The following is a 115,343-nucleotide window of genomic DNA, read 5'->3' on the forward strand; positions in this document are numbered from 1 at the left end:
ACCCGGGGCAGATCCGCCGGCACCTCGCGCCCATCCTGGTTCACATCGTCCGGTTTACTGGGGACATCGGGGTCGTGGCAAATAACCACAAAGGATTGGGTCTGCTCGGGAACATCGGACCATTCCAGATGCGGATTGGCATTACCAGCCAATGCAACTCTCGACTGTGCGTCGTATCGGCAAAAAGCCAGACGCTCGGGAATGATGCCCTGATCTTGAAAAGAATCACTACGCAGTTTCATTGCAGACCTCCACAATCAATCAGCCGGTCAAGGTGACCCGCGCAAACTTGCGCTTGCCTACTTGCAGCACATAGCTGCCCGGCTCCAGTTGCAAACCCTTATCGTCCACACGCTCACCATTGATGCGTACGCCGCCCTGCTCCACATTGCGCTGGGCCTCGCTGCTGGAGGCGACCAGACCTGCTTCACGCAACACGCGCAACAAGGCCAGCTCACCGGCCACCGTAACCTCGGGCATGTCCTCGGGCATTTCGCCCCGACGGAAACGGGCATCAAATGTTTCCAGTGCCTGGGCCGCAGCCTGGGCGCTGTGGAAACGCGTGACGATCTCCTGTGCCAGCTCCACTTTGACCTCGCGCGGGTTCCGGCCCTGGTCGATCTGCTTTTGCAGGCCGGCAATGTCTTCCAGACTACGGAACGACAAGAGCTCGAAATAACGCCACATCAAGGTATCGGAGATGGACATCAATTTGCCGAACATCGAGTCCGGCGTTTCACTAATACCAATGTAATTGCCTTTGGATTTGGACATTTTTTCCACGCCGTCCAAACCCACCAGCAAAGGCATGGTCAGAATGCATTGCTGCTCCTGCCCATATTCTTTTTGCAATTCACGTCCCACCAACAAATTGAACTTCTGGTCGGTACCGCCTAATTCCACATCGGCTTTCAATTGAACCGAATCGTAGCCTTGCAACAAGGGATACAAAAACTCGTGTACCGAAATAGGCTGATTGGCCTTAAAGCGTTTGGTGAAGTCGTCCCGCTCCATCATGCGTGCCACGGTATAACGGGAAGCCAATTGAATCATGCCACGTGAGCCGAGCTTGTCGCACCATTCCGAGTTATAGCGAACTTCGGTGCGGGCAGGGTCCAGAACCAGCGCGGCCTGATCGTAATAAGTCTTGGCGTTGGCAATGACCTGCTCGGGCGTCAAAGGCGGGCGGGTGGTGTTGCGCCCACTGGGATCGCCAATGGTGGAGGTAAAATCGCCAATCAGGAAAATAACGGTATGCCCCAGATCCTGCAACTGGCGCATCTTGTTCAGCACCACGGTGTGCCCCAGGTGAATGTCAGGAGCCGTGGGGTCCAGACCCAGCTTGATCCGCAGCGGCTGCCCTGTTGCATGGCTGCGCGCCAGTTTGCGGGCAAACTCGGATTCGACGAGCAATTCGTCGCAGCCGCGTTTGACGATGGCTAAATCAGCCAGGACTTCTGGAGAAAGGGGCTCTGAGGGGGATGACATAACAAATCTGGTGACAAACTAATGAGTAAAAATGCTCGAAAAATTAAGCCTAATGCGCTAGGATAGCCTGCTATTGCGAGACGTGCTTAATTAATGAGCAAGGTTTCGTAAACCACCCTATTTTATCATTCCCGCGCAGGTCAGATCGCCAGGGCTGGAATGTTCTGTCCGCCCAGTACAACTGACCTCCGCCTGCAAACCGGGTGGACGGTAAACCGTACGTCCAACAAGGTTCTGGTTTTATGTTCAGCAAAGGGAAACGCTCCTCCTCCCACCTTAACATCCACCAGCCTCGGTTCGCCCGAGCCCTCATTATCCGCACTGGTTTGGTCACGCTGGCCCTGGGTTCCTTTGTCGCCGCCGGCGCCCTGGCCGTGGTGATGCCCAGCAGCCCCGAGCCCCAGATTTACCAAGCCCGCACTGCCTTGACCCTGCCGTCGGATCTGACGGTATTGCAAGCCCAGGATCAACAAGCCTACGTCACGGAAACCCGCATTCGCCGTGGCGATACCCTGTCCGCCCTGCTGCAGCGCATGCAGGTGAGCGAAGAGGGTTTACTGCAGTTTCTGACTCACGACAAGCAGGCGCGCTCAATCTACAAGCTCTATCCGGGTCGTACCGTGCAGGCAGCGCTGGATGCCAATGGCAATTTGCAATGGCTGCGCTACCGCCACACCCCGTATTCCGAGCAATCCGGTCAGGGCCAGGCCCGCTGGCTGGAAGTTCGGCCCAACGGGCAAGGCGGTTTTGTCGCTGAGGAGCAAAGCGACCAGACCCAGACCCGGGTACGTGTCGCCCAGGCCACCATCAACAGCTCGCTGTTTGGCGCCAGCGACCAAGCCGGCATCCCCGACAACATCACGCTGCAAATGGCCGATGTCATGGGCAGCAAGATTGACTTTCTGAAAGACCTGCGCAAAGGCGACAGCTTCCGCGTGGTCTACGAATCCTACGGCCATGAAGGGCAGGACGTAGGTTCGGGTCGCCTGCTGGCAGTGGAGTTCATCAATCAGGGCAAAGTTCATGAAGCGGCCTGGTTCCAGCCCGAAAACGGCAGCGGCGGCTACTACGATTTCAGCGGCCAAAGCCTTAAAGGCGCTTTCCTGCGCACCGCCCTGAAATTCACCCGCATCAGCTCCACATTTGGCGGTCGTCGCCATCCCGTACATGGTGGCTGGCGTGACCACAACGGTGTGGACTACGCGGCCCCATCGGGTACGCCCATTCATGCCACAGCCGATGGCACCGTTGAGTTCATTGGCCGTCAAAATGGCTATGGCAACACCATCATTCTCAAGCACCACGGCCAGTTCACCACGCTGTACGCCCATCAAAGCCGCTTTGCGGCCGGGCTGCGCAAAGGCGATCGTGTCGAACAGGGTCAACTGATCGGCTATGTGGGGTCGACGGGCTGGGCAACGGGCCCGCACCTGCACTACGAATTCCGTATTGCGCAAAAAGCCGTTGATCCTTTGTCGGTAGATCTGCCTGTCGCGCGTGTTCTGGATGCCCCCCAACGCAAGCAGTTCCAGCAAACCCTGGCCTCCTATCAGGACAGCTTCGCTTTGCTGCATACGGACGCTGAGCCCGTCCAATTGGCCAGCCGTTAAGCGCCATGTCAGCCCCCCTGTATATCGGACTCATGTCCGGGACCAGCATGGACGGTGTGGATGCCGTGCTGGCTTCCTTCGGCACACAGGGGGCACAGATACACCAAACCCGCAGCCTGCCCATGCCGGCCGCTTTGCGAGCCGAGCTGCTGGCTTTGCAACACCCGGGACACAATGAGCTAGCGCGTGCCAGCATTGCCGCTGTGCAACTGACCGAACTCTACGCCCAGGCGTGCCTGCCCTGGACCCAAGGCGCAGAAAAAAAACTGATCCGCGCGATTGGCGTACACGGCCAAACCATCCGCCATGCAGCTGACCAGGGCTACACCCTGCAACTGAACGCCCCTGCCCTGCTTGCCGAGCGCTGCGGCATAGATGTGATTGCAGACTTTCGCAGCCGGGATATTGCCGCGGGCGGCCAAGGGGCACCCTTGGTGCCTATCGTCCATGAGGCGCTTTTCCGTCACGAGCACGGCCGCGTCATTCTGAATCTGGGCGGGATTGCCAATATCTCCCTGCTACTGCCCGGGCGTGAGGTGTTTGGCTTTGATACCGGCCCGGCGAACATGCTCCTGGATGCCTGGGTGAACAAACATCAAGGCCAGCCTTATGACAAGGACGGTCAATGGGCCAATAGCGCGACGTCTGATCCTGCCCTGCTTGCCAGCCTGTTAAGCGAACCCTGGCTTGCGCTGCCCGCCCCTAAATCCACGGGCCGTGATCTGTTCAATTTGGTTTGGCTGCAAAAGCATCTGGATCTGGTTGATCCCAATAGTGGGCTTTCAGCGGCCATCGTGCAATCCACCCTGATGGATCTGACGGTGCATACCATTGCGCAAGCTATCCAGCCTTACGCCGCTCAGGTGCAGGAATTGATTGTATGTGGCGGCGGCGCGGCCAATCCGGTCTTGCTGAAACGCCTGGGCGATCAACTCATCATGCCCATCCGCTCAAGCGCCGAACTGGGCATGGACCCGCAGTCCATTGAAGCCCTGGCCTTTGCCTGGCTGGCTTATGCACATGTTGAACGTATTCCTGCGGGGCTGCCTGCCGTAACCGGAGCACGTCGCGCAACCGTACTCGGCGCTTGCTATCCGGCCTGACAAACGCTGGCACCCCGCCCCTGACACAAGAGGCAATCCGATAACGCTAGTGCCCTGAAGCATCTGATCAGGCACAGCCCCGCAAGATGAAACCCTGACAAACAAATGACAGGCACTCATCCATCCCAACTTCAAGCATCCCAAGCCTCAAGCACGTTCTCCCGCCCGCGCTCCCCTCATTCACGGAACTATCCACCTCGCCTGCTCCTGCTACAGAGCCCGGAAATGCGCAGATTCATCAAACACGATATGCTCACGCGCACAACTAAAACACCCCAGACCCTGCATTCAGAGTCTGGGGTGTTTGTGTACAAATCCTGCTAAAGCCGATCAGCGCTGAACGACCAGCGCTGACGCCACCTTCTTACATCGTGAAGGAAGAGCCGCAGCCGCAGGTCGTTGTCGCATTAGGATTACGGATAACGAACTGAGCACCGTCCAGATCGTCTTTGTAATCAATCTCTGCGCCCACCAGGTACTGGAAGCTCATGGCGTCAACCAGCAGTTGTACGCCGTCTTTATCAATAATGGTGTCGTCGTCGTTAACCAGTTCGTCAAAAGTGAAGCCGTACTGGAAGCCGGAACAGCCACCACCTTGCACGAAGACGCGCAGCTTCAGTTCGGGGCTGCCTTCTTCAATCAGGAGCTCACGGACCTTCTCAACCGCTGAATCGGTAAAGATCAGAGGGGAAGGAGGGGCTTGCAGATCAACGGATTCGGTAAGAGTGCTCATGTGGTTCTCCTGCCGGCCCCCGCCGGCATGAATAATTATCATGTGATCGCCTTGCACATGACCACCCGCGGGTAAGGTGATTAGTCTGGCTGGGCGATTTTTTCCTGGCGAGAAGCGCGGATAACGCTTCCTTCCAGAACATTCAGCGTCAAGGCGGTGGGCTCAAAGCCTGGCGGCAACGCCAGCCAACCCATAGCGCGCTGAAACTGGTTAAAGTTTAAGATCAAAGGATCAGTCTGTTCTACAGACGACTCTGCCAGCCCCGAATCTGGCCCGGAACTGGGTGTTAAATCGATTTTAACGTTTTTTCCGTCTTGCCGCCCGGTCAGCTGAAACTGCAGGCGACCAGAAAATGGCTTTCCTTCCGGGGCGTTACGTTGCAGCAGGACTTTATACTCCAGCAGATCTCCCCTCTTACTGACCTCCAGGGCACGAACCGTAATGGAACCACTGGGGCCAGGGGGCAGCAACTGTTCGTAAAAAGCCAGCTGTTCGCGTGTTTGCGCCAGTTCGGTCTGAGTGGACAGCAAGGATTTTTCCAGCCCCTTGCGTGTGCTCTCCTCCAACACCAACTGCCCGCGCAGCACCTCAAATTCGCTTTGAATCTGCTGCAGGGATTGCTGACTACGTGCCAGATTCTGCATCGCCAACTGAATTTGTTCAGACTGGTCTGCAGGCTGGGTCAGGCTGCGGTATAGCCATAGGCCACCGCCACCCAATAACATACCCGCCAATACCGCCAGTGCAATGACAGACGCTCCGCCCCGCGCACGGGAAGGAGCGGCAGTCTGAGTCGTGGTTTGTGGTGATTCAGTCATGGATATTTGACCTGTTCACCAAGACCAAGTTCCCCTTAAGGCAGAATGGCAACGTGATTCAGGCCAGTTTGTTCTGGCAGGCCGAACAGGATATTCATATTCTGCACGGCTTGACCAGAAGCACCCTTCACCAGATTATCCTGCACCACCAGAATAATCAGCTGATCGCCGTTACCGGGCCGCTGCACGGAAATACGCAGCTGGTTGGAAGCGCGCACCGAACGGGTTTCAGGCAGGGTACCAGCCGGCAACACATCCACAAACGCTTCCTGCGCGTAGCGCTGCTCATACAGGGCCTGGAAGTCCGTGTCCATCGCCTCAGGCTTGATGTGGGCATAGATCGTGGAAAACATGCCGCGAATCATGGGCACCAGGTGGGGCACGAAGGTCAGACCAACCGGGCCGCCGGCCAAACGCTGCAACTGCTCCACAATCTCCGGATGGTGACGGTGACCCGACACGCCATAGGCCTTGAAGTTGTCGCTGGCTTCCGCAAACAGATTGGGAACCGAAGCCCCTTTGCCAGCACCGGACACACCGGATTTGCAATCGGCAATCAGGTGCTGAGTATCAACCAGCGCCTTGCCACCTTCCAGCAAGGGAGCCAAGCCCAGCAGAACCGTAGTGGGATAGCAGCCGGGGTTACCGATCACCTTGGCGTGAGAGATCTTGTCGCGCAGCAGCTCGGGCAAACCATACACCGATTGGCTCAAAATATCGGGGCAGCTGTGTTCCATCTTGTACCACTTCTGGAACACGTCCGTATCTTGCAGACGAAAGTCCGCTGCCAGGTCGATCACACGCACGCCTGCAGCCAGCAAACGCTCGACCTGGCTCATGGCAACACCGTGGGGAGTGGCAAAGAACACCACGTCGCACTGTTCCAGATTGGCATTTTCAGGAGTAGAGAATTTCAGATCCACATGGCCACGCAAGTTCGGATACATATCCGAAACCGGCACGCCATCCTCTTTGCGCGAGGTGATGGCGACCAGTTCCACCTGAGGGTGCTGACTTAACAGACGCAGCAACTCGACCCCGGTGTAACCTGTACCGCCGACAATCCCTACCTTGATCCGGGTATCGCTATGTGTAGCCATGAACTTTCCTGAAAGAGAGACAAGCAAAAATTCTATCTTAACGTAGTCCTGCCTGTTCTCAAGCAGCAGACCCGGTAAAGCAGGACAAATGTAGCCAGCAAACAAAAACCCCGGACAGGTCCGGGGTTTTTGAGCACCATAAACAGGTCGCGAGGCGAATTAACGCTTGCTGAACTGTTTGCGGCGACGTGCTTTGTGCAGACCGACTTTCTTACGCTCAACTTCACGAGCATCACGAGTCACCAGGCCAGCTTGTTTCAGAGCCGTCTTCAGTGTTTCGTCGTAGTCGATCAGAGCGCGGGTGATGCCGTGACGGGCAGCACCGGCCTGGCCGCTTTCGCCGCCGCCATGCACGTTGATCTTGATGTCGAAGGATTCAACATGGTTGGTCAGCACCAGAGGCTGACGCACAATCATGCGACCCGTTTCGCGAGCAAAGTATTCGTCAACAGGCTTGCCGTTGACCACGATTTGGCCCGAACCTTTCTTGATGAAGACACGAGCGACGGAGGTCTTGCGACGGCCCGTACCGTAATTCCAGTTACCGATCATGACCTATCCTTAGATGTCCAGAGTTTTAGGCTGTTGAGCACTATGAGGATGCTCGGCACCAGCGTAAACCTTCAGTTTCTTGGCCATGGCGTAGCCCAGAGGGCCCTTTGGCAACATACCCTTGACGGCCTTTTCGATGGCACGGCCTGGGAAGCGCTCTTGCATGGTTTGGAAGTTGGTTTCGTAAATACCGCCTGGGTAGTTCGAGTGACGATAGTACTTCTTATCCTGTGCCTTGTTACCGGTTACGGCAATGTCAGCAGCGTTGATGATAATGATGTAATCGCCGGTATCAACGTGAGGGGTATATTCGGGTTTGTGCTTACCACGCAAGCGGCGTGCGACTTCGCTGGCCACACGACCAAGGACTTTGCCTTTAGCGTCAATCACAAACCAGTCACGTTTGACTTCAAGCGGCTTGGCCACGAAGGTCTTCATGATGGTTCCTAAATATTAAAATTTCGGGTCAAGGCAACATGCCTAACCCCTACAGTCCACCCGCTTTTTCAAGCAAGGCAGCTCTATTTGACCCTGCCAAGACGTTATATTCCGCCCGTGCATTTCTGCCAAATAGCTCGCCATAATAACATAAATAGTGGAAAACACGAGGGTTTTGTACGAAAGCACCGATTTTTTGCCACACCCAGGCCGCGCTTCATAAAAAGAAAGCACGGGTTTCATCTCTGCGCACGCTCCAGCAAGGCTGCGAGTATTTTTCCACCTCAACGCAACACTCTCTTGCGGCGCCTTCCAAAAAGCCTCCCTACCTTTAGATCCACTGATCAGACCCACCCCGTGCCCCAGAGCACCAGCCAATAAAAAAACCCCTGCTTCCAACCGGGAAACAGGGGTGAACAAGCTGGACCTGCCAAGCCCGAACAGAGTGCTCTGCCCGGACTCCGATACTGGGATCAGCCTTTTTTCTGGTTTGCCAGAGCAATGCCCAGGTAGTTGTCGTAGGAGCCTTCGGCCACGCGGAACCAAGGCACAAGCGCATCGCGGAAACCCATGTAATCGTCGTGAATCTTCTTGAACATGGGGTCCTTGTCGCAGAATTCCTTGTACACGATATTGGCTGTTTTGAAGGACTCATCCATCACATCACGCGGGAAGGCTTTCAAAATGGCGCCGCTGGCGATCAGACGACGCAAGGCGCCTGGGCTTTGCGCGTCGTACTGGCACAGCATGCGCTCGCCGGCAGCACGCGACGCAATTTCAATCAGCGACTGGTATTGCTTGGGCAGTGCCTGGAAAGCGGCGTCGTTAACGTACAGCGACACTTGCGCCGAACCTTCCCACCAACCGGGGTAGTAGTAGTATTTGGCCACTTTCTGAAAGCCCAGCTTTTCGTCATCCACGGGACCGACGAATTCCACGGCATCCAGCGTGCCTTTTTCCAGCGATGGGTAGATATCGCCCGGCGGCACTTGCTGAGGCACCACACCCATACGGGCCAGCACTTCACCGGCAAAACCGGCCGTACGCATCTTCAGACCTTTCAGGTCTTCCAGGGAATTGATTTCCTTACGGTACCAGCCGCCCATCTGGGTGCCGGTATTCCCGAAGGAAAAGTTGATGATGTTACGGGTCGCGAATAACTCACGCAGCAGTTTCGTCCCGTTGCCTTCCTGCATCCAGGCATTCATCTGACGCGCGTTCAGCCCAAATGGCACTGCCGTATCAAAGCTGAACGATGGATCTTTGCCGTAGTAGTAATACGAAGCTGTCTGACCACACTCAACGGTGCCGTTGCTGACCGCATCCATCACACCAAAACCGGGAACGATTTCACCGGCCGGGTACAAACGGATATTGAAGTTGCCATCCGAGGCCTCTTCCACCATCTTGCAAAACGCCTGAGCGGTCGAAAACAGCGCCGGGGTGGCGGGGCCGTATGTCGATGTCAGCTTCCAATTAACCTTGGGATTGCTCTGGGCAATAGCAGGGGCAGCAATAGCGGCAGTACTGGCGACCGCACCAAGACCTGCCTTTTTCAGAAACGAGCGACGCTGCATGAATAAGCTCCTTGTGGGGATTCAATAACCGGGAAATATTTTTATGCTAGGGATAGTACACTGGCGCGACCCGAATGGGGGGCTGCGAAAGCCCGGATTATCCCGCAAATCGGGGCTTTGATCGTCGGCTCCTTGATCTGGCACATTGGGCAGGCACTTTCATCAAAAACGCCCCCCCAACCCTCATAGGGAAACCGCGTCCTCGCCGGTCTGGCGGCTTGCGGCACCGTTAAGGACAGACCAGGCACTGGCACGGCAAACAGATCAGGCGCCGGCTACCGACATCTGTTCGATCAAAATCGAGCCCGTGCGCTTGGAGCCGGCGGCAAAGGTGTCCGCCCCCACAGCCACGATCTGGGCAAACATCTCAGCCAGATTACCGGCAATGGTCACTTCCTCCACCGCATGCTGAATACGGCCATTTTCCACCCAGTAACCAAATGCGCCCCGCGAATAATCACCTGTCAGGTAATTGACTCCCTGACCGATCAGCTCGGTCACCAGCAGGCCGCGGTCCATCTTCTTGAGCATGGCATCCAGATCATCCTCAGGGCGGGTGAGCCGCGAGCTAAGCAGCAGGTTGTGTGAACCACCGGCATTACCCGTGGACGGCATACCCAGCTTGCGACCCGCGTACGACGACAAAAAGTAGCCTTTCAGCTCGCCAGCACGCACCACGTCGCGGTCCGCCGTGAGCACGCCTTCCGAATCAAACGGCGCACTACCCATGGCAGCTGCCAGATGCGGGCGCTCCAGCACATCAATGTGCTTGGCCATGACGGTCTTGCCCAGCGAATCGAGCAGAAAACTGGTTTTGCGATACAGGGCCGACCCGCTGGTGGCCTGCACCAGAGAGCCGATCAGGCCCACAGCCAGCGGAGCCTCGAACAGGACTGGGTAGCGACCCGTAGGAATACGGCGCGCCGACAGGCGCGACAAGGTACGCTCGGCCGCGTAACGCCCGACCGATTCGGGACTGGCCAGACGGGATGGATCGCGCGAGCTGCTGTACCAGTAATCGCGGTGCATATTGTCACCCTTGCCAGCAATAGGGCTGACACTGAGCGAATGACGGCTGTAGGGGTAGCCGCCCAGAAAGCCGCGGCTGTTGCCCATCACAAAATGTCCTTCCAGCGTATCGACCGAGGCGCCTTCCGAATTGCTGATCAGAGGGCTCAGTTCCAGCGCGGCCTGCTCGGCGCGGATAGCCAGTCGGGCAGCCTGATCAGCATCCAGCAGCCAGGGATGGTGCAAATGCAGGTCGGGATACTGCTGCGCCAGCATGTCTGCTTCAGGTAAACCGGCAAAGGGATCTTCAGCGGTATAGCGGGCAATATGCCAGGCCGCCTCCACCGTCTCACGCAGCGCCTTGACGGAAAAATCGGAGGTGGAGGCCGAGCCGCTGCGCTGGCCCGCAAACACGGTCACACCCAAGGAGCGGTCTTGCGTCTGCTCTACCGTCTCCAGTTCCAGCTGACGCACGGAGACCGCCAGGCCCTTGTTTTCGGAGATATCGACGGCAGCATCACTGGCGCCCAGTTTTTTGGCATGCCGCAGCGCCTCGTCCACCAATTCACAAAACTGGAACTGATTGGCACTGATCGACAATTGAGAAATAGTTGGATGACTCATTGCTACTCTTTGAGGGTTAGGCGGTTATCATAGCCAATTGGCGACAATCTTTGCTATTTCACTTCTTATGGCCCGTCCACGCACTGAAATCGATGAAAACGGTTACGACCGTCCCAGCAAATCGCAGGTAAAACGCGAGATGCACGCTCTGCTCGATCTGGGCAAACGCCTGATTGAGCTCTCGGACGACAGACTCAAACAGTTAGATCTGGGCGAGCCCTTACTGGCCGCCATCAAGGATGCCAAACGCATCAGCCCAACGGCGCGGGAAGGACGGCGCCGCCAGATCCACTATGTGGGCAAGCTCATGCGCAATGTGGACCCTGAGCCGATCCTGAAACAACTGGATGTCTGGGAAAATGGCTCCAAAGAAGAAACCCGTGCCATGCACAGGCTGGAGGCTTTGCGCGACCTGTTGTTGCGTGATGACGACGCTTTGACCGAATTCATGAATGAGTTTTCCGGGGCCGACATCCAGCAATTGCGCACCCTGATTCGTGCCGCACGCAAAGAAGCGGAGAAAAATTCCACACTGGCACAAGGCCAGGACCCGCAGCGCAAACACTACCGTGCCCTGTACCAGTACATCAAGACCTTGGTAGATCTTTCGGAGTCCGCATGAACCCTCTGCTTGAGTCGATTGAGATTGAAACCGGTGCCAACCCCCAGCATGCCATTATCTGGCTGCACGGTTTAGGCGCCGACGGCCATGATTTTGCCCCTATCGTGCCCGAGCTGGGCCTGCAAGACGCTCCGGCCATTCGTTTCATTTTCCCGCATGCCCCCATCCAGCCTGTCACCATCAACGGTGGCATGGCCATGCGTTCCTGGTACGACATTTATGTGGCGGATCTGGTGCGCCGCGAGGACGAAAGTGGTCTGCGTCAGTCACAGATCGAAGTGCAGAACCTGATCGCCCGTGAAAACGCCCGTGGTATCCCCACCGAAAATATTGTGCTGGCCGGCTTTTCCCAAGGCTGCGCCATGACCTTGCAAACAGGCCTGCGCTTGCCCGAGCGTCTGGCGGGCATGCTCTGTCTGTCGGGCTACCTGCCTTTGGCCCATGCCGTCGAAGCCGAGCGTCATCCCGCCAACCAGAATACCCCCATTTTCATGGCGCACGGCAGCATGGACCCGGTCGTCCCCCTCAGCCGTGCTGAAGCCAGCCGCCAGCAGCTCGAGGCAATGGGCTATCAGGTGCAATGGAATGTCTACCCCATGCCCCACGCAGTCTGTCCGGAAGAAATCAGCGCCATCGGCGGATTCCTCAGACAAGTCCTGCGCTAACAGGACCATGGAACAAAAACACCGCTGCAATTGCAGCGGTGTTTTTTTCAGCCTTTGCTGATTACTGATACATCCGGGCGATTCGCTCCTGCCAGGTTTTCTCACGAACCAACATGCCGTCCTCTTTCAGTTCCCGCGTGAAAGTGAGATAAAAATAAGACTCATCGGACTCGATCCTGGCACGCGCCAACAAATCAATCTCCCGTCCCTTGATGGTAAAGAGGTTGCGCCGCTCGCCCTGATAACGCGCCTGGGCAGGGCGGGCGTCATTGACCTCCCAGCGGTAGCGCTCCTGGGAACGGTACAGATTGTCATGCAGGACCCAACTGAGTTCATTGCTGGCGGTAAAACTCGAATCCCCCGTCTCCTCATCACGGGTACTGCTAAAGACAGGGCCATCCGAATCAATCACACGTCCGAACGGAGCCGCTTCGCTGGCCTGGGGCGGTGACATCCGGCAGGCCTGGGACCCTTGGTCACGCAGGGGCACAACCGGCAAATCCACCCAGGTATCCACACCCGTAAACAGACTGGTCGCCCCCGGCGTCGGACTAGGCCAGATCATGGGGAACTGTGCATTACTCACTGCAAGGCGGATACGGTGACCAGGTTTGAAGCGCCACGTTGTAAAGTGAATGGCGGTATTCAAGATAGTGGGTTCTCCCGGCACCAGGGCTTGAGGCTCCAAGCGCGAAAACCGCTGCGAAGGATTAATGACCGCTCCGCTGAGCAGTGAAACGCGCCCGTCCGGGGCCACATCCTCCAGGCGCACGCTCCATTGGTAGAAGGGTGCATCGGCTGCCACTTTCAGGCGCACCTGGGGCATGCCCATAATTTCCATAGCCTCTGTCAAAGGCGCGGAATCATAGACCAGACTGTGCATATCATCGGCCGCCATATCCCCGGTCTGCTCGCCCCACCAGCCGCCGCCAGCCAGCCCTGCCCCCGCCTTGTAACGCAAGGTCTGGGCCAGGCCGGATGCGGCGGGCGCAGGCGACAGCCCTTGCCCTGCTTGAGGATACCGACGTTCAGTAATGGCCCCTTGCACCGGCCACTGTGCATCGCAACGCCAATAACCAGGTACGGTTTTCAGATCGGTAGCGGGCGCATGACCGGTACGCATGAAAGCCATGCGAGCGGGTTCCTGCAAGATCCCGGTGTCAATGCCCTTGAGCCAGTAATCCCACCAGCGCAATGCCTTCTGGCGCCATTCATAGTTGGGGCCCGGTACGCCGTATTCCGGCCAGGCATGGTTCCAGGGCCCCATTTCCACAATGACGGGCGCCGTGGAGGTACGGCTGACATCCAGTGCAAAATCGCGATAGCCATCGAGCAGCCCCCCAATCAAATAGGCCGGGACCTCCAAAGGTTGTTGCTTGAAGGCCAGAGACTGCGCGCGCCAGAACTCGCCATCCTGTTGTTGACGTAACCAGGTAAAAATCCAGGGTTCACGATCAAAGCGGTTCTTGAAGTAGGCCTCGTCAATCCGGTAATCCGGACTTTGCGGCATGGCATTATCGGTATCGATCTGGTGCGCATACGAGTCGATATGCAAGGCGCCGTCAATATAGTGGACATCGTTGTAGAACAGATCGGTCGAACCATGGGCCGCAATAATCGCCTTGAGCGCCGGCGGTTTTCTGTGGGCCGTCATTAAAGAGTTGAATGCGCTCCAGGACAGGCCGTACATGCCCACCTTGCCGTTGGACCAGGGCTTGCGGGAGAGCTGATCAATCAGCTCCTGGGCATCGGCAATCTCGGCGGCGGAATATTCGCTGACAGGAACCGGCCCGGTGCTGCCTCCCGTGCCACGCACATCGACCCGGGCCAGCACATAACCGCGTTTCGCAAAGTAGGAGCCGTAATCGTAGTCGCCCAAGGCGAAGAAATCGTCCTTGCGATACGGCAGCATCTCCAGGATGACCGGAAAGCTCTCATCCGGAGAGCGGGCCAGTGGCCGGTAATAAGTCACTGCCAAACGTACGCCATCTCGCATTTCCAGGAAGTCGTTCTCCATGGAAAACTCGTAATGGTTGTTCTCTGGTGTCATCCCTGTTTGCCCCGAGCAGCCCAGCAGGCCAAGCACCAAGAGCAAACCAAGCATCCATCGCTGCCAGGCAGCCAGCATCAATCGCATCATTATGTCCCCGGTATGGGATGCCATCGTTGGCGGGCATCCTCCATGCAGATGACAGCAGCCCGCACCATGCGTACTGGCTGCCAGCACCAGCGCATCATAGACCCGTCACCGTTGAGTGAATCGGGACATCAAGGGGACAATTAAACGGGTATTTCCCGTTAAACGAGGAGCGGCATGCCTGTGCCTAGTCCGAACGACGCGTCTCACCCAGATCCAGCCAGACCCGACGCATGCTGGGATCTTCCGGGTCTGCGTCGTTCTGGAAGCCCAACCGCTTCATCAGGGCCTGCATGGGCGTATTGGAGGCCAGCACATAACCATCAATGTACGTCAGGCCCTGTTCGGCGGCGGCCTGAATCAACGCCTCCATCAGGGTCACACCCAGGCCGCGACGCTGCCAGGCGTCCCCAATGACCAGCGCATACTCCGCCCCCCGTCCATCACCGTTACGCAAATAGTGGGCAAAGCCAATGATTTCGTCACGGGGATGGTTACGATTGTCCGGATTGGGGGAACGCACGGTTGCAATCAGCGCCAGCTCCCGGTCGTAGTCGATACGGGTGTAGCGCGACAGCATCCGTGGGGTCAGCTCACGCAGCATGGACACGAAACGCATGTAGCGGCTTTCATCCGACAAGCCCCGCATGAACGTCTGCAGGGCCTCGGCATCTTCCGGACGGATAGGCCGCAAGGTCCAGCGCTGTCCATCCTTGAACTGGCGCCGCTCGATCATGTGACGCGGATAAGGATGAATCGCCATGTGGCGGTAGCCCGCCGTCTCGGGCAGCACCAGCATGGACTGCCTGCTCAGCGAGATTGAGATGCTCTTGATATACAGGCTGTTCTCGCCCGCCATGATGGGATCGAGCACAACCCGGCGCACGCCGGGCAGCTCGCTCATCAAGTCCGACAAGCGTTCCAGGACCTGCAAAAGCTGCGTCAGGACCAAAGGCGTCAGTTGCGAGGACAGGCTCTTGCGCCAAAGGGGGCTACGTTCGACCAGCTGGCGCGCCAGATACCGGTTCAGCGGAGGCAATTCGACCGCGGGATAAGACGATGAAAGCCAATCGGCATGATCGGCTGCGCCAAAAACGGCATAAGGGCCGAGCTTGTCATCGGTCTCAAAGCGAATCCCCATCAACGGCACATCCGGGTCGGGCTCGCCTTGATCGTGGGTCACCCGCAGATCAATCACGGGAACATGGAAATAACGCAGCAGATCACGGCACTCCTGCTCGCTGGCTTCACGGCGCTCACTTTGAATCTGCCGTACCAGCTCACGGGCAGGCTCCACCTCTGGCAAAGTGCCCAGCGGCAAAGGCGGCAGGGTTTGCTGTGACAAATGCTGGTTGTAGTGATAACGAGCCAGCAGGTCAAAGGCGTTGGCAGCCGTATCCGGGGTACGGAAAGCAGGCGTGCCCACGCCATCGAGCAAATGACGCAAGGGGCGCATATCCGCGTCCCCAATCAGGCAAGTGATGATGGGTTTGCGCGCACTGGCCGACAACATGGCCAGCTCGCGGGATACGGCCGGCATGTCGGCCAGCGGATCGGGCGTGAGCAAGACCAGGACGCCGTCGATATCCTTGTCATCGAGCAAGGTGGAAATAACCGAATCGATGCGCATGGGCGTCAATGGCACATAGGTCACCACCGGGTTCTGAACCTGATCTCCAGGAGCCAGGAGGTTATCCAGGGCTCGCTGGGTCGAGGGTGCCAGTTCCGGGCACGTCACTGCAGCATCCGCCCCTAACACATCCAGGGCCATCTGCGCAGCCCCATTGCCGTTAGAGAACAGGGCAATGCGCCGCCCTTTGGGGCGACGGGTGTAAACCAGCACTTTCAGGGCCGAGAACAGCTGCACAAAATAACGTATGCGTACCGCCCCCACACGCCGCATCAAGGCATTGAACACGGCCTCGTGCGCCTCACCCTGCTGACGCTGGGCGCCAACTTTCAAGACCACCACTGGCTTGACCGCCGCCACCGCATGTAAAGCGCTGGTAAAACGACGCGAGGCCGGTGTGTGCTCCAGATACAAGGCGATGCTGTCCGTGCGTGGGTCCATGGCCAGATACTCCAGCACTTCAGGCACGTCGATCACGGCCTCGTCCCCGACGGACACAATGGCAGAAAAGCCCAGGCTGACATCTTCAGCCCAGTCCATCAAGGCCGAGGTAATCGAGCGTGACTGGGACACCAGAGCCACCCGGCCCGCCAGCGCCATTTGTGGCTCATGACTCAAATTGATGCCTAGATGCGGCCGCTGTATTCCAAACGCGCGCGGCCCCAGCACCAGGCAATTATTGATGCGCGCCCAGGATCGGGCATACACCATGTCTTCCATGGGATCGCGGGAGGCCAGATTCGAGGGCAAGAGCAGCACCACTCGGGGCTTGTGGACGCGAATCGCATCCAGCACCTGCGGCAAGCGCACCGGCTCGATACAGACCAGCGCCAGATCCAGGCGCTGTGTACCTGTCAGCCCTTCAAGCCGGTCGGGCACGATAACCTGGGTCGCCGTAATACGGGCCTGGGTAATGCGGCCCGCCAGCCGCCCCGGCACATCCTTGATAAGCGGCAAGGGTAATGTGGATACGACCAATACCGAACGGGGCTCAAACAATGCTGTCAGACGATGCCTTAAGGCTGCCATGATTGTTCCGCCATAAGAAGACCACACACCAAAATAAACAATTCCCTCATCTTAAGCACAGCTGTCTACAAATAAAAGAGACCGGACTGGCGATATCTGTTTTGTGTCATACATCCGTTTTTTTTCCTCTACGAGCTATTTATATACTTTCGTATAGGATTCATACGCCAATGCCTGGGCAAAAACCTCGCAAAGCCAGTCGCAAAGCGGCTTGCAGCACGTAAAATAACAGTCGTTCGGAAAGCGGGACCTTTCGTTCTCTCTGACAGGAAAAAACACATTATGTCCAACGACGGCAGTCGAAGAACGATGCTGCCCAAGCCCACCAGACAGACATAACCCGCGGGTTTGACTGCTGAAGCGGCTTGCGCAGCACGATCAGGAGTCAACCATGCATCGCCTTACTCATACTGGACCGATCCGGGCCCTAACCCCGTCGGGCTCGCATCTTGCCACACCTTGCCCTCGCGAGCGCGCGGTTCCCAACCGCCGCCCCGCTCTTGCCTGGCGCATCAACACGGCTAGCCGCAAACCAGAAATCCACTGGCTTGCAAACAGTGACAAACCCCCATCAGCGCAAATAAGGCGCTGCATCTTGCGCCGCCACTAAACGTTGGCCTGACGCCGACTTAATTCGCCAGTTCTTACCTGTAGTCTGCCGACCCTCAAACCGGTCGGCAGGATCTGCTGCGTCCATCCCCCGGAATGGACGGCACAGTCACGCCTGTACCCCAGGAGCATTACCATGAGCATTCAACAACACCGTTCGCCACTGCGCTCAGTGGACCACGACGCCAAACTGCGCACGGCTACCGAAACCGGGCTGAGCCTGGAGACGACTCTGGCCGCTGTACAGGCCAACCTGAACGGCCTGACCGATGCCGAGGCCTTGAGCCGCCTGACCGAATATGGCCCTAACGAGGTCGCACGGGACAAACCCGCCCACGCCCTGATTCAGCTGGCCCTGGCCTTCAAGAACCCCTTTATCGCGGTGCTGATGGTGCTGGCTGCGGTCAGCGCCGTCACTGACATCATCCTGCCCATGCGTTCGGGCGAAGCAGCGGACTACACCGGCGTGCTGATTATTGTGGTCATGGTCACCTTGAGCGGCCTGCTGCGTTTCTGGCAGGAATATCGTTCCGGCAAAGCCGCCCAGGCCCTGAAAGCCATGGTGCGTACCACCGCCAGCGTGCAGCGACGCTCCACCGTCTCCAGCGCGACCGTATTGCGCGAAATCCCCATGAGCCAGATCGTGCCCGGCGATATCGTCCGCCTGTCGGCGGGCGACATGGTCCCGGCCGATCTTCGACTGATCGAGTCTCGCGATCTGTTCGTCAGTCAGGCCGCGCTGACCGGTGAAGCCCTGCCGGTCGAAAAGTACGATGTCTTTAGCGCCGTCAGCAGCAAAAGCGCCACGGCACCCCGTGCCCAGACCGGCGTGCTGGAACAGAACAACCTGTGCTTTATGGGCACCAACGTGGTCAGCGGTACGGCCACGGCAGTCGTGGTGGCCACCGGCGCGAAAACCTACTTTGGCTCGCTGGCCAAAGCTATTGTCGGTTCGCGCGCCGAGACTGCTTTTGACCGGGGCGTGAACAGCGTTAGCTGGCTGCTGATTCGCTTCATGCTGGTCATGGTGCCTGTCGTGCTGCTGATCAACGGTTTTTCCAAAGGCGACTGGACTGAAGCCTTCCTGTTCGCACTGGCCGTTGCCGTCGGCCTGACCCCTGAAATGCTGCCCATGATTGTGTCCTCCAACCTGGCTAAAGGCGCGGTTGCCATGGCCAAGAACAAGGTGGTGGTCAAACGCCTGAACGCGATCCAGAACTTTGGCGCCATGGACGTACTATGCACCGACAAGACCGGCACCCTGACGCAAGACCGGATTATTCTGGAGCACCATCTGGGTCTGGATGATCGCAACTGCCCACGCATTCTGGAATTGGCCTTGCTCAATAGCCTGCACCAAAGTGGCGTCAAGAACCTGATGGACCAGGCCGTGCTGCGTTTTGCACAAAAGACCCCATCTGCCCTGCAAGCAATCGGTTCCTATCGCAAGATCGATGAACTGCCTTTCGATTTTGTGCGACGCCGCCTGTCGGTCGTGGTGCAAAACCCGCAAGGCGAACAGCTCATGGTTTGCAAAGGCGCCGTGGAGGAAATGCTCAGCGTCGCCACCCATCTGCAAGACGGCGACCAGCGCCGCCTACTGGACACCGAGCAGCGGGCCCGTCTGCTGAAAATGGCTTACCGCTACAACTCGGACGGCTTTCGTGTCTTGCTGATTGCCACTCGCCGCATTCCTGTCGAACAGGCCAAGAGCCGTTACGAAGCCCAGGACGAGTGCCAGATGACGGTGCAAGGCTTGCTGACCTTTCTGGACCCACCAAAGGAAAGTGCTGCCCAGGCGATTGCCGCCCTGACCGAGCACGGTGTAGCCGTGAAAGTCCTGACCGGCGACAACGAAATCATTACCGCGAAAATCTGCCGTGAAGTGGGCCTGGAGCCCGGCCAGCCTTTGCTTGGACCTGATATCGAACGCATGCAAGAGCCCGATCTGCGTTGCGCTGTCGAGCGCCACTCGGTATTTGCAAAACTGACGCCGCTGCAAAAGTCGCGTGTTCTCAAAGCGCTGCAGGCCAATGGTCATACCGTCGGTTTTCTGGGCGATGGCATCAACGACGCCCCCGCCCTGCGTGATGCCGACGTGGGCATTTCGGTAGATAGCGGCACGGATATTGCCAAAGAGTCGGCGGACATCATCTTGCTGGAAAAGAGCCTGCTGGTTCTGGAAGAAGGCGTAATCAAAGGCCGCGAGACTTTTGGCAACATCATCAAGTACCTGAACATGACGGCCAGCTCCAACTTTGGCAATGTGTTCTCCGTGTTGGTGGCCAGCGCCTTCATCCCTTTCCTGCCCATGCTGGCCATCCACTTGCTGATTCAGAATCTGCTCTACGATATCTCCCAACTGGCTTTGCCCTGGGACCGCATGGACAAGGATTTTCTGCGCAAGCCCCGCAAATGGGATGCCAAAAACATTGGCCGCTTCATGATCTGGATCGGGCCGACCTCGTCCATCTTCGACATCACCACCTTTGTCTTGATGTGGTACGTATTTGGGGCAAATACGCCCGCAGTGCAATCGCTGTTTCAGTCCGGCTGGTTTATTGAAGGCTTGCTCTCGCAGACACTGGTTGTTCACATGCTACGTACGCAAAAAATCCCCTTCATCCAAAGCACAGCGGCCCTGCCTGTGATGCTGATGACCTTCCTGATCGCCGCTGTTGGCATCTACCTGCCCTTCTCCGGCGTGGGTGCCATGGTGGGCCTGCAGCCTTTGCCTTGGGAGTATTTCCCATGGCTGGTCGGCACCTTGCTGGCTTACTGCCTGGTCGCACAAGGTATGAAAATGCTGTACATCCGCCGCTTTGGTCAGTGGTTCTAAGACTGACAGGCCGGGGCTCCCCGCCATCCTGGCGGGAGCCCCGGCCCTGACCTGTAATCAGACACAAGCCCAGGTATATGATGGCGGCACGACGGACACGATCCTGCTGCCTGACCTGGACACGAACGATATGAAACCACCCTTTAGCGCCTTGTCGAGCAACACCTATCGCGCCTTGGCCCTGGTGGGCCTGTGTATTTTAATGGTGCTGGTCTTTATCGCCGACACCGTGACCAACTATGCAATTGCTGCCGCTGTCTTTCATACGCCGCTGCTGCTGATTGCGATTCGTTTTCTGTCTGCGCGGCTGGTCATTGCACTGACCGGCATCAGCATGGCGCTGACCGTAGTCAGTGTCCTGCTGACTCGTTCGGGCGATTACGACGTGGGCCTGATCAATACCGGAATCAGCCTTGTTGCCATTGCGGTCACTGCGTACCTGGGCCTCAAGCTCAAATCCGTGCAGGCAGCCGCCCATGAAACGCGTGAACATTTGCTGCGCCTGTCTCGCTTGACCACTCTGGGGCAACTGAGCACCTCGATTGCCCATGAAGTCAGCCAGCCCCTGGCCGCCATCAACAGCAGCGCCGGTGCCTGCCAACGCTGGCTGGAGGCTTCGCCGCCCAATATAGAGAAAGCCCAAGCTGCCGCACAGCGAATCGTCTACGACGCACAGCGCGCCAAAGATGTGCTGGATCGGGTGCGCAGCATTACCCGCAACGAGGCGCCCGCCAGCAGTGCTTTTGATTTGAACCTGGCCTTGACCGAACTGCTCAGCCTGTCGAGTGGCGAGATGCAACACCATCATATTGACCTGCGTCTGGCCTTGCAGACTGACTTGCCCCCCGTCTATGCGGATCGCGTACAGATTCAGCAAGTAATGGCCAATCTGCTGCTCAATGCCATTGAAGCGCTAAGCCCTCCTTCGAGTTCCCACGCCGCGTGCATCAGCATAGAAACCAGCTTCCTGCCCGGTGACAAACCTCAGACTGGCAAGGTGCTCTTTTCCATTAAAGACAATGGACCGGGTTTATCCGGCACCCAATTGTCTGAGCTGTTTAATACGTTCTGGACCACCAAACCCACTGGGCTGGGGCTGGGCCTGACCATCAGCCGCACGATTATCGATGCCAATAACGGCCATATCTGGGCCACCCATCAAACCGACGGCGGCGCAGCCTTTCACTTCACCTTACCTTTGGCGCCATGACAGACAACCTGGACTCTTCTTTGACCACGCCCACGGTCTATATCATTGATGATGACCCTTCAATTCGCGCCGCTCTGGACGATCTGCTGGCCAGTGTGGGAGTAAAGGCACTGAGCTTTGCCTCTACCCGCGATTTTCTGGCTCATCCGCTGTCCGATGCGCCCGCCTGTCTGGTGCTGGATGTGCGCATGCCCGAACAAAGCGGCACGGACTTTCATGCACAGATGGCATCACGCGGTTTGCATATGCCGGTCATATTCATGACCGGTCATGGTGATATTCATATGGCGGTCAAAGCGATCAAACAGGGGGCCTGGGACTTCCTGACCAAGCCTTTTATGGATCAGGCTCTGATTGATGCCGTGCAGTCCGCCCTGGCAGCCGATGCCCAGCGCAAGGAACAAGCCAGGTCCCGGCTGACCTTGCAGCAGCGCTGGGACAGCCTGAACCCCGGCGAGCGTGATGTGTTTGTGCGTGTGGTACAGGGCTTGCTGAACAAACAAATTGCCGCCGAACTGAATGTGAAGGAAGTCACGGTCAAAGTGCGACGCGCCCGTGTCATGCAGAAAATGCAGGCTGGCTCTCTGGCAGAGCTGGTGCGGCAATTCGATCAGCTCAATGCGGAGACAGGGCCGTAAGCCCGTTCTGGCCGGCAGTTCTTTTTTAGTTCACGCACTGGGTTAAAATATACAGATTCGGTCCCGCATGGGGGCTTTACAAGGTCAAGGCCACACACAAGTTATGAGCACGTCTACTTCCAACGTCATCCGCACCCGTTTCGCCCCCTCTCCCACCGGTTACCTGCATCTGGGCGGCGCGCGTACTGCCCTGTTTTCCTGGGCTTTTGCCCGCCATCATCAAGGCACCTTTGTGCTGCGCATTGAAGATACAGATCTGGAGCGTTCCACCCCCGAGGCGGTGCAAGGCATTCTGGATGGCATGCAGTGGCTGGGCCTGGATGCAGACGAAGGCCCTTTCTACCAGATGCAGCGCATGGACCGCTACCGCGAGGTCATCGCCCAGTTGCTGAAGGACGGCCATGCTTATTACTGCTACAGCAGCCCGGAGGAAGTGGAGGCCATGCGCGAAAAAGCGCGGGCCATGGGCCAAAAGCCACGCTACGATGGAACCTGGCGCCCTGAAGCCGGCAAGCAATTGCCGGCCATTCCTGCCGACCGCAAGCCTGTGGTGCGTTTCAAAAGCCCGCAGGCTGGCGCAACCAGCTGGGACGACATGGTCAAGGGCCGCATCAGTTTTGACAATAGCGAACTGGACGATCTGGTCATTGCCCGTCCTGACGGTACGCCAACCTATAACTTTTGCGTGGTGGTAGACGATTGGGACATGGCAATCACACATGTGATCCGCGGCGATGACCATGTCAACAACACCCCTCGTCAGATTGTGATCTTGCAGGCCCTGGGCGCAACCCTGCCCGAATACGGCCATGTGCCCATGATTCTGGGTCCCGATGGCGAAAAGCTCTCCAAGCGTCACGGTGCGGTCAGCATCATGGATTACGACAAGGACGGTTATCTGCCTGAAGCCATGATCAATTACCTGGCCCGTTTGGGCTGGAGCCATGGTGATGACGAGCTGTTCACTCGCGAGCAGTTGGTAGAGTGGTTTGATACGCGCAGTCTGAGCAAGTCGGCTTCGCAGTGGGACCCCAAGAAGTTGAACTGGGTCAATGCCCACTACATCAAGGCCAGTGACAATGCAGATCTGGCCGAACGTGTCGCGCCACGTATCGAGGCCCTGGGTGGCAAAACGGATGGCCAGGATCTGCCCGGCATCATGGGTTTGTTGAAAGACCGTGCCGAGACCTTGAATCAGCTGGCTGAGGGCGCCTTATTGTTCTGCCGTCCTTTCGAGCCTGCCAGCGATGAACTGATGGCGGAGGTCCTGACACCGGAGGCCCGTGTCCTGCTGCGCGATTTTGCCAATAAGGCGATCAGCTTGCCGCAATGGAATACAGAAAACCTGGCCGCCTTGATCAAGCAGGTCCTGGCCGAACACAACGTAAAAATGCCCAAACTGGCCATTCCTTTGCGGGTTGCCGTAACAGGCCAGAAGCAAACGCCTGCCGTGGATGCCGTGCTGGCATTGGTGGGACGCGATAAAGTATTGGGACGACTGGCAGGTTTGTAAAAAACCGCGGGCACCGATGAAAAAGGGCATCTCAAGCGAGATGCCCTTTTTGTTTCAACCCGTTCTTGTCGCCTCAACCAAAGCGCTGCGCGACGCATGGCCGCTGTCTTTTGGGGCTCGTTCAAGCCGCCGCGTTAAGGAGGCTAAGCTCGATGGTAGCCTCACCTTTCTCGCTGCTGGCCCAGACAGTGCCATCCTGAACATTCAGATTGATCGTCATACCACGCTCGGCCATGGCGGCCAGCGCGTCAGTCCCCGCCACATCCAGCGCATAAACCTGCACATTGCGTGCACGACTGATCTTGTCCTTGATGCCACCCCACCAGACCGGCACATTGCGGCCATACGCAAGCACCGTGACCTTATCGGCACGTCCGCTGGCTTTGATCAGCCGTCGATCATCGGGCAGCCCCACCTCCAGCCAGTGCAGCAAATTACCGCCCAGATCATGCTCCCACAAGGCCGGCTCATCCGAGTCGCTCAGACCGCGCGAAAAACTCAAGGCTTCGTCAGACTGCACATACAAGCCGTATGCCAGCAAACGCACCATCAGACGCTCTTCGGTCTCGGAGGGATGGCGGGCCAGCGTCAAGCTATGACTGCCGTAGTAGGCCCGGTCGTTATCGGCCACATTAAGTTCAGCTTTATAAATCGTTGCGCGCAGGGCCATGAAGCGTCCAGCAAAAGAAACAGACAAAAAACGGGCCGCCCCCAGGACGGCCAGGAATTACTCAAGCCGATAAGGCTCAAAACGGTAGACGATAGCCTGGCGACATTCGGGTCAGGCGGTACACCTTGCCACCTTGATCGCGCAGCACCAGATTACGGGCGGTGAGACTGACAATGTTGTAGTGGTTTTCGTAAATCGGGTCGCCCGGTTCGGTCACGACACCATTGGATTCCTGCGTATTGATCTGCAGGTTATTGCCTTTGCGTACCCAGCAACCGCTTTCATTCAAACCTTGCGAGGGCTTGTTGGGACGCTTGACCTGTTCGGTGTAGGCCATTGACCCATCTGCCTGCAAGGTAAACAAGGTGCGCAACTCGCCAACCACGCCTTTTTGACGGTGCTTGCTCAACCAGTTGCCCGCCAGTTGTTCCCCTTGTGCAGCCGGCTGGCAGGCAGGGTGAACCGGCTTGGCCGCAGCAGTCTGGGCAGCAGGCTCGGGTGCCGGCGCTTTGACCGCGCAGGCGCTTAGGAAAACTGTAGCCAGCACAGCGACCCAGCAAGAGCGTCGCAAGATATTCGCCTTCGTCATAAAACCCCGTCCTTCATGCTTACATACCGACCCACCACAGGCCGGCGAATCCTGATTATTCTACCCGAACGCATTGGTCTTACCCCATAACAAGTTGCTTCAAAGCGGTAAAGGCAGGCGGGTCACATTCTTGATTTCACGCATGGCCACAATGGTGCGAGTCTGGCGCACACCGGGCATATTAAACAAGAAACGATGCAGGAAATCATCGTAGGACTCGGCGCTGGGGACCATGATTTTCAACAGAAAATCCGCATCGCCGGTCACCGCATGACACTCCAGAATCTCCGGCGCATCACGTACCGCACGAATAAAGTTGTCAACAATTTCACCTGAATGCCGGTCCAGACTGATCTGCGTGAACATGCAACTTTGCAAACCGACCTGACGGCGATCGACGCGCGCATAATAGCCTTGGATGACCTTGTTTTTCTCCAGGTTTTTGATACGCCGCCAGACAGGTGCCGTAGACAGCCCCACCTGCTCGGCGACCTGTTGGGCAGAGGCGCGGCCATCGAGCTGCAAGACGTCCAGGATTTTTAAATCAGTTTTATCCATATTTGAATAATTTCGAAATAAACATTTCAAAGAATAGGGAATACACGCAACTATAACGCAAAAAAAAACGAGGGCAGACTCTCTATCATGACTCCTATCTGGAGGTTTCATCATGACGCAGTCCGTCGACACTCAATACAAGCTTAGCGACAACCTGACCGCGCAGTCAGGGCGCATCTTTTTAACTGGCACCCAGGCTTTGGTGCGCATGCTGCTGACCCAGGCTCGCCTGGATAAAGAGCGGGGTTTGAACACCGCCGGTTTTGTCTCCGGTTACCGTGGTTCGCCACTGGGCGGTGTGGACATGATCATGTGGAAAGCCCAAAAGCACCTGGATCAGGCCAAGGTCCGTTTTCAGCCTGCCATCAACGAGGACCTGGCTGCGTCCATGATTATGGGCACCCAACAGGCCGGTGAACGCGCAGACCGCACGGTCGATGGCGTATTTTCCATGTGGTATGGCAAAGGCCCGGGTGTGGACCGTGCGGGCGATGCCTTGCATCACGGCCACGCCGCCGGTGCCTCCCGGCACGGCGGTGTCTTGATGATTGTGGGCGATGACCACGTCGCCTCGTCCTCGTCCATTCCCCACGCCAGCGAACAATCCCTGATCGCCTGGGGTATTCCGGTGGTCAACCCCAGCTCCGTCGAAGAATACGAGCGCTTTGGCGTCTGGGCCTGGGCCTTGTCGCGTTACTCCGGTTCTTGGGTCGCCTTTAAAGCCATTACCGAAACCGTGGAAAGCGGACGCTCCTTTGAGATTGCTCCCTTGGACGATCTGGCTCCGGCCCTGGCTGACCAGCAAGGCGGCAAACATCCCTACGACCCCAGCAAATTCCTGACTCCGGCCATGGAGGGCACCCTGGATGCCCGCCTGGAAAGCGTGCGTGAGTTCGCTCGCAAGCACAGTCTGGACCGTATGCTGGAGGCCGCGCCACAGGCCCGCATTGGCATTGTGTCCACCGGCAAGGCCACCTTGGATACGCTCGATGCGCTGCAACAGCTCAGCGCTCTGAACAATCTACCGGCCATTCGCCATCTGAAAATTGGTCTGAGCTGGCCTGTTAACCCGCAATCGCTGGAAGACTTTATCGAAGGCCTGGACCACGTTCTGGTGATTGAAGAAAAGGGCCCGATCATTGAAGACCAGTTAAAGAATCTGCTCTTTAATCGTGCCCAGCGCCCCACGGTGTCAGGCAAGCGCGATATTGAAAATGAGGTGCTGATTCCTGCCGATGGTCAGCTCAGCCCGGCCCGTGTGGCCGTTGGTCTGCGTCGCTGGCTGGGTCATCACGCCAATGTGCAGTTGCCTGCCTGTACAGAGCAAAATCTGGCACCCATTGATACCCATGGCCTGACCCGTCGCCCCTACTTCTGTTCGGGCTGTCCGCACAATACCTCCACCAAAGTACCCGAAGGCAGCCAGGCCATGGCCGGTGTGGGTTGTCACTACATGGCAACCTGGATGGACCGCAAAACCCGTGGTCTGACCCAAATGGGGGGCGAAGGCACGGACTGGGTAGGCCTGTCGCCCTTTATCCAGACCGGACACATGTTCCAGAACATGGGTGAAGGCACGTATTTTCATTCGGGCTACCTGGCGATTCGTCAGGCCATTGCCGCGGGTGCCAACATTACCTACAAGATTCTGTTCAACGACGCGGTTGCCATGACAGGCGGCCAGCCCGTTGACGGCCCGATCTCCGTGCCCCGTATTTGCCAGCAAACCATTGGAGAAGGAGCGCGCCGCGTGGTCATCACCACCGATGAGCCCGAGCGCTATCGGGGTGTCAGCCTGCCGGCTGGTGTGGACGTTCACCATCGTCGCGAACTGGATCGCCTGCAACGAGAACTGCGCGAGATTCCCGGCGTCACCATCTTGCTTCACGACCAGACCTGTGCGGCTGAAAAGCGCCGTCGGCGTAAAAAGAACGAGTACCCCGACCCTGCGCGTCGCCTCTTTATCAACAAAGCAGTCTGCGAAGGCTGTGGGGATTGCGGGGTGCAATCGAACTGCCTGTCGCTGGTGCCAGCTGAAACCCCTGAAGGCCGTAAGCGTCAGATCGATCAGTCCAGTTGCAACAAAGACTACTCCTGTGTGGAGGGCTTTTGCCCCAGCTTCGTATCCGTGATGGGCGGGGCCTTGCGTCGAGGAGATCAAAATGGTCAGGCCGACATGAAGGCGCAACTGCTGGCCAAGCTGGACACCCTGCCCCAACCTGCCATTCAGGCACGCGATTGCAATGTCATCGTTGCAGGCGTGGGGGGAACCGGCGTCATCACCATTGGTGCCGTGTTGTCCATGGCTGCACACCTGGAGGGGCGCTCCAGCTCCGTGCTGGACATGACGGGTCTGGCACAAAAAGGCGGCACGGTCATCAGCCACATCCGCCTGTCTGCCAGCCAGAAGGCTACCGGAGCAGTACGTGTTGATCCTAGACAGGCGGATCTGGCCATCTTGTGTGATGTAGTGGCCGCCGCCCACCCTAATGCGCTGTCGTGCCTGCGCCCAGGTCATACTCACGCCATCATCAACGAGTATCTGGCACCCACGGCCGAATTCACCCGCGATCCGGATGCGCCTCTGGATGCGCTACTGCTGTTGAACCAGTTAAGGCGCGCCGCCGGCGAAACCCGGGTGCATTCCTTCAATGCGCATCAGGCCGCCACCCTGTTATTTGGCGACAGCCTGCTGTCCAACATGCTTTTGATGGGTATGGCCTGGCAACAGGGCGCCATGCCTGTGAGCAGCGCAGCGCTTGAACAAGCCATCCGTCTGAACGGTGTGGCCATCCAAGCCAACCTGGATGCTTTCCATCTGGGGCGTGTGCTGGCCCACGACGAGCAGGCCCTGGCCAAACTATTGGCCCCGGCGGCTCAAGTAGTAACTTTGCAGCGCCGCGAGACGCTGGAGCAGATCATGCAGCGGTGCACTGGCAGCCTGGAGCAGTACCAGAACGCCGCCTATGCCCAACGCTTCACGCATACCATCGAGGCGCTGCATGAAGCCGAACAGAAACTGCGCCCGGGTCAGCGTCCTGTCCTGACAGAAAAAGCCGCGCGCAGCCTGTACAAGCTGATGGCCTACAAGGATGAATACGAGGTGGCCCGTCTGTTCAGCGCCCCTGCTTTCCGTCAGGATCTGGAGCAGCAATTCGAAGGAGACTTCTCCTTGCGCTTTCACTTTGCCCCCCCGCTGCTGGCACGCCGGGACCCGTCAACAGGCCGCCCTCGCAAGATCACTCTAGGGCCCCGTACCGCTACCCTTTTGCGCTGGATGGCCAAAGGAAAAGCGCTGCGCAACACCCCACTGGACCCGTTTGGCTACACCCATGAACGCCGTATGGAACGTCGTCTCTGGCGTCAATACCAGAACCTGCTCAAGCGCTTGAGCACGCATCTGAATCACTCGAACTACGCTGCCGCCTTGGAGCTGGCTGAGTTGCCCCAGCAACTGCGCGGCTTCGGTCCAGTCAAAATGGAGTCAGCCAAGAAATACGAAGCCCGTTTTGCCCAACTATCGCACCATCTGTTCAATACCGGGAATACGACGGAAGCGCTGACACAAACGCTGGCCTAAACACACCCGGGTCTTCACCCACCAAAACAGCAAGCAGGCCCTGTTACCGACAGGGCCTGCTGCTTTTCAGATAATTACGAGAGCATGGACGCAAAGTGCCAAACCCGGGTGATTGCCAAACCCATCATCCTGCAATGAAGGCAGCCCTTAGGTAATAGCGGGCACCATATTGAATGACACTGACGCCGTCGAGGTTCGGCCTGGATAGGTAGCGCGATCCCTACTTAGAAACACACCCGAAATGTAGTGTCCCTCAACTTCGTATTTCACATATCCGGAGTAGCTTTCGCCTTGACCCACCTGCATCACCCTCCCATCAAACAAGGTGAACTTGACCTCATCCATCAGGCCCTGATATCTCATCTCAACCGTCTTAATCAGAGATCCATTCAGGTCGAAAACATCGCGATTGCCCACCCGTTCACCGAGCAGGCTGCTGTCACCATTTTCATAGATTATTTCCAAACCGCCTATCCTGAACAAGCTATTGATTCTTGGCCCGCTATAGCCAATGATCTGGACGATTCTATTGGCCTGCTGCCCAAAGACTTCTGGACATAAGGGTTGCGCCATCTCGCTGTCCGGAGTCAAGGCCTGGGCGATCATTCCCCCCGTAATCGTCCCAACCGCCGTGGAATAGCTGATCACATTGATATTGAATCGCTTATCAAAATCCAGATCACGGATATTTTTTACGACCTCCACCGCCTCGACGCCATGCAGCAAACTATAGCCCCGGACGGCAAACATATTATTGGCCACTTCGTCAGGCCTGGAATTTTCGTACGTTCTATCCAGTTCCGTTTCATATATTCTATTAATATAGTTTCGGGATGAGTCTGCGAGATCATCTATGTGATTTTTCAAACTATTCAGGTCAATGCTCGACAAGCCAATTTGATCTTTTTTGTCGATGCCCATTTTCCAGTAGCTGGCTTGCAGCAAGATCATGGAGGCATACATGGGCATCAGCTTATAGTTGGTCAGTTCATCAAAAGAACGAAATTTTTCGTCTTTTCCAACCAGATAAAACTGCAGGTTCTTATACTCCGAACACGCTTCCGGTGAGCCCGGAGACTCTTCCAGCAACCTCGCCACATACTCCATCTTCTTTTGAATCTCGCGCAGCTCCCCGTTCAGAATTCCTTGTATTGTTGCCAGAATCTGATTGTCAATGTACTCCCTTAGCTCATCCAGGGACTTTTGCCACACGTCTTTTTCATTTTTTGGCCAGAACAAACCCACGATGGTCGACAAGGCTTTGCCCACAACCGGGATCTGTCCCAATCCAAACATGACCGAGCTTTTAATAATCGCGGAGTAGTCCCAATCTCCCAAAGAAATAGATCGTGTATAAAACCTTTCCTGCTCCTGCTCACTATATACGCTCTTTAACTCAAGCAATTTCATAGCATCCGCCTCAATTCAGGATTATTTAGCCACCGTGACACTGACAGTCGCATTCTGATCAGTACCGTTGAACAAAACAACTTTGCTGTAGTACAGAGAATTGGACGGAGCCTGCAGCTTCTTTTCCTCTCCTATTCCGACCTCGACAGAAGAGTATTCAAACCAGCTGGAGGTAAAAGAATGAGACCAATAAAAAACAGCTTTTATTTTATTTGCCTTTCCGGCATTGAATATCCAGTAAGACTTATGAATTTCAGGGATAACTGGTGTGCTATATTTCGCAGCCTGCACAGAACCGTGCTTGGGAACCGTAAACGTACCACCTGACAGAAGTTGTACAGACTCGTCTGCCGGACTCGTTTCCAGACCCACCCCGCGCGACAACTTTTCAATTTCGTTATTGCTGAACTGATCTTTCATTGTTTACTCCTTAAAAAACACCAGGCACAAGAAACATCGTTCAAACAATATAAATGTAAAAATCAGTCAAATTTAGAAAAGCCAATACGCCGCAAGCCTTAATAATCATAGCTACGAACCACGTGTTACCATAAATGCGATTTTTAATTTATTGCCTTACGATAAATAAGCTTAAGAATAATCCGCCATTAAGTAACCAGGTCATTATTCAAAATCCCCCGTATAAACATTGTTCTAAAAAACGCCCCTCGAGCCGAATCATTCAAGCCTTCCAGCGATCCAGCCCTCGACCTATCCGCCCAGATTCCGCCCAGATTCCGCCAGATACTTGTAGGTCGATGCCGGAACCGGGAAAAGACAGCACCCCGTCCACAGCACGCCATCTGGCCCGCAACCATCACGTCATTTCCTGCCTCCAGGTCGAACGGTCAAAACCAGCACGGAAAAAAGCAATTTTTGTTTTGTCGCCAAGGCCCCTTTGTTCAGTCTGAAAAAACACATATGCGCAAAACGGCAGTCGCACAGAACGCAACTTATTGGAGACAGCAAGCGGGGTTAACAAAGCCATATGCGTGTGCTACATGATTAATACTTGACTGTGTAGGGGCTTGCGTTAGACTTCTATGCGTATAGGGTATTGGCCCTGAACGCCTGCGTCATTTGAAAAAGGCCATTGCAGTTTTCCAGGCCAGGACAAATGGGTGTGGACAAACTAAAGACTTGTTCTCAAGGAGCATGATCATGGCAACAGCCAAGAAAGGCGCAGCAAAAGCAGCAAGCAAGAAAGCCGTCAGCCCCAAAAAAGCAACGCCAGCCAAAACAGCCGCAGCAACCGCTACTGCTACCAAGACCAGTCCCAGCAGCAAAACCGCTGCCTCCACGTCCCCCGCTAAAACCACGGCTTCCAAGACCGGCAAAGCTGCTGTGAAAGCGCCTGCCAAAGCGGCAAGCAGCGCCCCAGCCAAGAAAACTGCGACAAAAGCAGCGGTAAAGAAAACCACGGCAGCAAAGCCCGCGGCAAGCAAAACAGCCACAAGCAAGCCAGCCGCCGTGAAAACCGTCGCCAAAAAAGCAGCTGCTAAAAAGACCAGCACCAGCAAAGCCGTTGCCCAAAAAACGGTAGCCAAAAAAGCGCCCGCCAAAAAAGCGGCCGCTCCCAAGACAAACACTGCTAAAACAGCAACTGCCAAACCTGCTGCCACGGCTGCCGACAAAAAACCGGCCAGCACCAAGGCAAGCACATCCGTGGCAAAGAAAGCCACGTCCAGTAAAGCGACAGCCAAACCTGCCGCTAAAACCGGCACTAAGGCAGCAGCCAAGACAGCGGCAAAAAAAGCCAGTCCCGCTGCCAGTGCAGCAAAATCCGTAGCTCCCAAGAAGAAAGAAGTTAAATCCGTGACCGCAGAAACCAAAACCCCAAAGACCAGTACAACGTCCAAAACCGCCGCTAAAGTTGGCAATAAGACCGCCGCACGAAAAGCGACCAAAACCGCTGCTGCGCCTGCTGAGCCGCGTCGTGAAGACATCAACCCTGCCGGCTCCTGGCCGTTCCCAACCGGCAAGCGTCCTTAAGCGCACCTCGTTTGCACGTTTTTCCTAAAGAGCCACCCCGATCGGGTGGCTCTTTGGTTTGACGCACTTGCATGCGACAATTCTCTCTTCTATCAATTCATACCAAGCAACTATGTTCAGTGAAGTCGCCCTCTTCCTAATCCATATTGTTCTGTCACTGCTGGGCACGATTTTGCTACTGCGTGCCTGGGTTTATGCGCTCAGAATCCACCCCTTCAATCCCTATTCACAAGCCATGTTCAAAGTCACGGACTGGCTGATCATGCCTTTGCGACGGGTGATCAAAAGTGGCAATCATTGGGACTGGACCTCCCTGTTCGCCGCCTGGCTAAGTGCCTTGGTTTACCTTGTTCTTAGCGCCATGGTGCTGACCGGTTCGGTCTCCATGCTCTCCAACTTCCCCATGTTCTTGCTGGCCGCCGTCTTTACCGTGCTGCGCTGGACTTTGAGCCTGATTTTCTGGGTGGTGCTGCTGCAGGCCTTGCTGTCATGGATTCAGCCTCAGTCTCCCAGCATGCCTTTGCTGCGTTCCATTACGGCGCCCTTGCTGGACCCGATCCGCCGCGTCTTGCCCGATCTGGGTGGCCTGGATCTGTCGCCATTAGTGTTGCTGCTGTTGACACAGGTGCTCAATATGGTCATCACACGCACAGCTTTCAGCCTCGTACCTATCTAGGCTGGCACGCCATCTTGTCTGAAGAAGCCTGAACGTATGTTCAGGCTTTTTTTTGCTCCCCTGCACCTGGACATTCAACTGCAACCCCATCAACACTCCCCCTCCCGCCCCGTCAATGGAGCCCCCCGACACACAGTCCACCCAGTTTTCATGACATGAATTCAAGAGCAAGAATCAGGGTGCCTGCCCCCAAGGTGGACCTTATACTGGTCTTACCTTCAATCAGCCGAGCACTGGCATGACTCGCCTTTTACCGAACCCGGACTTGGACGGCCGCTATCGCAAGGCCGAAAAATTTCTGGCCGCACTGGACCCTGACTGGCAGGCACTGATTGCCCATGTCGGCCCCTGTGTTCACCAGCCACGCCCAGAACGCGACCCTTACGAGGCACTTATCCGCTCTGTGGTCTATCAGCAGTTGCATACCCGTGCAGCTGAACGCATTTTGCAGCGTCTGCTTGATCTCTATCCCCACGGCCATTGCCCAGATCCAGAGGAAGTGCTGGCCACACCGTATGAGACGCTGCGGGCTTGCGGCTTGTCCGGCGCCAAGGCCACCAGCATCATGGGGCTGGCACAAGCGCGGTTGGATGGCCTCATTCCCGATCAGGCACGTGCCATGCAGATGTCCGAGAAAGAACTCATCGAACGGCTGACCACCTTGCGTGGCATCGGACGCTGGACGGTTGAAATGATGATGATGTATACGCTGGAGCGTGAGGACATCCTGCCTGCAGATGACTTCGGAGTGCGTGAAGGCTACCGCAATCTGAAGCGTCTGGACAAAGCCCCCTCGCCCCGCGCTCTGCGTGAGATTGCCCAAGCCTGGGCCCCGTATCGAAGCGTGGCCTCCTGGTATTTGTGGCGCATGCCCAAGCGAGCAGCCGCTACTGCTTTTTCACAAAGCGACGAACACGTTTATATCCCGGCGGACAAGCCGGCCATTACACGGCGTCGCTCAGGCCCAAGCGGGCCGATTCATTTTGGCATCACCGCGTGCAGCCTGGGTATGTTGCTGGTCGCCAGGAGCGAACGCGGGATTTGCGCAATTTCTTTGGGTGATGACGCCGCAGTCATGCTCCAACAACTGCAGAATCAGTTCAAAGCAGCCACGCTGATTCAAGCAGAGGTGCAGCTCCAGCAAGAACTGGCCTACCTACAAACCTTGGTAGACGAGCCGGATCAGGAAATGAACCTGCCTCTGGACATTCAAGGCACCGCTTTTCAACAACAAGTCTGGACATTGCTGCGCGAGATACCCCTGGGCCAGACCATGAGCTATACCGACATTGCCGTCCGGTTGGGCATGCCAAACGGAGCCCGGGCAGTCGCTCAAGCCTGTGCCAGCAACCTATTGGCCGTTGCCATTCCCTGCCATCGTGTTCTGCGACAAAGCGGGAGTCTGGCAGGATACCGCTGGGGCCTGGAGCGCAAGAAAATCCTGCTTGAGCGTGAGCGCCGCCAGGCCAGCCAGCACAGACAGGCATAAAAAAACCCGGCCATGAGCCGGGTTCTTTATCACGTGAAGCCACGGGGCACCACTTACATGGGCACCACACGCGTAGGACCATTACCGCTGAGCATGCGTACACGCTGGCCGACGGACAACGGTACATCGGCTTCCTGAGCCACGACACGAGTCTCACCGTTGTCCAGCTGCACCGTAATCTCCAAACCCTGGGTCTTCCCCATACGGTTCTCTACGGCATTACCAACCAGGCCACCCAAAATAGCGCCACCGATACTGGCCAGAATACTGCCGCGCCCGCCACCGATACTGCTGGCTGCCACGCCACCCAAGGCGGCTCCCCCAACCGTACCCACGCCCGAGTTCTGGTCTTCCTGAATGGTGACGGCTCGTACCGACACCACCGTACCTAAACGCACGATCTGTTCGCGCTGAGCCTGACCGTAGCTGTACACCGAGCTGGAAGCCGATTTATTGGCACAACCGGCCAGCAGGAACACGGGCGCCGCCAGGCTCGCCACTACCAGCAGACGTACTTTGGGTCGATCGAAAAAAGAAACGTACATACGGTTTACTCCAAAAAACGTGGCTGGCCGAATCATAGAAAACGGCTGAGTGCTCTCTTACAGACTACGTTCGATACCATAGTGCTGTTTTAGCATGGCCGAGATATCAGAACGTTTAAATTCATGATTTTGCGGACCATCAGCTTGAATTTTAATACTGCCCATCAAGTTGCCCAAGCTGCAGGCCTCTTGCCAGCTCCACCCTTTTGTAAGTCCATATAACAGGCCGGCGCGATGCGCGTCGCCGCAACCGGTGGGATCAACCAGATTTTCCACGGGGACTGGAGCAATGTGATAAGTCTGGCCTTGATGATAAAGCGTGCTGCCATGCTCGCCACGCGTCACCACGGCCGCTTGCAAGCCTTGTGCGATCTCGGCCATGCTCTTGGAGGTGCGCTGCTCAATCACTTCGGCCTCATACTCGTTAGCCGTAAGAACTTGACACAGTTCAAGCATTTCATGCAGGTCTTCACCCGCAAACAAGGGCATGGCCTGACCCAGGTCGAAGATAAAGGGGGTGCCCTGCGCATGCAAACGGCGCGCATGGGCGAACATGCCATCTTTGGAATCTGGCGCCACAATACCCCAGGCCGCTTCCTGGCCCGACAGGTCAATCTGGGCCGAGCTCACCATCGCGCCGGGATGAAAAGAAGTAATCTGGCTGGCGGCCAGGTCGGTGGTGATGAAGCACTGAGGGGTGAACATGTCTGGCATCACCCGGACCATGCTGGTGTCAATCCCCAGATCCTGGAGACGCTGTACGTAGTCCACGCCATCACTACCGACTGCCCCTACCGGCACAGGCTGGCCACCCAGCATATTCAAGTTGTAGGAAATATTACCTGCGCAGCCGCCCCACTCTTTACGCAGGCTGGGCACAAAAAAAGACACGCTCAGGGTCTTGATGCTGTCGGGCAAGATGTGATCTTTGAAGTACCCCTCGAAAACCGCGATCGTATCGAACGCGATCGAACCACATACCAGCACTCGCTCGGTCATAAATTACCTTATGGAAAAAAAGGGCTAATCTGGTAGCCATTAACTTGTAGCTGCCCGGTGTTCAAAGGCAGGCGCACCATGAGCTCACTGCGCGCTGCAAAAGCAGGCTCACGTCGCTCGGGAGCCAGATACTGGTCGGGCGTGATATTGCGCCGTGCGATCAGAGCTCCGGAAAAATCTTTCAAATCAAGAACCAGCGTGGGCCACTCCTGGGGACGCTCAAAGTCGTTACGCAGCGTAAAGCCCAAGGTGGATTGACCAGGCTGGCTGGGCGCCTTATGCAAAGCCGAAGCCTGCACCCGGATCTGATCCAGGCGGCGCTCATAGGGAACCTGGCAGGACAACGTCTCACAGGCACGCTCGAACACGGGACGCAACAGGGGCACCTGGCTCACAATCTGCACACGGTAGACATACATCAACTGCGCGACAAACAGCAGCGCACCCAATACGCACAAACTGGTCCAGAACAGAGCGCTCACACGCTGACCCAGGCTGGCCTCACCTTCATAGCGCGTCTCACGCTGCAAGGCAGGGTTAGGCTCAATAAGCCAGTCCTGCTGCACATGGTCGCTATCATGCGTGCCATCAGCCTGACGGGAGGGAAATGAAGCTCGCAACGTGCTGGCGCGATCACCAACACTGAATTGGGGTTCTGCACCTGTCCAGGAAGCCTGACCGATATGATGCCCACGCTCTTGCTCAGGGGTCAGATCAGCAGACACAAAAAATGCTGCTTCCCCGTCATCGCGCGGCGTACGCCCTGCTCTGGCACGAGCACGAATCACGGCAGGGTCAGCCGGTGTAACGGGCGCCTGCGCGAGAATGGAGTCCGGAAATTTACGGACCTGCAAAGACTCATGGGCACTGCCTTCATCGCGGGGTGGGGCGTGACGGGAGTGCTCAACAAAGCGCGGTCCCGGGATGGGAGCCTGCAAATCGACCGCCTGCACCTGTTCGCGCCGGGCCGACACCGTCGGCTCAGGCGCCAGACGCGGCTCGATCGGTTCCATCACAGGGGGAGAAACATAGGTAGGCTCAGGGGCTTGCTCATCAATGACTTCTTCAAAGCCATCGAAGATATGCGCACATTGAATACAGCGTATATAGCCCCGGCGGCGCTGCAGCACTTCCACACTAGCTGCAAATGAGGTCCCGCAACGGGGGCAGCGAGTCTTTAGCTCCATAAACTCACCTTAAGTTCTGCCGTCTTACAACGGGCGTTGACCAGCCAAACACACCCAGCCATCCCGTTCCTGCCAGACCGACAAGGGCAGATAGGAGGAGTAGACATCGATCATTTCCTCAGCCTGCCAATTGTAAATACCGGACAAAATCAGATGCCCGCCCGGTTTGACGCGGTTGGCCAGCATAGGTGCCAGCATACGCAGGGGATTGGCCAAAATATTGGCTACAACCAGATCCGTTTGCCCGGCGGGCATCGCGTCGGGCAGCAAGCCCTCCACCTCGACCTGATTGACTTGCGCATTGTAGCGCGTGGCAATCACGGCCTGCTCGTCAATATCCACACCAATCGTATGACCGGCACCCAGCTTGCGGGCGGCAATGGCCAAAATGCCGGAGCCACAACCATAATCCAACACGGTCTGACCTGCCTGCACATGGTGGGCCAGCCAATCCAGACACAAATGTGTGGTTGGATGACTGCCGGTGCCAAAGGCCAGACCGGGGTCCAGTTCAATCCGCACCAGTCCGTCATCACCTTCCTGAGCAGGAGGCAGATCCTCATCATCCTTGTGCCAGCTAGGCACAATCAGGATACGCTCGCCCACGGGAATGGGACCGAACTGGGACTGGGTCAAACGCACCCAATCCTCGTCAGGCACTTCGCGCAGGCTCCACTGGGCCTTGTCGCGATCAAGCACACCCGCCTCAAACAGCGGTTGCAGTAACTCTTCCGGCTCAAGCTCCTCGGGCAGCAACGCCACCACCCAATTGCGATCCCAGGCCAACACATCCGGCTCAATACCCGGCTCACCAAACAAGGGCTTTTCCTGATCGGTATCACCGTTAGCATCTTCCACCGACACCGACAAGGCGCCCGCTTCCAGCAGGGCATCGGACAAACGTTCAGCTTCGTGTTCCTGGCAGCTCAGTAAGAGTTCACGCATACATAGTTTCCATAAAGCAAAACAGGGGGCTTGCCCCTGTTTTACATAATCATCATTCTTGTCAGGTCAGGCCATCGGCCCGACCCGTTGCTGCCCTTATTTGCTACGTTGGGACAGCTTTTGTTCCAGGTAATGAATACTGGTGCCACCTGCCTTGAAGTTGGCGTCCTGCATCAATTCCCGGTGCAGTTCCACGTTCGTCTTGATCCCTTCCACCACCATTTCGGACAAGGCAATGTCCATACGGGCGATGGCCTGCTCACGTGTCTTGCCATAGGTAATCAGCTTGGCAATCATGGAGTCGTAATAGGGAGGCACGGTGTAACCGGTAAAGACGTGCGAGTCGATACGCACGCCAGGGCCACCGGGCGTGTGCCACTTGGTAATCAAACCAGGGCTTGGGACGAAATTGAACGGGTCTTCTGCATTGATACGGCACTCGATCGAGTGACCCACGAATTCGATGTCACGCTGGCGCAATACAAATTTCTCGCCTGCAGCCACCTTGATCTGCTCTTGCACCAGATCAATACCGGTAATCATTTCCGTGATGGTGTGCTCGACCTGAATCCGGGTGTTCATCTCGATAAAGAAGAACTCACCGTTTTCATACAGAAATTCAAACGTGCCCGCGCCACGATAACGCATACGGCGACAAGCGTCGGCACAGCGCTCACCGATACGTTCGATCAGGCGACGCGGAATGCCCGGTGCGGGCGCCTCTTCAATCACTTTCTGGTGACGGCGCTGCATGGAGCAATCGCGCTCACCCAGCCAGATGGCGTTGCGGTCGCCATCGGCCAACACCTGAATTTCGATGTGGCGTGGATTCTCGAGGTACTTTTCCATGTAGACCTCGGGATTGTTGAACGCCGCCGCTGCTTCAGTTTTCGTCGTAGCAACAGCTGTCAACAGGGCCGCTTCGGTGTAGACCACGCGCATGCCGCGACCACCACCACCGCCCGAGGCCTTGATGATGACGGGATAACCCACTTCGCGAGCAATGCGCACGATTTCTGCCGGATCGTCAGGCAAGGCACCGTCCGAGCCGGGAACCACGGGCACACCGGCCTCGATCATGGCTTTCTTGGCCATGACCTTATCGCCCATTGTGCGAATGTTCTCGGGACGAGGGCCGATAAAGACAAAACCGCTCTTTTCGACACGATCAGCGAAGTCCGCATTCTCAGCCATAAAGCCGTAGCCAGGGTGAATGGCTTCCGCATCGGTGACTTCCGCCGCCGAGATGATGGCAGGCATGCTCAGGTAGCTGTCACGGGCCTGGGCTGGGCCAATGCATACGGCCTCGTCAGCCAGACGCACGTATTTGGCACCACGATCTGCTTCAGAATAAACGACGACTGTCTTGATACCCATCTCGCGGCAGGCGCGCTGGATACGCAAGGCAATTTCGCCCCGATTGGCGATTAGGATTTTTTCAAACATATCATCAACCGATGATGAACAAGGTCTGACCGTATTCCACCGGCCCGCCGTTTTCAACCAGGATTTCCTTGATCACGCCGGACTTGTCGGCTTCGATCTCGTTGAGCAGCTTCATGGCCTCGATAATGCACAGGGGCTCGCCTTCCTTGACGGTCTGGCCCACTTCCACAAACGGAGCGGCGCCCGGGCTGGGGGCACGATAGAAGGTACCGACCATCGGAGCCTTGACGGCGTGGCCTTCGGGAGCTGCGGGAGCAGCCGGGGCGGCAGGAGCACCGGCGGGCGCCACCACCTGGGCTACAGGAGCCTCAGGGGCGTACACCACGGGAGCGGCCGAGCTTTGCGAAAATTTAACAATGCGAACCTTGTCATCACCTTCGGTGATTTCCAGCTCAGCAATGCCAGACTCGGCGACCAGATCGATCAGGGTTTTGAGTTTTCTAAGATCCATGCGTACTTCCCGCAACGCCGCACTAGCCACTGACTGGGACAGGACGGCATTAAAAAAATATTGGTCAAAAAAACGAAACGAACCGCCTAACTATTCAAAGCGAACCGCAAAGCGGCCTCATAGCCGTACGCCCCTAAACCCACAATGACACCGCAAGCGGTGTCAGAAAGATAGGAGTGGTGGCGGAACGGCTCACGACGGTGAACATTGGACAGATGAACTTCAATAAACGGAATACCGACACCGGCTAGCGCATCCCGTATCGCCACGCTGGTATGGGTATAGGCCCCAGCATTGATCAGGATGAAATCGACACCCTGGTCACGAGCTTGATGAATTCGATCAACGAGCCCGCCTTCGTGGTTACTTTGAAAAAAATGACACTGCGCGCCATGCTGATCGGCCAGCACCCGTAAACCACTGTTGATATCTTCGAGAGTCTGGTGTCCGTAGACATCGGGTTCTCGTGTTCCCAGCAGGTTGAGGTTGGGCCCGTTAAGGACCAGGACATGTTTCGCCATAGCGGATTTTTCGTCAAGACAGACCGCCTTTTTACGCTAAATAACGTCATTTGTCCATAAACCTGCTTGGCTTACAAACAGTTAGGATTGGTTCCATCCCGTTTGGGGCAGGCTGCCCACAGAGCGGAAATTTAACGAAATTAAGCGAAAAAGTCGGCCAGTTAGCGTTGAGCCTTAATAACTTCGTCCAACTTTTCGGGATCTATCTGACCCAAAATCCGTTCGCTGATCCGACCATTGCTGCCAAACACGACCGTAAAGGGCAGGCCGCCCTTTTTATTGCCCACGCTGCGCATCTGTTTCAGACCCGCCGAACCCGCCAGCAAAATATCGTAGCTGACCGGAACGCGTTCCAGAAACTCCGTGACGTTATCGAGCGAGTCCACCGCGATGCCGACAAAGTGCACGTCGGGATAGCGTTCGTGCAGGGCTTGCAGGTCAGGCATTTCCTTGACGCAGGGCGCGCACCAGGTTGCCCAGAAATTCACGACCAGCGGCTTGCCGCTGTAGGCGGACAGCGCACGATCCTCGCCCTGAAGATCTTTGAAGCTTTGCGCCAGAAACGGGTCGGAAGGCAGCAAACTGGCCCATGGGGCAGGATGCAGGGCCAAAAGGCTTGCACACACCAGCGACTGCCGCAGAAAAAGACGCCTACGCATACCGGCTTACACCTGAAAAAATATCATTCAGGGATGATAGCACCGGCCCTCACCAAAGCTCACGCATCAGATCAAACAGTCGTCTAGAATACAGGCCGGAGGATTGTCATGCATATACACATACTAGGAATTTGCGGCACATTCATGGGTGGTCTGGCCCTGATTGCCCGTTCGGCTGGCCATACGGTCACAGGTTGCGACGCCGGGGTTTACCCGCCCATGAGCACCCAACTGGAAGAGCAAGGCATTGCACTGATCGAGGGCTTTGGCGCAGAGCAAACCGAACTGTGTCCTGATCTCTATATAGTGGGTAATGTGGTCACCCGCGGCAATCCCCTGATGGAGGCCATTTTGGATCAGGGCCTGCCTTACACGTCCGGTCCGCAATGGCTGGGCGAGAACATCCTGCACCAGCAGCACGTATTGGCCGTGGCAGGCACACACGGCAAGACTTCCACCAGCTCCATGCTGGCTTGGATTCTGGAGCAGGCCGATCTGTCGCCTAATTTCCTGATCGGTGGCGTGGCCCCTGGTCTGGGCGTCTCGGCGCGCTTCAATCCTGGACAATCCTTGTTTGTGATCGAGGCCGACGAGTACGACACCGCATTTTTCGACAAACGCTCCAAGTTTGTTCACTATCGCCCCCGCACAGCCGTTCTGAACAATCTGGAATACGACCATGCCGATATCTTCCCGGATCTGCATGCCATCCAGACCCAGTTTCACCACCTGGTGCGCACCATTCCTTCCACTGGGTTGATTGTCCGTCCCACCCACACCCCCAGCCTGGATGAAACCCTGGCACGTGGTTGCTGGACGCCGGTCGAGCAGTTCGGCCCTGAAGGAGACTGGGACAGCAAAGCGCTGAGTCCCACTTCCTTTGAAGTAAGTTTCAAGGGCCAGCCCCAGGGCATCGTCCACTGGACCTTGACAGGCGAGCACAATCGTCTGAACGCTCTGGCCGCTATTGCTGCCGCCCACCATGTGGGCGTACAGCCTGAGCGGGCTTGTCAGGCATTGAGCCAATTTGCCGGTATCAAGCGTCGCATGGAAGTACGGGGTGTCGTCAAAGACATTACGGTCTACGACGATTTTGCTCACCACCCCACAGCCATTGCCACCACCCTCGCCGGCCTGCGCAGTCAAACCGGTCAATCAAGCCGGATTCTGGCGGTGCTCGAACCGCGCTCCAACACCATGAAGCTGGGCGCCATGGCGGCCCGCCTGCCAGGCTCGCTGGAAGAGGCAGATCTGGTATTTTGCTACGGTGAGACCCAAGGCAAGCACGCGCTGGGCTGGGATGCGGCCAAGGTCCTGGCCCCTTTAGGGGATCGTGCCACAGCGTGGAATGATTTGGATAAAATGGTTCAGGCTATTGTTCAAGCCAGCCAGCCCGGCGATGCCATTGTTGTGATGAGTAACGGCAGCTTTGGCGGCATTCATCAGCGCCTGCTGGATCAACTGTCACGCTGACCCTCTTATCTATATAGCAGGCGCTCCCATGATTCTCTATCTTCACGGCTTTCGTTCCTCGCCTTCGTCCTATAAAGCGCAGCGCCTGAAACAAGCCTTGCAGGACAGAGACATGCTGCACCTGTGGCGCTGCCCGCAATTGCCCGCCAGCCCGGCCCAGGCCATTGCCATGTGTAAACGCATTGTGGATACCGAACTGCAGACAGGCATGAGCACGGATCAATTATGTGTGATCGGCTCCTCGCTAGGCGGTTACTATGCCAGTCACCTGGCGCAGCACTATCACAGCCGCGCGGTACTGCTCAACCCGGTGGTCTACGCAGGACGGGATCTGGCCACCCAGGTGGGCGAACATGTCTGTTATCACTCGCCCGACCCTTTTCATTTCCTGCCCGACTATGTCGATGAGCTCAACGACATTCATGTCCCACGCCCAAGCGATCCCCAGCGTTTTTATCTGCTGGCCGCCAAAGGCGATGAAGTTCTGAACTGGCGCGAAATGGCGGATTGGTACAAAGGCAGTCAAGGGCAGATTCTGGAAGGCGGCGATCACGGTCTGACCGACTTCGACCCCTGGATCGACGATATTTTGCGCTTTGCCCTGCAACAACCTTAAATCTATTTACCGGATGGCCAGCACCATCCAGATGGAAAATCATGTACGTCCTTTTTGAAGACAGCGGTAATTTCAAAGCAGAAAAAATATTTTCTGACAGCGATACCACCATGCAGGTGGAATCCGCGTCTGGCAAGCGCAGCAAAATCAAGAAAAACAGCGTTCTGTTTACATTCGATCAGCCAGCCCCTGCAGAGCTGCTGGAAAAAGCCCAGGCCCTGGCCGACTCGCTGGATATCAATTTCTTGTGGGAATGCGCACCGCAGGACGAATTTGAGGCGGCCGAACTGGCCCAGGAGTATTTTGGCCACCCTCCCAGCGCCATCGAAAAAACCGGCACCATTTTTGCTCTGCACAGCGCACCGGCCTACTTCCATCGTCGGGGCAAGGGACTGTATCGCCCCGCTCCCCCGGAAATCCTGCAAGCCGCTTTGGCCGCCATTGAAAAGAAGCGTCTGCAGCAAGAACAGATTCAAACCTGGGCCGAGCAGATGATCAAGGGCGAGTTGCCACCCGAAGTGGCAGCCAAAGCGGGGACCTTCCTGACCCAGCCGGACAAAAACACGCTGGAGTGGAAAGCCTTCGATCAAGCCCAGAAGGAACTGGGTGTCAGCACCGAGAAACTGCTGCTCTCGCTGGGCGCCTGGTCCAACCCCCTGACCTTGCATCAGCATCGCTTTTTAACCGCTCATTTCCCCAAAGGCACCGGCTTTCCGGCAATCTGCCTGCAAAACTGGGGCCAGGACCTGCCCGAAGCGGATGTCATTGCGTACTCCGTGGACGATGCCAATACGATTGAGATTGACGACGCCTTGTCGGTCCAGCATCCCGAGCCGGGCCGACTGCGAGTGGGTGTCCACATTGCCGTACCGTCTTTGGCGATGAGCCGTGGCAATGAAATCGACCAGATCGCCCGCAATCGCATGGCAACGGTTTACACGCCAGGCTACAAGATTCCCATGCTGCCGCCTGAGCTGATCGCGCATTTCTCACTGGACCAGGGTCAAACACGCCCTGCCTTGTCCCTGTATGTGGATGCCGACATCAGCACAGGTGAAATCCTGTCCCACCAAACCCGCCTGGAACGCATCACCGTGGCGGGCAACCTGCGCCAGCATGAACTGGACCCGCTGATCAGCGAAGCGGCCCTGGCCGACGAAAACGCCGAGCTGCCTTATGCGCAGTGGCTGCGTCCGCTGTGGAATTTCTCCCGCCAACTGTCGGCCCAGCGCGAGGCAGTACGGGGCAAACCGGAAAACAACAACCGGGTGGAATACAGCTTTGAACTGGAAGGCCCGCACGATGACCCGAATTCCATCATCCGGCTGGTGCCGCGTGTGCGCAATGCTCCGCTCAGCCTGCTGGTGGCCGAATACATGATCCTGGCCAATCAGCTCTGGGGTGGCCTGCTGGCCGAACATAATGTGCCCGGTATCTATCGTTCCCAGCAATTCATGCGCACGCGCATGTCCACCACGCCCGGCCCGCACGAGTCCATTGGTGTACCGCAATACATCTGGTCCACCTCGCCGCTGCGCCGCTATGTGGACCTGATTAATCAAGGACAAATCCTGGCGGCCGCCCAGCATGGCATCTCGGCACGTCTGGCAGCCCCTTTCCAGCCCAAGGATGCAGACCTGTATGCCATTATTGGCGCCTTTGAATCGCAATACACCCAGTGGGCGGATTACCAGTCCTCTCTGGAGCGTTTCTGGTGCCTGCGCTGGTTGCAGCAAAACGATATCAAGCAAGTTCAGGCCAGCTTCATCAAGGAGGATCTGGTGCGCTTGACTAACGCCCCTCTGGTTCTACACGTTCCTGGCCTGCCGGCGCTGGAGCGAGGTCAGGAGGTGACCCTGGATCTGCTGTCGTTTGACGAACTGGCCTTGACCGTAGAGGCCCGTTTGCGCTCGGTCGCGACGGCCGACTGACAGCCATGAGCAAGCTTGAGCGCCGCAACCTGCCCAAAGATTATTTGTGGCTGGCGATCGCTCTTTCCGCCCTCATTCATCTCGTGCTGATTTTCTGGCCTGCCCGGCCACCCGCCCCGGCTGCCGACTCCCGTCTGGACGTGGCTCTGGTCAATTTCAGCACCGACTCCGTGCCTTTGAGTCCCCAGTTGCTGGCGCAGCTCAATCTGGATGGCGGCGGGGATCACCTGCAAGGTCAGGCCAGCAATCCTTTGCCGCTGAGCGACCCCAATCTGCCCAATCGACTGGTCCTTGAAGCCTTGCGGGCCCGTCAGCAAAGTCTGGAAGCCGAGCAGCAACGTCTGCTGGGCGAACTGGAGAGCCGCGATAAGGCTCCGCCCTCGACACCTCGTACGGAGTATATCGGCGCATCACTGGAGCCCGGTCCAGATGATCAGGATCTGGAGCCGCAACGTCACAACAGTCAGTTGGCCATGCTGCGCGAGCAGATTCGGGAGCAGCAGCGCCAGCCGCGTTATCACTATGTCGGGCCCAGTGCCAAGGCCAGTGAACAAGCGCGCTACCTGGACCAGTGGCGAGAGAAGATCGAACAAACCGGCACACGCCACTACCCGCGGCAAGACGGAATACAGCTCTACGGCCAGCTCCAAATGACCGTGTATATACGGCGAGATGGCAGCCTGCTGCGCGCTCAGATTACTCAGCCTTCCGATCAGCCCGCCCTGAATCTGGCGGCACGACGTATTGTGGAGCTGGCCGCCCCCTTTGCGCCCTTGCCCGAACAACTGGCCCCGAACGCAGATGTGCTTGTGATTACCCGCAGTTGGCACTTCACCCGTGACGGACTCAATATGCAGGGTGGGGATGGGCAGTAAGGCTGTATTGCCCATGGCAAACAGAAGCGAAGCCAGACCCTGGGGTAAAATACGTGGTTTCAGCCTTGGTGCTGACACCTGACAACACGACAAGCATCGCTTAACCATGCCCGACACGACTTCTGTCCAGCGCTACGGCGTTATTGGTCACCCCATCGAGCACAGCCGCTCCCCACAAATCCATGCCCAATTTGCCAGCCAGTTCAATCTGGCCCTGAGCTATGAGCGGATTTTGGCCCCCCTCGATGGTTTCGCCTCCACCGTAGAGCAGTTCTTCAAAACGGGCAGTGGCCTGAACGTGACTTTGCCGTTCAAGGAACAAGCCTACGAACTGGTGGGCCCACGCCTGAGCCGCCGGGCCCGCATGGCAGGGGCCGTCAATACGCTATGGCTGGAGGACGGGCAACTGCATGGATGCAATACCGACGGCTTGGGTTTGTGTTCGGATCTTCTGCGTGTTGGCCACAACCCGGAGGGCAAGCGCATCTTGCTGATCGGTGCGGGCGGCGCCTCACGTGGGGTCGTGTTTCCCTTGCTGGAGGCCGGCTGCGAGCTGCTGCACATCATCAATCGCACCAGTGCCAAAGCCTATGAAATCCGCGAGCAGGTAGTGGCTCTGGACCCGGATGCCTCGCGCCGCCTGAGTGCAGGCGGGCTGGACGACCACTGCGGTGACTGGGATATCGTCATCAATGCCACCTCGGCCAGTCTCAATCAGAGTCTGCCCGACCTGCCCGATGCCCGCTACCGCAGCCACTCGCTGGCCTACGATATGTTTTATGCCAGCGAGCCCACCGCCTTTATGCGGGCCGCCCAGCAGGCAGGCGCCACACAGAGCAGAGATGGTCTGGGCATGCTGGTGGGCCAAGCTGCCGCCAGCTTTCAGATCTGGCATGGCTTGCAAGCCGATGTCGAACCCGTGCTGGCCGCCTTGCGCCAGGACCTGGGACAAATCTGACGTGCGTCGCCTCCTGGTCCATCCCTGGAAACTGGCCGGCCTGGCCGTATTAACCCTGGCCGCCGCCGTTCTGCTCTATCAGATTGCCCTGTTTGTGATGGTGCTCTGGTATAGCGTGGTGCCCCCACGGATGACCTCCTTCATGGCGGCAGAGCAAGGTCAGTTGCGCAGCTCCGATGCCGATGCAAAACTGCGCTACCAATGGGTGCCTTACGACAAGATCAGCGCCAACCTGAAGCGCGCGGTCATCGCCTCCGAAGACTCGAACTTCCTGAATCACTCGGGGGTTGAATGGGATGCCATTCGTAAAGCGTGGGAATACAACCGACGCCAATCAGAAAAAGGCTCGACCCGTCGGCGCGGGGGCTCAACCATCTCCCAGCAATTGGCCAAAAATCTGTTTCTGTCAGAGTCGCGCAGTTATTTGCGCAAAGGACAGGAACTGATTCTGACCTATATGATTGAAACCGTCATGAGCAAGGAGCGTATTCTGGAGCTGTATCTGAACGTGGCTCAGTGGGGTGAAGGCGTATTTGGAGCCCAGGCGGCGGCGCGCCACTATTTCAAGACTGATGCCGCCACCCTTAGCGCCATGCAGGCCGCCCGGCTGGCAGGCATGCTCCCCAACCCAGCCTATTATGACAAAAACCGTAACAGCGCCTATTTGCAGTCGCGCACTCGCACCATCAGTCAACGCATGCGTCAAGTCGCTATTCCCTGACTGCAATCCGCATTTTTGTTAAGCTAGCCACGTCTTTCCTGGGCCCTATTTTCATGCGCACCGCTCGCCGCTATCTTGCTTCCGAAATCTATCGCTCCAGCGCCGTGGTGCTGCTTGCACTGCTGGGCCTGTTCACCTTTTTCGCCCTGATCGAAGAACTGGACAAAGTCGGCTCCAAATTCACCTTGGCCAATCTGTTCTACATCCAGGCGCTGGAATTGCCGACTCGTTTGTACGACCTGCTGCCCATTGGCTTGCTCATTGGCGCCACCCTGGCCCTGGCCAGCCTTGCCCAACGCAATGAGCTGGTGATTCTGCGCGCCTCGGGGGTCAGCGGCCTGCATATGATGATGATGCTCTGGACCATTACCTTGCCGCTGGTGGCCGGTGCTTTTGTCCTGTCCGAGTATGTCACGCCCATGGCCGAGATCAAATCCAGCGAGCAAGGCATGGCCTTGCTGGGACGGTCGGGTAGCGGACGGCTGGAAAGCGGCTATTGGTTCAAAGAGAACAATCCTCAAGGTGGAGTGCGCATCATCAACATTGCCAACCTGCAAGGCGACGGCAAAGTAAGTGATGTCAGCGTGTTCGACTTCTCGGACGGACAACGCTTAAACGCCATGATGCAGGCACCGAGCGGGCAATTTCACAAAAACCAGCTGGACTTGCAAGACGTCACCGAAACGCATGTCAGCGAGCAGTCACACACCGTCCTGAGCCAGGACAAAGCCCCTGAGCAAGCGCTGGTGAAAATTGAAAAGCGCCCCACCCTGACGCTGACCACTACGCTAACCCCGGACCGACTGATCGCGCGCGTCGTCACGCCCGAACGCATGTCCATTCTGGATTTGAAGGACTATATTGGTTATCTGGACGCCAACAAACTGCAAACCAAACGTCAGGTTGTAGCGCTGTGGCGCAAAGTTGCCTATCCGTTCACCTTGCTGGTCATGATTACCATTGCCGCACCCATCGGCTTTATGCAGACACGCCATGGCGGTGTGGGCACCAAGGTCTTTACCGGCATTTTACTGGGCGTGGGCTTTTTCATGATCAACCAGCTTGCCTTGAACGTGGCCATGCTCAGCAATCTGGCACCCTGGGTCACCGCTCTGGTACCGAATCTGATCGCCATGGCGCTGGCCTTGAGCGCTCTTATCCTGATGGAAAACCGGCACAACCGGCGACGTCGCAAACCCAGTGCAACACATTAAACCATGTCTTTAGCTACTTCCCCTGCCATCTGGGCAATTGGTGATGTTCAGGGCTGCTGCCGCCCCCTGGACAGCTTGCTCGGCCATCCGGATGTGGCCGCTGACAGCCAGGCCACTTTCTGGTTTGCTGGCGATCTGGTCAACCGTGGCCCCGACTCTCTGGGTGCTCTGCGCCTGATTCGCTCCCTGGGGGAGCGCGCTGTTTGCGTGCTGGGTAACCATGACATTCACTGCCTGGCGGTTGCCGCCGGGGTACGTAAATCCAGCAAGCAAGATACGCTGCAGGACTTGCTGGCTGCGCCCGACGCCCAGGAGCTACTGGACTGGTTGCGCCATCAGCCCCTGGCCCATTACGAACACGGGCATTTGATGGTTCATGCAGGGGTTCATCCAGCCTGGAGTCCCGAGCAGACACTGGAATATGCACAGGAGCTGGAAACATTGTTGCGTGCCGATGACTGGCAGCACACGATCATCGAACTGTTTGGCAACAAACCGGATCGCTGGGAAGCAGGGCTCAAAGGCTACGACCGGCTACGCGCCATTGTCAGCACCCTGACCCGCATGCGCATGTGCGACGCAGCCGGACACATGGATTTCAAGCACAAAGGCGCCCCCGATGCCGAATCAGGCTTGCTGCCCTGGTATGAGTTACCGCAACGTGCCTGCGCTCAGGTGCCCATCATTTTTGGTCATTGGTCTACGCTGGGCTTGTTGAACACCCCTACGCTCATCAGCCTGGATACCGGTTGCGTCTGGGGCCGACAACTCAGTGCAGTCCGCCTGCAAGACCGGCACCTGGTTCAGATTCACTGCCCGGAAAGCAAAAAACCCGGTTAACGCGCTGGGCCGGTGTCAGCAGCCGACTCGTGACAAACCACTGCGCGTATCCGCTCGCGGGCCTGATGGGCCGTTTGTGAGCGCCCCCATTGCGTGCAGGAGAGCGCGGGCATCACATCCAGAAAGTGGCAGTGCACAGACACATGGCGAGCACTGAGCAGGACCCAGATGTTGCCTACCAGGGACTGCTCGCCCACAAAGGCAAAACGCTCACTGCGCCGTCCCTGATGCTCAAACACCAGCGCCACAGGCTGAATATCCACATTCAGGCTGATCGCTGTCTCAAACAAGCTGGCATGAAACGGTCGCACCTCCCACCCCGTGGAGGTGGTGCCTTCGGGAAACAGGCCTACCGCGTCGCCCCGTTCGAAACAAACCGCCATTTGCTGGCTAACAATCTGAATGGCCCGACGTTGGCCACGTTCAATGAACACCGTTCCCGCGCCAGCAACCAGCCAACCGATCACGGGCCAGCGACGGATATCACTTTTTGCAATGAAGGAAGTGCAGCGCACGCTGTTGAGCACAAAAATGTCCAACCATGAAATATGGTTAGACACATAAAGCACGGAGCGATCCTGAACCGCCTGACCATGCAGGATGACGCGCACACCGCAAATAGTCATCAACAGGCGGGACATGCGTAGCACCATCAGACGGCGTCCGCCGGAGCGCAAGACGGGAAAAAGCAGGCCAACACTGAACAGGCCGACCACAATCCACACGATCAGAGCGACAGCACGCCAACTAAAACGAAATAAACTAATCAAAAGGCTGCAACCTTGTAGAGAGCTCAAGCCGCAGGCAGGCTATCCAGATATCGCTGCAGGATCACGCACGCTGCCATGGCATCATCATCGTCATTATTGCCCAGCAATTCTTGAGCCTCCATGCTGGAGCCCCGCTCATCGACCAGGTCTACCGCAACGCCATAACGACCGTGCAACTGGTTGGCAAAACGTCGACACCGCAGCGAAGCATACTGTTCGCCACCGTCCAGGGTCAAAGGCAAGCCGACCACAACCCGATCGGGCTGCCATTCCTTGAGTAAAGCCTCAATAGCCGCAAAGCGCTGCTCCCGTGTAACGGGCCGCAAAATCGTATAAGGCCGGGCCTGACGCGTCAAGGTATTGCCCAATGCAACGCCAATTTTTTTCAGGCCATAGTCAAAAGCCAGCAAGGTCTGTGCCGAGCTGGCCGTTGATGGTGTGTCGTGTTCAGGCATGGCCTGCCGCACCTGTCAGAGTAAAAGGACTGATTCCCAACAGGGCCAGGGCGCGATCATACCGCTCCCCAACAGGCGTGGAAAACAAGATTTCATGAGTCGCCTTGATGCTCAGCCAGGCATTATCGGCCATCTCGCTTTCCAGCTGACCGGCGCCCCATCCGGCATAACCCAGGGTCACCAGCATGTGGACCGGTCCCTTTCCCTGTGCCACATCCTGCAAGACATCGCGGGATGTGGTCAGGGTCAGATCGCCCACCCCCAGGCTGGAGGTATAGGTTTTATCCGAGTCATGCAGCACAAAGCCGCGATCCGTCTGTACCGGCCCACCGAAGTACACCGAGGTTCCGGCCAGATCGGCGCGTTTATCCACATCAACCTCGATGCGTGACAACAGCTCAACCAGACTCAGATCTGTTGGTCGATTGATGACCAGGCCCAAAGCACCTTGTTCATTATGTTCACAGACATAAATCACCGTGTCGGCCAAGCTGCCCGATACCACACCGGGCATGGCAAGTAACAGGTGGTGCGTAAGATTAGCGCTTTCTTGGATTAGCGGGGACTGGCTAGTGGCACTCATACACACCTCCCGTCAAAACAAACCACCTTGGAACCTGAAATGATCACACCTGGATCATTTCGAAGTCTTCCTTACGAGCGCCGCATTCGGGACAGACCCAGTTTGGAGGGACATCTTCCCAACGTGTGCCCGGTGCAATGCCTTCTTCAGGCAAACCCGTTTCTTCATCATAAATCCAGCCGCAAATCAGGCACATCCACGTACGCATAGTATTCCTACTGTATTTGTAAACATAGTCCGATCCGCGTGCAAATCGGGGCAATCCATTAAAATGGGGTTCATATTACTAAATTACTCAACCCGTGACATCCAGAGCCTTGTCGGCCCTGCCGGTGTATCCAAGATAAGATGGCTGCTGAAATCAAAAATTCAAGTCCTGCCCTGGCGCTCGTGCTGGCCCCTTATGATCCCAGTGGCGGCGCCCATCTGCCGGCAGATGCCCTCACTGGTGCCCGTCTGGGCTGCCATATCGTCAGTGTGCCCACCGCCTTGCTGGTACGCGACAGCGCGCAGCAGGAAAACATCCAGACGCTGGCCGAGGACATCGCCGATGACCAGGCACGTTGCCTGCTGGAAGACATGAACATTCAGGCCATCAAGTGCGGCCCCGTTTACAGTCCTGAAATCGCCAGCATGGTTGCCGAACTGTGTTCCGACTACCCGGAGCTGCCTTTGGTCCTGCACCTGAGCGCCATGCCCACTGGCCTGGACGAGCTGGACGCGGACGACGCCCTGGACGCCAGTTTACGCCTGCTTTTACCACTGAGCTCCTTATTGTTGATCGACCACCCCAGCCTGGAGCGCTGGCAGGCCGACGAGCTGTTGGGCGACACGCCCGACGCCGTGGAAACCTTGCTGAACAATGGGGCCAATGCCGTGCTGGTGACGGGCGTACCGGGCACAGCCGGGCAATGGCACACCCATTTCCAGGGTCATCATGGCCGTCTGGATTACAGCATGCCGCTCGATGGTGGCGTGCGTCAGCAGGATATCGACAGTTTGCTGGCTACAGCCTGCCTGAGCTTTCTGGCCCAGGGTCATGAGCTGGATAACGCGGTAGAATCAGCCTTGTTGCACCTGCAGGAACGTGCCGGTGACACTTTTCAGCCCGGTATGGGCCACCGCCTGTTCAACCCTGTTGCTCCCCAAAATGACTGACGCCACCTCCCTGCGCTTTCCTGCCGGTCTTTACGGCATTACTCCCGAATGGGACGACACAGCCCGCCTGCTGAACGCAGTGCGCGCCGCTCACGAGGGTGGTTTGCAGGTCTTGCAGTTTCGCCGCAAAAACGGCCCGGTACCCATCCGCCAGCAACAACTCAAAGAGTTGGTCAAGCTGTGCCTGTCTTTGGATCTGCCGCTCTTGGTCAACGATCACTGGAGTTGGGCGCAAGAGTTTGATGTGCAAGGCGCGCACCTGGGCAAAAGCGATGGCGACCTGAGGCAGGCACGCCAGGCTCTGGGACCGCAAGCCCTGCTGGGACGCTCGTGCTACAACAGTCTGGACCTGGCGCGCCAGGCTCTGGCTGACGATGCAGACTACATTGCCTTTGGTGCCATGTATCCGTCCAGCGTCAAACCCGAAGCGCCCCCGGCAGAACTGGATACCTTGCGACAAGCACGACAGCTTTGCCAAGAACAAGAACACGAGGGACGGCGTGCCGCCATTGTGGCCATCGGCGGCATCACACCCGAGAAAATGCCCGAACTGCTGCAAGCAGGCGTCGATAGCGTTGCCGTTATCAGCAGCCTGTTTGAGACCAGCGATATACGCGCCACGGCGCAACGCTTTACCGACTACTTTCACGCCCAGGCCCCCTCGCGCTTTATGCGCTGATCTTTTGCCTGGCCCCGACCTTTTACCTCTGGATTTTTGCCTCATGTCCCGTAATTCCGAACTTTTTGAACGTGCCTGCAAAGTCATCCCCGGCGGCGTCAACTCGCCCGTCCGCGCCTTCGGTTCTGTGGGTGGCACACCTTGTTTTATCGAACGCGCCCAAGGCCCTTACATCTGGGATGCAGACGGCCAGCGATACACGGACTACGTGGGTTCCTGGGGCCCGGCCATTCTGGGCCACTCCGATCCGGACGTGATCAAAGCGGTACAGGACGCTGCCGTACACGGCCTGTCCTATGGGGCGCCCACCGAAGGCGAAGTGGTTCTGGCCGAAACGCTGACCAAGATGCTGCCATCCATCGAGCAGGTTCGTCTGGTCAGCTCGGGCACCGAGGCCACCATGAGCGCCATTCGTCTGGCCCGTGGCTTTACCGGCCGCAACACCATCATCAAATTCGAAGGCTGCTACCATGGCCACGCCGACAGCCTGCTGGTCAAAGCCGGCTCCGGCTTGCTGACCTTTGGCAACCCCACCTCCGCCGGCGTGCCGGCCGAGTTTGTCGGTCACACCCTGGTTCTGGACTACAACGATCTGGACGCCGTGCGCGATGCCTTCAAACAGAAAGGCGGCGAAATCGCCTGCGTTATCGTTGAACCCTTTGCCGGCAATATGAACTTGGTCCGCCCAGCCCCCGGTTTCCTGGAAGGCTTGCGCGAGCTGTGTACCGAGTATGGCGCCGTGCTGATTTTTGACGAGGTCATGACAGGCTTTCGCGTGGGCCCGCAAGGCGTACAAGGCCTGACCGGCATTCGTCCTGACCTGACCACACTGGCTAAAGTGATTGGTGGTGGCATGCCCGTAGGCGCTTTTGGTGGTCGCCGCGACATCATGCAATGCGTGGCTCCCGTCGGTGGCGTTTACCAGGCAGGCACCCTATCCGGTAACCCTGTTGCTGTCGCTGCGGGGCTGGCAACCTTGAAGAAACTGGCTCAACCCGGTTTCTATGACACCCTCACAGCCAACACAGCCAACCTGATCCAGGGCCTGAAGACCGCAGCACAAGAAGCAGGCGTTCCTTTTACGGCAGACCATCAGGGCGGCCTGTTCGGCATCTACTTCAGCGAAAACGTTCCTACGTCCCTGGCCGAGGTCTCGGCTGGCGACATCGAACGCTTCAAGCAGTTCTTCCACGCCATGCTGGACAAGGGGGTGTACTTTGCCCCCTCAGCCTTTGAAGCCGGTTTTGTGTCGGTGCAGCATACCGCCGATATTACCGACGCGACGGTGCAAGCCGCCCGTGAGGTCTTTGCCTCCTTCAAGAACTAGTACGCCGGATGCAAAAAAGCGGGCCTGAGCCCGCTTTTTTTTTCCTGAAAGAATCAATGCTGTGCCATTTGGCGCAGCACAAATCGCTGCAACTTCCCTGTCTCGGTCCGAGGCAAAGAAGTCACAAACTCAATCGCGCGTGGGTACTTGTAAGGCGCGGCATTCTCTTTCACAAAATCCTGCAGCTTCTTTTTCAAGTCATCGCTGGGCGTAAAGCCAGGCTTGAGCACGATGAAAGCCTGCACGATCTGGCCCCGTTCTTCATCCGCGGCGCCTACCACTCCACACTCTGCCACCGCCTCATGTTTGAGCAAGGTGCCCTCCACCTCCGGGCCGGCAATGTTGTAGCCCGAAGAAACAATCATGTCGTCGTTACGGGCCTGATAGTAAAGGTAGCCGTCCTCGTCCATCTTGAAGGTATCACCCGGGAAGTTCCAGCCGCCCTGGACAAACTGCTTCTGACGTTCGTCGTTCAAATACTTGCAACCGGTGGGGCCTTTGACCGCCAGACGTCCCACCGTGCCCACCGGCACCGGATTCAGATCATCATCCAGAATCGTGGCGACATACCCAGGCACCACCTGACCAATGGCACCGGGGCGCACTTTCTCGGGCGGGCTGGATACGTACACGTGAATCATCTCCGTGCCGCCTATGCCATCGGTCATCTCAATGCCGCTGGCCTGCTTCCAGAGCTGGCGGGTTGCATCGGGCAACGCTTCTCCTGCCGATACGGTGGCCCGCAAACTGGCCAGAGAATAACGATCCACCAAACCGGCCATCTGACGATAAAAAGTAGGCGCCGTAAAGCTCATGGTCACCTTAAAGCGGTCAATCATGCCCAGCAGGTCCGAAGGTGTCAGTCGCTCCAGCAAGACGGTAGAGGCCCCCACCCGCAGTGGAAAGCAAAGCAGACCACCCAGACCAAAGGTAAAAGCCAAAGGCGGAGTACCACACACCACGTCATCCGGTGTCAAACGCAATACATGGCGGGAAAAGGTATCGCACATCGCCAGCACATCACGATGAAAATGCATGCAGCCCTTGGGCTGACCGGTCGTGCCGCTGGTGAACGCAATCAGGCACACATCATCAGCCGCCGTATCGCACGCCGTGAAATCCTCAGGTTTGTCAGCCAACAAGGCCTCCAGACCCTGGGCGCTCTCATCGTTAAAGCACAGCAGTTGCTTCAGGACAGGGGTGTAGGAATCATGAGCGGCATCCATGCAATGCTCCAACTCCTGACGCAGACGCTCATCGCACAGAGCGGCATGAATCTGGGCCTTGTCCAAAATGGTCTTGAGCTCCACCGCACGCAGCAAAGGCATGGTGGGGACGGTAACCAGACCCGCCTTGATACTGGCCAGCCAGCAGGCCGCCATCATGGGGTTGTTGGGGCCGCGCAGCAATACCCGGTTGCCGGGCACCAGCTTCATGTCCTCAAGCAGAACATGCGCAATACGATTGGTCAGCACGTCCAGCTCTTTGTAGGTCAGACTGCGATTTTCCTCGCCCTGAGCCCACTGTATGGCCACGCGGTCACCATGCCCTGCTGCGACCTGCTCACCCAACAGCGCCACGGCGCAATTGAAACGCGCGGGGTAGTCCACATCCGGATTTCCCTCCAGCAACATGTCTGGCCACCACTCCATGGGGGGCAGATTGTCGCGTGCAAAGGTATCAAGGTGCGCTGAACGTTCCATCCTTATCTCCTGCGTAGATTACGCCCCACTCAGGCGTAGACCCTGCTGCATCAAAGGCATCGGCCAAAATTGGCAAGGTCTATATTGTTTAGTTCTAAAGGATATTAGCAAAAAAAACCTCTCGACATCAGCCATACCGACTACGGGTTATCCGCAGTAGCGCATCCTCACCCACTATTTAAACCCGTATCCTGACATCGCTCGAGCTCGCTTCGGGCGGCAACCCACGCATAGGAAAATAAATAATAAATTTCGGCTGGCCAAAAACCAATCCATGTACGCCGCACTTTTTTTCAATTAAGAAAAATTTACGGTAGACATTATTTTTGAAACAAAAAAAGTATCAAAAAAAACGGAAAACGGATTATTTTCGTCGGCTACCGTGATGCAAATGTCTTATACTTCAACTAAATAATCACTTGAATTTAGCCAGCTTATAGCCTTGGAGCCGCGTCAAAGCGTCTGCGTAACCGTATTCAAGGCGGTGATCATGAAAGTAAATAACAGACAGAAATTTGCATTTCATTACTCAATGCTTTGTCAACTGGACCTGCGCTTTCAATCAAGTTGATTAATTTAAGCTAAAAACGAATTTACTTTGATCTGTCGCAATGTCAAACTTCGAACCAGCCCCTAAGATACCTTCCAAGCTAACCCAGCTTGCTCATGGCTGCGGTCTGCGTCCTTCAAAGCTAAACATTTTGGACATGCACCATTAAGGCAAGCTATCTATGATCATGAACGATATCCCCGCTTCCGCCGTCGCCGATGCTGCTCCCGACTTGGAAAGCCGTGCCCACAGCGATGACCACTTCGACACCCGTCTGTGGTTACGCTTGATGGCCTGCACCAATCTGGTTGAAGGCGAAATTCGTAGTCGTCTGCGTACCGAACACGCCACTACCCTGCCCCGTTTTGACCTGATGGCTCAATTGCAGCGCCAGCCCGCGGGCATGAAAATGAGCGAACTGTCCCGCCACCTGATGGTCACCAACGGCAATATCACAGGCATTACGGATCAGCTGGAAAAAGAGGGTCTGGTCGAACGCATCAAGGTACTCACCGACCGCCGCAGCTCCCTGATCCGCCTGACGCCCAAAGGCAAGCGCCAGTTCAAAAAAATGGCAGCTTCCCACGAGCAATGGCTGCAGGAGATGTTTGCCAACCTGTCGGACAAGGCGCGCGTCAACCTGTTTGAAGCCTTGGGTGAACTCAAACTGATTACCCGCAACAACGTGGCGATGGCCTCTCGCGAGAACTGACACCCCCACGCGACCAAAGATATGCTCAGGCGGCTCAAAGCAAGTATCATTATTGCTTTGAGCCGCCTTTAACATTGTTTTTCGGATCGCGTCATGGCCGTCAATCTGTTCATCCCCTCTGAATCTGACATTCACCCCGTTGCCGGTGTCAAAATCGGCATTGCCGAAGCCGGTATTCGCAAGGCCAACCGACGCGACCTGACCGTGTTTGAACTGGCCCCTGGCACCAGCGTAGCCGGTGTCTTTACCACCAACCGTTTCCGCGCCGCTCCCGTTCAGGTGTGCGAAGCGCATCTGGCTACCCACGATGGCATACGCGCCCTGGTAATCAATACCGGCAATGCCAACGCCGGTACCGGTCAGGCAGGTCTGGAAAAAGCCCAGCAAACCTGCAAGGAAACAGCGCGTCTGTTAAATATTCTGCCTCAGCAGGTCCTGCCCTTTTCCACCGGCGTAATTCTGGAGCCGTTGCCCATGGATCGCCTGCTGGGTGCCCTGCCCGCAGCGGTCAGCGATCTGTCGGACAACAACTGGTTCAATGCTGCCCACAGCATCATGACCACCGACACCCAGCCCAAAATCGTGTCTCGCCAAATCCAGCTCTCGGGCAAAACGGTCACCCTGACGGGTATCAGCAAGGGTGCAGGCATGATTCGCCCCAATATGGCCACCATGCTGGGTTATCTGGCCACCGATGCAGGTATTGCTCCCGAATTGTTGCGCGATATGTGCCGTCTGGCGGCAGACCGCTCTTTCAACCGCATTACGGTTGATGGCGACACCTCCACCAACGACTCGTTCATCATCATGGCAACCGGCCAAAGCGGTGTCACAGTAGAGTCGATTGCAGACCCGAACTACAACACCTTGCTGGACGCCCTGGTGGACGCCTCGCGCGAACTGGCCCAGAAAATCGTGCGTGACGCCGAAGGCGCCACCAAGTTCATGACCATTCAGGTTGATGACGCCGGCTCCAGCGAAGAAGCACTGAAAGTGGCTTACGCCATTGCTCACTCGCCTCTGGTTAAAACCGCCTTCTTTGCCTCCGATCCGAACCTGGGCCGCATTCTGTGCGCCATTGGTTACGCAGGCATCACAGATCTGGACGTGAGCAAACTGCGTCTGTGGCTGGGGGATGTGCTGGTAGCGGTGGACGGCGGACGCAACCCCGAGTACCGCGAAGAAGACGGTCAGCGCGTCATGAAGGAAGCCGAAATTCTGGTTCGTGTCTCCCTGGGTCGCGGCCAACATAGCGAGACGGTCTACACCTGCGACTTCTCGCACGAGTACGTCACCATTAACGCCGATTACCGCTCCTGATAAAAAAACCGTCTTCCCCTGACGGGCGAAGACGGCTTGGTGTTTCAGACGGGCCCGCCTCAAGCGGGCCTGCTCTATTTCTTGGCCATGCCCTTGATAAGCGAGAGCACCGCCAGAATCAGGAACACGACAAACAGGATCTTGGCAATCGAAGCAGCACCAGCGGCAATACCTCCAAAACCCAGCACAGCCGCGACAATGGCAACAATAAAAAAGATTACGGCATAGTAAAGCATACGATTCTCCTCATCATCAGTACGTACAGGATCAACACTTTGTCTGGCAGGCCGTGACGGCTTCAATCATCAGGTTCCAGACAAAAAACCGGGCCCCGCCTCACTAGCGGTCGTACTTGTCATAGAAATCTTTTACTTCACGCTCCGCCTCTTCGCGGGTGCGGCCATAGCGCTCTTGGACCAGACCCGCCAATTGGGTGGCGTCGCCTTTCATCTTGGCCCAGTCGTCATCCGTAATTTCCCCCCAGACACTGCGGGCCTTGCCGGCCAGCTGTTTCCATTTGCCTTCGATCGTGTCCTTATTCATACGCTTCCCCTTATCAGGTTCGAAAAATAAATGACTTACGCTCTGTGAACGCAACGCCTCTACCCTAGCGGAAGCCTTCTGGCCCAAAGGCCACAGAATGAGGAAAAGTGTAAGCGTTTGGGGCAAGCGACAATTTTGCGTGAATCGGGGTCCCTGCCCTGCCTGCGCCGGTTCAGTGACAATCCGGCAGGGCCATCTCCCCCCTGACCGAGGAAAGGATTGGATGCAAAATACTGACAGGCGAAGGCCCAAACCATTGACAGTAAAGCCTTTTTATCCTATTATTTTTTGCTTGGCATTTTGCGTGTCAAGATTTTTTTATGTTAGAGGGCATGGCTTTGGCTGAAACTAGCCTTATCCACCATGCCTTTTTGACTCTCTTTAAGGGATTCCCTATGTACGCGGTTATAAAAACCGGCGGTAAGCAATATCGCATTACTGCTGGCCAAAAACTCAAAATAGAACAGATACCGGCAGACATTGGGCAAGAAATTTCGCTTGACCAGGTTCTGTCCGTCGGCGAAGGTGAAGCACTGCAAATTGGTGCTCCTTTCGTTGCTGGCGCTGTGGTCAAAGCTACTGTTCTTGCGCAAGGCCGTCACGACAAGATCAAGATTTTCAAAATGCGCCGTCGCAAGCACTACCGCAAAACGCAAGGCCATCGTCAAAACTACACCGAAATCCGCATCGAAGCGATCAACGCCTAAGTTGTTGCTGAAAGCGAATCTGGTATTTTCTTCATCTAGGAGCTAAAGAAATGGCACAGAAGAAAGGCGGCGGCTCTACGCGGAACGGCCGTGACTCACAGGCCAAACGTCTGGGCGTTAAAGTCTACGGCGGTCAGGTAATTTCGGCTGGCGGCATTATTGTTCGTCAGCGCGGCACTCAGTTTCACCCCGGCGTGAACGTGGGCATTGGCAAAGACCATACCCTGTTCTCTCTGGTTGATGGCAAAGTTAAATTTTCCATCACCGGTGCACTGAACAAGCGTACCGTTTCGGTCGTTGCTGCCGAATAAGCACTCGCTCACCGCGTAGTTGCCACGAAAAGCCCTGCCGCCTTAGGCAGGGCTTTTTTCATGTACGGCCATCGTGCCCCCCTGCCCTCGCGCCTATCCGACCTGGCCAGTCTCCCTACGGCCACAGCAAGAGATTAAAAACCGGTCACTCTCACCGCACATACCGGCAGATAAGCCAATCTCCTATACACTAAGCAATTGGGGTTTTTGTTTAAAATGGTCTGTTCCCAGACCAGCAGCCCATACGGTTCTGCGGCCCCTGGACCTATACAGAACTCATCACCATGAAATTCGTAGACGAAGCGACCATTGAAGTGGTCGCAGGCAAAGGTGGAAACGGCGCTGCCAGTTTCCGCCGAGAAAAATTTATTGAGAAAGGTGGCCCCAACGGCGGCGACGGTGGACGTGGCGGCAGCATTTACGCTGAGGCCGACCGTAACGTCAACACCTTGATCGACTACCGCTACGCCCGCCTGCACCGCGCTCGCAACGGCGAAAACGGCCGTGGGTCCGACCAGTATGGGGCGGGTGGCGAAGACATTACCCTGCGTGTGCCGGTAGGCACCATGATTTTCGACGCCGAAACCGGCGAGCAGCTGTTTGACATGAAGCGCCACGGCGAACGGGTCACGTTGGCCCAAGGCGGAGCCGGCGGTTTGGGCAACCTGCATTTCAAATCCAGCGTGAACCGTGCGCCGCGTCAATTTACCTATGGCAAGGAAGGCGAACACCGCAAGCTGCGCCTGGAGCTCAAGGTGTTGGCCGATGTGGGCCTGCTGGGTATGCCCAATGCTGGCAAATCCACCCTGATTACCCGTATCTCCAACGCCAAGCCACGCATTGCCGATTACCCGTTCACCACTCTGCACCCCAACCTGGGCGTGGTGCGCTCGTCCGAAGCCCACAGCTTTGTAGTGGCGGATATTCCTGGTCTGATCGAAGGTGCGTCTGAAGGAGCTGGCCTGGGCCACTTGTTCCTGCGCCATCTGACCCGCACCCGTATCCTGTTGCACCTGCTCGATGTCTCCAGTCTGGACCCGGACGAGGATATTGTGGCCAAAGTGGCGGCAGAAGCCCGAGCCATTGTGGAAGAACTGCGCCTGTACAGCGAAGAGCTCTACGCCAAGCCACGCTGGCTGGTTCTGAACAAGCTGGACATGGTGTCCGATCCAGAGGATCTGAAAGCCCGCCTGCTCAAAGAGCTCAATTGGGAAGGTCCTGTTTTCGGCATCTCGGCCTTGACCGGTGTGGGCACTCAGGATCTGGTTTACCAGCTGCAAACCTGGCTGGATCAGGAAAGCCGCAAGGAGCATATCGAACAAGATATTGCCGACGGTACGCATATTTACGACGAGAGGTTTGCTCCAGACTGATCGTGCCACACAGACCCAGGGTCTCACCCCTGGGACTGAACCCCAAAATGCCCGGAAGACGCGGTCCATTCAGCCGCCCTACTCCTGGCATTTTCTCTATTTACTCGCCAAGCGATAGATTTCTGAACTCCTCATGCAGCACTCTTCTCATTCTGAATCGGCCGTTGCGCAGTCGCGCCGACTGGTTATTAAAGTAGGTTCCTCCCTGGTCACCAACGAGGGCAAAGGGATTGACCTGGATGCCGTAGAGCAATGGGCGACCCAGATTGCTCAACTGCATGCCCAAGGCAAGCAACTGGTGCTGGTCTCCAGTGGCGCCATTGCCGAGGGCATGGCCCGTCTGGGATGGCCGCGTCGACCGAAGGCCATGAATGAGTTGCAGGCAGCGGCCGCGGTAGGCCAGATGGGTCTGATACAGGCTTATGAAGTGGCCTTTGCCCGCCACGGTGTGCGCACTGCCCAGATTCTGCTGACCCATGAGGATCTGGCAGACCGCCGCCGTTATCTGAATGCACGCAGCACCATCAACACCTTGCTGGACCTGGGCGTGGTCCCCATCGTGAACGAAAACGACACCGTGGTGACCGATGAAATCCGCGTGGGTGACAACGATACCCTGGGCGCGCTGGTCACCAACCTGATCGAAGCCGAGACCCTGATTATCCTGACCGACCAGGCCGGACTGTACAGCGCCGACCCTCGAAGCAACCCCGACGCACAATTCATCTCGCTGGGTCAGGCGGGTGACCCGACGCTGGAGGCGATGGCGGGCGGCTCGGGCAGCAATATCGGCACTGGCGGCATGATTACCAAGATTCTGGCTGCCAAGCGTGCCGCACAAAGCGGCGGCCACACCATCATTGCCTCGGGCCGTGAAAAGCAGGTGCTCTCGCGTCTGGCCCAAGGGGAGCGCATCGGTACGGAACTGCGTGCCACCCTGCCGGTACGCTCGGCCCGGCAGCGCTGGCTGGTCGACCAGTTGCGCGTGCGTGGCCGTGTATCGCTGGACGAAGGCGCGGTACGTGCGCTGGTAGACGGACACAAAAGTCTGCTGCCGGTAGGCGTCACCCATGTCGAGGGCGAATTTGACCGTGGCGATGTCGTCGCTTGCGTGGATAAGCATGGCGTGGAATATGCCCGCGGTCTGATCAACTACTCGTCGGACGATACCCGTCGCATCATGGGTCAGCCCAGTCACCTGATCAATGAGTTGCTGGGCAGCGAACACGATACGGAGCTGATCCACCGTAACAATATGGTGTTTCCGCGCAGCAGTCCGGATCAGGACTAAACCTTGACCCCTACCCTGCCCGCCTGTTGAAATAGACGGATAAAACGTATCGAATTGCGACAGCATGCGCGGTTATACCGCGCCCGATCGCAACACTTTCCCTCTCGGGCGATGCGCCCAAGGAACCGTATGAAGATCCTCGTGCTAGGTGCTGGCGTCGAAGGCGTAACCAGCGCTTATTATCTTGCCCGCCAAGGACACAGCGTCACGGTCATTGACCGCATGGCTGGGCCCGCTCTGGAAACCAGTTTTGCCAATGCCGGCCAACTTTCCTTTGGTTATGCCTGCCCTTGGGCTGCGCCAGGTATCCCACGCAAGGCGATCAAATGGATGTTCGACGAGCATCCTCCCCTGACCATCCGCCCCGATGGGACGCTCACCCAAATCAAATGGCTGCTGGCCATGTGGCGCAACTGCACGGCTGACCGCTACGCCATCAATAAAGAGCGCATGGTGCGCTTGGCCGAATACAGCCGCCATTGCATGGCTGAGCTACGCGCTCAGACCGATATTCAGTTTGAGCATCGGGCCCAAGGCACCTTGCAAGTGTTCCGTACACAACAACAATTGGATAACATCGCCGCCGATATCGAGGTGTTGAAAGAGGCCGGCGTACCTTATCAGTTGCTGTCGGCTTCCGAGCTGCACACCATTGAACCGGCGCTCCGTCACGTCGAGCACAAATTGAGCGGTGGTCTACGTTTCCCTGAGGACGAGACTGGCGACTGCCAGATGTTCACACGTCGATTGAGCGAACTGGCTGAACAGGAAGGGGTGGAGTTCCGTTGGAACCAGACGATTCAGCGCATTCACAGCAACGGCTCGGAAATCAGCGGTGTGCAAAGCTCCGATGGTTTACTGACTGCTGACGCCTATGTGGTGGCGCTGGGCTCCTGGTCGAGCGGTTTGATGAAAGACCTGCAAGCTATCCCGGTTTACCCCCTGAAAGGCTATTCGATTACCGCCACAATTGCAGACGCCTCCCGCGCCCCTCAATCCACCTTGCTGGACGAAAGCTACAAAATTGCTTTGACGCGCTTTGACAATCGCATTCGTGTGGGTGGCATGGCCGAGGTAGTGGGTTTTAACAAGCAGTTGAACCCACGGCGCGAACAGACCCTGCTGATGGTGTTGAACGATCTTTTCCCCGGCAGCTATCACAGCGACGCAGACCTGCATTTCTGGACGGGACTGCGACCCAAGACACCGGACAGCACCCCGATTGTGGGACGCAGCCGTTATCCCAACCTGTTCCTGAACACGGGCCACGGAACGCTGGGATGGACCTTGGCTACCGGCAGCGCGCAACTGCTGGCTGATCTGATCAGCAACAAGGAGCCTGCCATCCGCGCCGATGACCTGTCGGTGCAGCGCTACGCTTAAGCTGCGCTCCTCAATGCATAGTCAAAGGCTCTGAGCGGTATGACCGGCAGAGCCTTTTTCAGTGCCTTTTCTCTAGTCCCGTGCCCCATCGAGCAGTAACTGGCAGTTAGCGGCAAACATATACCCCCAGTTATGAAGTGACCGTATGGGCAGTGTCGTCCCGCCCTGGCTGAACTTGCGCCGCATGCGACTGACCAATACCCCCAAACGATTAATGTGCAGGGCACTGGGCGGATTACTGATCACATCTGTTTTGCTGGCCACAGCACACATCAGCTCGTAATGGCTGGCACGACGATCCTCCCGAGCCAGCAGGCAAACCATGAACGCGCGCTCGGTACTGGTCAGGCTAAACGACATGCCAACTGGCGAGATCAAGGTCCAGCCCTCTTGGTCCAATACCCACTCCTGGGTTGCCGATGGCTCTGGAATAGAGGGGATCTGCATCAGACGCCGTTGCAGACTGTGCAAACTGGCGGCCAACAACTCCAAGGAGGCTTGTTTGGGACAAAACTGATCCCCCCCGCTATGCAAGGCCTGCAACATGGCTGAGTCCGTTGCTTCGGACTGCATCAGGATTCCGATTTGCGGACATAACATCCGTAAACGCACAGCCGCCGAGCAGATTTCAGCCAAGCCGCCCCCCAACCAGGCAATGCATACCGTACCCGCATGGCGCGTCCGTGTCTGGGCTGACTGCAGCAAGGCCGTCACATCCGGACAGAAAATAAGTCGATAACCACGCTCAGCCAGTGCCTGAATTTTTTGCTCTAGTTCGATTCGATCAGCAATGGCAGTGGCCAGATACAGCACAACAGGACCGCCAGCAAGTTCATTTGCAACCGACATAGTTGATACCTTAACTATAATGACATCTGATGACTATGTCGGACAGTATAAATCACGACCGTGATTTTATCTAAACACCATCGTGTTCGGCTTTACATCAACAATCTGTTGTGTGAAACATTTCTCCGAACGCCTTCGCCATGCACGCCAACACCGCGGTCTTTCTCAGGCTGGTTTGGCACGTCTGTGCGGATTGAGCCAGAGCGCCATTTCCAATTACGAAAACGGTACTCGTCGAGATGCCCGTGAAATTCTGGATCTGGCCCGCGCGTTGAACGTCAGCGTTTTGTGGTTGCGAAAAGGCGTTGGCAAAATGGAGTTCACGGATGACACCTACCTGCTGTCCGAACCCTTGGATGGCCCTCCGATCGTTTCCTGGCCTTTTCGCCTGTTTTCGGTTGATGAAGTCGTGGCCTTGGCAGAGAGTGAACGAGATTTGCTCGATCGCACCATGCGGCATTTACTGGACGGCATGAAACCGCGTTAGCCCTTGCGCGAGTGGACGAACCTTTATCGTTCGTCGGTCTACCCTTTTTATCACATACGACATATCCATACAAAACCATCGTGCAGGTCGTTCCATGAACAATCTGTACTGTGAAACACTTCTCTGATCGCCTCCGTCACGCCCGCCTGCAACGTGGCTTCTCACAAGCCGAACTGGCTCGTCTGTGCAACCTCAGCCAAAGTGCCATCTCCAATTACGAGAGTGGTACACGACGTGACGCGCGCGAAATCCTGGACCTGGCAAAAGCACTGAATATCAGTGCCCAATGGCTCAAGAGTGGCTTGGGCACGATGGAGTTAAGTCCAGCACATGCTGCCACCTTGCAAGACTCCGGCGAAGGTCCACCCATTGTGACCTGGCCGTTCAACCGCTTTTCCGTAGACGAAATTGTGGCTTTGCCGCCCAAAGAGCGGGATCATCTGGATCAAACCATCCGTCACTTGCTCAACGGCATGAAAAGAAAATAAGCCTTATACGTCCACAAGCAGCCCGAAGCTACCTATACTTGTCAGCACGCAGGGGTACTCGCCGTTTGGCGGGTTGAGATAAACCCTCGTACCAGTACGGATAATGCCGATGCTGGGAGCGTGTGCAGCAGGCGCAATGCCTGCCCTGCACTTCTTCCTATATCGGCTCCACCCTCTTTTTGGAGCTGCAATGACAAGCAAAACCCCTTCTTTTACGGCCACAGCGGCCAGTGTCGACCCGGCTGCAATCCAGCCTTTGCCCAACTCCCGGAAAATTTATCAAACTGGCTCACGGCCTGATCTGCGTGTGCCGTTTCGGGAGATTTCCCTGGCTGATACGCCCAGCCATTTCGGCGCCGAGCCCAACCCTCCCCTTAGCGTGTATGACACCAGCGGTCCCTATACGGACCCCACGGTACAGATCGATATTCGCAAAGGTCTGCCTGCCTTACGCCAAGCCTGGATTTCCGAGCGCGGCGATACGGAGTTGATGGCTGGACTCAACAGTCAGTACGGTCAGGCGCGTCAGGCCGACCCGGAACTGGACAGCCTGCGCTTTGAACTCAAACGTCAGCCACGACGCAGTATTTCGGGTGCCAACGTGACGCAAATGCATTACGCTCGGCGCGGCATCATTACGCCCGAAATGGAGTTCGTCGCTATTCGGGAGAATCTGCGACGCGAGCACTACATTGAGAGTTTGCGCGCCAGTGGGCCACAAGGTGAGGAAATGGCTCGTCGCCTCACCAAAGTACACCCTGGCCAAAATTTCGGTGCCAGCCTGCCCACAACGGTCACGCCTGAGTTTGTACGTGACGAGATCGCGCGTGGGCGCGCCATCTTGCCTGCCAATATCAATCACCCGGAAACCGAGCCCATGATTATCGGTCGAAACTTCCTGGTGAAAATCAACGCCAATATCGGCAACTCGGCCCTGGGTTCCACCATTGGCGAAGAAGTCGAGAAGATGACGTGGGCCATCCGCTGGGGAGCAGACACGATCATGGATCTGTCCACAGGGAAAAATATCCACGAAACGCGCGAGTGGATTATCCGCAACTCACCCGTGCCAGTCGGGACGGTACCTATTTACCAGGCCCTGGAAAAGGTCGGTGGCATCGCCGAGGATCTGAGCTGGGACATTTTCCGCGACACCTTGATTGAGCAGGCTGAGCAAGGCGTGGATTACTTCACGATTCACGCCGGCGTCCGTTTACCCTTTATACCCATGACGGCCAGCCGCATGACAGGCATTGTGTCGCGGGGAGGCTCCATTATGGCCAAGTGGTGTCTGGCGCATCACCGCGAGAGCTTTCTGTATGAGCATTTCGAAGACATCTGCGAGATCATGAAGCAATATGATGTGGCCTTCTCGCTGGGAGATGGCTTGCGCCCAGGCTCAGGCTACGACGCCAATGATCAGGCTCAGTTCGCTGAACTTCGCACCCTGGGTGAGCTGACCCAGGTCGCCTGGAAGCATGATGTTCAGGTCATGATTGAGGGGCCTGGCCATGTGCCCTTGCATTTGATTCCTGAGAACATGCAGTTGCAGCTGGAGCACTGTCATGAAGCCCCGTTCTACACCCTGGGGCCTTTGGCAACCGACATCGCACCGGGTTACGATCACATCACCTCCGGTTTGGGGGCCGCCATGATTGCGTGGCAAGGCACGGCCATGCTGTGTTATGTGACACCCAAGGAGCATCTGGGTTTGCCGAACAAGAAGGATGTCAAGGACGGCATCATCACCTACAAAATCGCCGCCCATGCGGCGGACCTGGCCAAGGGGCATCCTTCAGCAGCGTTCCGCGACAATGCTCTGTCCAAAGCGCGCTTTGAGTTCCGTTGGGACGATCAGTTCAACTTGGGGCTGGACCCGGATACGGCGCGTGAATTCCACGATGAGACTTTGCCGAAAGACTCAATGAAAGTGGCACATTTCTGCTCTATGTGTGGACCCAAGTTCTGCAGTATGAAGATTTCGCAGGATGTACGGGACTACGCCAAGGCTAATGGCCTGGATGAGCAGTCCGCTGTGGAGCATGGGATGAAGGAAATGTCAGTACAGTTTGTGCAGCAGGGCAGCAAGCTGTATCAGGAGGCTTGACGCTTTGTTGAGGCCCCGCCTGGGGTGAATATGATCTTTGTTTGATCAGGCCTTGATGGGGTAAAGCCCTGGGTGGATTTTTTCTGCCTGGGGCTTTTTTGCGGGATTCGTTGCTTCATTTGTAGGAACGCGAGGTTTGTCATGCAAAAGACATCGGTGCAGGAGACGTCCGTTGAGCTTAGCCTCAGGGGGGCCGGGCTGAGTGTTTGCCGGTGCTGCGCGCCGGTGCCCTTGTCGGAAGATAGCTACGGGCGCATCCTGAACTCGCCGGGTACTTGGTCCCCCGGGACCAAGCACAAGCTTCCGGCTCAAACAGCAGGATGCTTGCACCCCTACGCTATCTCCCGACCGCGGCAAACCCTCTGACCCGCCCGCCCCCCTGAGGCTAAGCTCAACGGGCTCACCATCGTTTTTTTCTGAATAATTCAAACTGCATGCCTGGATGACGTGTGACACTTTCCTGGCCTGCGTCGAATCTCTGACATCTCACCTCAGACCTCTTGCCTCTTGCCTCAGACCCCAGACCCCAGACCTCAGGCTTCAGATCTCAGATTTCAGATCTTAGACCCAGATCCCAGATCCCAGATCCCAGATCCTCAATACATGATTACTTGAATAGCCACGGTATGAGCCATTGGGGGCGGTGGGGACCCGGAGGGGCGATTCAGAGTACGTGCCGCAGGCGGGGGCATGATCCAGGGTGCAAGCACTCTGCTGTTTGAGCGGGACGCTTGTGGTTCGTCCGGGGGACGAACCATCCCGCGAGTTCAGAGTGCGCCCGGATGATGATCTCGACAAGGGGCCCGGTGCGCAGCACCGGCAAGTGCTCAAGCCCCTCCGGGTCCCCACCGCCCCCAAGGGCGTGTTCATTACCGGGTTCTCCTGAATAATCAGCCTTACCACCCAAGCAACGGTGAGGTCATCAGCGACAACAGATAAGCACCCATTGGCAGCTCACAACTCACAGCTAACAACAAGCAACAAGCAACAAGCAACAAACAGAGGATCCTGCCCTACAACTCCATTACTCCCCGATCGAGCACAAAAAAAAGCCCGGCTAAAAACCGGGCCTTTTATCAGCACCCCCGAAGGGGTGCAAGCAGAGACTTACTTCTGCGGCGCGTACAGATACAACTCCACGCGACGGTTCATGGCACGGCCTTCTGCCGTCGCATTGTCACCAATAGGCGAGTTCGGACCGCGGCCTTCCACCATCAAACGACCTTGGCCTACCCCTTGCTGATTCAGATAATTGGTCACAGCACTGGCGCGGTTGACCGACAAGGTCTGATTGGTCTGTGCCGAACCCGTGCTATCGGTATAACCAATCGCCTTGGCGCGCAACTCAGGATGCTGATTCATGGCACGCGCCACACTATCCAGAACAGGCAGCAAAGCCGGTTTCAGCTGATAGCGACCCGTATCAAACGAGACGCTGCTTGGAATATTGACCCGCAAGCTGCCGTCAGCCATTTCGGTCACATCCACGCCCAGGCTGGTAGCGCCGGACTGCTGAACGTCTTTCTTGATACCGGACCAGTTATAGGCCGCGATCCCGCCAGCCAATGCACCAATACCGGCTCCGATCAGGGCCGCCTTGCTGCTATCGCCAATCAAGGCTCCAATACCCGCCCCCACTGCAGCGCCGCCACCGGCTCCAACGGCGGTGCGACCGCCCGTGCTCATATTGTCCATCGTGCCGCACGCGGCCAAGAAGGAAAAAACACCAGCACATGCTGCAACTTTTGCAGACCGAATGAAAATTGTCATTATTGGCTCCGTAATCTCAAATTAAGTACCAGGACCACTTGGATGCCTCCCATACTAGCAAGAGGCATCTCAAGCAGGTACTTCAAAACAGGCTTCACTGCCTTCTTTAACAATTCTTGATCTTGCGAGCGGCCATCCCGACTTCAGTCACTCATTGCCTGTAGGGCTAAGCCTTTGAAAGCTTAGAATAACTCGGCTCCCGAATCGGCAACGACTTCTTTGTACTTCTTAAGATCATTGCTGACAAGCTCACTGAACTCAGCCATGGTACCAGGCTGCACGTCAGAGCCCATCGTTGCCAGTGCTTCCCGCACGGCCGGATCCATCAAGGCCTTGGCATAAGCGGCATGCAGCTTGTCCAGAACAGGCTGCGGTGTACCGCCTGTTGCAAACACGCCGAACCAGGTACCCAGGTCAAAAGGCTTCACCCCAGCCTGCTCCATGGTGGGCACGTCGGGGAAAAAGCTGGAGCGCTCCAGCGTCGTCACTGCCAAAGGCTGGACAGTCTGCGCCTTGATCAGAGGAGCAGCCGAGGCCAGATTGTCAAACATGAAATGGACTTGGCCTGCCAGCAATGCGGTCTTGGCCGGGTTGGCGCCGGCATAGGGAACATGCACAGAATTGATATCGGCACGCGTATTGAGGACCTCTCCAGCCAGGTGGCCCGCACTGCCATTGCCGCCAGACGCAAAATTCAGTTGGCCGGGGTGCTCTTTGGCGTAAGCAATCAGATCCTGCACGGATGCAATCTTGTTCTGCTCGGCAAACTCCTTATTCACAATCAGGATATTAGGCACCGAGGCAACCAGCGCGATAGGCTCAAAGCTCTTGACCGGATCAAAGGGCACCGTCTTGTACAACCACGGATTGATGGCGTTGATTGCCACCGCTCCCATCATCAGGGTGTAACCGTCTGGAGCGGCCTTGGCCACGATGCTGGCACCAATATTGCCACCCGCGCCGGACTTGTTCTCCACCACGACCGTACCCAGATCACCTTTGACACGTTCGGCCAGCAAGCGCGCCATGCTATCCAGTGGACCACCTGGCGGGTAAGGCACCACAAACTGAATAGGTTTGGAGGGGTAGGAATCCTCTGCCATCACGGCAGGTGCAGCCATGACAGCCGCAACACCAGAGACCGCCAGCAGCCACTTACAGACACGAAACATCACTTTTTTCCTTGAAATAAAAATGCATATGGGCTGCGCAAGGCAGCCCATACAGAGCAGCCACTGATCCTTAATGAATGATCTGGCTTAAGAACTCACGCGTTCTTTCATTACGTGGCGAGTCAAAGAACTCATCAGGCGTATTTTGCTCGATGATTTCACCCTGATCCATAAAAATGACCCGATCGGCCACTTTACGCGCAAAACCCATCTCGTGGGTCACGCACAACATGGTCATGCCGGTGTGGGCCAGCTCAACCATCACTTCCAGCACCTCCTTGACCATTTCAGGGTCCAGGGCCGAGGTAGGCTCATCGAACAACATGATTTTAGGCTCCATGCACAAGGAGCGGGCTATGGCCACACGCTGCTGTTGCCCGCCCGAAAGCTGACCGGGATACTTGTGGGCCTGCTCAGGAATACGGACCCGCTCCAGATACTTCATGGCCAGTTCCTGAGCCTGTGCCTTGGTTTTACGTCGTACCCATATGGGCCCCAGGGTCAGATTCTCCATCACGGTCAGGTGCGGAAACAGGTTGAAGTGCTGGAACACCATGCCCACATCGCGCCGGATGGCCTCGATCTGGCGAAGATCATTGGTGAGCTCTTCGCCCGCCACGATAATCTGGCCTTGCTGATGCTCCTCCAACCGGTTAATGCACCGGATCAGAGTGGACTTGCCCGAGCCGGACGGTCCGCAAATCACAATGCGCTCGCCCGCAGCCACTTCCAGATTGATATCGCGCAGCACATGAAACTGCCCATACCATTTATTGACGTTCTTTAGCTGAATAATGGCGTCTGCCATGCAAAACTCCTTGTCTGGCCGGCAAAGCATCGGATTTGAGCCAAGGCTTTGCCGCCTGTGTCAGCGTTCATAACCCGTTTGCAAACGTCGCTCCAGGGAACGACTGTAGCGAGAGATGGAGTAGCAGAACACAAAATAAATCAGTGCGATGAACAGATACGCTTCCCGGCTAAACCCGCGCCAGGCCGAATCGGCCAGGGCCACTTTGGCCGCCTGGGTCAAATCGAAAATGCCGATAATGACCACCAGGGAAGTGTCCTTGAACAGGGAAATGAAAATGCCGACCAGCGGCGGAATCACGATCTTGAGTGCCTGGGGCAAGATGATCTGACGCATGGTGCGCCAATAGCTCAAACCCAGGGAGGCAGCCCCCTCGTATTGCCCTTTGGGAATTGCCTGCAAACCGCCACGTACGGTTTCGGCAATATAGGCAGCGGCAAACAAAATGATGGCAATCTGGGCGCGCAGCAACTTGTCGATGTTAAAGCCCTCGGGCATGAACAAAGGCAGCATGACCGAGGACATGAACAAGAGACTGATCAGCGGCACACCGCGAATCAGCTCAATGTAGACCACGCACACAGCCTTGACAGCAGGCAGGCGGGACGTCCTTCCCAAGGCCAGCAACACGCCCAAAGGAAATGCAAACGCGATACCGAAGGTGGCCAGGATCAGGGTCAGCGGCAAGCCGCCCCACAGGCTGTTTTCCACATAGCTCAGGCCGAGCACCCCGCCCCACATCAGAATGCCTACCACTGTCAGGCCGGCCAGCCACAACAAAGGTAGCCAGGGCTTCCAGAACCAGCGTATGCAACTGCACACGATCAGCAAGGTCAACAGGATCGTCGCCAGCAAAGGGCGCCACTGCTCGTCATAAGGGTAGATGCCAAACAGGATCAGACGATGCTTTTCCCGAATAAAAGCCCAGCAGGCACCGGCACTGGCACGACAGTCCTGAGCCGTTTGCGCATCGAAGTTGGCCTTGATGAACAGCCAGTCGATCGTGGCGGGCACCGTCAACAAGAGCAGCCAGGCCGACAGGACTGTCAAAATCGCATTTAACGGGGATGAAAACAGATTCTGACGCAGCCAGCCCAAAATACCCGTCTGTAGAAGGGGCGGCCCGCTTACGGTGGATGTAGGCGTATGACTCATTTAGCGCTCCACCAAGGCAATACGGTTGTTGTACCAGTTCATGAAGACCGAGATCGACAAGCTGACCGTCAAATAGGCCGCCATAATGATCAAAATGCCCTCAATCGCCTGCCCGGTCTGGTTCAGGGTGGTATTTACCACAGACACAATATCGGGATAGCCAATGGCAACAGCCAGCGAGCTGTTTTTGGTCAGGTTCAGGTACTGGCTGGTCATGGGAGGCACGATCACACGCAATGCCTGAGGCAGGACGACCAGACGCATCATGCGCGCACGGGACAAGCCCAATGCCTGAGCGGCTTCCCACTGCCCCTTGCCCACGGACTGAATACCCGAGCGCACCACCTCCGCCACAAACGCTGAGGTATAGGTAATCAGACCGGCCAGCAAGGCGGCAAACTCGGGCGACACGGTCACGCCCCCCACAAAGTTGAACCCTTGCAAACGCGGCAGGTCCAGGGCCAGGGGCGTGGGGCTGATGAACAAGGCCAGAGCCGGTATCAAGACCAACAGGAGCACACCCACGCGAAGGGTGGGAAAAGGAACGCCGGTTCGCTCCAGACGACGCCGTGCCCAGTGTGCCATCAGCACCCACAGCACCACGGCAATGCCCAGACCTACGAAGATCCAGTCCATTGCGTCGCCCTGCAAGGTGGGCAGCTTCAACCCCCGGTTCGATAAAAACACGCCAGACATCGGATTCAAGGCCTGCCGCGGCCCGGGCAGGGTTTCGGTAATCAGGGCGTACCAGAAGAACAATTGCAGCAGCAAAGGCACGTTGCGCATCACTTCCACATACGCGCCCGCCAGTCGGGACACCAACCAGTTCTTGGAGAGCCGCGCAATGCCCAGCAAGGTCCCAAAGACAGTGGCGGCAATGATGCCTATGACCGCGACTTTAAGCGTGTTGACCAGGCCAACCAGAATGGCCCGCCCGTAGCTATCGGAGGGCGAGTAGGCCAGGTCCGATTCGCCAATGGCAAAGCCTGCCTCTCGATGCAGAAAATCAAAGCCGGTGGAGATATTGCGAACAGCCAGATTGTGTAAGGTATTGGAGACCAGATACCACACACAAAAGCCCAGCACGCCCAAGATCAGCACCTGATAAATAATGCCGCGCGTAAACGGATCATTCCAGGACAGGCGCCGTCTGGGCGTGGCTGGTGTGGCAGGTTTATTTTGTGCCATAGCGTAAAACCCATGGATGCAGCACTACGCGTAGCCCTGCGAGGTGGCGCGCGTCTGGCCAAAGCCAGACGCAACAACAAACAGTGAAGATCGAAATCTTAACGCACTGGCCAGCCGTACATCACCCCACCATCGCGCCATTGTGCATTCAAACCGCGCTCGAGCTTCAATGGCGTGGATTTACCCAGGTTACGCTCGAAGCTTTCACCGTAATTGCCGACCTGTTTAATAATGTTGTAGGCCCACTTGTTATCCAGCTTCAAGCCTTTGCCCAGCTCGCCGGACACGCCCAGAATACGCTGGACGTTAGGATTGTCACTCTTGGTCTTTTCATCCACATTGGCACTGGTAATGCCATACTCTTCGGCCTCCAGCATCGCATTCAGAGTCCAGCGCACCAAGGTAAACCAGTCGTCGTCGCCCTGGCGTACAAAAGGCCCCAACGGCTCTTTGGAAAAGTCCTCGGGCAAGATGTCGAATTCCTCCGGTGTAGTTTGAGCCGCGCGCACGGCAGCCAACTGGGACTTGTCACTGGTAAAGCCGTCACAACGCCCAGAAGTGAAAGAGCGCATGGCCTCTTCCGGGTTATTGATCACCACAGGGTTGAACTTGATCCCCTGACCGCGGAACCAATCAGCCAGGTTCAGCTCAGTGGTTGTGCCCGGCTGTACGCAAATAGCGGCCCCATCGAGCTCTTTGGCACTTTTCACCCCCAGATTCTTTTTCACCATGACGCCCTGGCTGTCATAGTAGTTAATGCCAGTGCTGACCAAGCCCAAGGTCGTATCGCGCGAGATTGTCGCGGTGGTATTACGAGTCAGAACATCCACTTCACCCGATTGCAAGGCCGTAAAGCGCTGCTGGGTAGTCAAAGGCGTTACCTTGTATTTTTTCGCATCCCCAAACACAGCAGCGGCGATCGCACTGCACATATCCACGTCGATGCCAGACCAGACCCCCTTGCTGTCGGCCAGCGAGAATCCAGCAATACCCGTTGAGACACCACACTGCACAAAGCCTTTCTTCTTTACCGCGTCCAGTGTTTCGCCCGCCTGCGCATTGGCGGCCAGGGCCATCAACGCAACACTACATGCCAAGGTTTTCACTAAGGTCATGGAATATCACCTCCTGTTTACTTTTGGTAAATGGATGCAGATTACAATTGCAGCTAAGCTGTGGTGTCCAATCGTAGAACCAGTCTGTACAAACACAAATCGGGGGTTTCCCTCTGACAGCCTGATAATTGCGTTGACCTACGCCGACATTTTCATGCGGGCTCCCGCCCTCTTTTGCCGGGGGCTTTCCAAGCAGACTCCTCTTTAATTGTGCGTCGCGATGATCGAGTTCCAACACGTTTTTAAATCGTATGGCCGCAGTAAAAATATTCTCGCCGATATTAATTTCCGTATTGATAACGGCGAATTCATTTTTGTGTCGGGCCCGTCGGGAGCAGGGAAATCCACTTTGCTGCGCCTGATCGGTGGTCTGGAGCTGCCCAGTCGGGGCTCTGTCCAGGTCAACGGGCACCGGCTGGATAAACTTCCTGCGCGTGCGCGGCCCTACCTGCGACGTGCGGTGGGCGTAGTGCTGCAAGATACACATTTGCTGCAAGATCGCAGCGCCCTGGCCAATGTACTGCTGCCACTGGCAGTCGTGGGGCTGGAGCCTCGCATCGCCCAGGCACGGGCCCGGGCTGCGATGGAAAAAGTTGGCCTGCGCGGCAAAGAAGATTTGAAGCCGGTGGAAATGTCCGGCGGAGAGCAGCAAAGGCTGGCAATTGCGCGCGCCATTGTGAATCGGCCAGCCATCTTGATCGCTGACGAGCCCACGGCGAATCTGGACGCCGATAATGCCAAACGTATCATGGACGTCTTAATGGACTTTAACCGGGTGGGGGTCACAACCCTGATCGCCTCGCACGATCTGAACCTCATGGCCCGCTACGCCCGTCGTACCCTGTTGATTCAGGATGGTCGCTTTTCCGATCACCCAGGAGTGCTGGCATGAGAACCTGGCTGCGTCACCATCAATATGCCTTTCTGGTCGCACTGCGTCGCCTCAAAGTGCAGCCCTTTTCATCGCTGTCCAATCTGCTGGTCATTGCCTTGACCCTGGCTGTCCCGGTTCTGGGTGCCAGCATCCTGCTGGCCGCCCAACCGGTCGTGCGCGAAATCCCCACCTCGCCCGAAATGACCGTGTTCATGAAACAGAACAGCACCCTGGAGCAGGCTCAGGCCTTCAGCCAGGCATTGGGCAAAGAATTTCAGAGCGAACTGGCCAACATCCGGCTTGTCAGCAAAGAGCAGGCTCTGAAGCAACTGCAAAGCAACCCCAGTTGGACGCAAGCCCTAGACGCGCTACCCAGCAATCCCTTGCCCCACGCTATTGTGCTGACGCTGCATGAAACTCCGGATCTGGTGACGCGCGCCGATTCGCTTGCCCAGGCCCTGCAAGGCCGTGAGGGAGTCGATAGCGTGCTGCTCGACAGTGAGTGGGTGCAACGCCTTGCCGCGATTCTGAGCTTTATCCGCATCGGTTTGTGGATTTTGATGGCCGGCGTCGGCGTGGTAGTCATTGCCACCGTGTTCAATACGGTGCGCCTGCAAGCCCTGAACCAGCGTGAAGAAATTGCCGTGGCCCGCCTCGTGGGGGCAACCGAGGCTTTCGTGCGTCGCCCCTTTTTATATATGGGCGCGCTGACAGGCTTGCTGGCCAGCGCCTTGGCGTGTGGACTGGCCCTGCTGGCGCTAACGCCCCTGAACAAGGCGCTCTCCAGCCTGGCCCAAAGCTACGGCGTGCAATTTACGCTCCGGCTGCCGGAATTTTCTCTTTTACTGACGGCTGCGGTTTTGGTCGCCATTCTGGGCGCACTGGCAGCTCGCTGGTCTGTTACCCGTAGTACCCAATATTGATGTCACTTCCCCAACCCTGCCCCCAAAACCTGGCCGAAAAAGTGGTGGCCTGGCAAAAAACTTCCGGCCGCCACCATCTCCCCTGGCAAAACACGCAAGATCCTTATCGCGTCTGGCTGTCCGAAATCATGCTGCAGCAAACCCAGGTAGCCACGGTGCTGGGCTACTATGCGCGCTTTCTGGAACGCTTCCCCACCGTTCAGGATTTGGCTGCGGCCGAGCAGGACGAGGTCATGCCTTACTGGGCAGGCCTGGGCTACTACGCCCGCGCCCGCAATTTGCACCGCTGTGCCCGCGAGGTCATGGAAAAGTGGGGGGGCCGCTTTCCCGCCACCGCCGCTGATCTGGCCACCCTGCCAGGCATAGGCCGCTCTACTGCCTGTGCCATCGCTGCATTCTGCTTTGGCGAACGCAGCCCCATCATGGACGGTAACGTCAAACGGGTTTTTACACGCTATTTCGGGATCTATGGTCCCACGCAGAAAAAGGCCGTAGAAAATGCCTTATGGGCCAAGGCCGATGAGATTGTGGAACTGGCCCCGGCCGATCTGGACATGGCCGCCTACACACAAGGCCTGATGGACCTGGGCTCGCAATGCTGTACCCGCAGCAAGCCCACCTGCAGCCTCTGCCCACTGCAAAGCGACTGCTATGCCCACACCCATCAGGTGCAGTCCGAGCTACCCAGCCCCAAAGAGCGTATCCGCCAGGACGAGCGCTATGCCCATCTATTGATTCTGGAGCTCAATGGTCAGGTTCTGCTGGAGCAGCGACCCGACAAGGGCATCTGGGGTGGTTTGCTCACCCTGCCCCAGTTTGACGATGCCAGCAGCCTGCACGCTGCCGCGCTGCGCTGGTCCGGTAAGGAAGCTGTGGCGCTGGCTTCATTCCAGCACGTGTTCTCGCATTTCAAGCTGCACATCACGCCCTGGCTGCTGCACGTAGATGAGACTCTCCTGGCAGAGCCGACTGCAGGCCAACAATGGCATGATCATGAATCGCTGGAGCAAACAGCCTTGCCGGCCCCTGTCCGCAAGCTGCTGCTCGGTTTGTATCAGGGCAAGAACAGTGAGCAATTGATCTTGAGCTGACAGGGCCCGGGGGCTTGGCTGGCCCCCGGCCAAGTCTGCAACAATAGTCCGCCGTCAACGCCCTTAGGCCGGGCGGGCCGGTTTATCGTTGCTGATACTCATCAACATCCCGCAGGCCACGCCCAGGGTCATCAACGCCGTACCGCCATAACTCAGGAAGGGCAAAGGCACACCCACCACGGGCAAAATCCCCGTCACCATGCCTATGTTTACAAACACATAGACAAATAACATCATGGCCATGGAACCCGCCAGCAAACGACTGAACTGGGTATGCGCTCCTGCGGCAATCGACAGGCCACGCAAAATAAGCAGGGCATACAAGACCAGCAGCATGATGCCGCCGTAAAGCCCGAACTCTTCTGCAAATACAGCAAAAATAAAGTCGGTCGTGCGCTCGGGCACAAAATCCAGATGAGACTGGGTGCCCATCATGTAACCCTTGCCGTACACGCCTCCCGAACCAATCGCAATCATGGATTGGATGGTGTGAAACCCGCGGCCCAAGCGGTCACTGCCCGGATTCAGCAATGTGCAAACCCGGTGTTTCTGATAGTCGTGCAAAACGACCCAATCCAGATCGGGCACGCAAATATAGTCTTCGTAATACAGCAAGGCGCTGATGCCCAGCACCAGTACCACCACGATGGGAACAATCAGCTTGAAGGACAGGCCCGCAAAATAAATCACGCAAAAGCCAGCGGCGAACACCAGCAAAGCCGTTCCCAAATCCGGCTGCCGCACGATCAGCAAAAAAGGGATCATCAGCAAAATGCCGGCCACCAGAAAATCCAGCAGGGTCATTCTGGGCCGCTGGTAACGGTGAAAATACCAGGCCAGCATCAAAGGAACGGAAATCTTGAGCATTTCCGAGGGCTGAATCCGCGCCACCCCCAGGTCCAGCCAACGCGTTGCGCCTTTGCTGGTTTCGCCAAAAAACTCCACACCCAATAGCAACACCACGCCCACGGAATACACCACTGGCGCCAGCTTCATCCACATCGCTGGCGGGATCAGGGCAGCCACCCACATTACCCCAAATGCCAGCAGGAAATTGCGCACCTGATCGGCAAAACGCCAGTCAGTCCCGCCCACTGCCGAATGCATGACCGTCATGCCCAGCGCGGCCATCAAGACCAGCAGGAGCAACAAAGGCCAGTCAAAGGCGGAGACGGCGCGAAGGCCCAGTTGCAAAATCCGCTTCATTGCATCTGCCCTCGCTCCACCAACCAGTAATCAAAAACCTTGCGCACAATAGGCGCAGCCACTGATCCGCCCCAACCCGCATTCTCCACAATCAAGGCAACCGCAATCTTGGGGTTGTCGGCCGGCGCGTAAGACATGAACAAGGCGTGATCGCGCAAGCGTTCATCAATGGCGTTGGCGTTGTACTTGGCGCCTCGCAAGCTAAAGACCTGAGCGGTCCCTGTCTTGCCGGCGGCCTGATACGCTGCCCCGGCAAAAGCGCGGCGGGCGGTTCCCAGACGCACGACATCCACCAGCGCGCGCTTGATGACGTCCACATTCGCCTGCTTCAAGGGAATCAGCTTGGCATCAATGCGCACCGGCTGTTCAATTTCCGGATCATGGGGGTTCAGGGTCTGGGTAACCAAATGCGGTGGCCTGACGATGCCATTGCTGGCCAGCACCGCGGTGGCATGAGCAAGCTGCAACACGGTAAAAGAGTTGTAGCCCTGCCCCACTGCCACCGAAATACTTTCTCCGGCATACCAGCGCTGCTGGGCAGGTTTGCGATAGGCCTTACGCTTCCACTCAGTCGACGGCAGTATGCCTTGCCGCTCACCGTCCAGGTCAATCCCGGTCTTTTGTCCAAAGCCGAACTGTTTCATGAAGTCGTGCAGATTGTCGACTCCGATTTCCGGCCCCAGGGAATAAAAATACGTATCCGAGGACACCACGAGCGCACGGTGCATATCGGTAGAACCATACACCGCCCCCCCTGCATTGCGGAAACGCTGCCCGCCAAACTCGAAATAGCCGGGGTCGGAAATACGGTCGCTTGCCTTGCGCTTGCCTGTCTCAAGAGCAGCCAGAGCCACAAAGGGCTTGTACGTAGAGCCGATGGGGTAGGTGCCATACAAGGGACGATTAATCAGTGGGTGATCGGGCGAATCATTCAGTTTGCGCCAGTTCTCCACGTCAATACCGTCAATAAACAAGTTCGGATCAAACGAAGGGGCCGAAACGAAGGCCAACACCTCGCCGGTGCTGGGTTCAATGGCTACCAAAGCACCCCGGCGTCCCGCGAACAGGCCCTCGGCCATTTTCTGCAGGCCGATATCCAAAGACAAACGCAGGCTGGCACCTGGCACCGGGTCCACACGGCTTAAGGTGCGTACGGGCCGACCCGAAGCCGCTACTTCCACTTCCTCGATGCCGGTCCGGCCATGAAGGGTTTTTTCCCAGGTTTTCTCAATGCCCTTTTTGCCGATCACCTGCGTGCCGCGATAGTTGCCCGTTTGACCCGTTTCCTCAAGGCGCTGTTGATCGGCCTCCGAAATGCGCCCCACATAACCCAGCACATGCGCCGCTACCTCGCCCTGCGGATACTCGCGCACCCAGCGAGCCTGCAAGTTCACACCCGGAAACTTGAAGGCATGAGCCGCAAACCAGGCGGCTTCATCATCGCTCAGATTATTACGTAGCAAGATTTCGGAATACCGGCTGTTTTGTGCCACACCCTGCTTGAATCGGCGACGGTCACGGGGGCTTAGCGCCACCAGTTCCCCGACACGATCCAGCATGTCATCGACCGGTTCCGTCAGGCTGGCCGGTACCACCGACAAGGTGTAGTCGCGATAATTGCGGGCCAGAACCTCGCCATTGCGGTCCAGAATCTCGCCACGTCGGGGAGTGATCGGGATGACGGCAATACGGTTCTGATCGGCTCGGGCAGCAAAACCTTCATAGCGCACCACCTGCAAATACCATAGGCGCACGCCCAGCACCCCGAGCAGAACGCAAGCCAGAACAGCCGCAACCAGCGCACGAAACAGAATGCGCTGGCGCAATTGATGCGAGGTTTTTTTGAATTCAAACATGGCCGCCCATCCCGTCAGGACGAACCGGAGTCGGACTCGTCCAGACGCCGCTGCGGCAGGAACAGCACGCTATCGGCCAGGGGCCACAGGGCGGCGGTCAGCAAGGTGCCGCCCGCCCACTGCCAGCCGGACCACTCCCCCACCAGCCAGGCGTGCAGGACGCGCACCAGCAACTGGGCCAACAGCATGACGATTGCCATGTGCAAAAAGTGGGTCCACATGCCGAAATTCAAAATGCGCTTGCGTAACAGCAAGGCGCCGTACACCACCAGAATATAGGTCAGCGCATGCTCGCCCAAGAGGCTGCCATCGTGTACATCAACCAAAATGCCCAGAAAAAACGCCAGGGACATGGGGACACGACGTGGCTCATGGACCGCCCAAAAAGCCAGCACCAGCATGAGCAGGTCCGGTGCAAACGGCAACAGTCGCCAAGGCAACATGGAGCCCAGCCACATCAAAAGAATCGATCCCCAGACCAGCCAGGGGCTGGACGCGCGCGAGAAGGGGCTGCTGTCGATGGGCTGCAGGCTGCTCAGGTTGGACGCCCGGCTTGTGCGGTTGGATGTGTCGGGGGACTCAACGCGGCGCGTCATGGGCTTCGTCCTGTTCAAGCGGGCGCTCGCTCTCGGGCACCAGCAAAATCAGAAAATGGCGGTAGCGCTCAGGATGCGACAAAGGCGTGACCAAGGCCAGGGCAAAGCCCGAGGCGTCATCGCGCTCAATGCTGCTGACGATACCCACGGGCAAGCCGGCAGGAAACAAGCCCCCGATCCCGCTGGTAATCAGGGTGTCGTTGGGCTCCAGATCCACATCGCTGGTCAGGTACCGCACTTCCACCTTGCCGCCCGGATTGCCCCCAAAAGCGATCAGACGCAGGCCGTTGCGCAGCACCTGCACCGGTACCGACACCTTGTCGTCGGTAATCAAGGCCGCCTCTGAGGTAAAGCGCGTGACACGCACCACCTGGCCCACCACCCCGCCCTCATCAATTACCGGCATGCCCGGGCGAATGCCGCTGGAAGAGCCTTTGTTGAAGATCAGATGGCGGGCATACCCGTTGGGCGGCTCATACAGCACTTCCACGGCTACCGACGGTTGCGTCACGGCATCAGCCACCTGCAGTAGACGGCGCAATTGCTCGTTTTCGGCAGACAGCTGGGCGGCATGGGTGGAGAGCTGAGCCAGCTCGATACGCTGGCGTTGCAAGGCTTCTTTTTCGGAACGGGCAGTTGAGGCCGCATCCGTCCAGCTGCTGAAGTAAGTGACCAGATCACGGGGAGCGAGCATGACACGCTGAAAAGGGTACAGAACAGCAGCGACAGCCTGCCGCACCGGTTCGAGCACCGCAAAACGCGCATCCGTAATCAACAAGCCCACCGCCAGCACCAAAAGAGCGGCCAGACGCAGCTCAGCGGATGAGCCGCGCCTAAATAGCCGGATGGAGCCTTGTTCTCGCATTACTCAAACACTCGATCGCTTGCCTTCCACTGGCAGACCACGCCGTGGAGCCCAAGCAAAGATCAATCGTAAATAAATACGGACTCCAGACGCTCCAGATGTTCCAGAGCCTCGCCGCAACCCCGTACCACGCAGGTCAGAGGATCTTCAGCCACCACCACAGGCAGGCCGGTCTCTTCTTGCAACAGACGATCCAGGTCATGAACCAGGGCACCCCCGCCGGTCAGGACAATACCTTTATCGGTAATGTCCGCACCCAGCTCAGGAGGAGTTTGTTCCAGCGCAGTTTTAACCGCAGAGACAATTTGATTCAGGGGGTCGGTCAACGATTCAAGAATCTCGTTGGACGAAACGGTGAAACTACGTGGCACCCCTTCGGACAAATTGCGACCCTTGACTTCAATTTCACGAATTTCGGTGCCGGGGAAAGCAGAGCCAATCTCTTTTTTGATCAGCTCGGCCGTGGGTTCGCCAATCAGCATTCCGTAATTACGGCGGATGTAGTTGATAATCGCTTCGTCGAACTTGTCGCCACCAACACGCACCGAACCCTTGTAAACCATACCGCCCAGGGAGATGACGGCCACTTCGGTGGTACCACCACCAATATCGACCACCATGGAACCGCTGGCATCAGAGACCGCCAGGCCCGCACCGATTGCGGCGGCCATGGGCTCTTCAATCAGATAGACCTTGCTGGCACCGGCACCCAATGCGGATTCTTTGATGGCACGGCGCTCCACCTGGGTCGAACCACACGGCACACACACGATAATGCGCGGGCTGGGGGCAAACATGCTGCGTGGGTGAACCATGCGGATGAACTGCTTGAGCATCTGCTCGGTGACGGTAAAGTCCGCAATCACGCCATCTTTCATGGGCCGGATGGCTTCAATATTGCCAGGCACCCGACCCAGCATCTGCTTGGCCTCCTGCCCGACGGCCTGAATGATTTTTTTACCATTAGGTCCGCCCTCATGGCGGATGGCTACAACGGACGGTTCATCCAGTACGATACCCTTGCCGCGTACATAAATAAGGGTATTGGCCGTACCGAGGTCGATTGCCATATCGCTGGAAAAGTAACTGCGTAGGAATCCGAACATGGGCGCGCAAAGTGTAAAGTGTTTGGGGAAAAAAGGCAGGTAAATTCGGCGCGGAACTCAAGCGTAGAACGACAGGCACAAGAACCAGGCAACGAATTCAAAAATACCTGGGAAGGAAACGGTCAATGATAACTTATAATTGCTCTACATTAGGACTGTTTTAATGGTCAGTTAAGTTCTGTAACCCCCGCATTTGCTGTAAAAGTGCCAAACTGTCCTTAACTGACAGATTTCCGCTTTTTTTTATTACTCATTTTCCAGTACCCACCCACATGTCTATCACTGAACAGGATGTTGCCCGTATAGCGCAACTGGCGCGCCTTGATCTTTCTGCTGAACAAGCCTCCCAGGTCGAGCACGATTTGACGCGCATCCTGGGCCTGATCCAGACTTTGCAAACCGTTGATACTCAAGGCGTTGAGCCAATGGCCCACCCCTTGTCCGCCCGCCAGCAGATCAGTCTGCGCCTGCGCGAGGACAAGGCTCTGCCGTCCGGCACGGTCGAAAGCCGCCAGGCCATGATGCGCAACGCCCCCGCCGAGCAGGATGGCCTGTTTCTGGTGCCCACGGTCATCGAATAAAGCAAAACCATGTCTTTTACCCCTGAATTCGCGACGATTGCAGCGCTACGCCACGCTCTGCACAACAAAACCGTCAGTGCCCGCGAGCTGGCCCAGCATGCGCTGGACAATAGCGCCCGCCAAAAAGCGCTTAACGCCTTTGTTCAGCAGGACCCTGACCTGACTCTGGCCCAGGCCGATGCCGCAGACGCACTGATTGCCCAGGGCAAGGCCGGCCCACTGACCGGCATCCCCATCGCACACAAGGATCTGTTTGTCACCAAGGACTGGCAGACCACCGCCTGCAGCAAAATGCTGCAAGGCTACCTCAGCCCCTTTGACGCTACGGTCGTCACCAAGCTGCAGGCAGCCGGCACAGTCTCCCTGGGCAAACTGAATTGTGACGAGTTCGCCATGGGCTCTCGCAATGAAAGCTCGGTATTTGGCCCGGTGCGCAACCCCTGGGATCATTCCATGGTTCCCGGCGGCTCCTCAGGCGGCTCTGCTGCCGCAGTGGCCGCAGGCCTGGTCGCCGGGGCAACCGCCACCGATACGGGCGGCTCCATTCGCCAGCCCGCCGCCCTGTGCGGCGTCAGCGGCATCAAACCCACCTATGGCACGATTTCGCGCTTTGGCATCATCGCGTACGGCTCCAGCCTGGATCAGGCCGGCCCCATCGCCCGCAACGCGCGCGATTTGCTGGATTTGCTGGAAACCATGTGTGGTTTTGACCCGCAAGACGCCACCAGCCTGGAATTTTGCGACGATCAGCCCAATACTGGAGCCCGTATTCGTCAGGAATTTGAACAGCACCAGTCGCAGCAAGACGCGCAAGGCAGCCAGCCCCTGAAAGGCGTGCGCATTGGAGTGCCTGCGCAGTTCTTCGGTCCTGGCCTGGACCCGGCCATCGCCGATGCGATCGAGGCCGCGCTGAAAACCTACGAAAGCCTGGGTGCGGAACGCGTCACGGTGCAACTGCCCTTGACCGAACTGTCGGTTCCCACCTATTACGTCATCAGCCCTGCTGAAGCCTCGACCAACCTGTCGCGCTTTGACGGGGTGCGTTTTGGCCACCGCGCCAGCCAGTACACCGACCTGAACAGCATGATCTCGCGTTCCCGCTCGGAAGGCTTTGGCCCTGAAGTCGTGCGCCGCATTCTGGTCGGCACGTATGTGCTCTCGCACGGCTACTACGACGCTTACTATCTGCAAGCTCAACGCGTGCGCCGCATGATTGTGGACGATTTCCAGAAAGTCTTTGAGCAGTGCGACCTGATTCTGGGCCCTGTCACGCCCGCTCTGGGTCGCAAGCTGGGCGCCACCATCGAGGACCCCACCACCGACTGGCTGGGCGACGTCTATACGCTGGGAGTCAGCCTGGCTGGCCTGCCTGCCATGTCCGTTCCCTGCGGCTTCAGTCAGGGCGAACGCCCCTTACCCATCGGCCTGCAGATCATTGGCAACTACTTCCGTGAAGGCCAGTTGCTGGCCTTTGCCGACCGCTTCCAGCAAGTCACCGACTGGCATCAACGTCAACCAGGACAACAATAATGGAATGGGAAATTGTGATCGGGCTGGAAACCCACACCCAGCTCTCGACCGAATCCAAAATCTTCTCCAGCAGCAGCACCCGTTTTGGTGCGTTGCCCAATACACAAGCCAATGAAGTGGACATGGCGTTGCCCGGCGCCTTGCCCGTCTTTAACCGTGGCGCAGCTGAACGGGCGATTCGCCTGGGCCTGGCCGTGGGCGGACGCATTGCGCGACGCTCCGTATTCGAGCGTAAAAACTATTTCTACCCGGATCTGCCCAAGAACTATCAGATCAGCCAGATGGAAATCCCGGTGGTCAGTGGCGGCACCATCAGCTTCATGCTGGACGGCGAAGAAAAGACCATTAATCTGACTCGCGCCCATCTGGAAGAGGACGCCGGCAAATCCCTGCACGAAAACTTCCGGGGCCCCCACGGCGAATCCAGTACCGGGATCGACCTGAACCGCGCCGGGACCCCGCTGCTGGAAATCGTGTCCGAACCCGAAATGCGCTCGGCCGCCGAAGCGGTGGGCTACGCCCGCGCCTTGCACAGCCTGGTGGTCTGGCTGGGCATTTGCGATGGCAATATGCAAGAAGGCTCGTTCCGCGTGGACGCCAACGTGTCAGTCCGTCCCAAAGGCCAGAAAGAATTTGGCACCCGTTGTGAGCTGAAGAACATCAACTCCTTCCGTTTTCTGGAGCGTGCCATTCAATACGAAGCACGCCGCCAGATCGAACTGATCGAGGACGGTGGCAAGGTCATCCAGGAAACCCGCCTGTACGACTCCGACCGCGACGAAACCCGCAGCATGCGCAGCAAGGAAGATGCCCACGATTACCGCTACTTCCCCGACCCGGATCTTCCCCCCCTGTTTATCAGCGAAGAGTGGATCGAGCAGGTTCGTCAGGACATGCCCGAGCTGCCAGCACAAAAACTGGCCCGCTTCGAGCAGGAGTTTGAGCTGAGTCGCTACGACGCCTCGCAACTGACCGTGGACCGTGCAACCGCCGACTTTTTTGAGGCAATTTTGCAAGCAGGCGCCAAGAGCAATGCCAAACTGGCTGCCAACTGGATTCTGGGCGAGCTGTCCGCCGCCTTGAACCGCGAGGAAATTGGCATTGAACAATCCAAAGTCAGCCCGGCCCAACTGGCCCAGTTAATTGCCCGTATTGCCGACGGCACCATCTCCAACAAGATTGCCCGCGACGTGTTTGCCGCGCAATGGGATGGCGAACTCAATGGCGATGTGGATGCCATCATCGAAGCACGCGGCCTCAAGCAGATCAACGATGTGGGCGCTATTGCCGCCATGGTCGATGAGGTGCTGGCCGCCAATCCGAGCATCGTTGAGCAGCACCGTGCCGGCAAACCCAAAGCCTTCAATGCCCTGGTCGGTCAGGTCATGAAAGTGGCCAAGGGCAAAGCTAATCCGCAGCAGATCAATGAAATGCTCAAGCAAAAGCTGGATGCCTGAATCTGGATGCAGTGCTGAGCGGATACAAAAACACCAGGCCTGGGCCTGGTGTTTTTTTTGTGCAGTACCGACACAAACCTGCGTGTGACGATCAGACGCCGTAACGATCCCGGTAGGCCTTGACCTGAGGAGCATGAGCAGCCAGCGTGGTGTCATCTGCCAGCACCGCCATGATGTCCGCCAAAGACGCAATGCTGATGACTGGAATACCGTAGGTCTGCTCTACTTCCTGAACTGCCGAATGAGCGGACAGTTCCTGATCATTGCCCGCCCGCTCCATGCGATCCAGTGCGATCAAGACAGCAGCAGGTTGCGCACCAGCCGCCTTGATGATCTGCATGGATTCACGCACCGAGGTGCCGGCAGTAATAACGTCATCAATAATCACCACCTTGCCTTGCAAAGGAGCGCCTACCAGGGTGCCGCCTTCACCGTGATCTTTGGCCTCTTTGCGGTTAAAGGCAAAGGGCACGTCACGCTCACCGATTTGAGGGTGCTCGGCAAGGGCGATGGACGTAGCCGCTGCCAATGGAATGCCTTTGTAGGCGGGGCCAAACAACATGTCAAAGGACACGCCCGAATCGAGCAGGGCCTGGGCATAAAAGCGGGCCAGTTGCCCCACGCTGCGTCCGGTATTGAACAGGCCGGCATTAAAAAAGTAAGGGCTCAAGCGTCCAGACTTGACCTTGAACTCCCCAAAGCGCAGCACTCCCTGTTCCAGGGAAAAGCGCACGAAATTGCGACGATTATCGTTATTGGCCGACATGACAGAGTATGAAAAAGATAGAGACAAAAGCATTTTAGCGTGTTGTGAGCCATCACTTGGCAGGTTCGGCCAGTTCTTCGAGCAAGAAGTCGATAAAACTGCGCACTTTAGGCGTCAAATAGCGCCGGCTGGCATAGACTGCATGCAGTTGTTGCAGCTCTTCACGGTAATCGGGCAAGAGACGAACCAGGCGACCGGACTCCAGGTCGTCCATCACCAGCCATTGCGGCAAGTAAGCCAAACCTGCCCCACCCAAAGCGCAGTAATAGGTCAGATTCGTATTGTCAGAACGCATAAAAGGATTCAGACGTAAGGACTCCGGCCCGTCCGGCCCCAAAAACTCGAAACTGGGCTGCTGCAAGTAACTGGGACTGATGGCAGGCAAACGCATCACGTCCGCGCAGTTACGGGGCATGCCGTATCGGGCCACAAACGCAGGGCTGGCCACTAGATGAAAAGGGGTGGGACAAATCAGGCGGGCGATCTGATGGGGGGCCGGTTCGCGCATGACGCGCAAGGCCAGGTCAAATCCTTCCGCCACCAGATCCACCTTGTGATTGCTCAAGCTCAGCTCCAGCGTCACCTCAGGAAAGCGTGTTTGGTAATCCTGTAGCAATTGCGCCACTTTGCGGTTTGCAAACCACACTGGGGCAGTCAGCCGCAGCACTCCTTGAGGCTGATGCGCGGAGCCCGACAAGGCTTGTTGCCCGCGCTCCAGCGTGTCCAGTGCCTGCAAACAATAATCGAAGTAAGTCTGCCCCAGCTCGGTCAGACTCAAACGACGACTACTGCGATGAAGCAGCCGGGCGCCCAACTGTTTTTCCAGGTTGGCCAGGTGCTTGCTAACCATCGGCGCTGACATGTCCAGACGCTGAGCCGCTGCCGCAAAACTGCCCGCGGCGACGATTTCACGAAACACCCGCAGGCTCTGAATAGTATCCATGCTTTCCTAATAAGAAAGTATCTAATGAAAATAGGGCTGTTTATTTCCTGATAGTAATTGATTAAGCTTGAACGAGCGCTAACCCGATGCCTGTCTGGGCCTTGAATGGGCGGGACCAGCTTCAGGCTGAGATCGAATCTCAGGCACTCCCCGGGCCAGGTGCTTTTTTTACCGCTACCGTCAACTTTCCAAAGGAAAACACATGAACGCCCTTACTTCCAGCTGGACTCCTCGCATCCTTAGCCTGCTGCGCATCGTCACAGGCTATTTACTGCTGACACACGGTACTGCCAAGATCTTGGGCGTCCCCCAAGTGGATATGTTTGCCAACCTGCAAATCGCCTCTCTGTATGGCGTGGCAGGCATCCTGGAGCTGATTCTGGGCGGCTTGCTGGTGCTTGGGCTGTTTTCCCGCTTTGCAGCCTTTGTCGCATCCGGCCTGTGCGCGTTTGCTTACTTCATTGGTCACGCCAGCGCCAGCACCTTTGCCACTCCAATCCTGAACGGCGGTGAAGCAGCGGTTCTGTTCTGCTTTGTCTTTCTGTATCTGGCCTTTGCCGGCCCAGGCCCCTGGAGCATCGACGCAGGTCGCAGCGCCGACTGATTACCCTAACCAAGCCCTTACCCCACCCTGCCCCTCCAGGGCAGGGGTCGGAGATCATCATGACGATGCCTACCTATTTCATTTCGCACGGCGGCGGCCCTTGGCCCTGGATGCCCGAGGCGCAAACCATGTACGCCCCACTGCGTGCTGCCTTGCAGGATATCCCGCGCCAATTGGGACGCAACCCAAAAGCGATCCTGATGGTCTCCGCGCACTGGGAGGCACAGCAGGAAAACCTGCTGGTTGCTGCCGCTCCCCAGCCCAGCATGGTGTACGACTACTACGGTTTTCCATCGCACACTTACGAGATTCACTATCCGGCACCGGGCGATCCGGCGTTGGCTCAGCAAGTCTGTAATTTGCTTGAGGCCGCTGGCCTGCCCACCCGCCTGGACAGGGAGCGTGGCTTTGACCACGGCGCTTTCGTACCCGCGTATGTCATCTACCCGCAAGCCAAAGTGCCGATGGTGCAACTGTCCATTCACGCCAACTACGACCCGGCCCTGCACTACGCCATGGGCGAAGCCCTGGCTGCTTTGCGGGACGAAGATGTGCTGATTATCGGCAGCGGCCTGAGCTATCACAACCTGCGCAATATGGGACCAGGCGGGGTCGAACCGTCCGCCCGGTTTGATACCTGGCTGGACCAGAGCCTGAGCCTGCGTGACCCCGCTGCCCGCCGTCAAGCTTTGATGGACTGGGAGCAGGCGCCTGCAGCCCGTATTGCCCACCCGCGTGAGGATCATCTGGTGCCGCTCATGGTCGCCGTCGGTGCGGCTCAAGGGGATGCGGCTTACCGCTTTCACCATGAGACCCAGGCTTTTGGCGGGCTGACTGTATCCAGCTACCGTTTCGGCTGAACCCGGTAACAAGCTCTGACGGCCACTGACATGCTGACAGTTTACGGGTTAAAGTGCTGACGCTATAAGGAGAATTGCCACGTGTTACGCGTCACCTCGTTAAACGTCAACGGTATTCGGGCTGCTTTTCGTAAAGGGCTGCCCGCCTGGCTGCAAGCCCAGAAGCCCCATATTGTCTGCATGCAGGAAATCAAGATCAGCGAACCGGATCTGACACCCGATCTGACCCATCCCGGGCAGTATCACGGCCACTTTCACCATGCCCAGAAAAAAGGTTACAGCGGCGTCGGTCTGTATTTGAGCCACCAAGCAGAAGCCGTGGCCCAGGGCATGGCCTGCGACGAGTTTGATGCCGAAGGCCGTATCATCCGCGCCGACTGGAACACGCTCAGCGTCATCAGCGCCTATCTGCCCTCAGGCTCATCGGGCGATGAGCGCCAAACGGCCAAGTACCGCTTTCTGGATCATTTTGAACAGTGGATAGCGGGCCTGATGCAAGAGCACCGCGAAACAGGCCGTGAGTTCATTATTTGTGGTGACTGGAATATCGCGCACCACGAAGCCGATTTGAAAAACTGGAAAGGCAATCTGAAAAACAGCGGTTTTCTGCCTGAAGAGCGCGCTTGGATGAGCAAAGTGCTGGGCGAGCTTGCCTGGGTGGATGTCTACCGCAGCCTGCACCCCGATACCACGGACGAATGCTACACCTGGTGGAGCAATCGTGGTCAGGCCTGGGCCAAAAACGTAGGGTGGCGCATTGATTATCAAATTGCCACCCCAGGTATTGCCGCCAAGGCGCGCAGTGCAACGATCTATAAAGAAGAACGTTTCAGCGACCACGCCCCCCTGACGATCGATTACGACTGGAGCTTGTAAATGCCCCAGACAAGGCCGATGCCCTAACTGGCTTTTTCAATCATGTAGCGCACCACACTGCGCAATTGTTCATCAGTGGCCTTAGGAGCCGCACCGCGGGGGGGCATGGCGCCCTTGCCATTGATGACCACCTCCATCAAGGCGTCTTCACCTTTGGCGATCAAGGGCTCCCAACGAGCCTTGTCACCCAGACGGGGGGCATTGGCCATACCGGATGCGTGACAGACCATACACGAGGACTTGTACAGTTTCAGAGCCTCGTCGGAGTCGGCGTGGGCTGCAGGCGCGGCAGCCAGCAAAAGCAAAGCGGCCATGGCGGAGTACATCATGGTGGCGGGGCTATCGGTTCTCATGGGTTTACCCTTTAAACAGTCGGCATGAACGCATGCCCGGCTGATACGTCGTGTTTTGAACAGGGTAGCTTCGGCCCTTGGCCTGCCACCCTGCTGCCTGCTTGATTACTGCACTAGCTGTTGACTACCAAAAATCCCGAGCGAAATTGCTTTGTACACCAGAATCTCAATTCCGCACATCGGGCCCGCCTGCCTGTCTTAGGCTTTGATCGGGCCGGGAGGGCTGACTTGCTTCATCAAGTCATCGTTCCACTCGCCTTCGACCAGCACGTGACCGGCTGCGCCCAGCTCCATCGCCTCGATCAGGTTGTGGTTCACATAGGCGTACACACCGGGCTGCTTGAAGGTGTAGAGTGCCACACCAGCAGAACCACCACGAATGAACCAGGTCTCCAGGTTCTTGGCAGGTGGGTCATCAAACTTGCCCAACTCCCAGACCCAGTCGCCGTGACCGCCAATCAGGTGAGGACGGGTGTCGCGGTTGGCTTGCGAGTGGATGAACAGCACGGTTTCACCGACCTTGGCTTTCATGGCGCCGTCGCCCATCAGGGCCCCCACCTTGCCGTTGAACACCACATGGCTGGGAATCAGGCCGCGCATGGTTTCCAGCGTATCGCCGTAGCTTTCAGCCGAGGAACCATATTTTTTGAAATTGCCCTTTTCGTCGCGGGGAATGTAGAGATCAAATTCACCAATCGTGTAAACACGGTCGTAATGCAAGGCGTTGCCTGCCGGGTCCTTCAGGCCGTCGCGTGGCAATACCATGACCGTGCCATGCATGCCCTGGACCACGTGCCAGGCTACCGAGCCCTCGGGAGCGCAGTGGTACACAAAGGTACCGGTGCGATCCGCCTTGAAGCGCAAGGTGGCTTGTTCGCCAGGGTTCACGTTGGTCAGCTTGGCACCGCCCAGCGCACCAGTCGAGGCGTGAAAGTCGATGTTGTGCGGCATGGTGTTGGTGGCCGGATTCACCAGCGTGAGTTCCAGGTAGTCGCCTTCATGAACCACCATGGTAGGACCGGGCATGGAGTCATCGAACATCATGGCGTGCATGGTGGTCCCATCCCGATCGACCTCGATCTCGCGCTCGGAAATGGTCATGCGAAATTCCACGACACGTGGCTCGGGACCGACTTTCTGCTCGTGCTTGTGGACCATGGGAGGCGCAACCAGATCCACCTTGACCCGTTCCAGCTTGGCGATCTGATCTTCCGTACGCGCTGCCAGCCAAGGCGCATTCTTTTTGGGGGCGGCTGTTTCGCGGGCTTGTACTTGCGCCGCCAACAAAGTGGTTCCTGCGGCGACACCTAGGCCAGCACTTTTCAAGAAATGACGACGTTCCATACTACCTCCGGTTTGATCCAGGCGTAATGCCTGCTGATTAAATGTTTTTCAGATCTAACAGTTACTGAATGTATTGGACCGCAAACAGACTTCGCACTCTTTGCTGCAGCGCAAGCATCTCGTAGAAGCAACAAAAAAACCGCCCGAAGGCGGTTTTTTTCTTAGACGGAATCTCACAGAAGAACAGAGTCCATCCTGGCAAAGGATCAGGATGCCTTTACTGCGCCTGCAGCATGCGCTGCGGCACTGCGACGGCCAGCCATGATACGTACCAGAACTTGCTGGAATACGAGCAGAGCACCGGCAATGAACACAACGTCACCCAAGGTGCGCCACCAGCGCAGGGACTGCAAAATCGGCTGCTGCATGAACGCTTCGCTACGTGCGTACCACATGCCCTCGGAGATGCTGGCCCAGGCCTGGATAATCCCGGCAGGCAGCAAGCTTACGAACATCATCAGAACCAGCCCCCCGTTCAATGTCCAGAACCCCCAACTCATCAGACGATCGTTGTAGCGAACCTCTGGCGAGATATAGCGCACCACCAGCAGGACAAAGCCCAGCGACAGGAAACCATACACCCCGAACAAGGCAGCATGGGCATGCAACGGTGTGGTGTTCAGACCCTGAATGTAGTAGAGCGAGATCGGCGGATTGATCAGGAAGCCAAATACACCGGCACCGAGCATGTTCCAAAATGCCACGGCCACAAAGAACATGACGGGCCAACGCAGATCGTTCATCCAGCTTGCCTGCTTTTGCATCTTCCAGTTGTGGAAGGCCTCATAACCCAGCATGATCAAAGGTACCACTTCCAACGCGCTAAAGGATGCGCCAATCGCCATAATGGGCGTGGTCGTGCCGGAGAAATACAGGTGATGCAAGGTTCCGGGCACACCGCCTACCAGAAACAGGGATGCAGCAGCCAGTCCGGCAATCGTGGCACTGCGTTTGGAGACCAGGCCCAGGGTCAAGAAGATAAAGCCCATGGCAACGGTGGCAAAGACTTCAAAGAAACCCTCTACCCACAGGTGGACCACCCACCAGCGCCAGTACTCCATGATGGTGATGTTGGTATGTTCACCGTAGAACAGGCCCGTACCGTAAAAGAGGCCAATTGCCACGGTGGAAATGGTCAAGAGCACCAGCAGATGATTGTCGCCCTTGTCACGGCGCAGCGCTGGCCACATGCCACGCAACATCAGCAAGAGCCAGAAAGCCAGACCGATGAACTTGATGATTTGCCAGAAACGACCCAGGTCCAGGTACTCGTAGCCTTGGTGGCCGAACCAGAAATTCAGTTCAGGAGGCAGGATATTCTTGATGGCAAGGAAGTTGCCGGCAAACGAGCCAATGAAAAGCACGACCAGGGCACCGAACAGCACATCTACGCCCAGGCGTTGATACTTGGGGTCCTCGCCACCGTTAATCAACGGCACCAGAAACAGACCGGCGGTTAAAAAGCCGCTGGCAATCCACAGCAGCGCAGCTTGAATATGCCAGGTGCGGGTCAAGGAGTAAGGGAACCACTGCGATACGTCTATGCCGTAAAACATCTGGCCTTCAACGGTGTAGTGTGCGGTAAACCCACCCAGAAACACCTGAATGACAAACAGGGCGACGGTCAAAAAGGCGTATTTTTTCAGCGCACGCTGCGAAGGCGTCAGACGAAACGCCAGCACCGGGTCTGTCGCGGGTGCAACCGGCGCGGCCTCCTCTTTGTGGGTGAAGGCCCAGATCCAGACCAGCAGGCCGATGCCGGCCAGCAGTAAAACAATACTGACAATGGACCAGACGATATTGGCCGTGGATGGATGGTTGTCCACCAAGGGCTCGTGCGGCCAGTTATTGGTATAGCTGACGGTCGTGCCGGGACGCTCGGTAACCGTCGCCCAGGACAGCCAGAAGAAAAAGCGGGTCATGTCCTGACGGCGCTGCAGCTCCGGCAAGGTGTTGTCCTTCATGGCAAAGCTTTCACGACTGGACTTGAGCTCAGGGGCGTCGCCAAACAGATCAATATAGTACTGAGCCGTCGTGTCGATGGCCTTGGCACGCCGCTCGCTGATCTGCAGCACACCCGTGGCCTCATCAATGCGGTTGGGACGATATTCGTCCTGCAATTCCTGACGCAAGGTAGCCTGCTGACTGCTGGTGAGCTGGTCGTAATTGAGCGAATAGGTTTGCTGCGCGGCCAGATCCAGCCAGGCCAGCGCTTCGCGGTGCAACCAGTCTGCGCTCCAGTCCGGAGCCTGGTAGGCTCCGTGGCCCCAGATTGATCCCAATTGCATTCCGCCCGTGCTCTGCCAGGCAGACTGGCCGCGATGTATCTGTTCCTGTGATGTAAATTCACGTCCATCCGGGGTAAGGACCTTGACGGGCATCGGAGGTGCTTGACGATACACCTCCACCCCAGTCCAACCGAGAATGGCAAAGGTCACCATGGTGACTGCCACCAGGGACCACCATAGTTTCTTGTAGCTACTACGCATGTTGTTCTCCGTCTCGCTGATGTGTCAAACGACCTGTTCTCCCCCGGTCCTGGCCGGACCTGGGCAGGGGGTCATAAGCGGAGTGGGCGCTGCCCCATCGCGATGAGTGACTGCCTGAAAAAGAATCCAGCCCGGTCTCCCGTTGCGCCATGGGCACTGCCGGGGTGCGGAACTGTTTAAGAAGACTGGCCACGGAGGCGCTGCCTGGCTGTTGCAAGCGAGCCAGAACGGCAGCATCCCCTACTGAATCCGGCGTCTCTAAGGACCCGCCAAGGAATCGATGTCTAAAAAAAACCGGCCTGTTTGTATCGTCCGGGCCGCCAAGCGGTGGACGAACCGGAGCACAAGCCGTGTAGCGATGTTCTGCTAAGTCGGGGGTCATGTCATCGTCCTTAAAAATGTATGACAAAACACTTAAAGCAAAGACCGTGCCAACTTAAAAACGATATGGATCAATGGTTCGCTTCCAAACCAGGTATAAACTACCCTAAGAAAACCGGGTATTTTTCACCATAAGGGTATTTTTCACCCATGCTAGATCTCATGATTGCCGATTTGGCCACTGAAATTCCAGGGCCGCTACGCCTGCAGCGCATGGTTCATCTGCTGGCGCGACATTTCGGCTGTGATGCCGCCGGTTTGCTGAAGCTGGACGACACCGTATTGCGCATTGTGGCGGCCAGCGGTCTGGGTCATGACACCTTGGGCCGGCATTTTGTCATTGCCGATCATCCCCGGCTGACACGCATTTTGCATACCCCTGGCCTGACGCGCTTTGAGCCCAACTGCGGTCTGCCCGACCCCTACGATGGCCTGCTGGATGACAAGCTGGGTCAGCCGCTGCCGGTCCATGATTGCGTGGGAATCCCCCTGCAGATCCAAGGTGCGGCCTGGGGGATTCTGACCCTGGATGCCTTGCGCCCCGGAACCTTTTCTGCCTCCACGCTGGTGGAACTAAAACACTGGTGCATGGTGCTGGAAAGCGCCATCCGCATCAGCGAGCTGGAAGAGGAAAATCGCAGTCTGCGCATGCTCTCTACCCTGCCCCCTGATTATTTGTCGCGCCACAATTCGACTTCCATCATTGGCAACAGCAAGGCGCTTTTGGAGGTCATCCAGCTGCTGGACACGGTTGCCACCTCCGAACTGCCGGTTCTCTTGCTAGGCGAGACAGGCGTGGGCAAAGAGCTGTTTGCACAGCGCCTGCATCAACGCTCGGCTCGCCACCACTCCCCCCTGATTTACGTGAACTGCGCCGCTCTGCCCGATTCGTTGGCGGAGAGCGAACTTTTCGGCCATGTCAAAGGTGCTTTCTCGGGGGCGCACGAACATCGCGCTGGACGCTTCGAGGCCGCGCAGGGCGGCACCCTGTTTCTGGACGAAATCGGAGAGTTGTCTTTGACGATTCAGGCCAAGTTGCTGCGTACGTTGCAAAATGGCGAAATCCAGCGCCTGGGGGCCGACCACCCCATTAAACTGAATGTGCGGCTTGTTGCGGCCACTAACCGGGACCTGAGTCAGCAGATTGCACAAGGCGGTTTCCGGGCCGACCTGTACCACCGCCTGTCCGTTTTTCCCCTGACAATTCCGGCCTTGCGCGAACGCCATCAAGACATTCTGCTGCTGGCCGGTCATTTTCTGGAAATGAATCGCTCCCGACTGGGCTTGCGCGGCATTCGCCTCTCGCCCGACGCGGAAGCCGCTTTGCTGGCTTATCATTGGCCAGGCAATGTTCGCGAATTGGAACATCTGATCAGCCGTGCCACCATCCGCCTGCTGGTCGATACGCCAGACCGTAACCAAATATTTACGCTTAGCGCCGATAATCTCAATTTGTTACCTTCTACCCTGGAGCCTGTGGCAGCGGCCACGCAATCTCTGGGAGTGCCACGCCCCTCCTTGCGTCAGTCCGTTGAACAATTGCAAGGACGCTTGATCCGGCAGGCTCTGCAGGACAACGACGGTAACTGGAGCCAGGCTGCCCGACAGCTTGGCATGGACCCCAGCAATCTGCATAAGCTGGCCAGCAAACTAGGGCTTAAAACCCGCTCAGAAAGCTTAAGTGATGACTGACATTTCCTACCCCTCCTTGTTAGCCAGCCTGCCCCTGTTCTCTGACCTGGACGCGGCCAGCATCGACCAGCTCTGGCAAGAAGGACGGCTGATCCACTATGACAAGGACAGCCAGGTCTTTCGCCAGGAGCAAAGCAGCGATCATTTTTTTGTGCTGCTGCAGGGCTTGATCAAGGTCGTACGCACCATGCCCAATGGCTCCCAGTTACTGGTCCGTTTCGCCCTGCCCGGCGATGTGATTGGCATTGCCCCCGCCCTGCGGCGACGCAACTACCCGGCCACTGCCATCAGCGTCACGAGCAGCGCCGCCCTGGCCTGGCCAGAAAAGTCCTGGGACAGCCTGACCCAACGCTTTCCTTGCCTGCTCAGCTCGGCGCAGGACACAGTTGCCCAACGTCTGAGTGACGCGGACGACCGCCTACTGGAAATTCACAGTCTGGAAGTGGAGCAGCGACTGGCCCACAGTTTGCTGCGCCTGATTCGCCAGGTGGGCCAAAGCGGTGCGCAGGGGACATCCCTGAGCATTCCCGTGACCCGACAGGACCTGGCCGATCTGGCTGGGACCACCCTGTATACGGCCAGCCGTGTCGTCAGTAGCTGGGATCATCAGGGCTTGATCCTGGCAGGGCGCAAGCAGATAACGATTGCCGACCTGGACAAATTTGCCCGAGCCGTTCTGGAACGCGGCTAAGCGCCCTTAGTCCTCCGTGACAAGACGCAGACCCAGATAGCGCGGGGGCACGCCGACCGAACATGCCCCGGTTTTGGGGTCACGGATGAAGTCGGGCATCACCGCGATATGCTCTCCTCCCAAGGTGCGAACGCCGCAGTTTTCCAGACGGGATTCCGCGCGGGGCATGCTGATGCGGTGAACGCGCACATGACAGGTATTGGTCCATTCGGCCACCTGTCCCCCGGCATCAAACACGCCATAGGCATTGGCAGTTCCCTGGCCCAGGGGCGCCAACGGCACCTCCTGCTCCTGCTTGCGCTTATAGCTGTCCTGATATTCCTGGAGCCACAAGGCGGCCTGCTCGTTCTCATCCAGCCCGCCCTGGGCCGATTCAGGCACTTTCTGGTCTGCGAAGTAACTCCATTCCAGATAATCCGGCAAGCGGAACTGCTTGCCGGTGCGCTCGCTGAGCCAAGCCGCATAATCCTGCCCGTCCTGCCAGCTCACCCCCACAACCGGCCGATCTTTGGCCTGTCCCCGGCCCACCGCATCCGCGGCCTTGCACCGCTCGGCACGAACACATTGATCGTAGTCGTACTGGCTGACTTGATACTTCATGACTTTCAAGCTGGGAGCCGGGGCATACATCACGGTATCGGACGCAATCAGGCGCCCATCGAGCAAGTACTCACCAGCCTGCATGACTTCGCGCGCCGGACCGGCCACTTCCACCAACTCTGGCAAGGCGGCTGAATTGTTGGGCTCGCCAGCCGAGCATCCGGCCAAGATGGCCGCTAACAGCACGGTTCCCACTACACGGCTTTGCATTGTGAACTCCCAAGAGACAGCCACCATTGAAACGTAGCCAGTGGTTCATGTCCTTGCGCCAAGGCAAACAGCGTCCTTAAGGCATCAAAATTCTCCGCTCACCCGTTCCTGCCCCTTCCTTGAGCCTTATACTGCTGGTCTCCCATCGCTCCTTGAACCCTCAGGCCAAAAAAATGAATGCTGACTTGACTACAGGTTCCGAAGATATGGCGGCGGCAGTGCGCCGCCTTGTCCATCTTTATCAAGGGCTGACGCCAGACCGGCTATCCGAGCTGGAGGTCTGTTATGCGCCTGACGCCCATTTCAAGGACCCCTTCAATGAGGTAGAGGGCGTTGCGGCCATCCGCGGCATCTTCGAGCACATGTTTACGGCGTTGCACTCGCCACGCTTTGTCATTACGCAGCAGATCGTCCAGGACCAACGAGCCTTTCTGGAATGGGAGTTCCGCTTCCGCATCAAACGTTGGAAGCCGGATCTTGAACACTGCATCAGGGGAGCGTCAGCGCTGTCCTTTGACGGACAAGGTCAGGTGACCCATCATCGCGATTATTGGGATGCGGCAGAGGAGCTTTATGAAAAGCTGCCCTTGCTGGGTTTATTGATGCGCTGGCTGCGACGCACGATGTCCACATCGGAAAAGTAGCCCCCCCTCACACTCCGTCCCCAACACCGGCAGGGTGCGCAGCCTCGGCGCACCGTGTAGTCAGGCATCCACCAATGAAACAAGAGCAGCGTCGAGGCCACGGGGTCCGGCAGGGGGTGCCGGACGGATTCCGGAGACTGTCTTACTGTGCCAAGGACGTACGGCCCGCGCCTGCCAGACCATCAAAGGTGGTGCTGCTCACCCATTCAATGATCTGCTCGTGGGTGTACTGCCCCGACTCTTTAAGAAGGCTCACCACAGGGTCACATGCACGCGCAAACAAGGTGTAGAGCACCAGCTCGACTGGCAGACCCGATTGCAGGCTGCCTGCCGTCTGCGCCTCGATTATCCAGGTGCTCAGACGATTACTCAAGGCAATCAGGCGATCCATGTACTCATCATTTGACTGGAGCGAGGCGCTAAGGCTTGAGTTCTGCGCGGGCAGCGACGGCATTTCCCCTTGCAATTGGGTATCCATCGTCCAGCGCACCACGGATTTGAGCTGATCAATCGCCGTAATGGCTTGGCCTGCTTCAGCAGCATCCTGAGCCTGTTTGCGCAGCTCATCCACAAAAGCCAGGGCGCGATCGAGCACGCCCACCATCGCCGCAGCAGCCAATTCCTCCTTGGATGTAAACAGCTTATATAAGCTGGCCTTGGCCATGCCTGCCTCGGCGGCGACTTGGTCGACCGTCATGGCATCGTAGCCTTTGGTCGCCAAAAGACGGTTAACAGCGGTCACGATGGCTTCTACGCGTACGCGCTGGATTTGTTCTTTGATTGAGGATCGAGCGTTCATGAGATCTATTTTAGGACGAATGAGATCATCTTGCATACCAAATAGTGCAAAAATATTATTTAAGGTTTATAGTTTGAACTAATGAGTTCACTATTTGATCTTTCCGGTTCATAACCCCCTGCGCAACACCCCAAGGAGCTGCCATGCGTCGTATCGCTGTCATCGGTTCGGGCATATCCGGCTTGGCCGCTGCCTATCGTCTTGCTCACTCTCAAGACACGCATCGCGTCTGTCTGATTGAAGCCAACTCTTATTTCGGCGGACATGCCAATACGGTCGAGCTAAACCTGGATGGTATTAGCCACGGGGTCGATACCGGTTTTTTGGTGTTCAACCACCGCACCTATCCCCTGCTCACAAAGCTGTTCAAGGAGCTGGAGGTAGAAACCGCTCCCTCGGAGATGTCCTTCTCCGTGCAGATTCCCCACCCTGATGGCAGACCGGGACTGGAATGGAGCGGTAGCTCTTTAGGCAGCGTGTTTGCACAGCGCAGAAACTTGATCAGCCCACGCTTTATTGGCATGTTGCTGGAAATTTTACGCTTCAATCGTCTGACAACGGATATCGCCCAGCGCCAGCTTGAGTCACAACTCAATACGCCCATAGAAACCTTTCTGGATCTGCATGGCTTTGGCAGCACATTTCGCAACAACTACCTGTTGCCCATGATTGGCAGCATCTGGTCTTGTCCGACCGATCAAATGCTCCGCTTCCCCGTCGCTACCCTGATTCGCTTTTGTCACAATCACGGGCTGATCCAGATCACCAACCGTCCCCAGTGGCACACCGTTCGCGGTGGCTCTCAACGCTACGTACGCCGCATCATTGAGCGACTGCAAGAGGACGGCCGCCACGAAATCCGATTGAACACCCCTGTGTTCAGCCTTAAACGTGAAGCACAAAACGTCATGGTAGAAATGCCTCACGGTACCGAGCAGTTCGATGCTGTCGTGCTGGCCTGCCATAGTGATCAGGCATTGCGCCTGCTGGGCCAGGACGCAACCCAGACAGAGCGTGCCGTGCTGGGCAGCATTCGTTATCAAGCCAATGAAGCCGTATTGCACACCGACACTGCCGTCTTGCCACAGCGCCAGGCCGCCTGGGCGGCCTGGAATTATGAACGCGCCAGCTTGGCGGCTTCAGAGGAAACCGGGGTGTGCCTGCATTACCTCATCAACCGCCTGCAGCCACTGCCTTGGCAGCAAGCCGTCGTGGTCTCGCTCAATCCGGCCCGTCCCATAGCCGCGGACAAGGTACATGCGCGCATTACCTACAGCCACCCAGTCTTTGACCATGCCGCCATCCTGGCACAACAACAGCTTGAAAAGTTGCAGGGCCAACGCCGGACCTGGTTCTGCGGTGCCTGGTGCGGCTACGGATTTCACGAGGACGGTTTGCGTTCGGGTCTGAGCGCCGCTGACCAGGTTTTGCTGTCCCTGAACCGTGCAGCGCAGGCGGCCCACACTGAGCTCAGGCAGGAGGAAACCGTATGAGTGCCTCCGCTCTCATTGGCTTTGGTCATATCTGGCATCGGCGGCTGCGGCCAGTCGAGCACGCCTTTCATTACCCTGGTTATTTCCTGCTGCTTCCCATGCGTAGCCTGCGGGAACACCCAGTCCCCGTCCTGCGCCGCAACCAACGCGGCTGGATCAGCTTTCATGACAGCGATCATGGCAATGGCGGTAATGACGCTCTGGCCTGGTTTGAATCTCTGTTAGAGCAGGAAGGTATTGAGGATGCGGATGGCGAGATCTGGCTGCATACCTTTCCGCGCGTCCTGGGCTATGTCTTCAAGCCCGTGAGCTTCTGGTACGCCCATCGGGCCGACGGTTCGCTGGCGGCGATTCTGGCCGAAGTCAACAACACCTTCGGTGAGCGTCATGCCTATCTCCTGGCAGGGCCGCATCTGGGCTGGGATTGCGAACAAGTTGCCAGCAAGCAATTTCATGTGTCCCCGTTTTGCGAAACCCACGGCGAATATCGCTTTCGATTCTCGCGCAATGAAACTACCAACCTGGCGCTTGTCGATCTGTACGACGACGCAGGCCCCCTGTTACGCACAGGTGTTCAAGGAACGCTACACCCCCTGAATGCGGTTACCGTACGCAGGGCATTTTTTGGCACGCCGCTGATGACCCTGGGGGTCATTGTTCGCATCCATTGGCAAGCACTGCGCCTGTGGGCGAAGCGGCTTCCCTTCCATCGCAAACCACCAGCGCCCAAGCGCTCTGTCACACGATGAATACAAGCACCGCCACTCTCTTGAGCAAGTCCGCAAAAGCAAGCAGCGACTTGTCACCTCACGCGAACCGCGTCCTGAAGCTCTTGACGCACCTGCCTCATGGCCAGTTGGAGCTTCAGTTGCCCGATGGGCAAGTGCGGCATTTTCCCAAGCAAAATGCAGTGGAACCCGACGCCCGCTGCGCAATCGGGCAGTGGGAGGCGCTGGACCGCATCTTGAGCTCGGGCGACATTGGCTTTGCCGAAGGCTATATAGAAGGTCAATGGGACACCGATGACCTAAGCGGCTTGCTGCGTCTGTGCATCCGCAACCGCGATCACCTGGAACAACTGGTGTACGGTCACTGGTGGGCTCGACTGGGCTTCAGACTGCGCCATATGCTTCACCGCAACACGCGGGCGGGCAGCGCTAAAAACATTCATGCTCACTACGATCTGGGCAACGACTTTTATCGACTCTGGCTGGACCCAAGCATGAGCTACAGCGCTGCCTGGTTCGAAGGTCTTGACGGCTCGGCCTTGCACAAGGCTGATCTGGAGCAGGCTCAACGCGCAAAAACCAGACGGGCGCTGCGTGAGACAGGACTGCAGCCGGGGCAACGACTGCTGGAAATTGGCTGTGGCTGGGGAGCGCTTGCCCAGACAGCGGCCACGGAGTTCGGCGCGCAGGTGACAGGTGTCACCTTGTCACGCGAACAGCTTGACTGGGGCATGCAGCGCATAAACGAAGCCGGCCTGCAGGAACAGGTTGATCTGCGTTATCAGGACTACCGGGATCTGGCGAAAGAACACGCGGCGCAGCCCTTTGACGCCATTGTGTCCATTGAAATGTTCGAAGCTGTCGGGCACGAATACTGGCGCACCTACTTCAAGACTTTGCATGATTGCCTCAAACCGGGCGGCTATGCCTGCGTGCAGTCCATCACCCTGCGCGAAGACCTTTTTGCCCGTTATTTGCACTCCTCCGACTTTATCCAGCAATTCATTTTTCCCGGAGGGCTGCTGCCCAGTGTCACGGCCTTCGAGCGTGAAGCCCAGCGAGCCGGCCTGACCGTGGTCCGAACAATGAGCTTTGGCAAGGATTACGCCGAAACACTCCGACGCTGGCGTCAGGCTTTTGAGCAAAAGCTCGATGCGGTCCGCAGCCAGGGCTTTGACGAGCGCTTTGTGCGCATCTGGCGATTTTATCTGGCCTATTGCGAGGCTGCCTTTGATATGGGCAACACCGATGTAGTCCAGTTCACCTTGAGAAGGCCTGACCATGACTGATATTCGACGACGCCAAGCCCTGATCGTGGGCATCAGCCTTCTCGCCCCTACCCTTATTGCCATGACCCCTAATCTCTCGGCGGCCGCAGCGGCTGCCCCCCAGGAGCTGCGCTCCACCCTGCCCTCTGCCCATCTTGTTGGCAGTGGTCCCATGCGCTTTTTTGGACTGCGGGTTTACGAGGCGCGACTGTGGGCCATGCCGGACTTCGAGCCCAAAGAGTATGCACGCCAGCCCTTCGCACTGGAGCTGATCTATGACCGCAAACTGGAAGGCGAAGCCATTGCCGAGCGTTCAGTTGCCGAAATGCGGCGTGTGGGCAGTTTCTCCGAGCAGCAGGCTCGCCAATGGCTACTCCTGATGAAAAAGGCTTTTCCGGATGTCCTGGCACAAGATCGCCTGCTGGGCGTGACGGACGGAACCGGCGATGTCCGCTTTTTCCACAATGGACGTGAAACCGCCCGTATTCAGGACGCCGAGTACGCGCGCCTGTTTTTTGGAATCTGGCTGTCTGAGCAGACTTCAGCACCGGGCTTGCGAACGGCCCTGTTAGGCAAACGCTGATAAAGGCACAACCATGCGCCCCCCAGGCTCCCGCCCCTTAAAGCCGCTGCATTGGCGTACGGGACTCTCCTATGGAAGTCTTGGCCTGCCGCTGGCATTCGTGTCGCTCCCCTTATATGTGAACCTGCCGCATTACTACGCGGCGGTGGCCGGGGTGCCGCTGGCGGGCCTGGGCGCCGTGCTGCTGGCTACCCGCGCCGTTGACGCGGTGCTCGACCCTGCACTGGGAAGGCTGGCCGATCGTCTTTTGCATCGAGGCCTGGGCCAGGCCTGGCTGGCCGCTTTGTTGGGCAGCCTGATCATGGGCTTGGGTTTTGCAGCACTGTGGCATCCTCCCGAAGGTGGCCCACAAGAGGTGCTGATCTGGCTGGCGCTCAGCCTGCTGGTATGCACCTTGGCCTATAGCGCCGTCAGCATCTTGCATCAGGCCTGGGGGACCCGCTGGGGTGGTGATCCCAATTGGCGTGCGCGTGTCACCGCATGGCGTGAAGGCGCCACGCTTCTGGGAGTCTTGCTGGCCAGCATATTGCCCACCTGGTTAGGCTTTGATGCGACCAGTGTCGTGCTTTTTCTAGCCTTGGCCATAGGCCTGTTCGGGCTGCATCGCCTGCCGCCCGCTATCGCTCAACCCATGGGTTATGCACGGGGGCACAGCAGTCCTGCATCAACCGCCTCGCCCTGGGCTGATGCCAGTTTCCGCAGGCTGTTATTCGTCTTCATGCTCAACGGCGTAGCCGCCGCCATACCCGCTACCTTGTTGCCCTTTTTCGTGGCGGACCGCCTGCAGGCCCCGGAGATGCAGCCGCTCTTTCTTCTGTGCTATTTCGGCGCCGCCGCGGCAGGGCTACCTTTATGGGTACGGGCTGTCTCGCGCTGGGGACTGGCACCCAGTTGGCGGGCCGGCATGCTAACAAGCGTTGTCGCCTTTTCCCTGACACCCTGGCTTGATGCCGGCGACGGTGGCGCCTTCCTCGTTATCTGCCTGGCAAGTGGGCTGGCTCTGGGCGCGGATCTGGCCCTGCCGGGCGCCCTGCTGACCGGTGTCATCCATGAATCCGGTCAGGGCGGCTCGGGCGAAGGACGATATCTGGGCTGGTGGACTTGTGCTGCCAAGCTCAACCTGGCCCTGGCAGCCGGTCTGTGCCTGCCCCTTCTTTCCGCCCTGGGTTACCAGAGCGGCACAAGCGACCCGGCTGGCCTGCAGGCGTTGGCCTGGGCTTATGGCGGCCTTCCCTGCCTGTTCAAACTATTGGCGTGGGCTGGCCTGTGGCGCGCCGAGCATCTGCACTCATCCTGGAGACTGATATGAAACTGACAAACAGCCTTGTCTCAACCCTGCCCTGGCGGCGCGTCGCCCTGGGACTGACACTTATGGGCACCCTGGCCGGATGCGTGGGACCCACGGTGCAGGACTATGCCCAGGAACGCCCCGAACTGGACCTGCGTCAATATTTCAACGGCCCCCTGACGGCCCACGGCCTGTTCACAGACCGTTCCGGCAAAGTGGTCAAGCGCTTTACCGTGCGCATGACGGGCACCTGGAAGGGCGATGAAGGCGTGCTCGACGAGCATTTTGTCTACAGCGATGGCACCACTCAGCAACGGATCTGGCATTTGAAGCATCTGGGTGATGGCCGCTACAGCGGACGCGCTGACGATGTGGTCGGCCAGGCCCAGGGCCAGACCGCTGGCAACGCCTTTCATTGGAATTACGTGCTGGCACTGCCGGTGGACGGCAAGGTCTGGAACGTGAACATGGATGACTGGATGTACTTGATGGATGGCCGCACCATGCTCAACCGCGCCGCCATGAGCAAATTCGGCGTTCATCTGGGGGATGTGACACTGTCCTTCATGAAGGAGTAAGTGTGATGACACTGCCACACGCAAAACTCAATCCGCCGCTCAGTCACTGGCAAGGAAAATACGCCTGGATTGTCGGTGCCTCATCAGGCATAGGCAGAGCCACCGCGGAGGCGCTTCATGCGCAAGGCGCGCAGGTCATTGTCTCGGCCAGAGACGCCGATGCACTGCACGAGCTGGCCAAAGGCCGAGACGGGTTTGTCGTCGTCCCGCTGGATGTCACCGAACCTGAAACGCTGGCTGCGGCCAAGCTGAAAGTACAAGCCTGCGTCGATATTGCTCCCGATCTGGTGCTGTATTGCGCAGGCAGGTACCTGCCACAACGGGCGACCGAGTTCAATCTTCTGGAGATGCAGAAACATCTGGCAGTCAATTATGTGGGTGCGCTGCATCTGCTCGATGCGGTCATCCCGATGCTGCTTGAGGCCGGACGCGGCCACCTGGCCCTGGTGGGTAGCGTGGCGGGCTACCGCGGGCTGCCAATGTCCCTGGCCTATGGGCCCACCAAAGCCGCACTGAATAATCTGGCGGAGAACCTCTATTTGGATCTGCACCCGTTGGGACTGGGCATTTCCATTATCAACCCCGGCTTTGTAGACACCCCGCTGACCGCCCAAAACAGCTTCAAAATGCCCGCGCTCATCACCCCTGAAGAAGCCGCCCGTCATATCTTGCACGGCTGGAAACAGGGGCAGTTTGAAATGAACTTCCCCCGTCGTTTTACCCGCTGGGTAAAGCTCATGCGATGCCTGCCCGATAGCTGGTACTTTTCGGCGGTACGTCGTGTCACTGGAATGTAAACGCAGCCGCACATGGAGACAGCACGCCACGCGCACTACCGCGCCCACACTCTGCGCCTGATACTGGGCGACCAGCTCAACCCACAGCACAGTTGGTTCCAGCAGGTGGACAGGCAGGTGGTTTATGTACTGATGGAGGTGCGTCAGGAAACCGATTACGTCTTGCATCATGCACAGAAAATTCTGGCCATTTTCGCTGCAATGCGCGACTTTGCGCAGCAGTTGCGAGCCGCTGGCCATCGGGTGCGTTATGTGACATTTGAAGACCCCAGCAACCGTCACTCCATCCCCGACAATCTGACGGCACTCGCGGCGCATTACGGTGTGCGCCAGGTGCAATGGCAACACGCTGACGAATGGCGACTGGATACTCAATTGCAACAGTGGGCGGACACGCAGGCCCTGGCTTGCTCAGCGGTGGATAGTGAACACTTTCTGACCAGTCGTAATGAACTGGCCACTCAGATGCGCGGTCGTCGTCAATGGCTGATGGAGCATTTCTATCGCCGTATGCGCCGCCGATACCGGTTGCTGCTGGATAATCATGAACAGCCGGTCGGTGGCAAGTGGAACTTTGACCATGAGAACCGCAAACCCTGGCGTGGCACACCGGCTGAACCCACTGACTGGCGGCCCTGCCACGACCACCGTGTGCTTTGGGAAAAGCTGCAGCGTTGTGATGTGCCCAGCTTCGGCGACCCTCAGGCCAACGCCTTTCGCTGGCCACTGAATCGCCAGGAAGCGCTGAGCTGTCTGGAAGCCTTTATCACCCATGCACTGCCGCATTTTGGCGACTACGAAGATGCCATGTCCAGCCAGGCACCACGGCTGTTTCACTCCCTGCTCTCGTTTTCCCTGAACGTCAAAATGCTCCACCCGCTTGAGGTGCTGGAACGGGCCGAACGGGCCTGGCGGGAAGGTCAGGCTCCTTTGGCTGCCGTGGAAGGCTTTACACGTCAAATACTGGGTTGGCGCGAATACGTGCGCGGCATCTACTGGGCCCACATGCCGGGCTACGAAAGCCTCTATGCATTCGGGCACGACTTGCCGCTGCCGCACTGGTTCTGGACAGGGAACACCCGCATGCGCTGCCTGCAACAGTGCATTCAGCAGTCCTTGCAAAGCGCTCATGCTCACCATATCCAGCGCCTGATGGTGATCGGCAACTTTGCCCTGCTGGCTGGGCTCGACCCGGCTGCTGTCCACCGCTGGTACCTGGGCATCTACATTGACGCTTTCGAATGGGTGGAACTGCCCAATACCCTGGGCATGAGTCATGCATGCCGACGGTGGCCTGATTGCCACCAAGCCCTATATCAGCAGCGCCGCCTACTTACACCGCATGAGCGACTACTGTCAGGGGTGTGTCTACAAGCCCACGCAGAAGACAGGGCCACACGCCTGCCCATTCAATGCCTTGTACTGGGACTTCCTTGCCCGCAATGCCCAAGAGCTGAGTGACAAGGGACGGATGACATTGATGTATCGCCAATGGCAGAAAATGCCTCCCGAACAACAAGCTGCTCTGCGCACCCACGCAGAGCAACTGCGCCAGAACCTGGACACTCTGTAAGCCCCCCACATTGACCGAGGCCTGACATGCAATCCCTGCCCACCGCTTACCGTGCCCTTATTCTGGGCGGCTCCGGCGCCATTGGCGGTGCCATGGCCGCCCAGTTGGCCGCCGACCCTCGCTGCAGCGAGCTTGTTAGCCTGCACCGGCGCAGCACACCCGTCCTGGACTTCGATCAGCCACAGACGATCGCCGCAGCGGCCCGAACCTTGAGCACACAAGGCCCCTGGCATCTCATCGTGCTTGCGACCGGCATGCTCAGTGGTCCTACCGGGGGCCCTGAAAAGCGCTTGGCCGATCTGAATGCCGATCACCTGATGGCCAGCTTTAACACCAACGCGATAGGCCCGGCCCTGGTATTGGCCCATTTTGCACCGTTGCTGCCCAAGCACGAGCGCGGCATCCTGGCTGTGCTGTCGGCAAAGGTAGGCAGCATTGGCGATAACCGCCTGGGCGGCTGGTACAGCTACCGGGCCTCCAAGGCGGCGCTGAACATGCTGCTCAAAACCGCATCGATCGAGCTGGCACGCACCCATCCTCAGGCCGTGCTGGCCGCGCTGCACCCGGGCACTGTTACCTCAGCCTTGTCGGCTCCCTTTCGGGGCGCTCAAATCGGCCGCCCGCCTGCCGATGCGGCGCACGCGTTGCTGGCCACGCTAGACACACTCAGCCCAAAGGACAGTGGTGGTTTCTGGGCCTACAATGGTCAGGGACTGCCTTGGTAAGTTCTTTGCTCACCTTCACACACGGAGAATTCCATGCGCATCCTTCTGACAGGAGGCACGGGCCTCATTGGACAGGCCCTTTGCCGACACTGGCAACAACACGGCCACGAACTCTGGGTGTGGAGCCGAAAGCCCCAGCAAGTCCCCCAACTGTGCCCAGGCGCAACGGGCATCGCCGTGCTGGACGAGCTCAATGGCAGCGCGCCATTTGACGCGGTCATCAACCTGGCCGGCGCCCCAATTGCCAATCAACGCTGGACTGAGGCACGGCGCCAGCTTCTATGGCAAAGTCGGGTCGATCTGACACGCCGTCTGGTGGACTGGATGGGGCGACAAGCGTCGGTGCCCCCCGTCTTGATCTCGGGCTCAGCGGTAGGCTGGTACGGCGATGGCGGAGAGCAGCAACTGACCGAGGCCAGCGCACCGGGCAACAAGGACTTTGGCAGCCAGCTTTGCGTGGCCTGGGAGCAAGAGGCCGAACAAGCTCGCCAATGGGGGGGACGCGTGGTCTTGCTGCGTACCGCGCCCGTCTTGGCCAAAAACGCCGGGATGTTGGCTCGGCTGCTCCCCTCGTTCAGGCTGGGACTGGGTGCCAGACTGGGCGATGGGCAACAATGGATGCCGTGGATACACCTTGAAGACCAGGTCGCGCTTATCGACTACCTATTACACAACCAGAGCTGTGAGGGCCCTTATAACGCGTGTGCGCCTCAGCCGGTGCGCAATGCAGAGTTCACCCGCGTCCTGGCTCAGGAGCTGGGCAAGCCAGCACTGTTTCATGCCCCCGCCTGGGCGCTGCGTCTGGCCTTGGGAGAGATGTCCGTTCTGCTGCTCGGCGGGCAACATCTGATTCCGCTGCGGGCCCAGCAAGCAGGTTTCAGCTGGCGCTACCCTGATCTGTCCGAGGCCTTGAGGGATCTGCTTCACAAAGCCTGAAAGCACGGTGTACAAGGACAGCGTCGCGATTTTGCCCCACGACCCTGCCCTATGAAACGGCCGCGCCCAATAGGCGCGGCCGTCGTCTTGTCTGCTTAAGTCAGGAAGTTCACAAAGCCAGTGATGATGACGGCGTTGAAAAAATCGATGAACAAGGAGCCGACCAGGGGAATCACAAAAAAGGCCTTGCGCGAAGGGCCATTATCTTCGGTGAAAGCCTGCATATTGGCCATGGCATTAGGCGTGGCACCCATGCCGAAACCACAATGCCCGGCCGACATCACTACCGCGTCATAATCCTTGCCCATGACCTTGAATGTCACATATCTGGCAAAGAAGAACATCAACACCGTTTGCGCAATCAGGATGACCAGCAGCGGCCCGGCCACCTCGGCCAGTTCCCACAATTTCATCACCATCAAGGCCATGACCAGGAAAAAGGCCAGGGACACATTGCCGATAATCTCAAACTCTTTTTCAGGCAGACGATAGCGACGCCAGTCAATCACGTTGCGGATGATGGCAGCCACCAGCATGGCTCCCAGATAGGCGGGCAACACAATCCCGCGCTCGCTCAGCCATTCGATAATGACACTGCCCACACCAATCGCGATGGAGAGCAGCACCACAGCATAAACAGGCATCTCAAAACCGCCCTCGTCGGTCTGAACAACTTCTTTAACCGTGGTTTCTGTAGGGTGAGCGGCATCCGCACCTTCGTGCTGGCGACGGTGGCGACGGTGTGGAGCGGGACCGTCGATCTTGTATTTCTTCATCAAGCGCTTGCCCAACGGACCACCAATGACGCAGCCCATCACCAGCCCCCAGGTGGAAGCGGCAATGGCGGCAGGCAAGGCGCCTACGGCGCCGGCACGCTCCAGCAAGGGGCCAAAGGCAGCCGAAGTACCGTGGCCGCCCGTCATGGAGATGGACCCGGCCGCCAGACCCAGGAGAGGATTGGCGTTCATCAAAGCAGCCAGGCTCACGCCCATCACGTTCTGCAGAATAATCAAGGCAACGGCACAGCCCAAAAACAAGCCGACCGCCACGCCCCCTTTTTTCAGCAGCTCGAAACTGGCTGAAAAGCCGATGGTGGTAAAAAAGGCCATCAGCAAGAAGTTGCGTATATCGTCGTTGAACGCAAAGCTAAACGAACCGGTCTGGTGGCCAACCAAGGCGATCAAAGCAAAAATCAAACCGCCAATAATGGGGCTGGGAATAAAATATCGGGCCAGCACAGCAACACGATTCTTTATATATTCTCCCAGCACGAGAAAAACAGCCGCCAAACCTACCGTTTGCGCTATATCGAGCTGAATGTTCATCTATCCGTTCCTTACATCTTTGGGATAAGGGGCCTGTACCTATGTGTCTGACAGAGGCTTCAAACCAATTTGTTCAAATAGGCATGTCCATCGTCGCTACTTCGTCCTTGTGGGGCAAAGGCATGACCACCAACAGCGTAGTAAAACCGAGAAAAATAACACGAACAGGTGCCTAATGCCGCCAATTCCCACGAATAAGACCGCTCTATTACAAAAAAACCCGCCACAAGGCGGGTTGGAGAAAGAAGCGGGCTTAGCGGTCGCGCTCTACCGAAAATGCGCACAAACTTAACAAAACCTGTTTGAATTCGCTCTCGGGCACATCCGCCAGCGCCTGAACCGCCAGTTGTGCTTCGGCCTTGGCCGCTTCACGGGTGTAAGTGAGCGCATCAGTCTGTTCGATGGCGCGGGCCACTGCGGCAAAATCGGCATCGCCGGTTTCAATCGCCGACTTGATGAGTTGAACCTGCTCGGCCGTACCCACTTCCATGACACGGATCAGAGGCATGGTCGGTTTGCCCTCACGCAGATCGTCGCCTACGTTCTTGCCCAGGGCCTGGGCGTCGCCAGTGTAATCGAGCACATCGTCCACCAGTTGGAAGGCCGTACCCAAATGACGACCGTAAGCGGCCATGGCCGCTTCCATGTCGGGCGAGGCGCCCGCAACAATCGCACCTACCTGTGCAGCCGCCTCAAAGAGCTTGGCCGTCTTGTAACGCACCACCTGCAGGTAACGCTCCAGCGAGACGTCGGGATCATGTACGTTCAGCAGCTGCAAAACCTCGCCTTCAGCGATCACGGTAGTGGCTGCCGAGAGCACGGCCATGGCAGGCATGGAATTGGACTGCACCATCATCTCGAACGAGCGCGAGTACAGATAGTCGCCTACCAGTACGCTGGCTGCATTGCCATACACCGCATTGGCGGTATGACGACCGCGACGCATATCGGACTCGTCAACCACATCGTCGTGAAGCAGGGTGGCCGTGTGGATAAACTCCACCACGCCCGCCAATAAATGGTGTGTGCTCCCCTGATAGGCCAGCGCGCGGGCTACCAGCAACAGCAGCGCAGGACGCATGCGCTTGCCGCCTGCACTAACGATGTATTCACCAATTGTGCGTATTAGCACCACATCCGAATTCAAGCGTTCACGAATGACGACATCAAGAGCCTTCATGTCGTCGGCAATAGGTTCAATCAGGGTGGACAGGTTCAAAACAGAATTCCGGACGAGTAAGGGAGGGGGCCGCTGTCGGCCAATCGTAACTTGGTGATTATACGATTTTGAATCGCTTTGGGCCCATTGTTACGCCTCAAGCACAACAGTGATCGCAGAAAAAGGTGCCAAATTAGCGATAATAAGCGTTTCAACCTGAATCGGAGACCGTCTTGAGCTCGCAAGACCTGAGTACCCTGATCAGCCGGGCCGAGCGGGTTCTCGCTCAACTGGAAGCCTGGTTGCCGCCTGCTCCCCCCCCTATCGACTGGGACTGCACGGCGTTTCGCTGGCGCAACAATGGTTCGCGTGGCTGGCTGGAGGGCGTGCAGAACGTCGCCACCATTCGCACCGACGATTTGCATCATATTGAACGTCAAAAGAGCATTATTGAGCGCAACACCCGTCATTTTCTGGACGGCAAACCGGCCAATAATGTATTGATGACAGGGGCTCGCGGCACCGGCAAAAGCTCGCTGGTCAAAGCCATGCTGGCCAAGTTTGCCGATCAGGGCCTGCGTCTGATCGAAGTGGACAAATCCGATCTGGCGGACCTGGGGACCATTATCGACCTGATCAGCTCCCGCCCCGAACACTTCATCATCTTCAGCGATGACCTGTCGTTCGAAGAAGGTGAAGCGGGTTACAAAGCGCTCAAATCCGTTCTGGACGGCTCCGTGGCCTCGCCCGGCGACAATGTTCTGATCTACGCCACCTCCAACCGACGCCATCTGATGCCCGAGTACATGAAAGAGAACCTGGGGGTCTCCACATCGGCAGACGGTGAGATCCACCCCGGCGAGGCAGTAGAAGAAAAGGTATCCCTGTCCGAGCGCTTTGGACTATGGTTGTCGTTTCACCCCTTTAAACAAGATGACTACCTGGACATTGTGTACTACTGGCTGGGCGCATTGGGCTGCCCGGCAGAACACATCGAAAGCTCGCGCATGGAAGCCCTGCAATGGGCGCTGGAGCGCGGCTCGCGCTCGGGCCGGGTAGCACGTCAATTTGCTAGAGATTGGACCGCTAGACATGTCTAAACTCACGCTGGAAGTGGCCGTTGGCGTTTTATTGAACCCCGACGGCCGGGTGTTGCTGGGAAAACGCCCGGCCGATAAACCGTGGCCGGGCTGGTGGGAACTGCCGGGCGGCAAGATTGAGGCGGGCGAGAACGTTCTCGAAGCGCTGGTACGGGAACTGC

Annotated in this window: 108 protein-coding genes and 2 pseudogenes (2 of these 110 cut by a window edge); 57 read left to right on the forward strand and 53 right to left on the reverse strand. The window is 57.3% G+C overall.

Annotated features, from left to right (window positions below):
- Positions 1–242, reverse strand: partial view of a YbhB/YbcL family Raf kinase inhibitor-like protein gene (locus tag VF694_RS13910; RefSeq protein WP_003801818.1) — the start only. It extends 394 nt beyond the left edge of the window; only the first 242 of its 636 coding nucleotides appear in the window; its start codon is at positions 240–242; its stop codon lies beyond the left edge, outside the window.
- Positions 243–261: 19 nt separating this feature from the next.
- A complete protein-coding gene (gene tyrS / locus VF694_RS13915) occupies positions 262–1,488 on the reverse strand; it encodes a tyrosine--tRNA ligase (RefSeq protein ID WP_003801820.1) in 1,227 nt (408 codons plus the stop codon).
- A 242-nt stretch (positions 1,489–1,730) separates the two neighbouring features.
- On the opposite strand from tyrS, the gene VF694_RS13920 reads away from it, so the two are divergent.
- Positions 1,731–3,098: a M23 family metallopeptidase gene (locus VF694_RS13920; RefSeq protein WP_003801822.1), complete on the forward strand. Its 1,368-nt coding sequence runs from the start codon at positions 1,731–1,733 to the stop codon at positions 3,096–3,098.
- A 5-nt stretch (positions 3,099–3,103) separates the two neighbouring features.
- Positions 3,104–4,201: an anhydro-N-acetylmuramic acid kinase gene (locus tag VF694_RS13925; protein ID WP_440164705.1), complete on the forward strand. Its 1,098-nt coding sequence runs from the start codon at positions 3,104–3,106 to the stop codon at positions 4,199–4,201.
- 364 nt (positions 4,202–4,565) lie between these two features.
- On the opposite strand, the gene erpA is transcribed toward VF694_RS13925, so the two are convergent.
- The 7 genes from erpA to pmbA all read right to left on the reverse strand — a co-directional run bounded on the left by erpA (position 4,566) and on the right by pmbA (position 11,051).
- On the reverse strand, positions 4,566–4,934 hold the full coding sequence (erpA, locus tag VF694_RS13930; protein WP_003801826.1) for an iron-sulfur cluster insertion protein ErpA: 369 nt from the start codon (positions 4,932–4,934) through the stop codon (positions 4,566–4,568).
- An 80-nt stretch (positions 4,935–5,014) separates the two neighbouring features.
- Entirely contained in the window at positions 5,015–5,752 is a 738-nt protein-coding gene (locus tag VF694_RS13935) for a DUF6776 family protein (RefSeq protein ID WP_003801828.1), read from the reverse strand.
- 35 nt (positions 5,753–5,787) lie between these two features.
- Positions 5,788–6,852, reverse strand: coding sequence for an N-acetyl-gamma-glutamyl-phosphate reductase (gene argC, locus VF694_RS13940; protein ID WP_003801830.1), 1,065 nt, complete (start codon positions 6,850–6,852; stop codon positions 5,788–5,790).
- 159 nt (positions 6,853–7,011) lie between these two features.
- On the reverse strand, positions 7,012–7,404 hold the full coding sequence (gene rpsI, locus VF694_RS13945) for a 30S ribosomal protein S9 (RefSeq protein WP_003801832.1): 393 nt from the start codon (positions 7,402–7,404) through the stop codon (positions 7,012–7,014).
- 9 nt (positions 7,405–7,413) lie between these two features.
- Positions 7,414–7,842 carry a 50S ribosomal protein L13 gene (gene rplM / locus VF694_RS13950; protein WP_003801836.1) on the reverse strand — a complete coding sequence of 143 codons (429 nt, stop codon included), beginning with the start codon at positions 7,840–7,842 and terminating at the stop codon, positions 7,414–7,416.
- A gap of 473 nt (positions 7,843–8,315) precedes the next feature.
- Positions 8,316–9,419, reverse strand: coding sequence for a TRAP transporter substrate-binding protein (locus tag VF694_RS13955; protein ID WP_003801838.1), 1,104 nt, complete (start codon positions 9,417–9,419; stop codon positions 8,316–8,318).
- A 264-nt stretch (positions 9,420–9,683) separates the two neighbouring features.
- Positions 9,684–11,051 carry a metalloprotease PmbA gene (gene pmbA, locus VF694_RS13960; RefSeq protein ID WP_003801840.1) on the reverse strand — a complete coding sequence of 456 codons (1,368 nt, stop codon included), beginning with the start codon at positions 11,049–11,051 and terminating at the stop codon, positions 9,684–9,686.
- A gap of 67 nt (positions 11,052–11,118) precedes the next feature.
- Here pmbA and yjgA point away from each other — a divergent pair, with 67 nt between their 5' ends.
- Both yjgA and VF694_RS13970 read left to right on the forward strand, forming a co-directional pair.
- On the forward strand, positions 11,119–11,673 hold the full coding sequence (gene yjgA, locus VF694_RS13965; RefSeq protein WP_003801841.1) for a ribosome biogenesis factor YjgA: 555 nt from the start codon (positions 11,119–11,121) through the stop codon (positions 11,671–11,673).
- Positions 11,670–12,338 carry an alpha/beta hydrolase gene (locus tag VF694_RS13970; RefSeq protein ID WP_003801843.1) on the forward strand — a complete coding sequence of 223 codons (669 nt, stop codon included), beginning with the start codon at positions 11,670–11,672 and terminating at the stop codon, positions 12,336–12,338. The genes yjgA and VF694_RS13970 overlap by 4 nt, the downstream gene beginning before the upstream one ends.
- A gap of 61 nt (positions 12,339–12,399) precedes the next feature.
- Here the strand turns inward: VF694_RS13970 and VF694_RS13975 are convergent, their stop codons facing one another.
- Together VF694_RS13975 and VF694_RS13980 are read right to left on the reverse strand one after the other, a co-directional pair.
- Entirely contained in the window at positions 12,400–14,478 is a 2,079-nt protein-coding gene (locus VF694_RS13975; protein ID WP_440164708.1) for a CocE/NonD family hydrolase, read from the reverse strand.
- A gap of 184 nt (positions 14,479–14,662) precedes the next feature.
- Complete coding sequence (locus VF694_RS13980; RefSeq protein ID WP_440164709.1) at positions 14,663–17,134, reverse strand: GNAT family N-acetyltransferase; 2,472 nt, start codon at positions 17,132–17,134, stop codon at positions 14,663–14,665.
- A 745-nt stretch (positions 17,135–17,879) separates the two neighbouring features.
- Here VF694_RS13980 and mgtA point away from each other — a divergent pair.
- The 4 genes from mgtA (at position 17,880) to gltX (ending at position 23,943) form a co-directional block, all read left to right on the forward strand.
- Positions 17,880–20,582, forward strand: coding sequence for a magnesium-translocating P-type ATPase (mgtA, locus tag VF694_RS13985; protein ID WP_003801849.1), 2,703 nt, complete (start codon positions 17,880–17,882; stop codon positions 20,580–20,582).
- 130 nt (positions 20,583–20,712) lie between these two features.
- Complete coding sequence (locus VF694_RS13990; RefSeq protein ID WP_039943384.1) at positions 20,713–21,792, forward strand: sensor histidine kinase; 1,080 nt, start codon at positions 20,713–20,715, stop codon at positions 21,790–21,792.
- Positions 21,789–22,430, forward strand: a complete 642-nt coding sequence (locus VF694_RS13995) for a response regulator transcription factor (RefSeq protein WP_003801854.1) — start codon at positions 21,789–21,791, stop codon at positions 22,428–22,430. The genes VF694_RS13990 and VF694_RS13995 overlap by 4 nt, the downstream gene beginning before the upstream one ends.
- Before the next feature lie 103 nt (positions 22,431–22,533).
- The gene (gene gltX, locus VF694_RS14000) at positions 22,534–23,943 is read left to right on the forward strand and encodes a glutamate--tRNA ligase (protein WP_003801856.1); all 1,410 of its coding nucleotides are present in this window, start codon (positions 22,534–22,536) and stop codon (positions 23,941–23,943) included.
- Positions 23,944–24,064: 121 nt separating this feature from the next.
- Here gltX and VF694_RS14005 read toward each other — a convergent pair whose 3' ends face one another.
- The 3 genes from VF694_RS14005 to VF694_RS14015 form a co-directional block, all read right to left on the reverse strand.
- Positions 24,065–24,613 carry a YaeQ family protein gene (locus VF694_RS14005; RefSeq protein WP_003801858.1) on the reverse strand — a complete coding sequence of 183 codons (549 nt, stop codon included), beginning with the start codon at positions 24,611–24,613 and terminating at the stop codon, positions 24,065–24,067.
- A gap of 76 nt (positions 24,614–24,689) precedes the next feature.
- Complete coding sequence (locus VF694_RS14010) at positions 24,690–25,202, reverse strand: hypothetical protein (RefSeq protein ID WP_003801860.1); 513 nt, start codon at positions 25,200–25,202, stop codon at positions 24,690–24,692.
- Between the two features lie 99 nt (positions 25,203–25,301).
- Complete coding sequence (locus tag VF694_RS14015) at positions 25,302–25,760, reverse strand: Lrp/AsnC family transcriptional regulator (RefSeq protein ID WP_003801862.1); 459 nt, start codon at positions 25,758–25,760, stop codon at positions 25,302–25,304.
- Positions 25,761–25,872: 112 nt separating this feature from the next.
- On the opposite strand from VF694_RS14015, the gene VF694_RS14020 reads away from it, so the two are divergent.
- Positions 25,873–29,340, forward strand: a complete 3,468-nt coding sequence (locus tag VF694_RS14020; protein WP_440164712.1) for an indolepyruvate ferredoxin oxidoreductase family protein — start codon at positions 25,873–25,875, stop codon at positions 29,338–29,340.
- 147 nt (positions 29,341–29,487) lie between these two features.
- Here the strand turns inward: VF694_RS14020 and VF694_RS14025 are convergent, their stop codons facing one another.
- From VF694_RS14025 to VF694_RS14035, 3 genes are all read right to left on the reverse strand, one after another.
- The gene (locus VF694_RS14025) at positions 29,488–30,750 is read right to left on the reverse strand and encodes a hypothetical protein (protein ID WP_059318263.1); all 1,263 of its coding nucleotides are present in this window, start codon (positions 30,748–30,750) and stop codon (positions 29,488–29,490) included.
- Positions 30,751–30,771: 21 nt separating this feature from the next.
- Positions 30,772–31,170, reverse strand: a complete 399-nt coding sequence (locus VF694_RS14030; RefSeq protein WP_003801867.1) for a hypothetical protein — start codon at positions 31,168–31,170, stop codon at positions 30,772–30,774.
- Positions 31,171–31,826: 656 nt separating this feature from the next.
- The gene (locus VF694_RS14035; protein WP_440164713.1) at positions 31,827–32,696 is read right to left on the reverse strand and encodes a hypothetical protein; all 870 of its coding nucleotides are present in this window, start codon (positions 32,694–32,696) and stop codon (positions 31,827–31,829) included.
- Between the two features lie 158 nt (positions 32,697–32,854).
- On the opposite strand from VF694_RS14035, the gene VF694_RS14040 reads away from it, so the two are divergent.
- From VF694_RS14040 to VF694_RS14050, 3 genes and pseudogenes are all read left to right on the forward strand, one after another.
- Positions 32,855–33,418 carry a YggT family protein gene (locus VF694_RS14040; RefSeq protein ID WP_059318260.1) on the forward strand — a complete coding sequence of 188 codons (564 nt, stop codon included), beginning with the start codon at positions 32,855–32,857 and terminating at the stop codon, positions 33,416–33,418.
- A 238-nt stretch (positions 33,419–33,656) separates the two neighbouring features.
- A pseudogene (locus tag VF694_RS14045) lies at positions 33,657–34,292 on the forward strand (DNA-3-methyladenine glycosylase family protein); the annotation flags it as partial.
- 135 nt (positions 34,293–34,427) lie between these two features.
- The gene (locus VF694_RS14050; protein ID WP_407927751.1) at positions 34,428–34,907 is read left to right on the forward strand and encodes a methylated-DNA--[protein]-cysteine S-methyltransferase; all 480 of its coding nucleotides are present in this window, start codon (positions 34,428–34,430) and stop codon (positions 34,905–34,907) included.
- A 53-nt stretch (positions 34,908–34,960) separates the two neighbouring features.
- Here VF694_RS14050 and VF694_RS14055 read toward each other — a convergent pair whose 3' ends face one another.
- From VF694_RS14055 to VF694_RS14090, 8 genes are all read right to left on the reverse strand, one after another.
- Positions 34,961–35,452, reverse strand: coding sequence for a glycine zipper 2TM domain-containing protein (locus tag VF694_RS14055; RefSeq protein ID WP_003801873.1), 492 nt, complete (start codon positions 35,450–35,452; stop codon positions 34,961–34,963).
- A gap of 57 nt (positions 35,453–35,509) precedes the next feature.
- Complete coding sequence (locus tag VF694_RS14060) at positions 35,510–36,451, reverse strand: carbohydrate kinase family protein (RefSeq protein WP_440164715.1); 942 nt, start codon at positions 36,449–36,451, stop codon at positions 35,510–35,512.
- Positions 36,452–36,459: 8 nt separating this feature from the next.
- A complete protein-coding gene (locus VF694_RS14065) occupies positions 36,460–37,638 on the reverse strand; it encodes a zinc-ribbon and DUF3426 domain-containing protein (RefSeq protein WP_080584978.1) in 1,179 nt (392 codons plus the stop codon).
- 24 nt (positions 37,639–37,662) lie between these two features.
- Positions 37,663–38,583, reverse strand: a complete 921-nt coding sequence (gene prmA, locus VF694_RS14070; protein WP_440164717.1) for a 50S ribosomal protein L11 methyltransferase — start codon at positions 38,581–38,583, stop codon at positions 37,663–37,665.
- Positions 38,584–38,679: 96 nt separating this feature from the next.
- The gene (gene accC / locus VF694_RS14075) at positions 38,680–40,029 is read right to left on the reverse strand and encodes an acetyl-CoA carboxylase biotin carboxylase subunit (protein ID WP_003801877.1); all 1,350 of its coding nucleotides are present in this window, start codon (positions 40,027–40,029) and stop codon (positions 38,680–38,682) included.
- 4 nt (positions 40,030–40,033) lie between these two features.
- Positions 40,034–40,480: an acetyl-CoA carboxylase biotin carboxyl carrier protein gene (gene accB / locus VF694_RS14080; protein WP_003801878.1), complete on the reverse strand. Its 447-nt coding sequence runs from the start codon at positions 40,478–40,480 to the stop codon at positions 40,034–40,036.
- An 86-nt stretch (positions 40,481–40,566) separates the two neighbouring features.
- Positions 40,567–41,001, reverse strand: coding sequence for a type II 3-dehydroquinate dehydratase (gene aroQ, locus VF694_RS14085; RefSeq protein ID WP_003801879.1), 435 nt, complete (start codon positions 40,999–41,001; stop codon positions 40,567–40,569).
- Positions 41,002–41,162: 161 nt separating this feature from the next.
- A complete protein-coding gene (locus VF694_RS14090; protein WP_003801880.1) occupies positions 41,163–41,660 on the reverse strand; it encodes a TlpA family protein disulfide reductase in 498 nt (165 codons plus the stop codon).
- A 108-nt stretch (positions 41,661–41,768) separates the two neighbouring features.
- Between VF694_RS14090 and mpl the strand changes: the two genes are divergently transcribed.
- From mpl to VF694_RS14130, 8 genes are all read left to right on the forward strand, one after another.
- A complete protein-coding gene (gene mpl, locus VF694_RS14095) occupies positions 41,769–43,133 on the forward strand; it encodes a UDP-N-acetylmuramate:L-alanyl-gamma-D-glutamyl-meso-diaminopimelate ligase (RefSeq protein ID WP_003801881.1) in 1,365 nt (454 codons plus the stop codon).
- Between the two features lie 28 nt (positions 43,134–43,161).
- Positions 43,162–43,749, forward strand: a complete 588-nt coding sequence (locus tag VF694_RS14100; RefSeq protein WP_440164720.1) for a YqiA/YcfP family alpha/beta fold hydrolase — start codon at positions 43,162–43,164, stop codon at positions 43,747–43,749.
- Positions 43,750–43,790: 41 nt separating this feature from the next.
- On the forward strand, positions 43,791–45,680 hold the full coding sequence (locus tag VF694_RS14105) for a ribonuclease catalytic domain-containing protein (protein WP_003801883.1): 1,890 nt from the start codon (positions 43,791–43,793) through the stop codon (positions 45,678–45,680).
- Positions 45,681–45,685: 5 nt separating this feature from the next.
- A complete protein-coding gene (locus VF694_RS14110) occupies positions 45,686–46,555 on the forward strand; it encodes an energy transducer TonB family protein (protein WP_059318254.1) in 870 nt (289 codons plus the stop codon).
- Positions 46,556–46,661: 106 nt separating this feature from the next.
- A complete protein-coding gene (aroE, locus tag VF694_RS14115; protein ID WP_440164723.1) occupies positions 46,662–47,513 on the forward strand; it encodes a shikimate dehydrogenase in 852 nt (283 codons plus the stop codon).
- Between the two features lies 1 nt (position 47,514).
- Entirely contained in the window at positions 47,515–48,234 is a 720-nt protein-coding gene (mtgA, locus tag VF694_RS14120) for a monofunctional biosynthetic peptidoglycan transglycosylase (RefSeq protein ID WP_059318253.1), read from the forward strand.
- A 53-nt stretch (positions 48,235–48,287) separates the two neighbouring features.
- Positions 48,288–49,448 carry an LPS export ABC transporter permease LptG gene (lptG, locus tag VF694_RS14125; RefSeq protein WP_059318252.1) on the forward strand — a complete coding sequence of 387 codons (1,161 nt, stop codon included), beginning with the start codon at positions 48,288–48,290 and terminating at the stop codon, positions 49,446–49,448.
- 3 nt (positions 49,449–49,451) lie between these two features.
- Positions 49,452–50,288, forward strand: coding sequence for a symmetrical bis(5'-nucleosyl)-tetraphosphatase (locus VF694_RS14130; protein WP_003801888.1), 837 nt, complete (start codon positions 49,452–49,454; stop codon positions 50,286–50,288).
- Here the strand turns inward: VF694_RS14130 and VF694_RS14135 are convergent.
- The 4 genes from VF694_RS14135 to VF694_RS14150 all read right to left on the reverse strand — a co-directional run bounded on the left by VF694_RS14135 (position 50,285) and on the right by VF694_RS14150 (position 52,304).
- Positions 50,285–51,058, reverse strand: a complete 774-nt coding sequence (locus tag VF694_RS14135) for a lysophospholipid acyltransferase family protein (RefSeq protein WP_240209269.1) — start codon at positions 51,056–51,058, stop codon at positions 50,285–50,287. The genes VF694_RS14130 and VF694_RS14135 overlap by 4 nt on opposite strands.
- A 23-nt stretch (positions 51,059–51,081) precedes the next feature.
- Positions 51,082–51,513 (reverse strand): Holliday junction resolvase RuvX, encoded by a 432-nt coding sequence (ruvX, locus tag VF694_RS14140; protein ID WP_219235123.1) that lies wholly within the window; start codon positions 51,511–51,513, stop codon positions 51,082–51,084.
- On the reverse strand, positions 51,506–52,027 hold the full coding sequence (locus VF694_RS14145) for a YqgE/AlgH family protein (RefSeq protein WP_003801891.1): 522 nt from the start codon (positions 52,025–52,027) through the stop codon (positions 51,506–51,508). The genes ruvX and VF694_RS14145 overlap by 8 nt, the downstream gene beginning before the upstream one ends.
- 112 nt (positions 52,028–52,139) lie before the next feature.
- Entirely contained in the window at positions 52,140–52,304 is a 165-nt protein-coding gene (locus tag VF694_RS14150; RefSeq protein WP_003801892.1) for a rubredoxin, read from the reverse strand.
- A 140-nt stretch (positions 52,305–52,444) separates the two neighbouring features.
- Between VF694_RS14150 and VF694_RS14155 the strand changes: the two genes are divergently transcribed.
- From VF694_RS14155 to hemL, 3 genes are read left to right on the forward strand one after another with little or no spacing between them, the layout of a single operon-like run.
- Positions 52,445–53,254: a bifunctional hydroxymethylpyrimidine kinase/phosphomethylpyrimidine kinase gene (locus VF694_RS14155; RefSeq protein ID WP_440164726.1), complete on the forward strand. Its 810-nt coding sequence runs from the start codon at positions 52,445–52,447 to the stop codon at positions 53,252–53,254.
- A complete protein-coding gene (gene thiE / locus VF694_RS14160) occupies positions 53,247–53,933 on the forward strand; it encodes a thiamine phosphate synthase (RefSeq protein WP_440164727.1) in 687 nt (228 codons plus the stop codon). Before VF694_RS14155 ends, thiE begins: the two co-directional genes overlap by 8 nt.
- Positions 53,934–53,976: 43 nt before the next feature.
- Positions 53,977–55,260: a glutamate-1-semialdehyde 2,1-aminomutase gene (gene hemL / locus VF694_RS14165; RefSeq protein ID WP_003801895.1), complete on the forward strand. Its 1,284-nt coding sequence runs from the start codon at positions 53,977–53,979 to the stop codon at positions 55,258–55,260.
- A gap of 53 nt (positions 55,261–55,313) precedes the next feature.
- Here hemL and VF694_RS14170 read toward each other — a convergent pair whose 3' ends face one another.
- The gene (locus VF694_RS14170; RefSeq protein WP_059318250.1) at positions 55,314–56,963 is read right to left on the reverse strand and encodes an AMP-binding protein; all 1,650 of its coding nucleotides are present in this window, start codon (positions 56,961–56,963) and stop codon (positions 55,314–55,316) included.
- Between the two features lie 731 nt (positions 56,964–57,694).
- On the opposite strand from VF694_RS14170, the gene VF694_RS14175 reads away from it, so the two are divergent.
- Positions 57,695–58,225: a MarR family winged helix-turn-helix transcriptional regulator gene (locus VF694_RS14175; protein ID WP_003801897.1), complete on the forward strand. Its 531-nt coding sequence runs from the start codon at positions 57,695–57,697 to the stop codon at positions 58,223–58,225.
- Positions 58,226–58,318: 93 nt separating this feature from the next.
- Positions 58,319–59,545 carry a bifunctional glutamate N-acetyltransferase/amino-acid acetyltransferase ArgJ gene (gene argJ / locus VF694_RS14180; RefSeq protein ID WP_003801898.1) on the forward strand — a complete coding sequence of 409 codons (1,227 nt, stop codon included), beginning with the start codon at positions 58,319–58,321 and terminating at the stop codon, positions 59,543–59,545.
- 74 nt (positions 59,546–59,619) lie between these two features.
- Here argJ and VF694_RS14185 read toward each other — a convergent pair whose 3' ends face one another.
- Both VF694_RS14185 and VF694_RS14190 read right to left on the reverse strand, forming a co-directional pair.
- A complete protein-coding gene (locus VF694_RS14185) occupies positions 59,620–59,781 on the reverse strand; it encodes a DUF1328 domain-containing protein (RefSeq protein WP_003801899.1) in 162 nt (53 codons plus the stop codon).
- 103 nt (positions 59,782–59,884) lie between these two features.
- A complete protein-coding gene (locus tag VF694_RS14190; RefSeq protein WP_003801900.1) occupies positions 59,885–60,088 on the reverse strand; it encodes a CsbD family protein in 204 nt (67 codons plus the stop codon).
- A gap of 395 nt (positions 60,089–60,483) precedes the next feature.
- Between VF694_RS14190 and rplU the strand changes: the two genes are divergently transcribed.
- From rplU to VF694_RS14215, 5 genes are all read left to right on the forward strand, one after another.
- Positions 60,484–60,795, forward strand: a complete 312-nt coding sequence (rplU, locus tag VF694_RS14195; protein WP_003801901.1) for a 50S ribosomal protein L21 — start codon at positions 60,484–60,486, stop codon at positions 60,793–60,795.
- Positions 60,796–60,845: 50 nt separating this feature from the next.
- On the forward strand, positions 60,846–61,106 hold the full coding sequence (gene rpmA, locus VF694_RS14200; RefSeq protein WP_003801903.1) for a 50S ribosomal protein L27: 261 nt from the start codon (positions 60,846–60,848) through the stop codon (positions 61,104–61,106).
- A gap of 284 nt (positions 61,107–61,390) precedes the next feature.
- Complete coding sequence (gene obgE, locus VF694_RS14205; protein WP_003801905.1) at positions 61,391–62,479, forward strand: GTPase ObgE; 1,089 nt, start codon at positions 61,391–61,393, stop codon at positions 62,477–62,479.
- Positions 62,480–62,612: 133 nt separating this feature from the next.
- Positions 62,613–63,770: a glutamate 5-kinase gene (proB, locus tag VF694_RS14210; RefSeq protein WP_003801907.1), complete on the forward strand. Its 1,158-nt coding sequence runs from the start codon at positions 62,613–62,615 to the stop codon at positions 63,768–63,770.
- A gap of 129 nt (positions 63,771–63,899) precedes the next feature.
- Entirely contained in the window at positions 63,900–65,153 is a 1,254-nt protein-coding gene (locus VF694_RS14215) for a D-amino acid dehydrogenase (protein WP_336580121.1), read from the forward strand.
- 72 nt (positions 65,154–65,225) lie between these two features.
- Here the strand turns inward: VF694_RS14215 and VF694_RS14220 are convergent, their stop codons facing one another.
- Positions 65,226–66,002 carry a response regulator transcription factor gene (locus VF694_RS14220; protein ID WP_003801912.1) on the reverse strand — a complete coding sequence of 259 codons (777 nt, stop codon included), beginning with the start codon at positions 66,000–66,002 and terminating at the stop codon, positions 65,226–65,228.
- A gap of 112 nt (positions 66,003–66,114) precedes the next feature.
- Here VF694_RS14220 and VF694_RS14225 point away from each other — a divergent pair, with 112 nt between their 5' ends.
- From VF694_RS14225 to thiC, 3 genes are all read left to right on the forward strand, one after another.
- Entirely contained in the window at positions 66,115–66,489 is a 375-nt protein-coding gene (locus VF694_RS14225) for a helix-turn-helix domain-containing protein (protein ID WP_003801914.1), read from the forward strand.
- 110 nt (positions 66,490–66,599) lie between these two features.
- Positions 66,600–66,977, forward strand: coding sequence for a helix-turn-helix domain-containing protein (locus tag VF694_RS14230; protein ID WP_003801916.1), 378 nt, complete (start codon positions 66,600–66,602; stop codon positions 66,975–66,977).
- A gap of 190 nt (positions 66,978–67,167) precedes the next feature.
- Complete coding sequence (gene thiC, locus VF694_RS14235) at positions 67,168–69,084, forward strand: phosphomethylpyrimidine synthase ThiC (protein ID WP_131070917.1); 1,917 nt, start codon at positions 67,168–67,170, stop codon at positions 69,082–69,084.
- A 1,107-nt stretch (positions 69,085–70,191) separates the two neighbouring features.
- Here thiC and VF694_RS14240 read toward each other — a convergent pair.
- The 6 genes from VF694_RS14240 to VF694_RS14265 all read right to left on the reverse strand — a co-directional run bounded on the left by VF694_RS14240 (position 70,192) and on the right by VF694_RS14265 (position 76,292).
- Positions 70,192–70,770, reverse strand: coding sequence for an OmpA family protein (locus VF694_RS14240; protein ID WP_003801921.1), 579 nt, complete (start codon positions 70,768–70,770; stop codon positions 70,192–70,194).
- Positions 70,771–71,036: 266 nt separating this feature from the next.
- Entirely contained in the window at positions 71,037–72,026 is a 990-nt protein-coding gene (locus VF694_RS14245) for a Bug family tripartite tricarboxylate transporter substrate binding protein (RefSeq protein WP_003801922.1), read from the reverse strand.
- A gap of 70 nt (positions 72,027–72,096) precedes the next feature.
- A complete protein-coding gene (locus tag VF694_RS14250) occupies positions 72,097–72,834 on the reverse strand; it encodes an amino acid ABC transporter ATP-binding protein (RefSeq protein ID WP_003801924.1) in 738 nt (245 codons plus the stop codon).
- Positions 72,835–72,894: 60 nt separating this feature from the next.
- The gene (locus VF694_RS14255) at positions 72,895–73,989 is read right to left on the reverse strand and encodes an amino acid ABC transporter permease (RefSeq protein WP_336580122.1); all 1,095 of its coding nucleotides are present in this window, start codon (positions 73,987–73,989) and stop codon (positions 72,895–72,897) included.
- A complete protein-coding gene (locus tag VF694_RS14260) occupies positions 73,990–75,177 on the reverse strand; it encodes an amino acid ABC transporter permease (RefSeq protein WP_440164731.1) in 1,188 nt (395 codons plus the stop codon).
- A gap of 98 nt (positions 75,178–75,275) precedes the next feature.
- The gene (locus VF694_RS14265) at positions 75,276–76,292 is read right to left on the reverse strand and encodes an amino acid ABC transporter substrate-binding protein (RefSeq protein ID WP_003801927.1); all 1,017 of its coding nucleotides are present in this window, start codon (positions 76,290–76,292) and stop codon (positions 75,276–75,278) included.
- Positions 76,293–76,512: 220 nt separating this feature from the next.
- On the opposite strand from VF694_RS14265, the gene VF694_RS14270 reads away from it, so the two are divergent.
- The 3 genes from VF694_RS14270 to mutY are packed head-to-tail and all read left to right on the forward strand — an operon-like array spanning position 76,513 to position 79,180.
- On the forward strand, positions 76,513–77,184 hold the full coding sequence (locus VF694_RS14270) for a cell division ATP-binding protein FtsE (RefSeq protein ID WP_003801931.1): 672 nt from the start codon (positions 76,513–76,515) through the stop codon (positions 77,182–77,184).
- Positions 77,181–78,089 carry a cell division protein FtsX gene (locus tag VF694_RS14275; protein WP_059318245.1) on the forward strand — a complete coding sequence of 303 codons (909 nt, stop codon included), beginning with the start codon at positions 77,181–77,183 and terminating at the stop codon, positions 78,087–78,089. Before VF694_RS14270 ends, VF694_RS14275 begins: the two co-directional genes overlap by 4 nt.
- Positions 78,089–79,180, forward strand: coding sequence for an A/G-specific adenine glycosylase (mutY, locus tag VF694_RS14280; protein WP_440164734.1), 1,092 nt, complete (start codon positions 78,089–78,091; stop codon positions 79,178–79,180). Before VF694_RS14275 ends, mutY begins: the two co-directional genes overlap by 1 nt.
- Before the next feature lie 63 nt (positions 79,181–79,243).
- Here mutY and rodA read toward each other — a convergent pair whose 3' ends face one another.
- The 5 genes from rodA to VF694_RS14305 all read right to left on the reverse strand — a co-directional run bounded on the left by rodA (position 79,244) and on the right by VF694_RS14305 (position 84,809).
- The gene (rodA, locus tag VF694_RS14285; RefSeq protein WP_003801938.1) at positions 79,244–80,386 is read right to left on the reverse strand and encodes a rod shape-determining protein RodA; all 1,143 of its coding nucleotides are present in this window, start codon (positions 80,384–80,386) and stop codon (positions 79,244–79,246) included.
- The gene (mrdA, locus tag VF694_RS14290; RefSeq protein ID WP_003801940.1) at positions 80,383–82,242 is read right to left on the reverse strand and encodes a penicillin-binding protein 2; all 1,860 of its coding nucleotides are present in this window, start codon (positions 82,240–82,242) and stop codon (positions 80,383–80,385) included. Before mrdA ends, rodA begins: the two co-directional genes overlap by 4 nt.
- 14 nt (positions 82,243–82,256) lie before the next feature.
- Positions 82,257–82,838, reverse strand: a complete 582-nt coding sequence (mreD, locus tag VF694_RS14295; RefSeq protein ID WP_131070921.1) for a rod shape-determining protein MreD — start codon at positions 82,836–82,838, stop codon at positions 82,257–82,259.
- Positions 82,822–83,703, reverse strand: a complete 882-nt coding sequence (gene mreC / locus VF694_RS14300) for a rod shape-determining protein MreC (protein WP_131070922.1) — start codon at positions 83,701–83,703, stop codon at positions 82,822–82,824. The genes mreD and mreC overlap by 17 nt, the downstream gene beginning before the upstream one ends.
- 62 nt (positions 83,704–83,765) lie before the next feature.
- The gene (locus VF694_RS14305; protein ID WP_003801946.1) at positions 83,766–84,809 is read right to left on the reverse strand and encodes a rod shape-determining protein; all 1,044 of its coding nucleotides are present in this window, start codon (positions 84,807–84,809) and stop codon (positions 83,766–83,768) included.
- Positions 84,810–85,081: 272 nt separating this feature from the next.
- On the opposite strand from VF694_RS14305, the gene gatC reads away from it, so the two are divergent.
- From gatC to gatB, 3 genes are read left to right on the forward strand one after another with little or no spacing between them, the layout of a single operon-like run.
- Complete coding sequence (gene gatC / locus VF694_RS14310) at positions 85,082–85,390, forward strand: Asp-tRNA(Asn)/Glu-tRNA(Gln) amidotransferase subunit GatC (RefSeq protein WP_003801948.1); 309 nt, start codon at positions 85,082–85,084, stop codon at positions 85,388–85,390.
- 9 nt (positions 85,391–85,399) lie between these two features.
- Complete coding sequence (gatA, locus tag VF694_RS14315) at positions 85,400–86,920, forward strand: Asp-tRNA(Asn)/Glu-tRNA(Gln) amidotransferase subunit GatA (protein WP_003801950.1); 1,521 nt, start codon at positions 85,400–85,402, stop codon at positions 86,918–86,920.
- The gene (gene gatB / locus VF694_RS14320) at positions 86,920–88,377 is read left to right on the forward strand and encodes an Asp-tRNA(Asn)/Glu-tRNA(Gln) amidotransferase subunit GatB (RefSeq protein WP_003801953.1); all 1,458 of its coding nucleotides are present in this window, start codon (positions 86,920–86,922) and stop codon (positions 88,375–88,377) included. Before gatA ends, gatB begins: the two co-directional genes overlap by 1 nt.
- Before the next feature lie 91 nt (positions 88,378–88,468).
- Here the strand turns inward: gatB and pyrE are convergent, their stop codons facing one another.
- Both pyrE and VF694_RS14330 read right to left on the reverse strand, forming a co-directional pair.
- Positions 88,469–89,143, reverse strand: a complete 675-nt coding sequence (gene pyrE, locus VF694_RS14325; protein ID WP_003801955.1) for an orotate phosphoribosyltransferase — start codon at positions 89,141–89,143, stop codon at positions 88,469–88,471.
- 52 nt (positions 89,144–89,195) lie between these two features.
- Positions 89,196–90,086, reverse strand: a complete 891-nt coding sequence (locus VF694_RS14330; protein WP_131070923.1) for a LysR family transcriptional regulator — start codon at positions 90,084–90,086, stop codon at positions 89,196–89,198.
- A gap of 202 nt (positions 90,087–90,288) precedes the next feature.
- Between VF694_RS14330 and VF694_RS14335 the strand changes: the two genes are divergently transcribed.
- The 3 genes from VF694_RS14335 to VF694_RS14345 all read left to right on the forward strand — a co-directional run bounded on the left by VF694_RS14335 (position 90,289) and on the right by VF694_RS14345 (position 92,426).
- Positions 90,289–90,690 carry a DoxX family protein gene (locus tag VF694_RS14335; protein ID WP_003801958.1) on the forward strand — a complete coding sequence of 134 codons (402 nt, stop codon included), beginning with the start codon at positions 90,289–90,291 and terminating at the stop codon, positions 90,688–90,690.
- A gap of 59 nt (positions 90,691–90,749) precedes the next feature.
- The gene (locus VF694_RS14340; protein WP_059318241.1) at positions 90,750–91,550 is read left to right on the forward strand and encodes a DODA-type extradiol aromatic ring-opening family dioxygenase; all 801 of its coding nucleotides are present in this window, start codon (positions 90,750–90,752) and stop codon (positions 91,548–91,550) included.
- An 81-nt stretch (positions 91,551–91,631) separates the two neighbouring features.
- Positions 91,632–92,426, forward strand: a complete 795-nt coding sequence (locus VF694_RS14345) for an exodeoxyribonuclease III (RefSeq protein ID WP_003801962.1) — start codon at positions 91,632–91,634, stop codon at positions 92,424–92,426.
- 23 nt (positions 92,427–92,449) lie between these two features.
- Here the strand turns inward: VF694_RS14345 and VF694_RS14350 are convergent, their stop codons facing one another.
- The 3 genes from VF694_RS14350 to VF694_RS14360 all read right to left on the reverse strand — a co-directional run bounded on the left by VF694_RS14350 (position 92,450) and on the right by VF694_RS14360 (position 96,612).
- Positions 92,450–92,779, reverse strand: coding sequence for a c-type cytochrome (locus tag VF694_RS14350; protein ID WP_003801964.1), 330 nt, complete (start codon positions 92,777–92,779; stop codon positions 92,450–92,452).
- A gap of 198 nt (positions 92,780–92,977) precedes the next feature.
- Entirely contained in the window at positions 92,978–94,123 is a 1,146-nt protein-coding gene (gene nirK / locus VF694_RS14355; protein WP_003801966.1) for a copper-containing nitrite reductase, read from the reverse strand.
- Positions 94,124–94,329: 206 nt separating this feature from the next.
- Positions 94,330–96,612, reverse strand: a complete 2,283-nt coding sequence (locus VF694_RS14360; protein WP_003801969.1) for a nitric-oxide reductase large subunit — start codon at positions 96,610–96,612, stop codon at positions 94,330–94,332.
- Between the two features lie 531 nt (positions 96,613–97,143).
- On the opposite strand from VF694_RS14360, the gene norR reads away from it, so the two are divergent.
- Complete coding sequence (gene norR / locus VF694_RS14365) at positions 97,144–98,685, forward strand: nitric oxide reductase transcriptional regulator NorR (RefSeq protein ID WP_426345296.1); 1,542 nt, start codon at positions 97,144–97,146, stop codon at positions 98,683–98,685.
- On the forward strand, positions 98,678–99,376 hold the full coding sequence (locus VF694_RS14370; RefSeq protein WP_003801973.1) for a Crp/Fnr family transcriptional regulator: 699 nt from the start codon (positions 98,678–98,680) through the stop codon (positions 99,374–99,376). The genes norR and VF694_RS14370 overlap by 8 nt, the downstream gene beginning before the upstream one ends.
- 6 nt (positions 99,377–99,382) lie before the next feature.
- Here VF694_RS14370 and VF694_RS14375 read toward each other — a convergent pair whose 3' ends face one another.
- Positions 99,383–100,186, reverse strand: coding sequence for a formylglycine-generating enzyme family protein (locus VF694_RS14375; protein ID WP_003801976.1), 804 nt, complete (start codon positions 100,184–100,186; stop codon positions 99,383–99,385).
- 173 nt (positions 100,187–100,359) lie between these two features.
- On the opposite strand from VF694_RS14375, the gene VF694_RS14380 reads away from it, so the two are divergent.
- Positions 100,360–100,830, forward strand: a complete 471-nt coding sequence (locus VF694_RS14380) for a nuclear transport factor 2 family protein (protein WP_003801978.1) — start codon at positions 100,360–100,362, stop codon at positions 100,828–100,830.
- A gap of 142 nt (positions 100,831–100,972) precedes the next feature.
- On the opposite strand, the gene VF694_RS14385 is transcribed toward VF694_RS14380, so the two are convergent.
- A complete protein-coding gene (locus VF694_RS14385) occupies positions 100,973–101,629 on the reverse strand; it encodes a TetR/AcrR family transcriptional regulator (protein ID WP_039943394.1) in 657 nt (218 codons plus the stop codon).
- A gap of 143 nt (positions 101,630–101,772) precedes the next feature.
- Between VF694_RS14385 and VF694_RS14390 the strand changes: the two genes are divergently transcribed.
- The 10 genes and pseudogenes from VF694_RS14390 to VF694_RS14435 all read left to right on the forward strand — a co-directional run bounded on the left by VF694_RS14390 (position 101,773) and on the right by VF694_RS14435 (position 111,598).
- A complete protein-coding gene (locus tag VF694_RS14390) occupies positions 101,773–103,122 on the forward strand; it encodes an NAD(P)/FAD-dependent oxidoreductase (RefSeq protein ID WP_440164739.1) in 1,350 nt (449 codons plus the stop codon).
- Complete coding sequence (locus VF694_RS14395) at positions 103,119–103,871, forward strand: DUF1365 domain-containing protein (protein WP_059318234.1); 753 nt, start codon at positions 103,119–103,121, stop codon at positions 103,869–103,871. Before VF694_RS14390 ends, VF694_RS14395 begins: the two co-directional genes overlap by 4 nt.
- Positions 103,868–105,139 (forward strand): SAM-dependent methyltransferase, encoded by a 1,272-nt coding sequence (locus tag VF694_RS14400; RefSeq protein WP_131070928.1) that lies wholly within the window; start codon positions 103,868–103,870, stop codon positions 105,137–105,139. The genes VF694_RS14395 and VF694_RS14400 overlap by 4 nt, the downstream gene beginning before the upstream one ends.
- Positions 105,132–105,701, forward strand: coding sequence for a chalcone isomerase family protein (locus VF694_RS14405; RefSeq protein ID WP_003801988.1), 570 nt, complete (start codon positions 105,132–105,134; stop codon positions 105,699–105,701). Before VF694_RS14400 ends, VF694_RS14405 begins: the two co-directional genes overlap by 8 nt.
- Positions 105,702–105,714: 13 nt before the next feature.
- Positions 105,715–107,010, forward strand: a complete 1,296-nt coding sequence (locus VF694_RS14410; RefSeq protein WP_003801990.1) for an MFS transporter — start codon at positions 105,715–105,717, stop codon at positions 107,008–107,010.
- Positions 107,007–107,567 (forward strand): DUF3833 domain-containing protein, encoded by a 561-nt coding sequence (locus tag VF694_RS14415; protein ID WP_003801994.1) that lies wholly within the window; start codon positions 107,007–107,009, stop codon positions 107,565–107,567. The genes VF694_RS14410 and VF694_RS14415 overlap by 4 nt, the downstream gene beginning before the upstream one ends.
- 5 nt (positions 107,568–107,572) lie before the next feature.
- Positions 107,573–108,364: an SDR family NAD(P)-dependent oxidoreductase gene (locus VF694_RS14420; protein WP_003801996.1), complete on the forward strand. Its 792-nt coding sequence runs from the start codon at positions 107,573–107,575 to the stop codon at positions 108,362–108,364.
- Positions 108,365–108,376: 12 nt separating this feature from the next.
- Positions 108,377–109,937, forward strand: a pseudogene (locus tag VF694_RS14425) (cryptochrome/photolyase family protein).
- A 26-nt stretch (positions 109,938–109,963) separates the two neighbouring features.
- Positions 109,964–110,662 carry an SDR family NAD(P)-dependent oxidoreductase gene (locus VF694_RS14430; RefSeq protein WP_003802004.1) on the forward strand — a complete coding sequence of 233 codons (699 nt, stop codon included), beginning with the start codon at positions 109,964–109,966 and terminating at the stop codon, positions 110,660–110,662.
- Between the two features lie 33 nt (positions 110,663–110,695).
- Entirely contained in the window at positions 110,696–111,598 is a 903-nt protein-coding gene (locus VF694_RS14435; RefSeq protein WP_440164742.1) for a TIGR01777 family oxidoreductase, read from the forward strand.
- 95 nt (positions 111,599–111,693) lie between these two features.
- On the opposite strand, the gene gltS is transcribed toward VF694_RS14435, so the two are convergent.
- Both gltS and ispB read right to left on the reverse strand, forming a co-directional pair.
- Positions 111,694–112,923 (reverse strand): sodium/glutamate symporter, encoded by a 1,230-nt coding sequence (gltS, locus tag VF694_RS14440; protein ID WP_003802010.1) that lies wholly within the window; start codon positions 112,921–112,923, stop codon positions 111,694–111,696.
- A gap of 253 nt (positions 112,924–113,176) precedes the next feature.
- Entirely contained in the window at positions 113,177–114,142 is a 966-nt protein-coding gene (gene ispB, locus VF694_RS14445; protein WP_003802015.1) for an octaprenyl diphosphate synthase, read from the reverse strand.
- Positions 114,143–114,315: 173 nt separating this feature from the next.
- Between ispB and VF694_RS14450 the strand changes: the two genes are divergently transcribed.
- Positions 114,316–115,182 carry an ATP-binding protein gene (locus VF694_RS14450; protein ID WP_440164746.1) on the forward strand — a complete coding sequence of 289 codons (867 nt, stop codon included), beginning with the start codon at positions 114,316–114,318 and terminating at the stop codon, positions 115,180–115,182.
- Positions 115,175–115,343: the beginning of a Nudix family hydrolase gene (locus VF694_RS14455; protein ID WP_440164749.1), read on the forward strand. 833 nt of this gene lie beyond the right edge of the window; the window shows 169 of its 1,002 coding nt (coding positions 1–169); its start codon is at positions 115,175–115,177; its stop codon lies beyond the right edge, outside the window. Before VF694_RS14450 ends, VF694_RS14455 begins: the two co-directional genes overlap by 8 nt.

Source organism: Alcaligenes sp. Lyrl_28, assembly GCF_051948705.1.
Lineage (GTDB): Bacteria > Pseudomonadota > Gammaproteobacteria > Burkholderiales > Burkholderiaceae_B > Alcaligenes > Alcaligenes ammonioxydans.

Coding starts and splice junctions, on each gene's coding strand:
- VF694_RS14435 (WP_440164742.1), top strand. CDS start 110,696: ATGCGCATCCTTCTGACAGGAGGCACGGGCCTCATTGGACAGGCCCTT.
- VF694_RS14150 (WP_003801892.1), bottom strand. CDS start 52,304: ATGCGTACGTGGATGTGCCTGATTTGCGGCTGGATTTATGATGAAGAA.
- aroE (WP_440164723.1), top strand. CDS start 46,662: ATGCCCGACACGACTTCTGTCCAGCGCTACGGCGTTATTGGTCACCCC.
- VF694_RS14055 (WP_003801873.1), bottom strand. CDS start 35,452: ATGTACGTTTCTTTTTTCGATCGACCCAAAGTACGTCTGCTGGTAGTG.
- hemL (WP_003801895.1), top strand. CDS start 53,977: ATGTCCCGTAATTCCGAACTTTTTGAACGTGCCTGCAAAGTCATCCCC.
- ruvX (WP_219235123.1), bottom strand. CDS start 51,513: ATGCCTGAACACGACACACCATCAACGGCCAGCTCGGCACAGACCTTG.
- VF694_RS14065 (WP_080584978.1), bottom strand. CDS start 37,638: ATGGAGCTAAAGACTCGCTGCCCCCGTTGCGGGACCTCATTTGCAGCT.
- VF694_RS14360 (WP_003801969.1), bottom strand. CDS start 96,612: ATGCGTAGTAGCTACAAGAAACTATGGTGGTCCCTGGTGGCAGTCACC.
- VF694_RS14025 (WP_059318263.1), bottom strand. CDS start 30,750: ATGAAATTGCTTGAGTTAAAGAGCGTATATAGTGAGCAGGAGCAGGAA.
- VF694_RS14305 (WP_003801946.1), bottom strand. CDS start 84,809: ATGTTCGGATTCCTACGCAGTTACTTTTCCAGCGATATGGCAATCGAC.
- proB (WP_003801907.1), top strand. CDS start 62,613: ATGCAGCACTCTTCTCATTCTGAATCGGCCGTTGCGCAGTCGCGCCGA.
- mgtA (WP_003801849.1), top strand. CDS start 17,880: ATGAGCATTCAACAACACCGTTCGCCACTGCGCTCAGTGGACCACGAC.
- rplM (WP_003801836.1), bottom strand. CDS start 7,842: ATGAAGACCTTCGTGGCCAAGCCGCTTGAAGTCAAACGTGACTGGTTT.
- VF694_RS14370 (WP_003801973.1), top strand. CDS start 98,678: ATGACTGACATTTCCTACCCCTCCTTGTTAGCCAGCCTGCCCCTGTTC.
- VF694_RS14005 (WP_003801858.1), bottom strand. CDS start 24,613: ATGGCCCTGCGCGCAACGATTTATAAAGCTGAACTTAATGTGGCCGAT.
- VF694_RS14380 (WP_003801978.1), top strand. CDS start 100,360: ATGAATGCTGACTTGACTACAGGTTCCGAAGATATGGCGGCGGCAGTG.
- VF694_RS13995 (WP_003801854.1), top strand. CDS start 21,789: ATGACAGACAACCTGGACTCTTCTTTGACCACGCCCACGGTCTATATC.
- VF694_RS14130 (WP_003801888.1), top strand. CDS start 49,452: ATGTCTTTAGCTACTTCCCCTGCCATCTGGGCAATTGGTGATGTTCAG.
- VF694_RS14245 (WP_003801922.1), bottom strand. CDS start 72,026: ATGTTTCGTGTCTGTAAGTGGCTGCTGGCGGTCTCTGGTGTTGCGGCT.
- lptG (WP_059318252.1), top strand. CDS start 48,288: ATGCGCACCGCTCGCCGCTATCTTGCTTCCGAAATCTATCGCTCCAGC.
- VF694_RS14060 (WP_440164715.1), bottom strand. CDS start 36,451: ATGACCGAGCGAGTGCTGGTATGTGGTTCGATCGCGTTCGATACGATC.
- VF694_RS14430 (WP_003802004.1), top strand. CDS start 109,964: ATGCAATCCCTGCCCACCGCTTACCGTGCCCTTATTCTGGGCGGCTCC.
- rpmA (WP_003801903.1), top strand. CDS start 60,846: ATGGCACAGAAGAAAGGCGGCGGCTCTACGCGGAACGGCCGTGACTCA.
- VF694_RS14220 (WP_003801912.1), bottom strand. CDS start 66,002: ATGTCGGTTGCAAATGAACTTGCTGGCGGTCCTGTTGTGCTGTATCTG.
- mutY (WP_440164734.1), top strand. CDS start 78,089: ATGTCACTTCCCCAACCCTGCCCCCAAAACCTGGCCGAAAAAGTGGTG.
- VF694_RS14410 (WP_003801990.1), top strand. CDS start 105,715: ATGCGCCCCCCAGGCTCCCGCCCCTTAAAGCCGCTGCATTGGCGTACG.
- VF694_RS14240 (WP_003801921.1), bottom strand. CDS start 70,770: ATGAGCACGGGCGGTCGCACCGCCGTTGGAGCCGGTGGCGGCGCTGCA.
- VF694_RS14400 (WP_131070928.1), top strand. CDS start 103,868: ATGAATACAAGCACCGCCACTCTCTTGAGCAAGTCCGCAAAAGCAAGC.
- gatA (WP_003801950.1), top strand. CDS start 85,400: ATGTCTTTTACCCCTGAATTCGCGACGATTGCAGCGCTACGCCACGCT.
- VF694_RS14100 (WP_440164720.1), top strand. CDS start 43,162: ATGATTCTCTATCTTCACGGCTTTCGTTCCTCGCCTTCGTCCTATAAA.
- VF694_RS14260 (WP_440164731.1), bottom strand. CDS start 75,177: ATGGCACAAAATAAACCTGCCACACCAGCCACGCCCAGACGGCGCCTG.
- VF694_RS14275 (WP_059318245.1), top strand. CDS start 77,181: ATGAGAACCTGGCTGCGTCACCATCAATATGCCTTTCTGGTCGCACTG.
- VF694_RS14340 (WP_059318241.1), top strand. CDS start 90,750: ATGACGATGCCTACCTATTTCATTTCGCACGGCGGCGGCCCTTGGCCC.
- gltX (WP_003801856.1), top strand. CDS start 22,534: ATGAGCACGTCTACTTCCAACGTCATCCGCACCCGTTTCGCCCCCTCT.
- mrdA (WP_003801940.1), bottom strand. CDS start 82,242: ATGTTTGAATTCAAAAAAACCTCGCATCAATTGCGCCAGCGCATTCTG.
- VF694_RS14110 (WP_059318254.1), top strand. CDS start 45,686: ATGAGCAAGCTTGAGCGCCGCAACCTGCCCAAAGATTATTTGTGGCTG.
- VF694_RS13975 (WP_440164708.1), bottom strand. CDS start 14,478: ATGATGCGATTGATGCTGGCTGCCTGGCAGCGATGGATGCTTGGTTTG.
- VF694_RS14395 (WP_059318234.1), top strand. CDS start 103,119: ATGAGTGCCTCCGCTCTCATTGGCTTTGGTCATATCTGGCATCGGCGG.
- VF694_RS14175 (WP_003801897.1), top strand. CDS start 57,695: ATGATCATGAACGATATCCCCGCTTCCGCCGTCGCCGATGCTGCTCCC.
- rodA (WP_003801938.1), bottom strand. CDS start 80,386: ATGAAGCGGATTTTGCAACTGGGCCTTCGCGCCGTCTCCGCCTTTGAC.
- VF694_RS14030 (WP_003801867.1), bottom strand. CDS start 31,170: ATGAAAGATCAGTTCAGCAATAACGAAATTGAAAAGTTGTCGCGCGGG.
- tyrS (WP_003801820.1), bottom strand. CDS start 1,488: ATGTCATCCCCCTCAGAGCCCCTTTCTCCAGAAGTCCTGGCTGATTTA.
- prmA (WP_440164717.1), bottom strand. CDS start 38,583: ATGCGTGAACTCTTACTGAGCTGCCAGGAACACGAAGCTGAACGTTTG.
- VF694_RS14035 (WP_440164713.1), bottom strand. CDS start 32,696: ATGTCTTCACGACGCGGCTCAGCAGGCGCAGCAGCGGTTTTGGTCGCT.
- VF694_RS14265 (WP_003801927.1), bottom strand. CDS start 76,292: ATGACCTTAGTGAAAACCTTGGCATGTAGTGTTGCGTTGATGGCCCTG.
- VF694_RS13970 (WP_003801843.1), top strand. CDS start 11,670: ATGAACCCTCTGCTTGAGTCGATTGAGATTGAAACCGGTGCCAACCCC.
- rplU (WP_003801901.1), top strand. CDS start 60,484: ATGTACGCGGTTATAAAAACCGGCGGTAAGCAATATCGCATTACTGCT.
- VF694_RS14420 (WP_003801996.1), top strand. CDS start 107,573: ATGACACTGCCACACGCAAAACTCAATCCGCCGCTCAGTCACTGGCAA.
- gatC (WP_003801948.1), top strand. CDS start 85,082: ATGTCTATCACTGAACAGGATGTTGCCCGTATAGCGCAACTGGCGCGC.
- VF694_RS13935 (WP_003801828.1), bottom strand. CDS start 5,752: ATGACTGAATCACCACAAACCACGACTCAGACTGCCGCTCCTTCCCGT.
- nirK (WP_003801966.1), bottom strand. CDS start 94,123: ATGGAACGTCGTCATTTCTTGAAAAGTGCTGGCCTAGGTGTCGCCGCA.
- VF694_RS14105 (WP_003801883.1), top strand. CDS start 43,791: ATGTACGTCCTTTTTGAAGACAGCGGTAATTTCAAAGCAGAAAAAATA.
- VF694_RS14350 (WP_003801964.1), bottom strand. CDS start 92,779: ATGAGAACCGATAGCCCCGCCACCATGATGTACTCCGCCATGGCCGCT.
- pmbA (WP_003801840.1), bottom strand. CDS start 11,051: ATGAGTCATCCAACTATTTCTCAATTGTCGATCAGTGCCAATCAGTTC.
- VF694_RS14040 (WP_059318260.1), top strand. CDS start 32,855: ATGTTCAGTGAAGTCGCCCTCTTCCTAATCCATATTGTTCTGTCACTG.
- obgE (WP_003801905.1), top strand. CDS start 61,391: ATGAAATTCGTAGACGAAGCGACCATTGAAGTGGTCGCAGGCAAAGGT.
- VF694_RS14020 (WP_440164712.1), top strand. CDS start 25,873: ATGACGCAGTCCGTCGACACTCAATACAAGCTTAGCGACAACCTGACC.
- VF694_RS14270 (WP_003801931.1), top strand. CDS start 76,513: ATGATCGAGTTCCAACACGTTTTTAAATCGTATGGCCGCAGTAAAAAT.
- VF694_RS14375 (WP_003801976.1), bottom strand. CDS start 100,186: ATGCAAAGCCGTGTAGTGGGAACCGTGCTGTTAGCGGCCATCTTGGCC.
- VF694_RS14250 (WP_003801924.1), bottom strand. CDS start 72,834: ATGGCAGACGCCATTATTCAGCTAAAGAACGTCAATAAATGGTATGGG.
- mreC (WP_131070922.1), bottom strand. CDS start 83,703: ATGCGAGAACAAGGCTCCATCCGGCTATTTAGGCGCGGCTCATCCGCT.
- argC (WP_003801830.1), bottom strand. CDS start 6,852: ATGGCTACACATAGCGATACCCGGATCAAGGTAGGGATTGTCGGCGGT.
- VF694_RS14215 (WP_336580121.1), top strand. CDS start 63,900: ATGAAGATCCTCGTGCTAGGTGCTGGCGTCGAAGGCGTAACCAGCGCT.
- accC (WP_003801877.1), bottom strand. CDS start 40,029: ATGTTTGAAAAAATCCTAATCGCCAATCGGGGCGAAATTGCCTTGCGT.
- VF694_RS14050 (WP_407927751.1), top strand. CDS start 34,428: ATGTTGCTGGTCGCCAGGAGCGAACGCGGGATTTGCGCAATTTCTTTG.
- VF694_RS14145 (WP_003801891.1), bottom strand. CDS start 52,027: ATGCCCGGTGTGGTATCGGGCAGCTTGGCCGACACGGTGATTTATGTC.
- mreD (WP_131070921.1), bottom strand. CDS start 82,838: ATGACGCGCCGCGTTGAGTCCCCCGACACATCCAACCGCACAAGCCGG.
- VF694_RS14170 (WP_059318250.1), bottom strand. CDS start 56,963: ATGGAACGTTCAGCGCACCTTGATACCTTTGCACGCGACAATCTGCCC.
- VF694_RS14090 (WP_003801880.1), bottom strand. CDS start 41,660: ATGCGTAGGCGTCTTTTTCTGCGGCAGTCGCTGGTGTGTGCAAGCCTT.
- VF694_RS14335 (WP_003801958.1), top strand. CDS start 90,289: ATGAACGCCCTTACTTCCAGCTGGACTCCTCGCATCCTTAGCCTGCTG.
- VF694_RS14015 (WP_003801862.1), bottom strand. CDS start 25,760: ATGGATAAAACTGATTTAAAAATCCTGGACGTCTTGCAGCTCGATGGC.
- VF694_RS14330 (WP_131070923.1), bottom strand. CDS start 90,086: ATGGATACTATTCAGAGCCTGCGGGTGTTTCGTGAAATCGTCGCCGCG.
- argJ (WP_003801898.1), top strand. CDS start 58,319: ATGGCCGTCAATCTGTTCATCCCCTCTGAATCTGACATTCACCCCGTT.
- VF694_RS14405 (WP_003801988.1), top strand. CDS start 105,132: ATGACTGATATTCGACGACGCCAAGCCCTGATCGTGGGCATCAGCCTT.
- VF694_RS14185 (WP_003801899.1), bottom strand. CDS start 59,781: ATGCTTTACTATGCCGTAATCTTTTTTATTGTTGCCATTGTCGCGGCT.
- VF694_RS14190 (WP_003801900.1), bottom strand. CDS start 60,088: ATGAATAAGGACACGATCGAAGGCAAATGGAAACAGCTGGCCGGCAAG.
- VF694_RS13955 (WP_003801838.1), bottom strand. CDS start 9,419: ATGCAGCGTCGCTCGTTTCTGAAAAAGGCAGGTCTTGGTGCGGTCGCC.
- aroQ (WP_003801879.1), bottom strand. CDS start 41,001: ATGGCGAAACATGTCCTGGTCCTTAACGGGCCCAACCTCAACCTGCTG.
- accB (WP_003801878.1), bottom strand. CDS start 40,480: ATGGATCTTAGAAAACTCAAAACCCTGATCGATCTGGTCGCCGAGTCT.
- pyrE (WP_003801955.1), bottom strand. CDS start 89,143: ATGTCGGCCAATAACGATAATCGTCGCAATTTCGTGCGCTTTTCCCTG.
- gatB (WP_003801953.1), top strand. CDS start 86,920: ATGGAATGGGAAATTGTGATCGGGCTGGAAACCCACACCCAGCTCTCG.
- VF694_RS14010 (WP_003801860.1), bottom strand. CDS start 25,202: ATGACGAAGGCGAATATCTTGCGACGCTCTTGCTGGGTCGCTGTGCTG.
- thiE (WP_440164727.1), top strand. CDS start 53,247: ATGACTGACGCCACCTCCCTGCGCTTTCCTGCCGGTCTTTACGGCATT.
- rpsI (WP_003801832.1), bottom strand. CDS start 7,404: ATGATCGGTAACTGGAATTACGGTACGGGCCGTCGCAAGACCTCCGTC.
- VF694_RS14155 (WP_440164726.1), top strand. CDS start 52,445: ATGGCTGCTGAAATCAAAAATTCAAGTCCTGCCCTGGCGCTCGTGCTG.
- VF694_RS14415 (WP_003801994.1), top strand. CDS start 107,007: ATGAAACTGACAAACAGCCTTGTCTCAACCCTGCCCTGGCGGCGCGTC.
- VF694_RS14390 (WP_440164739.1), top strand. CDS start 101,773: ATGCGTCGTATCGCTGTCATCGGTTCGGGCATATCCGGCTTGGCCGCT.
- VF694_RS14385 (WP_039943394.1), bottom strand. CDS start 101,629: ATGAACGCTCGATCCTCAATCAAAGAACAAATCCAGCGCGTACGCGTA.
- mpl (WP_003801881.1), top strand. CDS start 41,769: ATGCATATACACATACTAGGAATTTGCGGCACATTCATGGGTGGTCTG.
- erpA (WP_003801826.1), bottom strand. CDS start 4,934: ATGAGCACTCTTACCGAATCCGTTGATCTGCAAGCCCCTCCTTCCCCT.
- VF694_RS13920 (WP_003801822.1), top strand. CDS start 1,731: ATGTTCAGCAAAGGGAAACGCTCCTCCTCCCACCTTAACATCCACCAG.
- VF694_RS13980 (WP_440164709.1), bottom strand. CDS start 17,134: ATGGCAGCCTTAAGGCATCGTCTGACAGCATTGTTTGAGCCCCGTTCG.
- VF694_RS13990 (WP_039943384.1), top strand. CDS start 20,713: ATGAAACCACCCTTTAGCGCCTTGTCGAGCAACACCTATCGCGCCTTG.
- norR (WP_426345296.1), top strand. CDS start 97,144: ATGCTAGATCTCATGATTGCCGATTTGGCCACTGAAATTCCAGGGCCG.
- thiC (WP_131070917.1), top strand. CDS start 67,168: ATGACAAGCAAAACCCCTTCTTTTACGGCCACAGCGGCCAGTGTCGAC.
- VF694_RS13925 (WP_440164705.1), top strand. CDS start 3,104: ATGTCAGCCCCCCTGTATATCGGACTCATGTCCGGGACCAGCATGGAC.
- gltS (WP_003802010.1), bottom strand. CDS start 112,923: ATGAACATTCAGCTCGATATAGCGCAAACGGTAGGTTTGGCGGCTGTT.
- VF694_RS14255 (WP_336580122.1), bottom strand. CDS start 73,989: ATGAGTCATACGCCTACATCCACCGTAAGCGGGCCGCCCCTTCTACAG.
- yjgA (WP_003801841.1), top strand. CDS start 11,119: ATGGCCCGTCCACGCACTGAAATCGATGAAAACGGTTACGACCGTCCC.